Source organism: Leclercia sp. UBA5958 (assembly GCF_002430365.1).
Classification (GTDB): Bacteria; Pseudomonadota; Gammaproteobacteria; order Enterobacterales; family Enterobacteriaceae; genus Enterobacter; species Enterobacter pneumoniae.
The window spans coordinates 1-115,343 of sequence record NZ_DJCE01000006.1 but is presented as its reverse complement, the minus strand read 5'-3'; the positions used below and the strand labels follow the sequence as shown (position 1 = coordinate 115,343).

Genomic DNA, 115,343 nt, shown 5'->3' with positions numbered 1-115,343 from the left:
CGCCGCCGTCACCTACACCCTGCTGACCCTGCTCTATACGGTTGTTAACATCCCGTACTGCGCGCTGGGCGGGGTGATCACCAACGACCCGACGCAGCGTATCTCCCTGCAATCCTGGCGTTTCGTGCTGGCGACGGCGGGCGGCATGCTCTCCACGGTACTGATGATGCCGCTGGTGAACCTGATTGGCGGCGACGATAAAGCGTTCGGCTTCCAGGGCGGGATCGCCGTGCTGTCGGTGGTGGCCTTCCTGATGCTGGCGTTCTGTTTCTTTACCACCAAAGAGCGCATTCAGGTGCCGCCGAGCACCACCTCCATGCGCGAAGATCTGCGTGACATCTGGCAAAACGACCAGTGGCGCGTCGTAGGTGTGCTCACCATCCTCAACATTCTTGCCGTCTGCGTGCGCGGCGGCGCGATGATGTACTACTGCACCTGGATTATGGGGTCGCCGGAGGTGTTCGTCGCCTTCCTCACCACCTACTGCGTCGGCAACCTGATTGGCTCCGCGCTGGCGAAACCGCTCACTGACTGGAAATGCAAAGTCAGTATCTTCTGGTGGACCAACGCCGCACTGGCAGTGGTGAGCGTGGCGATGTTCTTCGTGCCGATGCAGGCCACCGTCCTGATGTTCGCTTTTATCTTCGTCATTGGTGTGCTGCACCAGCTGGTAACGCCAATCCAGTGGGTGATGATGTCCGATACCGTCGACTACGGCGAATGGACTAACGGCAAACGCCTGACCGGCATCAGCTTTGCGGGCACGCTGTTCGTACTGAAACTGGGCCTGGCGCTGGGCGGGGCACTCATCGGCTGGATGCTGGCAGGCGGCGGTTACGACGCGGCGGCCAAAACCCAGAATAGCGCGACCATCAGCATCATCATCGGCCTGTTTACCCTGGTGCCGGCGGCCTGCTACGTGCTGAGCGCCATCATCGCCAAACGCTATTACACGCTGAAAACCCCCTTCCTGACCAAAATCATGGGCGAGCTGGCACAAGGCGCGCGCCGCAATCAGCAAGAGTTTGAAACCCTGCCGGTCAGCAAAGAATTACGGAACTAAGAGGACGAGAGTATGAAAATCAGTGACGGAAACTGGCTTATTCAACCGGGTCTGAACGTGACTTATCCGGTTCAGGTGTTTGATGTGGAGCAGCAGGGTAACGACCTGGTGGTCTACGTGGCGCCGCGTGACGTGCGCGAACGCACCTGGCAGCTCGACACATTGATGTTCACGGTTCGTCTATTTGCCCCGCAGGAAGGGATTGTCGGGGTGCGCATCGAGCATTTCCAGGGGGCGCTGGATAACGGCCCGCACTATCCCCTTAACGTTCTCAACGACGTGAAGGTCGAGATTGAAAACAACGCGGCGTTTGCCGAGCTGAAAAGTGGCAGCGTTAGCGTGCGCGTCACCAAAGGCGAGTTCTGGGCGCTGGATTTCCTGCGCAACGGGCAGCGCATTACCGGCAGCCAGCTGAAAAATAACGGCTACGTGCAGGACAGTAACACCGATCACAACTACATGTTCGAGCGTCTGGACCTGGGCGTGGGCGAAACGGTCTACGGCCTGGGCGAGCGCTTCACCGCCCTGGTGCGCAACGGCCAGACGGTGGAAACCTGGAACCGCGACGGCGGTACCAGCACCGAGCAATCGTATAAAAACATTCCGTTTTACCTCACCAACCGCGGCTACGGCGTGCTGGTGAACCATCCGGAAAACGTCTCCTTTGAGATCGGCTCAGAGAAAGTTTCTAAGGTGCAGTTCAGCGTCGAAGGCGAATATCTGGAGTATTTCGTGGTCGACGGCCCGACGCCAAAAGAGGTGCTAAACCGCTACACGCAGTTCACCGGGCGTCCGGCGCTGCCGCCGGCATGGTCGTTCGGCCTGTGGCTGACTACCTCATTCACCACCAACTACGACGAAGCGACGGTAAACAGCTTTATCGACGGCATGGCCGAGCGCGATCTGCCGCTGCATGTTTTCCACTTCGACTGCTTCTGGATGAGAGCCTTCCAGTGGTGCGATTTTGAGTGGGACCCGGTGACCTTCCCCGACCCGGAGGGGATGATCCGCCGCCTGAAGGAGAAAGGGCTGAAGGTCTGCGTCTGGATTAACCCCTATATCGGCCAGAAGTCGCCGGTATTTAAGGAGCTGAAAGAGAAAGGCTATCTGCTGAAACGCCCGGACGGCTCCCTGTGGCAGTGGGACAAATGGCAGCCGGGGCTGGCGATTTACGACTTTACCAACCCGGAAGCCTGCCGGTGGTATGCCGACAAGCTCAAGGGGCTGGTGGATATCGGCGTAGATTGCTTCAAGACAGACTTTGGCGAGCGAATTCCGACGGACGTGCAGTGGTTCGACGGATCCGATCCGCAGAAGATGCACAACCACTACGCCTATATCTACAACGAACTGGTGTGGAACGTACTGAAAGAGACGGTGGGCGAAGAGGAAGCGGTGCTGTTCGCCCGTTCGGCGTCCGTCGGTGCCCAACAGTTTCCGGTGCACTGGGGCGGCGACTGCTATGCCAATTACGAATCCATGGCGGAAAGCCTGCGCGGCGGGTTGTCGATTGGCCTGTCCGGGTTTGGTTTCTGGAGCCACGATATCGGCGGGTTCGAAAACACCGCTCCGGCCCACGTCTATAAACGTTGGTGCGCGTTCGGGCTGTTCTCCAGCCATAGCCGGCTGCACGGCAGCAAATCCTACCGCGTGCCGTGGGCGTACGATGACGAGTCCTGCGACGTGGTGCGCCACTTTACTCAGCTGAAATGCCAGATGATGCCGTACCTGTATCGTCAGGCGGCGCTGGCGCGCGAGTTTGGCACGCCGATGCTGCGCGCGATGATGCTGGAGTTCCCGGACGATCCGGCGTGTGATTATCTTGACCGTCAGTACATGCTGGGGGAGGCTGTGATGGTTGCACCGGTCTTCTCCGAAGCGGGTGACGTACAGTTTTATCTGCCGGAAGGGCGCTGGACGCACCTGTGGCATAACGATGAACTTCAGGGGAGCCGCTGGCATAAGCAGCAGCACGACTTCCAGAGCCTGCCGGTCTATGTGCGCGACAATACCCTGCTGGCGCTGGGCAACAACAACCAGAAGCCGGACTACGCCTGGAACGAGGGGACGGCTTTCCAGCTGTTTAACCTGAGCGATGGCGCAACGGCGGTAAGCGAAGTGCCTGCGGCAGACGGCACTGTCGTATTTACGCTAACGGCGACGCGCAGCGGCGGCACTGTGAGGGTGAAAGGCGAGGGCGATGCCCGCAGCTGGACGCTGTGCCTGCGCAATGTGCAGCAGGTTGGAGGCGTGCAAGGGGCGTCTCATGCGGGGAGCGAGTGGGGCGTGGTGGTGAAGCCGGAGGGGAGTGAGGTGGTGATTCAGCTCTGATGCGGTTTTCCTCCCCTCACCCTAACCCTCTCCCATAGGGAGAGGGGACCGTTATGTGTGGGCTGGGGATTGCCCGCTCTCCCTTTCGTGTAAAGGGGACCGTTATGTGCGGGCTGGGGATTGCCCGCTCTCCCTTCCGTGGCAAGGGGACCGGTAAGTGCGGGCTGGGTTTTACTCCCTCTCCCTTCAGGGAGAGGGCTGGGGTGAGGGTGAAACAGCCGGCGCCGTTGAAACCACGCCACCCGTCATCGTCTGCACCACCTGCTGTTTATCCATATTTATCGCACGCAGCTTGCCGTTCACCGTCGGTTTCAGCGGTGCGTTAGCCTGCACGCTTCCACTGGCGGTGAGCTGTATATTGCCATCGCCGGTCACAGGCAGCGCGGGCCAGCCCCACTGCTGCAGCACGTTTAGCGGCACGCCGCGTCCGTTGAGGCTGACGGTGGTTTGCCGTGACGGCAGCTGTGAAACGGTGCCGGTGGCTTCCAGAATACCGCGCTCGGTAAAGGCGCTCAGCTCGCTAATATTTACCGTCGAGGCGTTGGCATTGAGCGACAGCGACGGGCGACGCACATCCACGCGATTAAAGGTCGCCGCTGCGCCGTTCAGCGTCGCGCTACCGCTCCACACTCCCCATTGACGATCTTTCGCCAGCTGCAGATTCGCGCCATAGCCATCCAGCGCGGTGATCTGCCATGGGAAGGCGGGATCCACATCAATCACCAGGTTACGGCTCAGGCCGAATTTCTTCAGCGTTACGCTATTCAGCCAGGTCGGTAACTCAGCCATCCACTGATTTTTCCAGTTCTGCGGCAGGGTGTACTCCAGCCCGGCGATGGCCACATCGTCCAGCACCAGCGCCTTACCGTTGCGCAACCAGTTACCGGAAGTACGGATCATCCCCCCCTCCCAGCGGGAGGTAAACTGACGCAGCGCCACGCCCTGCGGGGAAAACTCCGCGTTCAGAATCGGGTCAAACAGGTGCAGCGAGCCATAAATAAACTCACTGGCGTTCATCGACAGGCGGCCATCGTCGCTCTGCCAGTCGCCATTGCTTAACGTCAGGTTGCGCAAGCTCAGATCGAGATCGGTCACCGCCCAGTCCGGCCCCTGCAGCCGGGCGTCGGTCACTTCGAGTCGGCCAATTTTAAAAGACGGCAAGGTGGTGATGGGGGTGAAGAAATCGGCTAAGGCTTTATCGCTCTGCAGGCGAATCTCGTTCAGACGCAGGTTATCCACCACCCACCCGCCGTCGGCATTGCGACGAGCGGTGCCCGTGAGCGAGCCGCGCGCCATATCGGCGCCGATGGTGCTTAGCACCACCTCTTTGCCATTCAGCTCGCCCTGAATCAGCACGTTGCTGGTCTCTACGCCGTTCAGGGTCAGCGACCCGGCGCTGATTTGAATCTGCGCTTTTTTGCCCAGCACATTACCTGCCTCGGGCTGCCATGGGTTAACGCCGCCGGTCACCTTCTGCGCGCTCAGATCCCACTCCATATTCGGGCTGTTAAAGGCCATGTTATTCAGCTGCAGGCGATCGGCCTGGAAAGGAAGCGGCGCGGTCTGCGGGGAGAGGTTCAGAGTGCCGTCAGAGAGGGTAATGGTATCCATATGCAGCGGATCGGTCACCTGGCGGCTGCTTAGGCCGATATCCACGGTTTTGGCAACCAGCGTGGCAGGTTTCCCGTCCCGGCCAAAGGTGACATTTTTCAGCAGGATATGCGTCGGGGACGAAAAACGGTGATCCATCAGGTCGAAATTAAGCTCGTAATCGGTATTGACGGTGATCCAGCTACTCACCTGAGCCGCGCCCCAGCGGGTCTGGACCAGAAAATAGAGCGCAATAATCGCAATCAATATGGCGACAAGAATATAGACGAGCAGCTTTCCAATAAATTTCATGGTCTTCCATCCCGCAAAACGCACATAGAGGAGTTATGCAACATTTGGGCGCAATGCTCAAGGCGGGATTGGTAAATCGATGTCACGGCAGCCGGACGCGGCTGCCGTGAAATGGGGATCAGCTCTTCTCTGGCGGGAAGATCAGGTTGAGCACGATAGCGGTGATACCGCCGGCGGCAATGCCGGAAGAGAGCAGGTTTTTCACCCAGTCCGGCGCAAACTGCAGGATCAATGGCTGCTGAGAAACGCCAAGGCCTACGGCCAGAGAGAGTGCAATAATCATGATTGCACGACGGTTCAGCGGCTCACGCGAGACAATGCGCACGCCAGAGGCAGCGATGGTACCAAACATCACCAGCGTCGCGCCGCCCAGTACCGGTTCCGGAATGTGCTGAACAAAGCCGCTCACCGCCGGGAACAGACCCAGCACAATCAGCATCAGCGCCACCACAAAGCCAACGTAACGGCTGGCAACGCCCGTCAGCTGGATCACGCCATTGTTCTGGCCGAAGCAGGAGTTCGGGAAGGTGTTAAAGACCGCAGAAACAAACGAGTTCAGCCCGTTTGCCAGCACGCCGCCTTTCAGGCGTTTCATATACAGCGGGCCAGACACCGGCTGCTCAGAAACATCAGAGGTGGCGGTGATATCACCGATGGTTTCCAGAGAGGTGATCATAAAGACCAGCATCAGCGGCAGCAGCAGACCCCAGTCAATGCCCAGGCCGTAATACAGCGGCGTCGGGACGGTGATCAGTGCACTGTTTGTCGGTGCGGTATTCTCGGGCAGCATGCCCATGGCCCACGCCGCCAGGTAGCCTGCTGCCATCGCGATCACCAGCGAGGCGACGCGCAGGTAAGGGTTACGCTGGCGGTTAAGCAGAATAATGATGGCCAGTACGATACCTGCCAGCAGCAGATTTTTCGGCGCGCCGAAGGTGTGGTCGTTCATCGCTGCATAGCCGCCGCCGATAGACGTCAGTCCTACCTGGATCAGCGACAGGCCGATAATCATCACCACCACGCCGGAGACCAGTGGGGTAATGATGCGGCGCGCCAGATGCAGCACGCGGGAGATAACCATCTCGGTGCAGCTTGCCAGCATCAGGGTGCCAAACAGCGCTGCCATCATGGTCGGCACATCGGCGCCGCCGGTTTTCAGCGCGGTGCCGCCCATAATCAGCGGCGCCACAAAGTTAAAACTGGTGCCCTGGATCGACAGCAGGCCAGAGCCCACCGGACCCCAGGCTTTAATCTGGATAATAGAGGCCACGCCAGAGGCGAACAGCGACATACTGATGATGTGCTGGGTGTCCTGCGCCGGTAAACCGAGCGCCTGGCAGATCAGCAGCGCCGGCGTTATCACCGCAACAAACATCGCCAGCAGATGCTGGCAGGCGGCAAACAGGGTTTGCGCCAGCGGTGGGCGGTCTTCAAGACGGTAAATCAGTTCACTGTTATGCTGCTGCGCAATCGGTTGCGCATCTTGCTGTTCTACGGCGTTAACGGACATCGGCTGCGATCCCAGGAGGAAAAGCGGGCATTCTAGCCGATGGCGCAATAAAAGCAAACGATTGCCAGCGAAATTTACGGATAAAGACCTCCAGTTTGTGCGGCTTTTTCTATATCGGGAGAAAAAAGTTAATTACACTTCCATCGCCGGGGCTCATGAGGAGCGCAAACCGGCCAGGATAACGCCGTGTGTGCATGGAACATACGCATAAAAGGAGCCTTCTATGATTCATCTCGATACGTTGTCGACGCTTGTTGCGGCAACGCTGGTTTTACTGCTCGGACGTAAGCTGGTTCATCGTGTTTCCTTTCTTCGTCGCTATACCATTCCCGAACCCGTCGCCGGCGGCCTGCTGGCAGCGCTGGCGCTGAAACAAAGCATGGGCTGGGAAATCAACTTTGATATGACTCTGAAAGAGCCGCTGATGCTGGCGTTCTTCGCGACGATCGGCCTGAATGCAAATCTGGCCAGCCTGCGCGCCGGTGGCAAAGTGCTGGGGGTGTTCCTGATTGTGGTGGTCGGGCTGCTGGTAATGCAGAACGCCATCGGCATTGGCATGGCCTCTCTGCTGGGGCTGGATCCGCTGATGGGACTGCTCGCGGGCTCAATTACCCTTTCCGGCGGACACGGTACCGGGGCAGCGTGGAGCAAAGTCTTTATTGAGCGCTACGGCTTTCAGAATGCCACCGAAGTGGCGATGGCCTGCGCAACGTTCGGGCTGGTGCTGGGCGGGCTGATCGGCGGCCCGGTGGCGCGCTATCTGGTGAAACGCTCCTCCACGCCAAACGGCAGGCCGGATGATGAAATGGTGCCGTCGGCTTTTGAAAAGCCCGAGGTTGGCCGCGTGATCACGTCGCTGGTACTGATTGAAACCATCGCGCTTATCGCCATCTGTTTGACCGCCGGTAAGCTCATTGCGCAATGGCTGGCGGGCACGGCATTTGAATTACCGACCTTCGTTTGCGTGCTCTTTGTTGGGGTCATCCTCAGCAATGGCCTGTCGCTGATGGGGTTCTATCGTGTGTTTGAACGCGCGGTGTCGGTGCTGGGGAACGTCTGCCTGTCGCTGTTCCTGGCGATGGCGTTAATGAGCCTGAAGCTGTGGGAACTGGCCTCGCTGGCTCTGCCGATGCTGGCGATTCTGGCAGTCCAGACGCTGTTTATGGCCTTTTATGCCATCTTTGTGACCTGGCGATTGATGGGTAAAAACTACGATGCGGCGGTGCTGGCGGCAGGGCATTGCGGGTTTGGTCTGGGGGCCACGCCAACGGCGATTGCCAATATGCAGGCGATAACCGAGCGGTTTGGTCCATCGCATATGGCGTTTCTGGTGGTGCCGATGGTCGGTGCGTTCTTTATTGATATCGTGAACGCGCTGGTCATAAAACTCTATCTGATGCTGCCCATTTTTGGCTAAGCCTCAGGCGTTGGAGTAGCGCTCGGTCTCGGGCATCCAACGATCAATTAACGCTGCCGCTTGTTCAGGGTAGCGTTCGTGAATATGTCGCGCCAGGCGCTGAACTTCGGGGATCATTGCCTGGTCGCGCAGTAAATCGGCCACTTTGAATTCCGCATTCCCGGTCTGGCGCGTGCCCAGCAGTTCGCCAGGCCCGCGGATCTCCAGATCTTTTTGTGCAATCACAAACCCGTCGTTACTATCGCGCAACACCTGCAGGCGCATTTGGGCGGTTTTCGAGAGCGGGGATTTATAAAGTAATACACAATGAGACGCCACCGCGCCACGGCCGACGCGGCCACGCAGCTGGTGGAGTTGCGCAAGGCCCAGACGCTCCGGGTTCTCGATAATCATCAGGCTGGCATTGGGCACGTCTACGCCCACTTCAATGACCGTGGTGGCAATCAGCAAATGCAGCTCGCCCAGTTTAAATGCCTGCATCACCGCCTGTTTATCGGCCGGCTTCATACGGCCATGTACCAGGCCGATATTCAGCTCCGGCAGGGCGAGCTTTAGCTCTTCCCAGGTCGCTTCGGCGGCCTGCGCTTCCAGCAGGTCGGACTCTTCAATCAGGGTGCAGACCCAGTACGCCTGCCGCCCTTCCTGCATGCAGGCGTTGCGCACGCGGTCGATAATCTCGCTGCGGCGCGTATCCGGAATAGCGACCGTGGTCACTGGTGTTCGGCCTGGCGGCAGCTCGTCAATGGTGGAGGTATCCAGATCGGCGTAGGCGGTCATCGCCAGGGTGCGCGGAATGGGGGTCGCGGTCATGATCAGCTGATGCGGATGGAAACCCTGCTGCAGCCCTTTCTCCCACAGCGCCAGTCGCTGATGCACGCCAAAGCGGTGCTGCTCATCAATAATGACCAGCGCCAGGCCATTAAACTGCACCTGTTCCTGGAATATGGCATGGGTTCCGACAATCATCTGCACCTGGCCGCTGGCGATGGCCTCTTGTTGCGCAAGGCGCGCTTTGCCTTTTTGCTTTCCGGCCAGCCAGCCAACTTCGATGCCCAGGGGGGCAAACCAGTTGCGGAAGTTATTGGCATGCTGTTCGGCCAGCAGTTCGGTGGGCGCCATCAGCGCCACCTGTTTTCCGTGCGCAATGGCGCGCAGGGCGGCAAGCGCGGCAACCAGCGTTTTACCGGAGCCCACATCCCCCTGAACCAGACGCATCATCGGTACGTCGAGCCCCATGTCGCGCTCAACTTCAGCCACCACCCGGGCCTGGGCACCGGTGGGTTTGAACGGCAGCGAGGCCAGCAGCTTATCTTTTAAATCATCGCGCGGCGTAAGAGGCAGAGCGTGGAAGCGCTGGGCGCCCGCACGCAGGGCCAGCATACTGAGGTTATGCGCCAGCAATTCTTCAAGGATAAGCCGCCGCTGGGCGGGATGTTGTCCGCTCTCTAAATCGCTAAGCTGCAATGACGGCGGCGGACGGTGCAGGGTGCGCATCGCTTCCGGCAGGCTCATCATCCCTTGCGCCAGCTCCGGCGGCAAAAGCTCGGCGATAGCGCAGGTATCCAGCAACTCCAGCGCCTGGTCGGTGAGTTTACGCAGCGTCGCCTGTTTAACCCCTTCGGTGGTGGGATAAACCGGCGTCAATGTCTCTTGCAACTCAGGCGTACTGAGATCCCCCTGCACACGATACTCCGGGTGGATCATCTCCGCGCCGTATTTGCCGCGTTTGGCTTCGCCATAGGCTAAAACCCGTCGCCCGGTGGCAAGACTGTTTTTCATCGCCGCGCTGAAGTTGAAGAAACGCATCGTAAGAACGCCGGAGCCATCGCTAATCTGGCAGGTCATCATCCGGCGGCCGCCGAAGGTGATATTGCAGTTCAGGACTTCGCCTTCAACCGTGGCGTATATGCCAGGTAACAGGTCGTCGATGCGGTAGAGATGGGTGCGATCTTCGTAACGCAGGGGGAAGTGAAGCAGCAAATCCTGCACGGTATGCAGGCCAATCTTCGCCAGTTTACTGCTTTGCGCCGCACCCACGCCCGTAAGCGTGTTAAGAGGAACGGCGTCGAGCAGGCGGCCTTTCATGATTTATCCCGCGTACTGCATGGTAGCCCACCACCCGGCATCGGCTTCGATCTCGCCCTGCGCGTTGACGTGGGGGTAGGGTAACTTTTTCTGCTTCGCCACACGGGCCAGCACCGGATAACCACCTTCGAACAGCAGACGCTGTTGCTCCTCTTCCGGCAACATGCTGTTGCTACGCTGGTACATACCGGCGTTCTGACGCTGGCGCTGTGCTTCGTAGAGAATCAGAGCGGAGGCCACCGAGACGTTTAACGACTGCACCATGCCGATCATCGGGATGATAATGTCCTGATCCGCCAGATCTAACGCTTCCTGGGTGATCCCGGCCTTTTCCTGGCCCATCAAAATGCAGGTAGGACGGGTGTAGTCGATCTCACGAAAATCGACGGCCTTATCGGAGAGATGGGTCGCCAGCACCTGCATTCCGCGCCCTTTAAGGTGCGAAACGGCTTCGCTGATGGTTTTGTGATTTTTTACCTGCACCCAGCTGTTGCTGCCCGCCGCCGCAGACACCATCGGGCGCATGCGGTGATCCTGCCAGACGGCGTGCACTTCGTGCACACCCACGGCATCGGCGGTACGGACGATAGCAGAGACGTTATGCGGCTTATGTACCTGCTCCATGCACACCGTCAGATCCGGCTGTCGCCTGGCGAGCATCTCACAGATACGCTCGTAACGTTTCGCGTTCATCAGCTTAGTTTCTGTTACGGGTGACTTTGATGACGTCCGGCATCACGCGGATTTTGCGCATAATGTTCGCCAGATGCACACGGTCACGGGCCGTCAGACGAATGAAGGCGCTGTAGACGCGGCCATCTTTCTCTTCCGTGTTCAAACTCTGGATATTGGAGGATGCCGTATTGATGGCAGCCGTCAGGTTCGCCAGTGCCCCCTGGTGGTTGAACATATCGACCTTAATTTCGGTGATAAATTCTTGCTCGGTCTCTTTATCCCACTCAACCGCCATGAACTTCTCAGGCTCTTTCTGGTAGCCGCGGATGTTACGACAGGATTCGTGGTGAATAACCAGGCCTTTACCTGGGCTGACGTGCGCCAGAATCGGGTCGCCAGGGATCGGGCGGCAACATTTGGCGAAGGTGATAAGCACCCCGTCAGCGCCTTTGATGGGCAGATGGGTATGGCCAGACGCGCCAGGCGCTATTGGCGTGGCTTCGCCCTGTTGCAGGTTCTTCGCCACGACCACGCTCATGGCGTTGCCAAGACCGATTTCCGCCAGCAGATCGTCCATCGTGGCGAGCTTCATGCGCTCAAGCTCACGCTGAATGTTCTCTTTCGGAATCTCGTTCAGTTTACGACTGCCGCCCAGCGCATGGTTGAGCAGACGACGCCCCAGGCTGACGGAATCGTCGCGCTTGAGGTTCTTCAGCAGCTGGCGAATTTTGGCGCGGGCTTTAGAGCTGACGACAAAGTTAAGCCACGCCGCATTTGGGCGAGCGCCGGGTGCGGTAATGATTTCCACGGTCTGACCGCTGGTCAGCGGCTGCGACAGCGGATACGGCTGTCTGTCGACGCGGGCACCTACGCAGGCATGACCGATATCGGTGTGCACGGCATAGGCGAAGTCAACCGGCGTGGCGCCGGCAGGCAGTTCGACAATGCGCCCTTCCGGCGTGAAAACGTAAATCTCATCCGGGAAGAGATCGGATTTAACGCTCTCGATAAATTCAAACGAGCTACCGGCGCTTTGTTGCAGCTCCAGCAGGCTTTGCATCCAGCGCTGGGCGCGGATTTGCGCCGTAGTGCTGGTTTCACCGTGCTCTTTATACGCCCAGTGTGCCGCAACCCCCATCTCTGCCATCTGATCCATATCTTCGGTACGGATCTGCACTTCGACCGGCACGCCGTGTGGCCCGATCATCGAGGTGTGCAGAGACTGATAGCCGTTCGCTTTAGGAATGGCGATATAGTCTTTCATGCGCCCCGGACGCGGCTTGTAGAGGCTGTGCATCTGGCCCAACACGCGATAACAGGTGTCGGAATCATGGACGATGACGCGGAAGGCGTAGATATCCATGATCGAGTGAAAACGTTGCTCTTTAAGCACCATTTTGCAGTAGATGGAGTAGAGATGTTTTTCGCGACCGCTGACGCGGCACGGAATACCCGCTTCCTGTAGACGCCCTTCGATTTCAGAGAGGATTTTTTGAATCATCTCTTTACGGTTGCCACGTGCGGCTTTCACCACCTCTTTGATCACGCGGAAGCGGTTCGGGTACAACGCTTCAAAGCCCAGCTCTTCAAGCTCGGTCTTGATGTGATGAATACCTAAACGGTGCGCCAGCGGGCTATAGATTTCGAGGGTTTCACGGGCGATGCGGCGACGTTTATCCGGGCGAAGTGAGCCCAGCGTGCGCATATTGTGGGTACGGTCAGCGAGTTTAATGAGAATGACGCGGATATCCTGCACCATCGCCATTATCATCTTGCGAAAGTTTTCGGCTTGCGCCTCTTTCTTATCCTGGAATTTAAGCTTATCCAGCTTAGAGACCCCTTCCACCAGCTCGGCAACGCTTTTGCCAAACAGCTGTTCCATATCCTGGTAGGTGGCGGGGGTATCTTCGATCACATCATGCAGCAGCGCGGCCATCAGCGTTTCATAGTCGAGTTTCATCTCGGCCAGAATGCAGGCAACCGCCACCGGGTGCGTGATGTAGGGTTCACCGCTTGAACGTGTCTGGCCCTCGTGAGCGTCACGTGCAACGAGATACGCCTGCTGAAGACGCTTAATCTGGTCTTCAGGCAGGTAGGTTTGAATCAGTTGATTCAGGCTTTCAAACAGATACAAGGGCGACCCGCAGGTTTAATTAACGACGACCTTCAGCAATGGCGGTAACGGCCTGCAGTTCTGCGGCTTCCTGCTCTTGCTGCTCCTGGCGCTCACGCACGTCGAGGATCTGGTTGTTGATCAGACCTTCTTCGATTTCGCGAAGTGCAATAACGGTGGTTTTATCGTTTTCTTCCGGTACCAGCGGATCTTTACCGCCAACCTGCATCTGACGAGCGCGACGCGCGGCGACCAGCACCAGGTCAAAACGGTTACCAATTTTCTCTACAGCGTCCTGAACAGTTACGCGTGCCATACTTGAAATGCTCCACAGATGAAGAAATGACTGGGCATGATACTGAATGTAGGTTCAGTCTGCCAACAGTTTGGTGATTAATGCGTCATGTCGCTGCTTCTGGCGGCTCATACGCAGACGTTCGGCGCGAAGAATGGTTTTGAGATCGCTCAGGGCGGCATCAAAGTCATCATTCACAATCAGGTAATCATATTCAGCGTAATGGCTCATTTCCGCAACTGCCTGAGCCATACGTTTGGCGATTACCTCTTCGCTATCCTGACCACGGCCACGCAGGCGGCGATCTAGTTCATCTTTCGACGGCGGTAAAATAAAGATGCTACGCGAATCAGGCATTTTATTGCGGATTTGCTGCGCGCCCTGCCAGTCGATATCCAGAAACACATTTACGCCCGTAGCCAGAACTTGCTCAATGGTCTCGCGGGATGTGCCGTAATAGTTGCCAAAGACCTCGGCGTGTTCAAGAAACGCATCTCTGGCAATCATCGCTCTGAATTCGTCGTGATTAACAAAGAAATAGTGTTCACCGTGCACCTCACCTGGACGCGGCGCTCGCGTGGTATGAGAAACGGACACCTGCGTGTCGTACAACGGTTGGGTTTTTAACAGCGCCTGAATCAGACTGGATTTACCCGCGCCACTAGGGGCAGAAACAATATAAAGCGTGCCTTGAGCCATGAGAGTCTTTTGTATGTGTTAGCGAAGAAAGTCCTACATACGGGCTTATTATACACGTCGCCGCTGCGCGACGTAGCCTTTGTCACATTTTTTCCCTCTCTTGCAGATTTTTGCCTGCTTTTTTCCAGATTTATTGCCCGTTTGCTGCAACAAAAACAATTTCTGGATAACGCCTCGTGGAATTGGCTTTTGCCCATCGCACCCGGGAGTCGGTCTGCGTTATACCCATTCTCATTGCAGGGAGGGGTAACAATGTGGCGATGGGCTGGAGCAGTAATGATGGTATGGAGCGGCTACGGAATGGCGGTTTGCCCTGTCTGGTCGCACGCAAAAGCCGAGCAAGAGATAAACCGGCTTAGCGCGCAGATTGCCCGCTGGGATAAGGCTTACTGGCAGGATGGGGTGAGCAACGTCAACGATGAGGTGTATGACCAGCTGAGCGAGCGGTTAAAACAGTGGCAGCGCTGTTTTGGCGATGAGCACGCGGCACTGATGCTGCCCGCCACGCGGGGCACAACCCGTCATCCTGTTAGCCATACCGGAGTGGAAAAAATCAAAGATAGTGCGGCGCTTCGCGAGTGGATGCGAAATCGTGGCGATCTCTGGGTGCAACCTAAAGTTGATGGGGTGGCGGTCACGCTGGTTTATCGCCAGGGGCGACTGGTGCAGGCGACGAGCCGCGGAGATGGCCTGAAAGGAGAGGACTGGACAACAAAAGTGCAGGCGTTGCCGCGGATACCTGCTCATACGACGGATCTGCTGGCAAACAGCGTCTTGCAGGGAGAGCTCTTTTTACGCCGTGAGGGGCACATTCAGCAGCAAATGGGAGGGATGAACGCGCGGGCCAGGGTTGCCGGGGCAATGATGCGACATGGTGAAAGCGCACTGCTTAACGATATTGATGTTTTTATCTGGGCCTGGCCTGATGGGCCCGCTTCGATGCCGCAGCGGCTGACGGCGCTGACCCAGGCCGGTTTTCTCTGGACCGAAGCATGGACACGAAAAATTACGCGTGCAGAAGAGGCAGAAGCGCTCCGCCAGCAGTGGTATCACTCGCCATTGCCCTTCGTAACGGATGGCATTGTGGTTCGCTCGGGGCGAGAGCCAAAGGGAGAGGAGTGGTTGCCGGGCGAGGGGCGCTGGGTCGTGGCGTGGAAATATGCCCCGGCGGCCCGGGTGACAGAAGTGAAGGCAATTACTTTTACCGTGGGACGCACCGGGCGAATAGCGGTAGTCGCCACGCTGGAGCCCGTACAGCTGGATGACAAGCGTGTCCAGCGGGTTAACCTCGGTTCTGTGGCGCGCTGGCAGAGGCTGGATCTTGCGCCGGGAGATCAGATTCAGGTTAGCCTGGCGGGGCAGGGCATACCGCGCATTGACAGCGTGGTCTGGCGAGGGGCGGATCGCACAAAGCCTGAACCTCCAGCCTCCGGGTATACCCCGCTAACCTGTTTTTATGCCACACCAGCCTGTCGTGAACAGTTTATCGCCCGGCTCGTACGGCTGAGCGCGCCATCGGTTTTAAATATCGAAGGCGTAGGGGAGGCGGGATGGCGTCTGCTTCATCAGATCCACCATTTCGAACATCTGTTTTCGTGGCTGGCATTGAGCAAGGCGCAGTTGCAACAGACGCCGGGGCTATCAGCCCAGCGCGGGCTTCAGCTTTGGCACCGCTTTGATCTGGCGCGCCAGCTGCCTTTTACTCGCTGGCTGGAAGCGCTTGGGGTGCCACTACCGCGCACCGCTTTGAATGCGCTTCGCGACCAGGACTGGTTAACACTTCAGCAACAGGATGAACGCAGCTGGCGGCAGGTTGCCGGGGTGGGACAAGCGAGGGCGCGCAGGCTTATTGAATTTGTTCATCACCCTACGCTAATCGCCCTGACCTCATGGCTGAGGACGCAGGGCGTAAAAGGTTTCCAGGCGGAGGAGATTAGTGGCTGTCGTGACGATAATGGAAAACCGGCAGACCCAGCTTCAGGCGCAACGCCAGCATGCGAGCCGTAAAGCCAAACAACAGGGTTGAGATAATCACCACATCCTGGCTGGAGACGTAATGTTGTAAGGCCACATATAACACGGCAGAGGCGAATGACACGCCGGCGTATAGCTCTTTCTGGAACACCAGCGGGATGCGCTTGCAGAACATATCCCGCAATACGCCGCCAAACACGCCGGTCACGACGGCTGCAATGGTCGCAATGACCGGGCCTTCGCCCATATCCAGGGCGATTTGGGCACCGATAATGGAAAAGACGATCAGGCCCAGGGCGTCCAGCACCAGGAACAGGCGGCGTAAATGCGGCATGACGGGGGCGACAATGGTCGTCAGCACGGCTGCTACGGCGACAATAATCACGTACTCAGGATGCTTTACCCAGCCAAGCGGGTAGTGACCCAGCAGGATATCGCGCACTGAACCGCCGCCAAGCGCCGTCGCTGTGGCAATAATGATCACGCCGAAAGTATCCATCCGTCGGCGGCCTGCGGCCAGCGCACCGGTCATGGCTTCGGCTGTGATACCAATAAGGTAAAGGATATGTAGCAGCATATAACCCCCAGATGTGAGGGCGTCAGGGTAGCGTTTTGTGGGTTAGCTCACGATTTAGATTTTTTTGTGTGAGGCACTTTCCCATACTTTTTCTAATGCGTGGACGGCGATAATGCAGGGGTTGAGTAATTTAAGGGAGAAATTAGGATTAGATATACTCGGGGGAAATGAGTTAATGGCCCCAGACGGGGCCATAGGAGACAACGCGGGTTATTCGATGTTTTGAATCTGCTCGCGCATCTGCTCGATCAACACTTTCAGCTCAATAGCAGAGTTGGTCACTTCAGAGTTAATAGACTTTGAAGCCAGAGTATTCGATTCACGGTTGAACTCCTGCATCATGAAGTCGAGACGACGGCCTACTGCCTCTTTCTTCTTCAGGATGTTATAGGTTTCTTTTACGTGCGCTTCCAGACGGTCCAGCTCTTCAGCAACGTCTACGCGCTGAGCCATCAGCACCAGCTCTTGTTCCAGTCGATTGTTTTCGAGCTGAACTTCGGCCTCTTCCAGTTTGGAAACCAGGCGTTCACGCTGCCATTGCAGGACTTCTGGCATGTGAGTGCGCACTTTCGCCACTTCACCGCTCACCCCTTCCAGACGCTGCTCAATAAGCGCCTTCAGTGCCTGGCCTTCGGTTTCACGTGCGGTGATGAAATCATCCAGGGTGCTGTCGAGCGCGGCGAGGATTTCTGCGGCAATGGCGTCCAGATCCTGTTCCTGAGCCGCCATCACGCCTGGCCAGCGCAGGATATCAACCGGGTTAATTTCCCCTTCGTCACTCTGCATTTTGACCCAGTTCGCGGCATTAACCAGCTGTTTAGCCAGTTTTTCGTTCAGGACCAACTCCCCCTGCGCGCTGGCATCGGGTTCGTAGCGCAGGCTGCACTCGATTTTGCCGCGAGTCAGACGGGAGCGGATACGCTCACGAATCACTGGCTCAAGGCCACGGAACTGCTCCGGCAGACGAAAATAGGTCTCCAGGTAGCGCTGGTTTACCGAGCGCATTTCCCATGTGGCGCTACCCCATGCACCTTTGATTTCACGCCGGGCGTAGGCGGTCATACTGCGGATCATAGTCGTTCCTGTTTTTAAAGGAGAGATGGGGGGATTATAGCTTTCGGGGCCTTCCCAGGATAGGAATAAGCGGCATTAATCCGTATAATGCGCAGCCACATTCGTTTCAAGCCGGAGATTCCATCATGCGTCCAGCAGGTCGTAGCGCCAATCAGGTGCGCCCCGTCACCCTGACCCGTAATTACACAAAACACGCTGAAGGTTCCGTGCTTGTTGAATTTGGTGATACCAAAGTGCTCTGCACCGCCTCGATTGAAGAGGGCGTTCCACGCTTTCTGAAAGGCCAGGGCCAGGGCTGGATCACCGCCGAGTACGGTATGTTGCCGCGTGCCACACATACCCGTAACGCCCGCGAAGCGGCGAAAGGTAAGCAGGGCGGCCGTACTATGGAAATCCAGCGCCTGATCGCGCGTGCGCTGCGCGCAGCTGTTGATTTGAAAGTGCTGGGTGAATTTACCATTACGCTGGACTGCGACGTTATCCAGGCCGATGGCGGTACCCGTACAGCCTCTATTACCGGTGCCTGCGTGGCACTGGCCGATGCCCTGAACAAGCTGGTGGCGGCTGGTAAACTGAAAACCAACCCAATGAAAGGGATGGTGGCTGCGGTTTCCGTCGGGATTGTTAATGGCGAAGCGCTATGCGATCTGGAATATGTAGAAGATTCCGCTGCAGAGACCGACATGAACGTGGTGATGACCGAAGACGGGCGCATTATCGAGGTGCAGGGCACCGCAGAAGGCGAACCCTTCACCCATGAAGAACTTCTTACCTTGCTGGCGTTGGCCCGAGGGGGGATTGAGTCCATCGTAACGACGCAGAAGGCGGCGTTGGAAAACTGATTTTAAGGGCGACGTTGTCGCCCTTTTTTTTGTCTGTAGAAAAGTGAATGAGGAGCGAATCCATGAAAGCATATCAGCGCCAGTTTATTGAATTTGCGCTTAACAAGCAGGTACTGAAGTTTGGCGAGTTTACGTTGAAATCCGGGCGCAAGAGCCCCTATTTCTTCAACGCCGGGCTGTTTAATACCGGGCGCGATCTGGCACTGTTAGGCCGTTTTTATGCCGAAGCGCTGATGGATTCCGGCATTGACTTCGATCTGCTGTTCGGCCCTGCTTACAAAGGCATTCCGATTGCGACCACCACGGCGGTGGCGCTGGCTGAACACCATGAACGCGATGTTCCATACTGCTTCAACCGCAAAGAGGCCAAAACACACGGCGAGGGCGGTAACCTGGTCGGTAGCGAACTTCAGGGACGTGTCATGCTGGTGGATGACGTGATCACGGCGGGAACTGCGATTCGTGAATCGATGGAGATTATCCAGGCAAATAACGCGGAGCTAGCAGGCGTGCTCATTTCGCTGGATCGCCAGGAGCGTGGTCGCGGCGAGATTTCTGCCATTCAGGAAGTGGAGCGTGATTACGGCTGCAAAGTGATCTCTATCGTGACCCTGAAAGATCTGATTAGCTATCTGGAAGAGAAACCGGAAATGGCAGATCACCTGGCGGCGGTGCGTGCGTACAGGGAAGCATACGGCGTGTAATAAATAGCCCGGTGGCGCGATGCTTACCGGGCTTATACTTTTTGCAGAGTGAAACGGATGTTATTGCAATTGCGCGGCGACGAGCGGCCAGCGGGCGTCGAAATCGTCGGTTGGGCGATATTTGAACTCGCTGCGCACGAAACGGGAGAGCATGCCTTCACAGAAAGCCAGCACCTGGCTTGCCAGCAGCGTTTCATCGATGGTGTAACCTTCACCTTCACGCATTCTCTTTTCGCGTAGCACTTGACGCAATTGCGCTTCGATACGCTCAAAAAGCTGGTTAATCCGCCCCTGCAGTCGATCTTGTTCGAACATCAGCGCGTGTCCGGTCAGGATACGGGTTAGCCCGGGGTTACGTTCACCGAATCCCAGAATCAATAGGACAATCAGGCGCAGGCGCGCAGAGGTGTCTTTCTCATCTTTCAGAATCAGGTTGATACGCGTAATCAGACTGTCTTCGATAAACTCGATCAGACTGTCGAACATGCGTGTCTTACTGGGGAAATGACGATACAACGCCGCTTCCGACACGCCGACAGAGGCGGCCAGCTTAGCGGTGGTGATGCGTTGACTGCCGTCGCTGGATTCAAGCATCAGAGCCAGAGATTGAAGTATTTCTTCGCGACGATTCCTTTTCGCAGTTTGTTTTTCTGCCATGTTACAAAATACCCCTGAAAATAAGCACTTGTCAGGCTCGCATCCACACAGCGACCGCAAACTGGCGTTTGCGGTTTGTTATGACATTATGGCGCTGTGAAATACGGAGTGTTCGGGCGTTTATTTGCGCCCGGAATGGCCGAAGCCGCCTTCGCCACGGTCGGTGGCATCAAAGTCTTCCACCAGGTTAAATTCTGCCTGTACTACGGGTACAAACACCATCTGCGCGATACGCTCGCCCGGTTCAATGGTAAAGCTGTCCTGACCACGGTTCCAGACAGAAACCATCAACTGGCCCTGGTAATCGGAGTCAATCAGCCCGACCAGGTTGCCCAGGACGATACCGTGTTTATGGCCAAGGCCAGAACGCGGCAGAATAACCGCTGCCAGAGAAGGATCGGCAATGTGAATTGCCAGGCCAGTCGGTAACAGGGTGGTGGCGCCCGGAGCCAGTTCTACGGCGTTGTCGAGACAGGCACGCAGGTCAAGACCGGCAGAGCCGGAGGTGGCATAGGTTGGCAGCGGAAATTGCTGTCCAACACGCGGGTCCAGAATCTTAACGTCGATTTTTTTCATCATAACGGGTAACGATCTCGTCCAGTAATTGTTGGCCCAGGAGCGCTTTTCGCTCAAGCGGTAAGCGTTTTTCTCCATCCTGCCAGAATAAGTGCAGCGCGTTGCTGTCGCTGTTAAATCCTTGTGTAGCCAGCGATACGTCATTCGCACAAATCAAATCGAGATGTTTGCGGGTACGTTTTTGCCGGGCGTATTCTTCCACATTATTTGTTTCAGCAGCAAATCCAACAACAAAAGGTCGATTGATCTTTAATGCCCCCACATTCGCAACGATATCGGGGTTTTTGACCATTTTTATTGTAATTTCATCGCCTTGCTTTTTGATTTTCTGCTCGGCGATGTCAGCTGCGCGGTAATCCGCGACGGCGGCGCAGCCGATAAAAATATGCTGCTGCTGGACGTCTGACTGAACAGCCGCATCCATCTCCAGCGCGGTGGTCACATCAATACGATGGACCTGCGGCGGCGTGGGTAGTGAGACCGGTCCGCTGACCAGCGTCACTTTTGCCCCGCGCTCTGCAGCGGCGGCGGCGATAGCGAAACCCATCTTACCGGAGCTCTTATTCGTGATGTAACGCACCGGATCCAGGGACTCACGTGTCGGGCCCGCGGTAATCATGATGTTGAGATGTTGCAGATCGTTTACAGGCGAAAAATGGTCAGCGGCAAGATCGACAATCGCAAGCGGGTCGAGCATGCGCCCTGGACCGACATCGCCACAAGCCTGGCTGCCGCTGTCCGGACCCCAGATAAGCAGATCGCGCGACGCAAGCGTCGCAAGGTTATGTTGGGTTGCGGCATTGCGATACATCTGCTGGTTCATGGCCGGCACCACTGCTACGGGGGCCGGTGTAGCCAGGCAAATTGTCGACACAAGGTCGTTAGCCATGCCCGCTGCAACGCGGGCGATTAAATCTGCTGTCGCCGGGGCAAGAATCACGAGGTCTGCCCATTTCCCCAGCTCAATATGGCCCATGGCGGCTTCTGCTGCCGGGTCGAGAAGACTATCGGAAACCGGAAAACCGGAAACGGCCTGTAAGCTCATGGGCGTGATAAAGGCTTTACCGCCTTCGGTGATCGCCACCCGTACTTCTGCTCCGCGCTCGCGCAAACGGCGCACCAGCTCTGGCGCTTTATAGGCAGCAATACCGCCGCTCACGCCAAGAACGATTTTTTTACCGGCCAGGCTCTTCATGATTCTTTCCTGTTGGGTTCACCAGAGAGTGGGGCATTTTATCACAATCCGAAAAGCATCGTGTTGTTGTCCCTTGAATCACTTTGCGAGGCGCTACGCAAGACGGCAAATTTCAGGTCGAGTGCTGTCCGGGCCTGTGGCAGCATGCTTTTGCAATAGTAAGGAGATAAGCATATGGAAATAACCTGCCCGATGCTGCCCCGGGAAAAGCTGCTGAAAGATGGCGTTGCCACCTTAACAGATACCGAGTTACTGGCGCTGTTTTTGCGCACCGGTACGCGCGGCAAAAACGTCTTTACGCTTGCCAGCGAAATGCTCGAACACTTTGGCTCATTGTATAGCTTGCTGTCGGCCGAGCTGGTTGATTTTGAGCGTGTCGAAGGTATCGGCATCGCGAAATACGCGCAGTTAAAAGGAATTGCTGAGCTGGCCCGTCGTTATTACGTGTCACAGATGCACGAGGATGACTCGCTGCTGAGTCCTGACCAGGCCCTCACCTTTTTACAAAGCCAGCTAAGTGAAGAAGAACGTGAGATCTTTATGGTGATCTTTCTGGATAATCAGCATCGAGTCATTCATCATTGCCGTCTGTTTTCAGGAACGCTGAATTCTGTTGAGGTACATCCGCGTGAAATCGTGCGGGAGGCAGTAAAAGTAAATGCAGCCGCCGTGATCCTCGCGCATAATCACCCCTCGGGGCGCGCAGAGCCGAGCAACGCCGACAAAGAAGTGACCCAACGTATCATAAAATGTTGTCAATTCATGGACATTAGAGTCGTTGACCATCTGATCATTGGCCGCGGAGAGTACGTTTCTTTTGCAGAACATGGTTGGATTTAGGCCATTTCACGCGATCCATAGGGATCTTTGTCTGTTCGGGACTTGAGCACACCGCCGAGTCAGCGTATACTACGCCACCTTTGAGAATCTCGGGTTTGGCATTTGGGCCTGGCAATCGAGAGTTCACTTAGAACTGCGATGACCGGGCTGTAAAGCCTGACGAGGCGCCGATACCCCATACGAAGCTCGAGCTAATTTGATTTTTGGAGAATAGACATGTCCCGAGTCTGCCAAGTTACTGGCAAGCGTCCGGTGACCGGTAACAACCGTTCCCACGCACTGAACGCGACTAAACGCCGTTTCCTGCCGAACCTGCACTCTCACCGTTTCTGGGTTGAGAGCGAGAAGCGTTTTGTCACCCTGCGTGTATCTGCTAAAGGTATGCGTGTTATTGATAAGAAAGGCATCGATACAGTTCTGTCCGAACTGCGTGCCCGTGGCGAAAAGTACTAAGTACTTAAAGAGGAAATAAATCATGGCTAAAGGTATTCGCGAGAAAATCAAGCTGGTTTCTTCTGCTGGTACAGGTCACTTCTACACCACCACGAAGAACAAACGTACTAAGCCGGAAAAACTGGAACTGAAAAAATTCGATCCAGTTGTACGCCAGCACGTACTGTACAAAGAAGCTAAAATTAAATAATTTTAGACTCCTTGTAGAAAAACCCCGCTTCGGCGGGGTTTTTTGCATTCTGCGTAGCCCAACGGAGGAAACATGCCTGAATTACCCGAGGTAGAGACCAGCCGCCGCGGTATTGAGCCTCACCTGGTCGGCGAAACTATTCTTCATGCGATTGTGCGCAACGGTCGCCTGCGCTGGCCTGTCTCCGATGAGATTCATGCGTTGAGCGACAAACCCGTGCTCAGTGTGCAACGTCGCGCGAAATATCTGCTTCTGGAGTTGCCTGATGGCTGGATTATTATCCACCTCGGCATGTCCGGGAGCCTACGCATCTTGCCTCATGAGCTGCCACCAGATAAGCATGACCATGTTGATCTGGTCATGAGCAACGGTAAAGTGCTGCGCTATACCGATCCGCGTCGCTTTGGCGCCTGGCTGTGGACGAAAGAGCTGGAAGGGCACAATGTACTGGCTCATCTCGGCCCTGAGCCGCTGAGCGAAGATTTTGATGCGGATTACCTGAAGGCTAAGTGCGAGAAGAAGAAAACCCCTATCAAACCCTGGCTGATGGATAACAAGCTGGTCGTGGGTGTCGGTAACATTTATGCCAGTGAATCGCTGTTTGCTGCCGGGATCCATCCGGATCGCCTGGCCTCGTCACTCTCTGCTGATGAGTGCGCGTTGCTGGTAAAAGTGATTAAAGCCGTTTTACAGCGCTCGATTGAGCAGGGCGGCACAACGTTGAAGGATTTTCTGCAAAGCGACGGTAAGCCAGGCTACTTTGCGCAAGAACTGCAGGTTTATGGCCGCAAAGGGGAGGCTTGTCGGGTATGCGGCTCGCCCATAGTGGCGACAAAACATGCCCAGCGAGCAACATTTTATTGCCGCCAGTGCCAGAAATGACATGGCAAGCCAGGCGTTTATTTCAGCCTGGCTAACAGCGCCTGATGGACATTTTCTGGCAGGAAGTGAGTGACATCCCCGGCATGACGCGCCACTTCTTTCACCAGCGATGAAGAGATAAATGACCACTCTTTTGAGGGCATCAGAAAGACACTTTCCAGCTCGGGCATCAGATGGCGGTTCATATGCGCCAGCTGCATTTCATACTCAAAATCAGCAACGGCACGCAGGCCACGTATCAGGATGTTGGCCTGCTGTGTGCGGGCAAAATTCGCCATTAAATCGCTAAAACCGACCACGTCGACATTGGGCAGGTGAGCCGTAGCGCTTTCCGCAAGGGCGACACGTTCATCCAGGTCGAACAGCGGCTTCTTGCTGGGACTGGCAGCGATGGCCAGGATAACCTGATCAAACATGCTGGCTGCGCGCGTGACAATATCAATGTGACCATTGGTAATGGGATCGAAAGTGCCCGGATAAATCGCCCGTTTAAGCATAACAGCCCTCAATGCGTTTTAGGTGGCAGATACGGTTCCAGTAACTGGAGTAGGCGTTGCAGTGCGCCCTGGTTTTGATACAGCACTTCAACGGCATGGCGACCGTAAAAATTGCGGTAATCGGCATCGGTTAGCAAAGAGGAGACCTCTTTCGCCAGCGTCGCAGCATCGGTCACGGTAATCAGACCGCCTGCACTATCGAGACGGGCACAAATATCTTTAAAATTAAAAGTATGTGGCCCCATCAAGACGGGAATAGCATGCGCTGCCGCTTCCAGGGGGTTATGCCCACCACGTTCAACCAGCGAACCGCCCACAAAAGCGAGATCGGCAATGCCGTAAAGCAGCATCAGCTCGCCCATCGTGTCGCCGACCACAACCTGCGTGCTGGCAGAAGGTACTTCGCCAGATGAACGTGTGATATAGCTTAGACCCGCGCCACGCACAAGGTTAACGGCATCCGGGAATCGCTCGGGATGACGTGGCACCAGAATCAGCAGCAGATTAGGAAACTGTTCTAACAATGCCTGATGGGCTGCGATCACCGCGCTCTCTTCGCCATCGTGCGTGCTGGTAGCAATCCACACTGGACGGTGCGGCGCCCATTGACGACGCAGCGTGACGGCTTTCGCTGCAAGCTGCGGCGTGACGGAAATATCGAACTTAAGGCTGCCGGTGACGGTAACCTGATTGTTCTTTGCACCTAATGTCACAAAGCGTTCACCGTCTTCTTCATTTTGTGCGGCAATCAGGGTAATACGACGTAGCAGTCGGCGTACAAATTTGCCCAGCTTTGCATACCCCGCCGCCGAGCGAGCAGAGAGACGCGCGTTGGCAATCACCAGGGGAATTTTGCGTTTATGCAGGGCCGCAATCAGGTTTGGCCACAGCTCCGTCTCCATGATTAACACCAGCTTCGGGTCAACTTTATTCAGGAAACGGCCAACGGCATCAGGCAGATCGTAAGGCAGGTAAACATGCTGAACATCGCTACCAAAAGCTGACTGCACGCGCTCTGACCCTGTTGGAGTCATGGTGGTTACGGTGATCGGCAGATCGGGGTAACGGTGGCGTAAAGCACGAACGAGTGGGATTGCGGCCAGCGTTTCGCCCACGGAGACCGAATGCAGCATGATGCCGCCTGGCTTGAGTGGACGACGGTAGAACCCGTAGCGTTCCGCCCAACGTTTACGATAAGCCGGTGCTTTACGTCCACGCACCCATAGCCGTATCCAGATCAATGGCTGAATGAGGTATAGAAGGGCGGTGTAAAGCAATTCGAGCATAGTAAATCGCTGGGTTATGGATGTGCTGGGGATTCTATGTATTTAGCTGCGCCTTTGCCATTACTTTTCCTGTTTTTGGTCTATTTAGACGCCTGTACCCCGCCACTTGCGATGCCTATGATTTTTGTATTTTTATGCGATTTGTTGAATTTTACCGCCAGGGGCACCCGGAACCAACGTGAACAAGCCGCTTTTACCGCAAATTATCATGCTTATCATTCTGATTTGACTGCATAAAATGAATGCTCTGATTAAATTTTATTCGTATCGGATTGAAGCGAAAGAAGTGTTACACTAGCGCACAAAAGTGAGTGCGGTATCAGTATTCAGGTAGCTGTTGAGCCTGGGGCGGTAGCGTGCTTTTTTCTGCCTGCCTTTACCGGACAATCACAACAAAAGAGCCGCTTGTGGAAAAGTCATTTCGAAAAATTCTGGTTATAAAGATGCGTTTCCATGGAGATATGTTATTAACAACTCCTGTCATCAGTACGCTAAAACAGAATTATCCTGACGCAAAGATTGATGTGCTTCTTTATCAGGATACGATGCCGATATTGTCTGAGAATCCTGAAATTAACGCGCTGTATGGCATAAAAAATAAGAAGGCCAACGCGGCAGAGAAAATAGCGAATTTCGCAAATTTACTTAAAACCCTCCGCGCTAATCGGTATGACCTGATTGTTAACCTGACAGATCAGTGGATGGTTGCGCTATTAGTCAGGCTTCTCAACGTACCCGTTCGGATTTCACAAGATTACAGCCATCGCCAGTCATCGTTCTGGCGCAATAGCTTTACTCACCTTGCCCCTTTAGTAGGCGAGAATGTGGTTGAAAGTAACCTCTCAGTACTGGCTCCCCTGAACCTGACCTCGTTCGTCAGCCGTACCACGATGAGTTATAACCCGTCATGCTGGGAACGCGTGCGTAGCGAACTGGATAAATCCGGAGTCGGCGAACATTATGTTGTCATCCAACCTACGGCACGTCAGGTATTTAAATGCTGGAACAACGAGAAGTTTTCCGAGGTCATCGATGCCCTGCATGCAGAAGGCTATCAGGTCGTGCTCACCTCCGGGCCTGGTAGTGATGATCTGGCCTGTATAAAGGTGATTGCCGAAGGCTGTAAAACGCCTCCCGTAACGGCGCTTGCCGGTAAAGTGACTTTCCCTGAGTTGGGGGCGCTAATTGATCATGCGGAACTGTTTATTGGCGTGGATTCCGCGCCCGGACATATCGCGGCGGCGGTTAACACACCTTTGGTGTGCTTATTTGGTGCGACAGACCATAATTTCTGGCGCCCCTGGTCCACGAATATGATTCAGTTTTGGGCCGGTGATTACCGACCAATGCCGCCGCGCGAGCAACGCGATCGCAATGAGATGTATCTTTCCGTCATTCCTGCCAGTGATGTTATTGCGGCGGTAAAGAAAATGTTGCCTGTAAGTCATGTGACGACAGTGGAAGGTGACGCACTATGATCGTTGCTTTCTGTTTATATAAATATTTCCCGTTCGGCGGTCTGCAGCGTGATTTTATGCGCATTGCTCAGACTGTTGCGGCTCGTGGGCATCATGTTCGCGTGTACACCCAGTCCTGGGAAGGTGAGTGCCCGGACGTATTTGAGTTGATACGCGTCCCGGTAAAATCCCGCACCAATCATGGACGTAACGCGGAATATCATGCCTGGGTACAGGCACATCTTCGTGACCATCCGGTGGATCGGGTCGTTGGCTTTAATAAGATGCCTGGCCTCGATGTCTATTATGCAGCCGATGTCTGTTACGCCGAGAAAGTGGCGCAGGAGAAGGGATTTTTCTATCGTCTGACTTCGCGCTATCGGCACTATGCGGCCTTTGAACGTGCGACCTTCGAGAACGGCAAGCCAACGCAGTTACTGATGTTGACGGATAAGCAGATCGCTGATTTTCAGAAACATTATCAGACTGAAGCTGAGCGTTTTCACATCCTTCCGCCCGGTATTTACCCCGACCGGAAGTACAGCCAACAGATTCCAAACAGTCGCGAAATCTATCGTCAGAAAAATGGCATTAACGAGCAGCAGCACTTAATACTGCAGGTCGGCTCTGACTTTAGCCGTAAGGGCGTAGACCGTTCTATCGAGGCGCTGGCGTCGCTACCTCAGGCGCAGCGTCAGAATACCCAGCTTTTTGTCGTTGGCCAGGACAAGCCGCGGAAATTCGAGGCGCTGGCGGAAAAACTCGGCGTTCGCAGTAATGTTCATTTCTTCTCCGGACGTAACGATGTTGCAGAGCTGATGGCAGCGGCAGATTTACTGCTGCATCCTGCCTATCAGGAAGCCGCCGGTATCGTATTGCTGGAGGCGATTACCGCAGGCTTGCCCGTACTGACAACGGCAGTTTGCGGCTATGCACACTATATTGAGGATGCTAATTGCGGCGTCGCCATTGCAGAGCCTTTCCGGCAAGAAGCGTTGAATGAAGCGTTACGCAAAGCGCTGACACAACCGTCACTGCGCGCTGCCTGGGCGGAAAATGCGCGCCATTATGCGGATACCCAGGATTTATACAGCCTGCCGGAGAAAGCGGCGGATATCATAACAGGTGGTTTAGATGGTTGAGCTGAAAGAGCCGTTAGCCACATTATGGCGCGGTAAAGATGCTTTCGAAGAGGTCAAAAATCTGCAGGGTGAGGTCTTCCGGGAGCTGGAAACTCGCCGTACCTTGCGCTTCGAGCTGGCTGGTAAAAGTTATTTTCTGAAATGGCACCGCGGGACGTCCCTGAAAGAGATCGTGAAAAATCTGCTCTCGCTGCGTATGCCGGTTTTAGGTGCCGACAGAGAGTGGCACGCCATTCATCGGCTGAGCAAGCTGGGCGTAGATACCATGTATGGTGTCGGCTTTGGTGAGAAAGGCCTCAATCCGCTCACGCGTACGTCCTTCATCATAACGGAAGATTTAACCCCGACGATAAGCCTGGAAGATTACTGTGCGGATTGGGCAACCAATCCTCCGGACGTGCGCGTGAAACGTATGCTTATCGATCGTGTTGCGACCATGGTTCGTAAAATGCACACGGGAGGGATCAATCACCGCGATTGTTATATTTGTCACTTTCTCCTGCATCTGCCGTTCAGTGGCGACGAAGCGGATTTAAAGATCTCAATGATTGACCTCCATCGTGCGCAAATTCGTGAAAAAGTCCCACGCCGCTGGCGCGATAAGGACCTTATTGGGCTCTATTTTTCGTCAATGAATATTGGATTAACGCAGCGGGATATCTGGCGATTTATGAAGATTTATTTTGAGTTGCCATTAAAAAACATTCTTCGCCAGGAGAGCGATCTACTAACGCAGGCAGAAGAAAAAGCCAGTAAAATTCGCGAAAGAACGATTCGCAAGTCGTTGTAACCCGCCCGGGGCTATCCTTTCTCTTTATATTTAGCGGACAAGAATTAACATGTCTCAGTTTAGTGACAAAGATGTCATCCTTTCAGTATTTGATTATGACTGTCGAGAAATTAAATCGAACGATAGCCTTAATATTGCATTCGGCATCGATAAAAACTTCCTCTTTGGCTGTGGTGTTGCGATAGCATCAATATTGCTGAATAATAAATCGCTAAATTTTGAATTCCATGTATTTACCGATTATTTTAGCGACGAAGATAAAGTACGTTTTTCCGAGTTGGCTGCGCAATACCACACTTCTGTTAAAGTCTATCTGATTAATTGCGATAAACTTAAGACGCTTCCGTTTACCAAAAATTGGTCTTATGCAACTTATTTCCGTTTTGTTATAGCGGATTATTTTTATCATAAAATCGATAAGTTATTGTATCTTGATGCAGACATCGCCTGTAAGGGCACTATTCAAGAACTAGCCGAATATACGTTTGCGGAAAATGAAGTTGCAGCGGTGGTAACTGAAAGGGATAGCGAATGGTGGACCAATCGCGCGAATACCCTTACTACCCCAGCCCTGGCTTCAGGGTATTTTAATGCCGGATTTTTGCTGATCAACATTAATGAATGGCAAAAAAATGACATTTCTACCCGAGCGATTGAAATGCTGCGTATACCTGAGTGGGTAGAGAAAATCACGCATTTGGATCAGGACGTACTGAACATTTTACTGGCAGGTAAAGTGAATTTTATCGACGGGAAGTACAACACACGTTTTAGTATCAATTATGAACTGAAAGATGATGTTGTGAATCCTGTGAATGATAAAACAGTATTTATTCACTATGTCGGTCCTACAAAACCCTGGCACGAATGGGCAAATTATCCGGTATCGCAAAGTTTCCTTGATGCTAAGAAGCATTCTCCATGGCAAAACGTTGAGCTTTTAAAACCAGTAAATAGTAATCAGTATAGATATTGTGCCAAGCATAAATTCAGGCAAGGAAAGACCTTGCAGGGTATTTTGAGTTACATTAATTATTATAAAAATAAACTTATTAAGTAATAATAAATACTTACTAAAAATTTAAAAATAACGGTTTCATTATGATTCAAAAAAAGACAATAGATAATTTAGTGGTTTTCGTAAAAGATAACGATCCCTTTTATGAAAAAATTTTGAAAGATTTTCTTCGTTTTAATCTTAAAGTGACAAAAGTATTTCGTTCAATTGAAGATACTAAAGTCATACTGATCGAAACCGAACGCGGGCCGATAGTACTAAAAGTCTTTGCGCCGAAACATAAAAAAGTAGAGCGATTCCTGAAATCGTGCGTAAAGAGAGATTACTACGAAAACTTAATTTATCAGACTAATAGAGTCAGAAACGAGGGTGTATCCTCAATTAATGATTACTATCTATTGGCTGAGAAAAAGACATTGAATTTCTCCCATTACTTTATAATGTTAATTGAATACATTGAAGGTACAGGTTTAGAACAATATGTTGACGTCCCTGAACATATTAAGAAAGAGATTTCAGATTCAATAAAAGAGTTACATGATCATGGTATGGTGTCAGGCGATCCACATAAGGCTAATTTCATTGTGTCGGAGCAGGGATTACGCTTGATAGATCTTTCTGGTAAAAAAACGAGCCCATTATTGAAAGCGAAAGACAGGCTTGATCTTGAGCGTCATTACGGAATCAAAAATACACTGCATGATTCTGGATATAACTCGCTCCTCTTTAAAAAGAAAGTTAAAAACATTATTAGAGAAATAAAGGTTAAGCTGGGTCTGAAGAAACGTTAATTATTTCCGAAGACTTAGTAAGTAACAGTACGTGTAGATAATACGCCTGAAAGGTAAATAACTTGGATTTTAAACAATTAACCCGGTTTAAAGACATAATTGTGCTGGATAAACGCATTGAAAAATGCGAAGACCGCGATACTTTTAATATTTCATGGGGTATCGATAAAAACTATCAGGTCGGTGCAGCAATATCCATCGCATCGATCCTGGAGAATAACAAGCAGCATGACACGCCGTTTACCTTTCATATTATTTCGGATGTCTTAGATCCTGACTTTGTTCATCTGCTTACTGAGCTTGCTGAACAGCACAAAACAGTTATTAAGCTCTATCATATTGATGCAGCACCTTTATCGACACTACCCAAAACGGATATTTGGCCCGTGTCGATTTATTATAGACTGCTCTCGTTCGATTACTTCTCTGAACGACTGGATAAACTGTTGTACCTTGATGCTGACATCACTTGTAAAGGCTCACTAGAAGAGTTGATTGCTCTGGAGTTTAACGATCAGTACGGTGCGGTAGTTGTTGATGTCGATTCTATGCAGAAGAAGAGTGCCGAGCGACTGAAAAATCCAGAGTTCGAAGGTCATTATTTTAACTCTGGTGTGATGTATATTAATCTGAAGCAGTGGTTGAATTCGCATCTGACGGAAAAGTTTTTTGATTTGCTTTCTGATCCTCAAGTGACAGAGAATATAAAGTATCCAGACCAGGATATTTTAAATATTATGTTCCTCCACCATGCTGAGCTTCTTCCGCGGGAATATAATACAATCTATTCTCTTAAATCTGAGTTTGAAGAAAAGAATAAAGAGTATTACCTTTCGTTTATCACAGATAAAACAGTGTTTATACACTATACGGGCGTGACGAAGCCCTGGCATGACTGGGCAAGCTATCCGTCAGCCCGATTTTTCCGTGATGTTTATGCGCTTTCGCCATGGAAAGTAAAGCCCTGGCAGCCAGCCGTAAGAAAGCACGAGTGCCGCGAGAAATACAAACATTTATTATATCAAAATAAGTACTTTGCCGGTTTATACACAGCAATTAAATATAATTTGATGAAGAGCTAAATTAGAATGGTTGATAAAATCATCTTTACGGTTACGCCGATATTCTCTATTCCTCCTCGGGGCGCCGCAGCAGTAGAGACATGGATGTATCAGGTTGCTCAACGAACCACCATTCCTAATCGTATTGTGTGTATTAAAAACGAAGGATATTCTGATTATACGCAGGTGAACGATAACTGCAGTATACATCGCATCGGTTTTAGTCGGGTTTACAAACGCATTTTTCAGAAATGGACGCGTCTCGATCCTTTACCCTATTCGCAACGTATTCTTAACATAGCAAAAGATTTTCCGATTACCGATAAAAGCGTGATTGTCGTACATAACAGTATGAAGCTTTATCGACAGATCAGGGAGCGCGCGCCACAAACTAAAATTGTTTTACACATGCACAACGCGTTGGAAGTCAAAGGCCTTGACGCTGATGTCAAAATGATTGTACCAAGTATCTTCCTTAAAGATTTCTATCAAGCAAAATTGCCACAGGCGAATATAGCAATCGTACCAAACGGGATTGATCTTGAAGCGTATCAGGCAAGTTATGCCGAAAAATCCAAAGTCGATCTGGGTCTTTCTGCAAATGATACGGTCATATTCTATGCAGGGCGTATTGTTCCTGATAAGGGGATTTTGCAATTACTTCAAGCATTCGAGAAAATATCCGAATCTCACGAGAATTTAAAACTCGTCGTGGTTGGCGATCACTTAGAAGTGAGTAAAAGTGATAAAGGTGCATACCAGCGTGAAGTGAGAAATATATCCGAGCGACTAAATGGAAAGTGTTTATTGCTTGGCAGTATGTCTCCCGAGAAAATGAATAATTACTATGCCGTTGGAGATTTGGTTGTAATTCCATCACAAGTACAAGAAGCTTTTTGCATGGTGGCAATAGAAGCTATGGGTGCGGGAAAACCCGTTTTGGTAAGTACGCGTGGAGGTATGACTGAATTTGTGAAACATAAACAGACAGGTTTTCATCTTAGAGAACCGATGACCGTTGATTCTATCGCAGAGGATATCGTTAATATCCTTAAGGATAAGCAATTGACGAATATTGCAATGAATGGAAAAAAATTTGTTTATGAGCACTACAGTTGGTTAGGAGTAACACAAGTTTTTGAAGATGTCATACGCCAATGGTTTGATTAAAGAACACGTTAATAAAAAATAATACCAGTCAGTTAAGCAACTGGCTGGCCCTTTTTTCGGGGCTGTAGTGTATTTCCAGATCTTCTCCCGGGCACCCTCAGAAAAGTTCCTTCTCTTCGTGTCGGTAACCTGACCGGCTGCCACCATGCTTCCTGGTCTTCAGCGTCAGCCTATTCAGCTGTATCGTCTGCTTTATCTACCTGTATCCCAGTTCGATTTCCCAGCTATGGCTGTGCAGGTCTGTCATTTCTGCGGCGGGGTAACGCATCGCATCTGCCATCGACGTCAGCAGGTGGCTGACTTTCCTTTGCGCATCAAAGATAGCAGGCGACGTTTGTACAGGGTGACAGTGCCAGCCTCGGCAAGGCAACGGGTGAAAAGCTTCGGATCCAGATAACTTCAATAAACTAGCTATTTAAGCGATGAGCCGTAACGGGATACCAGATCCAGAGCCTTTTAAATGTGCATAAAAAAACCGGAAACGAGTGAACATTTCCGGATTCTTACACAGCCATAGGATTCATCAACTGATCCTTAACTGATCGATAATACTGCCTTAAGTAGCCTTTATAACATCAAGCTTTTTTCCCTTCATTGCTAACAGAAATCCGACAAAAATCCCCAATAGATCTAACTCGATCTGCTCAACGTTACCGCGAATTATAAAGTATCCAATGAATGATAGTAAAATAATCATATAAGCATTTAGAGGAGAATAATGATCCTCCTTAAAGGCATGTTTTATACACTCTCTTAAAATACCTGCATATAAAAGAATTAGAGAAAGAAGTCCTGCAATGCCCATTCCGAACCACACAAATAAGGCAAGGTTATGAGGGCCAATCGATTTTTTAAACTTCCAGCCAGGATAGTCTACAACTCTGTTATTATAAACATAGTCATAAGCTTTATTTCCGAAACCGTAGCCTACCACAGGGTTTTCTTTAATTAAATCCAGAGCGCTGCCCTGCGTTCCATTTTCATAACGGTATGAACTGTCGGTTTGCTGCAACTTAAAAACTAACCTTGCAGTTATGTCTTTATGTGAAAATATGGCCGTTAATGCGAGCACCGCAATGATTCCGCCCAAAACCAATAACTTCCACTGTTTATACATTAGCGTCCACACAACGCCAACGATAAGCACAGCCAACCACGCGCCTCGCGAGAGCGTACCTAACATTAAGAAAAGATAAATGACACTTAATGCCAAAAATGCAATACGTGCTTTTGTCGTTTTGAATAGCCATAGGTTCAGTAGCGCTGGAAACAAAAATACCATTGAGTCAGAAATCGTACGATGCTTAAATGTCGTAAAAGGCATAATACCTTGCTGGTAATCTTGTAAATATAGAACCAGTTCGGTAAGTGAGCGTAAGCACAATGCGGTTAAAAATGAAAATAATATTATTTTAGATATTATTTCTCTACTTTCATTTTTTAATAAAACCGAAATTGTTATAGAGCTTAATAGAAGGTTTTCAACAACAGAATTATTGATGGCTTTGAAGCTTGCTTTAAGATCTGGTGTGTGAAACAACGAAAAAAACGCCAAAACTGTTAATAATACTACGCTACCAAAAATGAAAGTCTTAAATAACGTTGCATAATGACTGGGTTGTTTGTACAAATAGACTATTGTAGAAATTGTCATCAAAATGACAATAAGATGCTTATAGCGAGTAATACCATCTAAAAAGTAAGTCGCAATGAACAAAAAAACCAATGCTCTGTTCCAGTATTGCTTCCAGTTTTTATTCTCATTATTGAAAAGTAATGCTAAGGCCATTTTTTCTCCGACGTTTGCTCACGAGAGTTAAAATTTAGACGTTAATTGGTCAAACACAATAGAAGCGGGTAAGTTCGCAAGCATTTTATTTGCAGAACGGCACTCCAACTGGTTCATCCCATAACCCCCTATCAACCCAGGATCCGTTGGGCCATATAAAGTGATATTTGGGCGATCCAGCGCCGCGGTAAGATGGCTCAGGCCTGTATCCACCGACACAACAAATTTCGCGCCAGCCAGTACCCTCGCCACCTCTTCAAGACTCATTCGTGGCAACACTTCCACGTAGTCAAACCCTTCAGCCAGCCTTTTAGCCCGCGCCTCTTCATGCGGCGCGCCCCACGGCAGTTTGATTCGAATCCCTGACGATGCCAGTAATCCGATCAACTCTCTCCAGTTTGCTTCCGGCCAGTGCTTATCATCACGGGTCGTGGCGTGTAAAAATACCGCATACTGGCCTGCATCTGCATTAAGATGATTCAAAAAATGCTGCGCTATCGCATAGTCGCCCTGTGATTGTGGTTTGCTGTAGCCCAGACTGAGCGCAAAAAGTTCACGAGTACGTTCCACCGCATGTTGCTGCTTTGGGACAGAGTGACGTTGGTTATAGAAAAGCGAAGCCAGGGGTTCACGGGCGGACTGCCAGTCCATGCCGTGCTTAATACCGCGCGCGAGGCGGGTGACCAGCGCAGCGCTTTTAACCAGACCCTGCGCGTCGATAATCGCATCGTATTTTTCAGCCTGTACAGCCTCACGAAACGCTTTACGTTCTGCTTTTACCGCCGCTGAAAACCATGCTTTACGCCAGCGACGAATGGCTACCGGGATAACGCGATCGACCGCTGCATGCCATGATGGGATTTGAGCGAAACCTTCCTCAACCACCCAGTCGAATCGAATACCCGGTATTGCCTGCTGTGCGTCAGTCAGCGCAGGTAGCGTATGTAATACATCGCCCATTGAGGATGTTTTGACGATCAGAACCCGCATCTGTCAGCTTTCCTCTTGCAGTAACAGGCTGTTGAGTTCTTCAAGCACGCGCTGTGGAGTAATGTCGATGAGGCTTTGATGGTAACCCTCAGCCGTATCGCCTTTACGCACTTTGTGATAGCCCGTAATCAGGCGGATCACGCGAGCCTTATGCGACAACGGTGGCGTAAAGTCCGGGCTGCTGGGACCATAAAGGGCAACCAGCGGGCGGTTAAGTGCGGCAGCGACGTGCATCAGCCCTGAGTCGTTAGTGACTACGGCTTTACAGGCGGCTATCAGAATGACCGCCTGCTCCAGCTGGGTCTCTCCTGCCAGGTTACGGCACCACGCCTGCTGCTCGTTGCTGAGTGTGGCGAGAATTTCATTGCCGGCTTCGTGATCTTTGGCTGAGCCAAACAACACGATTTGGAAGCCTTCATCAATAAGCTGTTTTGCCAGTTCGGCATAGTGGTAGTGTGGCCAGCGCTTCGCCGGGCCAAATTCTGCGCCCGGACAGAAGCCGATCATCGGACGTTCTGAAGAAAGACCAAACGTACTGCAAACCTGGGTCTTTTCGCCGTCATTAACCTGCAGTTGAGGCCAGAGCAGGGGCTGCGGTAAGTCCTTCGCTGTTTGCATCACACCTTTGTCGTAGGCCAGCGCCACATAGCGCTCGACCATGAGTGGCCAGGCTTCTTTATTCAGCACGCGCGCGTCATTGAGCAGGCCGTAGCGCATTTCGCCGCGCCAGCCTGTACGATGAGGAATACTGGCAAAAAAAGGCACCAGAGCAGATTTAAAGGAGTTGGGCAGCACATAGGCGCGGTCATAGCGTCGTTCACGCAGACTGTGGCCGAGCTTACGTCGCTCGCCAATTTCCAGCGCTCCATGGCCGAGCGGCATCGGGATCGCTTCGTTCACTTCTGGCATACGCGATAAGAGCGGACGGCACCACGCAGGTGCCATCACATCAATAATCGCCTGGGGATAACGCGCCTTGAGCGTGCGATAGAGACTTTGCGACATCATCATGTCGCCCACCCATGACGGGCCGATCACCAGTATCCTCATTGCTTGCCTGCCTTACGCGTCGCGGTTCAGCCAGGCCATATATTCCGTTACCCCTTCGGCAACGGTCTTGAACGGCTTGTCGTACCCCGCTTTACGCAGGTTTGTCAGGTCAGCCTGCGTGAACGCCTGGTAGCGGCCTTTCAGTTTGTCCGGGAACGGGATGTATTCAATGCTGCCTTTTTTGTGGTATGCCAGCGTGGCGTCAGCGACCGCCTGGAAGGACTCTGCGCGGCCTGTGCCCAGGTTATAGATACCGGACACGCCGTTTTCCCAGAACCACAGGTTCACCGCTGCCACATCGCCCACGTAGACAAAGTCACGCTTGAAGCCGTCGCTGCCTTCGAACAATTTCGGGCTTTCACCGTTATTCAGCTGAGTGTTCAGGTGGAATGCCACGCTCGCCATGCTGCCTTTGTGCCCTTCACGCGGCCCGTAGACGTTAAAATAACGGAAGCCAACAATCTGGGAATTTGCTTCAGGCAGCACCTGACGCACATATTCGTCAAACAGGAATTTGGAGTAGCCGTAGACGTTCAGCGGCTGCTCGTACTCGCGGGATTCGATAAAGTCAGATGTACGACCGCCGTAGGTGGCTGCAGAAGAGGCATACAGGAACGGGATTTCACGTTCCAGACAGTAGTGCAGGATCTCTTTGGAGTACTGATAGTTATTGTCCATCATGTACTTGCCATCCCACTCGGTGGTAGAGGAGCATGCCCCCTCGTGGAAGATGGCTTCGATCTCGCCGAACTCTTCACCCGCCATAATCTGGATAAGGAAATCTTCTTTATCCATATAGTCAGCAATGTTCAGATCCACCAGGTTAACGAACTTGGTGCCGTCTTTCAGGTTGTCCACCACCAGGATGTCGGTGATGCCTTTGTCATTAAGGGCTTTAACGATGTTACTTCCGATGAAACCTGCGCCGCCGGTAACGATGATCATAACTGTAACCTTTGAAGTGTGGAGCCCGGGGACAATCCCGGATGCTAATGGTTCTATCATATCATTAGTATGGCGACCCTTCAGCCATTCACCGATACACCACAGGGATACACGTGATTTATGCTGCAAAAACGACAACTGATGATGCGTCATCTCGTATCCCCGTATAGCTTTGGGTAATATGTGCCAAAATTTGCCGAGTCTGGAGAATTGCAATGCGTGGGGATTTTTACAAACAGTTAAACAGCGACCTGGAGACCGCACGTGCGGAAGGGTTGTTCAAAGAAGAGCGTATTATTACCTCTGCTCAGCAGGCCGATATCACCGTTGCCGACGGCAGCCATGTGATCAACTTCTGCGCCAACAACTACTTAGGTCTCGCGAATCATCCTGAGCTGATTGCCGCAGCCAAAAATGGCATGGACTCCCACGGTTTCGGTATGGCCTCCGTGCGCTTCATCTGCGGCACGCAGGATAGCCATAAGCAGCTTGAGCAAAAGCTGGCGAACTTCCTCGGGATGGAAGATTCCATTCTGTACTCCTCCTGTTTCGATGCTAACGGCGGTCTCTTTGAGACGTTGCTTGGCGCAGAGGATGCAATCATTTCCGACGCGCTGAACCACGCCTCCATTATTGACGGTGTGCGCCTGTGTAAAGCGAAGCGTTACCGTTACGCCAACAACGACATGGTTGAGCTGGAAGCCCGTCTGAAAGAGGCGCGTGAAGCCGGCGCTCGCCATGTGCTGATTGCCACCGACGGCGTATTCTCTATGGACGGCGTGATCGCCAATCTGAAGGGCGTATGCGACCTGGCGGACAAATACGACGCGCTGGTAATGGTCGATGATTCTCACGCCGTCGGCTTCGTAGGTGAGAATGGCCGTGGCTCGCACGAATACTGTGAGGTGATGGGCCGCGTGGACATCATCACCGGTACGCTGGGCAAAGCGCTCGGCGGCGCGTCCGGCGGCTATACCGCTGCGCGTAAAGAGGTGGTGGAGTGGCTGCGTCAGCGTTCTCGCCCGTATCTGTTCTCCAACTCGCTGGCCCCGGCGATTGTTGCGGCCTCTATCAAAGTGCTGGAGATGGTAGAAGGGGGCAGCGAACTGCGCGACCGTCTGTGGTCCAACGCTCGTCTATTCCGCGAGAAAATGAGTGCGGCAGGTTTTACCCTGGCGGGTGCTGACCACGCGATCATCCCGGTGATGCTGGGCGATGCGGTGGTGGCACAGAACTTTGCTCGCGAGCTGCAAAAAGAAGGAATTTACGTTACCGGGTTCTTCTTCCCGGTGGTGCCAAAAGGTCAGGCGCGCATCCGCACCCAAATGTCTGCGGCGCATTCGCCTGAACAAATTGAACGTGCGGTAGAAGCCTTTACCCGCATCGGTAAACAGCTGGGCGTAATTGCCTGAGGACGTGTAATGAAAGCGTTATCCAAACTGAAAGCGGAAGAAGGGATTTGGATGACCGACGTGCCGGAGCCGGAAGTCGGTCATAACGATCTGCTGATCAAAATTCGTAAAACAGCCATCTGCGGTACAGACGTTCATATCTACAACTGGGACCAGTGGTCACAGAAGACCATCCCGGTGCCGATGGTTGTAGGTCATGAATATGTGGGCGAAGTGGTCGGTATCGGGCAGGAAGTCAAAGGCTTCAAAATTGGCGACCGCGTCTCTGGCGAAGGTCATATTACCTGCGGTCACTGCCGTAACTGCCGCGGTGGACGTACGCACCTGTGTCGTAATACCGTCGGTGTAGGGGTGAACCGTCCGGGTTGTTTCGCAGAATATCTGGTGATCCCGGCGTTCAACGCCTTCAAAATCCCGGACAACATCTCTGACGATCTGGCCTCCATCTTCGACCCGTTCGGTAACGCGGTCCATACCGCCCTCTCTTTCGACCTGGTGGGCGAAGATGTGCTGGTCTCCGGTGCCGGCCCGATTGGGATTATGGCGGCTGCGGTTGCGAAGCACGTGGGTGCGCGTAACGTTGTTATCACCGACGTGAATGAGTATCGCCTGTCGCTGGCACGTAAAATGGGCGTGACCCGCGCGGTAGATGTTTCGAAAGAAAGTCTGAATGACGTCATGGAAGAGCTGGGTATGACCGAAGGTTTTGACGTCGGTCTGGAAATGTCCGGCGCGCCGCCAGCGTTCCGTACCATGCTCGACACCATGAACCACGGCGGTCGTATCGCGATGCTGGGTATTCCGCCGTCGGATATGTCTATCGACTGGAACAAGGTCATCTTTAAAGGGCTGTTCATTAAAGGCATTTATGGCCGTGAGATGTTCGAAACCTGGTACAAGATGGCAGCGCTAATCCAGTCTGGCCTGGATCTGACTCCGATTATCACTCATCACTTCTCTGTCGATGAGTTCCAGAAAGGCTTCGACGCCATGCGTTCCGGTCAATCCGGCAAAGTTATCCTCAGCTGGGACAAATAATAAAAAAGGCCGAGTTATTCGGCCTTTTCTTATAAGGCTTGTCCGAAATGTTGTAAATAAATGTCATTTGTCATAAATATTGCGTAATTGAGTTATTGTCTCGTTGTGCTGCTAATTTTAATTACCTAACCTGAACGTCAATACACTTTACACTTAGACGCCGCATACATTGCCAGCCTTAATACTTTCTTAATATAAGGGCTGTACAATGCCGCGTAACCTCAAGGGTATTTGGTAAGTGATGATGAATAGTTCAATCAGGCTCAGTGTGATTATTCCGTTGTACAATGCGGCAAAGGACTTTAATGCCTGCATGGAATCATTAATCGGGCAAACATGGACTGCTCTGGAAATTATTATTGTCAACGACGGTTCTACAGATAACTCCGTTGAAATTGCACAATATTATGCTGACAACTACCCCCACGTTAAGCTGATTCATCAGAGTAACGCCGGGGCCTCTGTCGCCCGTAACCGCGGGCTTGCAGTCGCTACAGGCGACTATGTCGCCTTTGTCGATGCGGATGACCTGGTCTATCCAAATATGTACGAAACGCTGATGAAGATGGCGCTGGAAGACGATCTTGATGTCGCCCAGTGTAATGCTGACTGGTGCGTGCGAGAAACGGGCAGTACCTGGCAATCCATCCCCACCGATCGTCTGCGTTCTACGGGTGTATTAACCGGCCCGGACTGGTTGCGCATGGCACTGGCATCACGCCGCTGGACGCATGTTGTCTGGATGGGTGTATATCGGCGTGACGTTATTCTCAAAAACAAAATTATGTTTGTTCCGGGTTTACACCATCAGGACATTGTGTGGACCACTGAATTTATGTTTAACGCTGTCCGCGCAAGATATACCGAAGAATCTTTATATAAATATTTTTTACATGACCAGTCGGTAAGTCGCCTTAAAAGACAAGGGGATAAAAACCTTAATTACCAGCGTCATTATATGAAGATCACACGATTACTTGAGAAATTAAATCGTGACTATGCAAATCGCATTACGATTTATCCTGAGTTTCATCAGCAAATTACCTATGAAGCATTGCGCGTGTGCCACTGCGTACGTAAAGAAAAAGATATCTCAACGCGCCAACGTATGATTGCTGAGATTTATGCTTCCGGGATGTTTAAACGTATGGTCATGAACGTGCGCAGCGTGAAACTGGCCTGGCAGGCGATGCTGTGGACATATCGCCTGTGGAAATGGCGCGACAAAACGCTGTCGCCCCACCGTATTACCCGCAAGGTGCTCAATCTACGCTAACGTTTTTACTACCGGGGGATCGCCCCCATCCCTGCCATTGATGCTGGAAATAGCTCACCAGCATGCTGTGAGCGATGCTGTCGCTCATTACGCTAAAGAATCGGTCTGCATATACCGGCTCAGGCGCCCCCTTCGGTTTACAGATATTCACGCCGCGGAACGGATTTCGCGGGGTGTCAGGTGCATTGCCTTTCGGCGGCGTCATATTGGGTGTGGAAGTATCCACCTGCGGCTCGTTTAACAGGCTACTTGGGCGCACCAGCGTAATGTCAGAGGGCAGCGTCGGTAGCATCTGCTGCAATACGCGCACGGTAGAAGGGTGGGGATGCCCAATCGCAATGGCAGAACCATTACGGCGTGCCAGCTGAACGGCACGATTAAACTGCACGCGGATATCCGCCTCGTTTTGCGTATCGTCCAAAAACACTTTGCGCTTAATCACTTTCACGCCTGTACCCTGTGCCGCACGCATCGCCTGGCTGTTGCCAATGGTCATGCTGTCGAGGAAATAGAGGTTATAGCGCTCCAGCGCCTGCATCACCTTCTGCATTCCAAACAGGCTTGAGGTCATGGCGCTGCCCATATGGTTGTTCAGCCCCGCCGCGTACGGTACTTTGCCGTAGGCCTCCCGGATGATCCGTTCAACCTCGTCGCTGCTCATTTCCGGGCGCAGTGTATCTTTTTCTAAGGGCTGTTTGCTTAGCGGTGCCATCGGCAAATGAATCAAGACCTCGTGACCGCTATTGTGCGCTTTGGTGGCCATCTCGCGAGCGTGGGGCGCGTTCGGTAATACTGCTACGGAGATAGCGGGAGGCATCGCCAGCACCTGATTTTCATTGTGCGGACGATAACCGAAGTCATCAATGACGATGGCAAGTTTGCCTGCGTAAACGGGTGCAACCAGCGCCAGTGCGCTGGCGACGGAGAGAACGATACGACGAAATTGAAGCAAAACTTATCTTCCCAACCACGGCTGTGGATTGACCGCCTGACCCTGGCGACGAATTTCGAAATAGAGTGACGGGCGGCCCTGACCGCCACTGCTGCCCACAAGGGCGATGGGTTGGCCGGCGCGCACCTGGGTGCCCACGCTGACCAGAGCGCTCTGGTTATAGCCGTAAAGACTCATATCGCCTTTACCGTGTTCCACTACTACCACCAGCCCGTAACCCTGCAGCCAGTCGGCCAGAATTACGCGGCCATCGGCAATGGCTTTCACTTCGCTACCTTCAGACGCACCGATAACAATCCCTTTCCAACGTAGCTCACCCTGCAGTTGTTCGCCATAGCGATGCAGAATTGTACCGCGTACAGGCCAGTAAGCCTGACCGCGCGGGGAGCCCAGGCCACCGGTACGCGACATCAATGAACGTTCGCTTTCAGTTGGTTTATAGGTGGTGCCTTTACGGGACGCTTCCTGCTGTTTGTTACGTACAGCCTGCGCCTCGCGCGCCTCTTTTTCGGCACGCGCTTTGGCAGCTGCTTCCGCACGGGCAATGCTGTTACGCAATTTAGATTCGTTAGCGCGCATTTCGCTGAGCTGACTCTGACCTGCCTGAATAGAAGACTCCAGCCCGCTCAGCGTTTTTTTACGCTCGTTGCGCGCCTGCTCCAGCTTCGCCTGCTGCGCCTGCTGTTCGTAGAGCAAGGTCTGCTGCTGGCTCTGCTTCTCTTCCAGCTCGGCTTTTTGTGAGGAGACCTCTTCGCGCGTCTGTTTCAACTGCGCAATGGTCTCCTGACGCGCCTGGTTCAGATAGCCAAAATAGGCCTGCAAACGCTGGCCACGCTGACTCTCTTCACCGCTCAAAATCAATTGAATGCCGGTATGTTCGCCCTGACGGAAGGCCGCGTCGAGCTGCGCCGCAAGATTACGCTCCTGGCTAATGCGCTGGCGTTCAAGTTTGGCGATCGACGCGTTCATTTCATCGATTTGCTTGTTGAGCTGAGTGAGGGTGTTTTGAGTTTCGCGCAATTTACGCGTCGCGGCAGAAATCGCCTCTTCCTGCTGCTTAAGTTGCGCAAGCAGTGCGGCGCGCTGCTGCTGTTGCTGGCGTACCGCACGCTCTTTCGCGGCGATATCGGCCTGAATAGATTTAAGCTGATCCCGGTCATCCGCATGGGCGGACGCAGCGCACAGCAATACGCCAGCGCTGAGCGCGCTGGCGTAAAGCAGAGGTCTGACTGATAACCGTATCGGCTTCACGACCCATGTGATTGAAAAAATCGCCTTTCCCCTCATGGGGAAGGATTATTCCACGATGAACAGCGCCTTGCCAGTCATCTCTTTCGGGATTTCCATACCCATCAGCGTCAGCATAGTGGGCGCGATGTCAGAAAGCTTGCCGCCTTCGACCGCTTTCACTGATTTATCACCCACGTAGATCAGCGGAACGGGCAGGTTCGTGTGCGCCGTATGTGCCTGCCCGGTAGACGGATCGCGCATCTGCTCGGCATTGCCGTGGTCGGCGGTGATCAGCAGTTGTCCACCCACCGCTTCCACCGCTTTCGCGACCTGCTCAACGCAGTGATCCAGGGCTTCAACGGCTTTCACCGCGGCTTCCATTACACCGGTATGACCAACCATGTCGCCATTTGGGTAGTTACAGATGATGGTGTCGTATTTCCCGCTCTCGATTGCCGCCACCAGTTTTTCAGTCAATTCTGCAGAGCTCATTTCAGGCTGCAGATCGTAGGTCGCTACTTTCGGGGAGTTAATCAGAATACGATCTTCGCCGCTGAACGGCTCTTCAACGCCGCCATTAAAGAAGAAGGTAACGTGAGCATATTTCTCGGTTTCGGAGATACGTAGCTGGGTTTTGTCATTCTTCGCCATCCACTCACCGAAGGTATTCTCCAGCGAAGCAGGGGGATAGGCGCAAGGGGCATTGATGTCAGCGGCGTATTCGGTCAGCTGGATGTAGTCGAGATTAACCACTTTTTTACGGGCGAAGCCGTCGAAATCGTGATTTACAAACGCACGGGTAATTTCACGGGCACGGTCGGCGCGGAAATTCATGAAGATCAAAGCATCGCCATCGTTCATGGCGGCATCAGGCTGGCCTTCAGCGCGAATGACGGTCGCTTTCACGAATTCGTCGTTTTCATCCCGTGCGTAAGCGGCTTCCAGGCCTTCGACGGCGGTCGCGAACTGGAATTCACCTTTTGCCAGCGTCATCAGGTCATAGGCCTGCTCAACGCGATCCCAGCGATTATCGCGGTCCATGGCGTAGTAACGGCCGATGAGAGAAGCCACGCGCCCTTTACCCAGAACAGCAAACTTCTCTTCAAACAGCTGCAGAGAGTGTTTAGCGCTACGCGGTGGGGTATCGCGACCATCAAGGAAGGCGTGAAGATAGATTTTTTCTGCACCGCGTTCTGCCGCCAGCTCGACCATCGCCAGAATATGATCTTCGTGGCTGTGTACACCGCCTGCAGAGAGCAGACCCATAATGTGTACCGCTTTGCCTGCCGCTACCGCTTTATCTACCGCGCCGCACAGGGTCGGGTTAGCAAAGAAAGTCCGTTCTTTAATTTCAACATCCAGACGGGTGAGATCCTGGTAAACAATGCGCCCTGCGCCCAGGTTTACGTGTCCGACTTCGGAGTTGCCCATCTGGCGATCCGGCAGACCGACTTCCAGACCGGAAGCATCAATCAAGGTATGAGGGCGTTTAGCCCACAGTGCATCCATGACCGGGGTTTTGGCGTTGAGAATGGCGTTATCCTGGCTCTCTTCACGGTAGCCATAGCCATCCAGGATCACCAGTACCATAGGTTTTTTAGAAACCGACATTGCGACAACCTCTGTGCGTAATAGACAAAAAATTTGCGTAATTTTACTACAGCTGAATCGTGCAAATAGCCGCAGAAGATCAAAGAAACCCGCGGGGCAGAGGTTCTTCAGGGCAATTTTGGTCTTTTTTTTCGTGGCAGGCCGCAGAAAATGGATTAGCTTAGTGTCGCTGGCTGTATTTGCTCCAACGCGCAGGTATACTCCTGTCCTGGTTTTTTATTCACTTAGTCGGGAGTCGTTACCCCCCATGCAAGAAATTATGCAATTTGTTAGCCGCCACCCCATACTTTGTATCGCGTGGATTGGTTTACTGGCCGCTGTGCTGTTCACTACTTTCAAAGGCCTCACGTCTAAAGTGAAAGTGATCACTCGTGGCGAAGCAACGCGTCTTATTAATAAAGAAGACGCGGTGGTTGTCGATCTGCGTCAGCGTGACGATTTCCGTAAAGGGCACATTGCAGGCGCTATCAACCTGCTGCCCGCTGAAATCAAAGCAAACAATTTTGGCGAACTGGAAAAGCATAAAGACAAACCGATTATCGTTGTGGACGGTACCGGCATGCAGGCTCAGGAACCCGCCAATATTCTCTATAAGGCAGGCTTTGAAAAAGTGAGCGTCCTGAAAGAGGGTATCTCCGGCTGGAGCGGCGAGAATCTGCCTCTGGTTCGCGGCAAATAAACAGGAGTCAAGTCATGGCCAATATCGAAATCTATACCAAAGCGACCTGCCCGTTCTGCCATCGCGCAAAAGCGCTGCTGGACAGCAAAGGTGTCTCATTCCAGGAGTTGCCGATTGATGGCGACGGCGCGAAGCGTGAAGAGATGATTAAGCGAAGTGGCCGCACGACGGTTCCGCAGATTTTTATCGATGCGCAGCACATTGGCGGCTGTGATGATTTATATGCGCTCGACGCGCGCGGCGGGCTTGATCCTCTGCTGCGCTAAGGCGTTTTAAGACAATAAAAAAAGGGTTTTTTTCATGTCAGAACAAAACAACACCGAAATGACTTTCCAGATCCAGCGCATTTATACCAAGGATGTCTCTTTTGAGGCTCCAAATGCGCCGCATGTTTTCCAGAAAGACTGGCAGCCAGAGGTTAAACTTGATCTTGATACCGCATCCACCCAACTGGCGGATGACGTGTATGAAGTCGTGCTGCGTGTGACCGTAACTGCTTCTCTGGGCGAAGAAACGGCGTTCCTGTGTGAAGTACAGCAGGGTGGTATCTTCTCTATCGGTGGCATTGAAGGCAACCAGATGGCGCATTGCCTGGGTGCATACTGCCCGAACATTCTGTTCCCGTATGCCCGTGAGTGCATTACCAGTCTGGTTTCTCGTGGTACATTCCCGCAACTGAACCTTGCGCCGGTGAACTTCGATGCGCTGTTCATGAACTATCTGCAGCAGCAAGCTGGCGAAGGTACTGAACAACATCAGGATGCCTGATGAGTACTGTTAATGCGTCAATGACTGTGATCGGTGCCGGCTCTTACGGCACCGCTCTTGCCATTACTCTGGCAAGAAATGGCCACCAGGTTGTGCTCTGGGGCCATGACCCAAAACATATCGCAACGTTGCAAGCCGATCGCTGTAACGTGGCGTTCCTCCCTGATGTGCCTTTCCCCGACTCACTGCACCTTGAAAGCGACCTCGCGACGGCGCTGGCGGCCAGCCGTAACATTCTGGTTGTGGTACCCAGCCATGTGTTTGGCCAGGTTCTGCGTCAGATAAAACCGCTGATGCGAGCCGATGCGCGTATCGTCTGGGCGACCAAAGGGCTGGAAGCCGAAACCGGACGTCTGCTGCAGGATGTGGCGCGCGAAGCGCTGGGGGATGAGATACCGCTGGCGGTGATCTCCGGACCGACATTTGCGAAAGAGCTGGCAGCGGGTCTGCCTACGGCCATCTCTCTGGCGTCCACCGATGAGACTTTTGCCGACGATTTGCAGCAGCTTCTGCACTGCGGTAAGAGCTTCCGTGTCTACAGCAACCCCGATTTTATCGGCGTGCAGCTGGGTGGTGCGGTGAAGAACGTGATTGCCATCGGTGCCGGGATGTCCGACGGTATTGGCTTTGGTGCCAATGCGCGAACAGCGCTGATCACCCGCGGCCTGACCGAGATGTCCCGACTGGGCGCTGCGCTGGGTGCCGATCCTACAACCTTTATGGGCATGGCGGGGCTGGGCGACCTGGTGCTTACCTGCACCGACAACCAGTCACGTAACCGCCGCTTCGGCATGATGCTCGGACAGGGCATGGATGTCACGGGCGCGCAGGAGAAGATTGGTCAGGTGGTTGAAGGCTACCGCAATACCAAAGAAGTTCGCGAATTGGCGCACCGTTTTGGTGTCGAAATGCCAATAACCGAGGAAATTTATCAGGTATTGTATTGCGGAAAAAATGCGCGCGAGGCAGCATTGACCTTATTAGGTCGTGCGCGAAAGGACGAGCGCAGCAACGAAGCCTCCCCGAAATAACCGGGGCCGCAGGGTAATAACCAATAACCCTGCAGCCTGATGTCGGTCGGGGATAATCGCAGGGATCCTTTGTCATCCAACGACACGGCCAGCAGAGACTGGCCGGTCGTACCATTACGTCTGGAGTAAGCAATGCCGTGTGAAGAACTGGATATCGTCTGGAACAATATTAAAGCCGAAGCCCGGGCTTTGGCCGACTGTGAGCCTATGCTGGCCAGCTTTTATCACGCGACGCTCCTCAAGCATGAAGATCTTGGCAGTGCCCTGAGTTATATGCTCGCCAATAAGTTGTCTTCCGCCATTATGCCCGCCATTGCCATTCGCGAAGTGGTCGAAGAGGCCTATGCCGCCGACCCGGAAATGATCGCCTCTGCCGCCTGTGATATTCAGGCTGTACGCACGCGTGACCCGGCGGTGGATAAATACTCCACCCCTCTGCTTTACCTGAAAGGGTTTCATGCGCTGCAGGCCTACCGCATCGGCCACTGGCTGTGGAATGAAGGCCGCCGCGCGCTGGCGATTTTTCTGCAAAACCAGGTTTCGGTCACCTTCCAGGTCGATATTCACCCGGCCGCGACGATTGGGCGGGGCATCATGCTCGACCACGCCACCGGTATTGTGGTGGGTGAAACGGCGGTGATCGAAAATGATGTTTCGATCCTGCAGTCGGTGACCCTGGGTGGTACCGGTAAAACCAGCGGCGATCGCCACCCGAAAATTCGTGAAGGGGTGATGATTGGCGCCGGGGCGAAGATTCTGGGGAATATCGAAGTGGGGCGCGGTGCGAAAATTGGTGCCGGCTCAGTGGTATTGCAACCTGTTCCTCCTCATACCACCGCCGCAGGCGTTCCGGCGCGTATTGTCGGCAAGCCCGATAGCGACAAGCCGGCGATGGATATGGATCAGTTCTTCAACGGTATTCACCATACCTTTGAGTATGGTGATGGCATCTAACTTCTGAGGATGGCGCCGGCATAACCTAGCTGGCGCCAGGCTTCATAAACTACCACCGACACCGCATTAGAGAGGTTCATACTGCGGCTGTCTGGCATCATCGGAATACGAATTTTTTGCTCAGCAGGCAGCGCATCCAGAATCGTTGCGGGCAGGCCGCGCGTCTCTGGGCCAAACAGCAGATAATCCCCTTGCTGATAGCTCACGGCACTGTGCGCTGGCGTACCTTTGGTGGTCAGGGCAAACATGCGCTGGGGTTTCTCTGCATCCAGAAAAGCCGCGAGATCCCGATGGCGAACCACGGCGGTAAATTCATGGTAATCCAGCCCCGCGCGACGCAGGCGTTTGTCGTCCCACGTAAAGCCCATTGGCTCAATGATATGCAGGCGAAAACCAGTGTTAACGCACAGGCGGATGATATTGCCGGTATTCGGTGGAATTTCTGGTTCGAAGAGTACGATGTTAAGCATGCTGACTGCCCCCTTATTTGCGGGGGGCAGGATAGCATTTTCACTACGCCGCGTCGCCCTGCGACAAGGGGGCCAGTGCAGCCGGAAGCTTACTCAACTCTTGCACCAGAGAGTCTTTGCTGATCTCACTAATCGACCTTGCGCCGGTTAGCGTCATCGCCACCCTCATCTCTTTCTCGATCAGGTTCAGCAGATTCGCCACGCCCGCCTGGCCGTGCGTTGCCAGGGCATAGAGATAAGCGCGCCCCAGCAGCACGCTGTCTGCGCCCAGCGCAATCATGCGTACCACATCCAGCCCGTTGCGGATGCCACTGTCGGCCAGGATGGCGATATCCCCTTTCACCGCGTCGGCAATGGCAGGTAACGCCCGCGCTGAAGAGAGTACCCCATCCAGCTGGCGGCCACCGTGGTTAGAGACCACAATACCATCGGCACCAAAACGGACCGCATCGCGGGCATCTTCCGGATCGAGGATCCCTTTGATCACCATCGGGCCGTCCCAGAATTCACGGATCCACTCCAGGTCTTTCCAGGAGATCGAGGGATCGAAGTTATTCGCCAGCCAGCCGATGTAATCCTCCAGCCCGGTGGGTTTCCCCAGATAGGTAGAGATATTCCCCAGATCGTGTGGACGGCCGTTAAGCCCCACATCCCATGCCCACTGAGGATGGGTTACAGCCTGCCAGTAGCGACGCATCGCTGCATTGGCGCCGCTCATACCTGAGTGGGCATCACGGTAGCGCGCGCCGGGGGTGGGCATATCCACCGTAAAGACCAGCGTCGAACAGCCGGCCGCTTTAGCGCGCTCCAGCGCGTTGCGCATAAAACCGCGATCGCGCAGGACATACAGCTGGAACCACATGGGGCGCTTAATGGTCGGCGCCACCTCTTCAATGGGGCAGACGGAAACGGTGGAGAGGGTAAACGGAATACCTTTCGCATCGGCCGCCGCCGCGGCCTGCACCTCTCCACGCCGGGCATACATGCCGCACAAACCCACCGGCGCCAGAGCCACCGGCATCGAGAGCGTTTCGTTAAACAGCGTTGTCTCGAGGCTAAGATCGGACATATTCTTCAGCACGCGCTGACGCAGGGCCACTTCCGACAGGTCTTCTACATTACGGCGCAGCGTGTATTCGGCATAAGCACCGCCGTCGATATAGTGAAACAAAAACGGGGGCAGGATGCGCTTCGCTGCGGCGCGGTAGTCACTGGCTGCGGAAATAATCATGCTTTGGTCTCCCTGGTAGTGTCGTTGTCGCCAGGCAGACGGGTAATACGCGCCTGTCGGGCCTGATCTTCATCGAATTGTTTGATGGTGGTGTGGACAAAGCCCAGGTGCGCCATCATCGCCTTGCGCGCCGCTTCGGCATTTCCGTTCAGAATGGCGTTCAGCACCGCCTCGTGCTGCTCAGTGAGGCGGGCAAAGACCGGCGGCACCTGATACATACGCTGGCGGCTCTGCTTCACGGAGGATTGCAATAGGTCGAAAAAACCGCGCATGGTCTGCAGCAGCACCACGTTGTGCGAGGCTTCAGCAATGGCAAGGTGAAAACGGACATCCGCCTGGGAGGCGATATCCGGGTCGGGGCTTTGCGTCGCGTCGAAGCAGGCTTTTAGCTTCTCTTTGTCGGCCTCCGTCGCCCGCATGGCCGCATGCCATGCCGTGCTGGTTTCGATAGCGTGACGCGCTTCCAGGATATCGAAGCTGTAGTCCGGGTCGTTCTCCATCAGCGTTTTTAACGGTTGAACAATGTTTTGTTCCGACCAGTCATCATGCTGCCAGCGTACAAAAGTGCCGCCGCCACGACGGCTCAGCAGCACCCCTTCATTCACCAGCGTCGCCAGGGCTTCACGTAACGAGTTACGCGAAACGCCAAGCTGGGCTGCCAGCTGGCGCTCGGCGGGCAATTTCATGCCCGCCTCCAGCTGTTGTTCTTTAATCAGCGTCTTTACGCGAGAGGCAATCTCGTCGGAAAGACGTCTGGGCATCACTATCATGGAATCATCCAGGTTAAGACGTAGGCCTGTAGCGTGGTGATCACGCCCACCATGCAGGTGAATATCAGGCTGTGTTTGACGGTAAAGCGGAATAGGTCGGACTCCTTGCCCACCAGGCCTACCGCCGCACAGGCGATAGCGATGGACTGCGGCGAGATCATTTTGCCGGTCACCCCGCCGGTCGTGTTAGCCGCGACAAGCAGGACGTCGGAGACGCCAATCTGCTGGGCCGCCGTCGCCTGTAGCGCAGCAAACAGGGCGTTGGACGAGGTATCTGACCCGGTCAGGAACACACCCAGCCAGCCGAGGAACGGCGAGAAGAAGGTAAACGCGTGCCCGGTATGCGCCAGGGCCAGGGCCAGCGTCGACGACAGCCCGGAGTAGTTCGAGATAAACGCGAACGCCAGAACCATCCCGATAGAGTAGATCGGCAGCGCCAGCTCTTTCAGCGTGCTGGCAAACGTCTGCACCGCGGCGGCAGGCTTCATGCGCAGCCACACCACAGAAAGAATAGCGGCAAACAGGATGGCCGTACCGGTGGCGGAGAACCAGTCGAACTTATAGACCGCTGCATAGGGTGACGCCTCGCTAACCACCGGCGGCATACGCGCGACCATCTTGTCGAGGAAGGGTACGGAGATATTAATCACCATGTCATACAGCGCGCCGCCAGGGGCGAACAGGGCTTTAAACGGCGGAATGCTCCAGAGGGTGACGGTTGCCGTCAGGAACAGGAAGGGCGACCAGGCGCGAATGATTTGTCCTGGGGTATAGCCAGTGCGCGCCAGGGTCTGATCGACGTGTGAGGCGCCCATATCGGCAAAACGGAAAATACGCACCGGCTGCCAGCGCTTGAGGAACAGCGTCAGGCATACCAGAGAAACCAGCGACGAGATAATGTCCGGCAACTCCGGGCCGAGGAAGTTGGAGCTGAGGTACTGAGCGATGGCGAAGGAACCGCCTGCGACCATCACCGCAGGCCAGGTCTCTTTCACGCCGCGCCAGCCGTCCATAATCGCCATGATCCAGAACAGCACAATAATGGTCAGGAACGGCAGCTGACGTCCTACCATCTGGCCAATCTCAAAGCTGTCCAGCCCGGTCACCTGTCCGGCCACCAGAATCGGGATCCCCATTGCGCCAAAGGCGACCGGCGCGGTGTTAACGATCAGACAGAGACCGGCGGCATAGAGCGGGTTAAAGCCTAAACCTACCAAAAGGGCTGCGGTGATGGCCACCGGCGCGCCAAAGCCAGCCGCCCCCTCCAGGAATGCCCCAAAAGAGAAGCCGACAATCAGCATTTGCAGGCGCTGGTCCGGGGTGATGGAGAGAATCGACGAACGGATAATGTCGAACTGACCGGTTTTTACCGAGATTTTATAGACAAATACGGCGGCAATAATAATCCAGGCGATGGGCCATAGACCGTAGAAGAAGCCATAGACAACCGAAGCCAGCGCGCGATCGACCGGCATTTTATAAAAGAACAGCGCGACCAGCAGGGCGATGGCGACAGTCCAGGTCGCGGCAAGGTAGCCCTTCAGCTTGAGCTTAATCAGCGCAAAAAAGAAGAACAGAATGGGTAGCGATGCGATCAGGCTCGATAGCCAGATATTGCCGGCCGGATCGTAGTTTTGTTGCCAGAGGCTCATTGCAGGTCTCCTGAGGACCACCCGTCCTGTTCGCGGTGAGTCTGCGCTCATCTCAACGTCACAATACGTGTAAAAGTGGTCCTGCCAATAGGGTGATGTAGGGGTAATGACAATGAATGGTTAACCAGATGTTATGGTTGGGCAACGATTTTGTGATGGGAAATAATGGAAATGTGAACCAGTGGACAGTCAAAGGGGGAATTGGTTGGGCCAATTTTGGGCGGGGTAAGGCCTGATGCCCTCACCCCGGCCCTCTCCCCGGAAGGGGGAGAAAGGCGCAGTTCCCTCGCCTCTTTAGGAAGAGAGGGAGGGGAAATTATCAGAATGGCGTCTTACAAAAGCCGGTCATCTCTTTCAGGCCCATTTCACGGCCAAGTTCGGTCATCGGGTGCACGACGACCAGACCACGAACGCTTTTCTTCAGCTTGCCCATATCAGCCTGCTCTTTTTTGGTGATCGGGCGGCGGTGCGGCATGTCCATCAGCTTCTGCGCTTCTTTACTCAGCTTGTGGTTTTTCACTGCGCGCAGGCGATCAATTTCGGCTTCCAGCGTCGCGGTCTCTTTTTCCAGCTCGGCATACTTCTCGGCGGACTCAACCAGCGAGAGGCCAGCCATCTGGTGGCGGATCAGATCCAGGCGGTCGCTCAGGCGTTTAATTTCGTTCTTTTCGACTTCTTTCATCACAAATAACTCTAAAAACGGGGGAGATTACAGGGAAGGATACACCAATGTGCGCAGGCTTACTTCTGAAACGCTTTTTTTAAGCTGATCCGGGAAATCAGCTCAGTTAAAGAGAGCACCATGGTGGAGCGCACCATCTGCTGATAACGCTGCTTCTGCATGGCGTAAAGCTCAGGATCGCTGGTATCGAACTGCGGCGCCGGGGGAAGGGCCGTGACGCAATGTAGCTCACCCAGCGGCCCGAGGATCTCGTCGTCGGTGAAACCATACTCATTGCCGTCGTGATTTAGCTCTTCCCGCAAGGCCATCAACAGTTCGGCATCTTCGTACTCCGGTCGGCTAATAACGCCCAGACCGTAGATTAACTTCAGGCGGACAGATAAATCGCCCAGCGGTCCGTCGCCGTCCAGTAACGGTTCTACCGCATATTTCACCGCGTAATCGTCTTTGCGAAACACCTGAAGCACCAGGATATTCACCGCCTCGGTGAGTAACTCGACGGCGGAAATCAGGAAACTTCGTACAGTTTTGCCAGCATTCAGACGTTCAAGCACACGATTTTCAAAGGCCTGGGTTTGTTCCATTATTGCCTGCATATCTGACAATCTTTTATCCGGGCGCAGGATGACCTGCGCCAGTTCCTGCATCATTTGGTTGCGTTGTAAACGTTAACCGCCTCCACAACCACTTCGCTATTTGCATCCAGTCCGGATACCTGCGCCAGTGCGGCCTGTGGGCCATTATCGTTAATTAATTGCGCCAGTTCCTGAGCCTGCGGATCCTCTGCGCTACGGTAATGCATGGCGGCGGCAATCCCCGTGACCAGGTTTTTGTTAGGCAGGCCATATTCCAGGGTGCCCAGTACCGGTTTAATCAGACGGTCGCCTGCGCTTAGCTTACGCAGCGGCTGACGGCCCACGCGCTCGACGTCATCTTTCAGATACGGGTTTTCAAAACGACCGAGGATTTTCTGAATGTATGCCGCATGTTTTTCGGCATCAAAACCGTAGCGTTTGATCAGCACCGCGCCGCTCTCTTCCATGGCACCTTTTACCACAGCGCGAATTTTCTCATCGAGAATCGCGTCACGGATGGTCTGATGGCCGGCCAATTTTCCGAGGTAGGCGGTTATAGCATGCCCGGTGTTCAGCGTGAAGAGTTTGCGTTCGACAAAGGCCATCAGGTTGTCGGTCAACTCCATACCCGGAATGGTGGGCAGGGGGCCTTTGAACTGGGTTTTATCGACGATCCACTCGCTGAAGGTCTCAACGGTCACTTCCAGCGGGTCATTGGTCGCGGAGGCAGACGGCGGCACGATACGGTCTACGGCGGAGTCCACGAAACCAACGTGCTCTTCAACCCAGGCTTTATCTTCTTCAGCCACGGCGGCCAGCACATGGCCTTTCAGTTGGGAGGTGCCACGCACCATGTTTTCACAGGCGATAATGTTCAGCGGCGCGTTGTTGCCCTGGGCTTTACGTTTGGCCAGCCCTTTTGCTACGGCGGGGGCGATACGCTCCAGGACGACAGGGCCAACGGCGGTGGTTACCAGGTCGACTTCAGCGATCAGGTCAATGACCTCGTCGCCAATGCTGCTGACCGCGTTAACACCGCTCACGGTATCTACCTGTTCGTTTTCACCCACCACGTGCACCTGATAGCTATGACGGGCATTCAGGGCATCGAGGACTACCTGATTCACATCGGCGAATGTCAGCGTAATGCCCGCGTCTGCCAGCAGTTTGCCGATAAATCCACGACCGATATTACCTGCGCCAAAATGTAATGCTTTCATAGTGTTAACCTTCATTAATGTTTTTACCCGAGAGGGCTGGGGTGAGGAACTTTTCCCCTCACCCTAGCCCTCTCCCCATGGGGGAGAGGGAAGAGAACGAACTTACTTATTCAACAACGCCAGCACTTCTTCAACGCTGGTGGTGTTAGCCAGACGCTCAATGACGGTTTCATCGTCGAGGGCGTTGGTCAGGCTGGTAATCACCTGAATGTGCTCGTTGTTGCGTGCGGCGATACCAATCACCAGACGGGCGATGTCATCTTCTTCTTCACCGAAACGTACGCCCTGCGGATACTGGCAGAACACAACGCCGGTTTTCAGTACGCGGTCTTTCGCCTCAACCGTACCGTGTGGAACCGCAATGGATTCGCCCAGGTAGGTCGGGGTCAGTTTTTCACGTTCCAGCATCGCTTCAACGTACTCTGGCTGAACGTAACCGCCGGCAACCAACTGCTCACCCGCAAAGCGAATGGCTTCTTCTTTCGTAGTAGCAGTACGGCCAAGGAAGATGTTTTCCGCGCCCAGTCGGAACAGATGCGCGTTGCTCTCGTCGAAGCTGTCCTGCAGGCTGGTACGCACTTTCACTTCGTTGCTTTCGTGACGCTGCGCAGCAACCAGACGTTCGGTCAGGCTGGTGTACAGGCCGCTGTCGAGGAAGTTGGTCAGCGAAATGTGCTGCGCCTGCGGCACCTGGCGCATCGCGCGTTCGGTCAGGTCGCGGTGGGTGATGACCAGGTCAACGTCCCCCGGCAGGCTGTTAATAGCACTGTTGGTGACGGAGATGTTGGTCAGGCCCGCGTCCTGCACTTTCTTACGCAGTACGCCTGCACCCATTGCGCTGGAGCCCATACCGGCGTCGCAGGCAACGATGATTTTACGCACGTGGCTCAGGTCGTTAGAGACATCGCCTGCCGCCAGCGGGGTTGCGCCTTTGGATTCCGCCTTCATGTCGTGCATACGACGGGTTGCCGCTTCGATATCGTCTTCTTCCTTCACCTTGCTGGTTTTCAGCAGGATAGCCGAGACCACAAAGGAGACCGCCATGGCCGCACAGATAGCGGCGATGTTAGCGAAGTAAGCGCCTTTCGGGGTCATCGCCAGTACCGCCAGGATAGAACCTGGGGAGGCCGGAGAAACCAGACCACCGCCCAGCACGCTCAGGGTGAACACGCCGGTCATACCGCCAAGGATAACGGCCAGGATCAGACGTGGGTTCATCAGCACGTACGGGAAGTAAATTTCGTGGATACCACCCAGGAAGTGGATGATCGCCGCGCCGCCTGCAGACTGTTTTGCACTGCCGCGACCGAAGAACATATACGCCAGCAGCACGCCCATACCCGGACCCGGGTTGGCTTCAATCAGGAAGAAGATGGACTTGCCGAGGTCATGCGACTGCTGAATACCCAGCGGGGAGAAGATACCGTGGTTAATGGCGTTGTTGAGGAACAGGATTTTCGCCGGTTCAACAAAGATAGACGCCAGCGGCAGCATGTCGTGCGCCACCATGAAGTTAACGCCTGCCGCCAGAATTTTGGACAGAACTTCAACCGCAGGGCCAATGCCGAGGAACGCCAGAATTGCGAGGATCATCCCGATGATGCCCGCAGAGAAGTTGTTCACCAGCATTTCGAAGCCGGACTTGATCTTACCATCCACCCAGACGTCGAATTTCTTAATCGCCCAGCCGCCCAGAGGACCGGCAATCATCGCGCCGAGGAACATTGGCATATCTGCACCGACGATCACGCCCATAGTGGTAATGGCACCCACTACGCCGCCGCGGTCACCGCCCACCAGACGACCACCGGTATAACCGATGAGCAGTGGCAGCAGGTAAGTAATCATTGGGCCAACAAGTTTTGCCAGCGTTTCGTTAGGCAACCACCCTGTCGGAATGAACAATGCAGTGATGATACCCCACGCGATAAACGCGCCGATGTTTGGCATCACCATATTGCTGAGGAAACGACCAAAGCTTTGAACTTTGATCTTGAAATCGGATGACATAAAACACCCCTTCTTTTGTGTACGCAGGCTAGTAGCCCGAGGTTTGTTGTTAATGCGGTGGCAGAGGTAGCCCAGCCCTGTTCGAATGTGTGAAATCTGGCACTGAATCGTTATGGTGTCCAGCGAGCGGAATTTTGTGTGATCTCAATCACGTAAATGTAGGGGGTGCGCAGATTATTGACGTGATCCGTGTCACAAATATGACGTGTAAAAAAAATACAGTGGTCAATAAAGTGGCTGATTCGGCACAAAAATGTGAGGTTTGTCACATAATGCTGGCTCTGGTTTGTTTATGAATTGTGATGAAATTCACAAAATATTTTTATGCAGATTACTCTGGATGTGATCGGGCGCAGAGTCTGTCATGGGAGAACTAAACGGTATGAAAGTGAGCAACATTATCTGTGAGTTGAATGATCTCTGCCTGGCACCCGTAATCTCACCGACGGAGGTGGCCTGCCTTTTTCTCTTTGCCTGAGCCATACTTAACCTTTTGTTGGCATACAGGAGCAGGCAATGAAACTTATCGGCAGTTATACCAGTCCCTTTGTCCGGAAGATCTCCATTCTTTTGCTGGAGAAGGGGATCACCTTCGAGTTCATCAACGAACAGCCCTATAACGCCGACAATGGCGTGGCGCAGTACAACCCGCTGGGCAAAGTACCCGCGCTGGTGACGGATGATGGCGAATACTGGTTTGATTCACCGATCATTGCCGAATACATAGAAAAGCTGGATATCGCCCCGGCGATGGTGCCGCGCGAGCCGAAGGCGGCGCTCTACATCCGCCAGATCGAAGCGCTGGCCGACGGCATTATGGATGCGGCTCTGGCCTCCGTGCGTGAGCAGGCCCGCCCGCCCGCACAGCAATCAGAAGCAGAGTTGCTGCGTCAGCGTGAAAAAATCAGCCGCAGCCTCGACTGGTGCGAAACCCTGATTCGCGAGGGCAAGTTGGCCACCGACAGCGTTAACCTGGCGACCATCGCCATTGCTTGTGCCATTGGTTATCTCAATTTCCGCCGCGTCTCGCCGGGCTGGTGCGTCGAGCGTCCACTGCTGGTCAAACTGGCCGAAACCCTCTTCCAGCGCGAAAGCTTTGCTCGCACTGAACCGCCAAAGGCGTGATGTCACCTATAACACTTCCTGGCGCCAGGCTGTACAATCCCTCTTCATATTGACTCCCTCTCCCGTCGGGAGGGGGGAAGAGACCCAACAGCCAGGCACTTTCATGACTACTCAGCACTCTCTCTACAGCCAGCTACCCGCCACCGATCGTCTGCTTCGCGACCCCAGGCTTCTCCCCGTCGTGGAGAAGTTTGGTCATGTCCGCACGGTCGAAGCGTTGCGCCTGTTACAGGCAGAAGCCCGTGACGCTATTCGTCAACAGCAGGCGCTGCCGCAGTGGGACTGGTTTCTGGAAGTGGAAAAACGGCTGGCGGCGGACACGCCACCAGGGCTACGTCCGGTATTTAACCTGACGGGCACCGTACTGCACACCAATCTGGGACGTGCGCTGCTGGCGGAAGAGGCGGTTGCGGCGGTCACCCAGGCGATGCGCCAGCCGGTGACGCTGGAGTACGACCTGGACGGCGCCGGGCGAGGTCATCGGGATCGCCCGCTGGCAGAACTGTTGTGTCAACTCACCGGCGCGGAAGACGCCTGCATCGTGAATAACAACGCGGCCGCCGTGCTGCTGATGCTGGCGGCGACGGCGGCACAGAAAGAGGTGGTGGTATCGCGCGGTGAGCTGGTTGAAATTGGCGGCGCGTTCCGCATTCCGGACGTCATGCTGCAGGCGGGATGTAGTCTGCGGGAAGTAGGCAGCACCAACCGCACCCACGCCAAAGACTATCGCGCGGCGATCAATGAAAATACCGCGCTGCTCATGAAAGTGCACACCAGCAATTATGCGATTGAAGGCTTTACCCACGCGGTGGATGAAGTCGAACTGGCGCAAATGGGTCGGGAGATGAATGTACCGGTCGTTGCCGATTTAGGCAGCGGCTCGCTGGTGGATCTGAGCCAGTTTGGTCTGCCGAAAGAGCCGATGCCGCAGGAGTTGATTGCCGCGGGGGTAAGCCTGGTGAGCTTCTCCGGCGACAAGCTACTCGGTGGTCCGCAGGCCGGCATTATCGTCGGTAAACGTGAGCTGATTGCCAAATTGCAGCAGCACCCGCTGAAGCGCGCCCTGCGCGCCGACAAAATGACGCTCGCCGCGCTGGAAGCGACGCTGCGGCTCTATTTACACCCAGAGAAGCTGACCGAACGCCTGCCCACCTTGCGTCTGCTAAGCCGTGATGCCGCCTCGCTACATCAGCTGGGCAAGACGCTTCTGGCGCAGGTTGCCCCGCACTATTCGGACTTTGAGGTGCGCGTTGAGCCTTGCCTGTCACAGCCCGGCAGCGGTTCCCTGCCGGTGGAGAGATTGCCTGGCGCAGCGCTGACGTTCACCCCGCGCGAAGGACGCGGCAGCCAGTTAGAGGCACTGGCCTCACGCTGGCGGGCGCTGCCCGTTCCGGTGATTGGCCGTATCAAAAATGGCCGGCTGTGGCTGGATCTACGCTGTCTGGAAGATCAAACCCTGTTTCTGGAGATGTTGCTGAAATGATTATTGCCACTGCGGGTCACGTTGACCATGGCAAAACGACGTTGTTGCAGGCGATTACGGGGATTAACGCCGATCGCCTGCCGGAAGAGAAAAAACGCGGCATGACCATCGACCTCGGGTATGCCTACTGGCCGCAGCCGGATGGCCGCGTGCTGGGGTTTATTGACGTTCCGGGGCATGAAAAATTTCTCTCGAATATGCTGGCGGGGGTGGGGGGTATCGACCATGCGCTTCTGGTGGTGGCCTGCGACGATGGCGTGATGGCGCAAACGCGTGAGCATTTGCACATTCTGCAGCTCACCGGCAGTCCCCAGCTCACCGTGGCGCTGACCAAAGCCGATCGCGTTGACGATGCGCGCGTGGCGGCGGTGCGTGAAGAGGTGCAGGCTACCCTGGCGGAATATGGATTTGGCGATGCGGCGCTGTTTGTCACTGTCGCAACCCAGGGGCAGGGTATTGACGCCCTGCGCGACCATCTGCAACAGCTTCCGGCCCGCGAGCAGGCGGGGCATCAACGTTTTCGTCTGGCCATTGACCGGGCCTTTACCGTGAAGGGGGCGGGGCTGGTGGTCACCGGCACGGCCCTGAGCGGTGATGTGAAGGTGGGTGATAGCCTCTGGCTGACCGGGGTCAATAAAAGCATGCGTGTGCGCGGTCTGCATGCGCAAAATCAGCCCACGGAGCAGGCCCATGCCGGGCAGCGTATTGCCCTGAACATTGCGGGCGATGCTGAGAAAGAAGAGCTTAGCCGGGGCGATTGGCTGCTGTCTGACGCACCGCCGGCGCCGTCGACGCGGGTGATCGTGGCCCTGCAGGGCGAATTGTCCCTGAGTCAGTGGCAGCCTCTGCATATTCACCACGCGGCCAGTCACGTGACCGGCCGCGTGTCGCTGCTGGAAAACGATCTGGCCGAGCTGGTGCTGGATAACCCGTTGTGGCTGGCTGATAACGATCGGCTGGTACTGCGGGACATCTCGGCACGCGTTACGCTGGCGGGGGCGCGCGTCGTTACCCTTCATCCGCCGCGCCGTGGCAAACGTAAACCTGAATATCTGCACTGGCTGGCGCAGCTTGCGAAAGCACCGGACGATCGTGCGGCGCTGCGTCAGCATCTGGAGCGCGGGGCGGTCAATCTGCTGGAGTTCGCCTGGGCGCGCCAGCGCAGTGAGGAAGGGCTACGCGAGCTGACGCGTCATCCCGATTTTATCCAGGCCGGATCCATGCTGCTAAGTACCGAGATTGCCGCCCGCTGGCAGCGTAAAATTCTTGATGTGCTTAGCGCTTACCATCATCAGCACCAGGATGAGCCGGGGCCAGGCCGTGAACGCCTGCGGCGTATGTCACTGCCAACGGAAGATGAAGCCCTGGTCCTGCTGCTGATAGAAAGGATGCGCGAGAATGGGGATCTGCACAGCTATCATGGCTGGCTGCACCTGCCGCATCATAAAGCCGGCTTTACCGATGCGCAGCGCGCCATCTGGCAAAAGGCGGAAGGGCTATTTGGTGATGAGCCCTGGTGGGTGCGCGATCTGGCGCGAGAGACCGCGACCGACGAGCAGGAGATGCGCCAGATACTAAGGCTGGCCGCGCAGCAGGGGCTCATTACGGCGATCGTCAAAGATCGTTACTACCGCAATGATCGCATTGTGGCGTTCGCCAGTTTGATCCGTGAGCTGGATCAGGAGCGAGGGTCAACCTGCGCCGCCGACTTCCGTGACCGGCTGAACGTGGGGCGCAAGCTGGCGATCCAGATTCTGGAGTACTTCAACCGCATCGGCTTTACCCGCCGTCGTGGGAACGACCACCTGCTGCGCGATGCGCTGCTTTTTGCTGCGGACAGGCCGCAACCTTAAGCCTCGCGTCGGGAAAGTGCCTGTTTTGCCAGCCAGACGGCGCCCAGCCGGCCCGCCTGGTTACCCAGTTCACAGGGCAAAATAGGCACCTGCAGCGCCTCCCACTCGTCAAAGGATTGCAGCTTACGGTCGAGCAGCTGATAAATTTTCTCCTGCTCGCTGATGCCGCCGCCGATTAATACCACTTGCGGATCAAACATCGAGATTACGCTGTAAATGCCACGCGCGAGGAAGCGCGCCCACTCTTCCACCGCTTCCCGCAGATGCAGATCGTTTTCCATCTGTTTGAAGAGCGCTTCGCCTTTTGGCATCTCCTCTTCAGAGACCGCCAGCGCCCGGCGACAGACCTCCATCAATCCTCTGGCAGAGGCGACTTCGTGCATCCCTTCGCCATTATTGCCGACCGGAATCACTCCAAACTCACCGGCGCGGTAGTGCGAACCACGCCAGAGATCGCCCTCCACCACGATGCCACCTCCTATGCCGGTGCCAAGCGTAATGCAGACAAAGTGCTGATAATCGCGCCCTGCACCCCGCCACAGTTCGCCCAGCGCCGCGCAGTTCGCGTCGTTTTCGGCGGTAACGGGGAGATCGGTAAGCTCTGCAAACAGGTCGTAGAGGTTCACATCGTCAAGGAAATCCAGCGCCCCGGCCTTAGCCGCTTTGCCGGTATGCGTATTGATATGGCCCGGGAAACTCACGCCAATGGCCGCAATCTCATGATCTTTCTGGTAAGCCTGCACCACCTCGCGCCACTTTTGCCTGAAGGTCTCTTCATCTTCTGGCGTATCAAATTGATCTTCCGCCAGTTCATTACCATCTTCATCGATCACGCCATGTTTTATGTGCGTTCCACCGACATCAAAACCGATAAATAGCCGCATTTATGCTTCCTTTATGAGCCTGTGCACCTTAATTATGGCTCAGACCAAAAAACGGAACGTAAAGTAAGGTAATGCGTGAAGGGGCTCGCAAAGCAGACGCAGGCTGGCGCTGTTTTCACCGCCGCGGTCTACCTTTGAAGGACACTTCACGCAAGGAGATGGCCATGACCAACAATCCTCCCTCATCACGCATTCTGCCCGGCGAGTATGGTTTTCCTCTTAAGCTAAAAGCCCGTTATGACAACTTTATTGGCGGCGACTGGGTTGCTCCGGCCGACGGCGATTACTATCAAAATGTCACCCCGGTCACCGGACAGCCGCTGTGCGAAATCGCCAGCTCCGGCAAGCGGGATATCGACCTGGCGCTGGATGCCGCCCACAAAGCGAAAGATCGGTGGGGGCAAACCTCGGTGCAGGACAGGGCTGCCATCCTGTTTAAAATTGCTGACCGCATGGAGCAAAACCTTGAGCTGTTAGCCACGGCAGAGACCTGGGATAACGGAAAACCCATCCGTGAAACCATGGCTGCTGACGTGCCGCTGGCTATCGATCATTTCCGTTATTTTGCCTCCTGTATTCGCGCCCAGGAGGGGGGTATCAGCGAGGTAGATAAAGATACCGTGGCCTATCACTTCCATGAGCCGCTGGGGGTGGTGGGGCAGATCATTCCGTGGAACTTCCCGCTGCTGATGGCGAGCTGGAAGATGGCGCCAGCGCTGGCAGCCGGTAACTGCGTGGTGCTGAAACCGGCGCGTCTCACGCCGCTATCGGTATTGCTGTTGATGGAGGTGATTGGCGATCTGTTGCCGCCGGGCGTTGTGAACGTGGTGAACGGTGCAGGGGGCGAGATTGGCGAATATCTGGCGACCTCGAAACGCATCGCTAAAGTGGCCTTTACTGGCTCCACGGAAGTGGGACAACAGATTATGCAGTACGCGACCCAGAACATCATTCCGGTGACCCTGGAGCTGGGCGGCAAATCCCCTAACATCTTCTTTGCCGACGTGATGGATGAAGAGGATGCCTTTTTCGATAAGGCGCTGGAAGGCTTTGCCTTATTTGCCTTCAACCAGGGGGAAGTCTGTACCTGCCCGAGTCGTGCCCTGGTGCAGGAGTCTATCTATGAACGCTTTATGGAGCGCGCAATTCGCCGCGTAGAGTCTATCCGCAGCGGCAACCCGCTGGACAGCGTCACCCAGATGGGGGCGCAGGTTTCTCACGGGCAGATGGAAACCATCCTTAACTATATTGATATCGGTAAAAAAGAGGGGGCGGATGTCTTAACCGGCGGGCGCCGCAAACAGCTTGGCGGCGATTTAAACGAAGGTTACTACCTCGAGCCGACGATCCTGTTTGGTAAAAACGATATGCGTGTCTTCCAGGAGGAGATCTTCGGCCCGGTGCTGGCAGTGACCACCTTCAAAACCATGGACGAGGCGCTGGAGCTGGCGAACGATACCCAGTATGGCCTGGGGGCAGGCGTCTGGAGCCGTAACGGTAACCTGGCTTATAAAATGGGTCGCGGCATACAGGCAGGGCGCGTATGGACCAACTGCTACCATGCTTACCCGGCACACGCCGCCTTCGGCGGTTATAAGCAGTCAGGCATCGGACGTGAAACTCACAAGATGATGCTGGAACATTACCAGCAGACGAAGTGCCTGTTGGTAAGCTATTCCGATAAGCCCCTGGGGCTGTTTTAACTTCCCTGAGCAGGCTGCCCCACGGCGGCCTGCTCAATCTGCTTACGCAGCGTATTCATTACGCCATCCAGCACATACTGCACGCGGAGTGGCTGGTATTCGCGTTTACGGAAGATGGTCACCAGATCCAGCCACCACTCCTCCTGATGGGTAAAGCAGGGCACCATCAAACCCTGCTCTATCTCTTTTTGCAGGCTCTCTTTTGGCGCGAAGACGATCCCCAGATGATTACGCGCCAGTTCGAGCGCCGCATGGGTGTTGTCACAAATATAGTTACCAGTGACTTTGTAATCGCGTATCTGGTCGCTCTGATGTGCGCGGAATCGCCAGATGTTGGCGTCATCGACGATCATAGAATCGATAAGAATACAGGAGTGGTTAATGAGATCGTCCGGGCTGTTAATCGGATGATTTTTTATATATTGCGGAGTAGCAAACGCAGTAATGGAATATTGGGTGAGGGTGCTGGCGACCAGGTTTTCATCTTTCGGTTGCGCATAGGTAATTAAAATATCGCAGTCATCAGGGAAGGTGACGCCTTCGTAGAATTCGTTGGTGCTGAGATTATAGGTCTTCAGGCTAATATGAATGTCTTCGAGATTTTTAATTTCATGGAGCACGTAGCGAGCCAGATAGGTAATAATTCCTGTTGGCGCATATATTGTCACTTTTCCGCGCTTTTCGTGCTTGTAATCACCAATGAAATTGATCAGTCGCTCGTTTTGTTTGAGTGAACGGTTAATGTAAGGCAACAGTGATTCGCCAAACTGAGTCAATGCCAGATGGCGGGTGGTACGCTCAAATACCTTAAGCCCGACCCGTGCCTCAAAATCAGAGAGATATTTGCTGACATTGGCCTGCGCCATGCCTAACAGAGCGGCAGCATCGCCGATACTGCGGGTCGCAGCGATGACCGAGACGATCTTTAATTCACGCGGTTTGATCTGCAGTTTGCGCATGGGTAACGCCCATCTATATGATTTCATATATAATATTATATAAACAACTTAATTGCACCGCGAATTTTGTAACCATTACTATGCGCCGGGTCGTAATATTATTAATGGACGCATGGAATGGCTTTTAAAAATAAATTTACCCTCGCCGCGCTTTTATTTTCCCCGTTTACCGTCATGGCGGCAGAATTTTCCCTGGGCATGGGGGCTGCATATAACGAATCGCCTTACAAAGGGTATAACGATACGCTCTCTGCCGTGCCGCTGGTCAGCTATGAAGATCATCATTTTTATGTGCGCCAGGCTTCTTTGGGCTGGATTATCTGGAAAGATGAGAAAAACGAACTGAGTTTGACCGCTTCCTGGATGCCGCTGCACTTTGACCCTGACGATAATGACGACGCTCACATGCGCCAGCTGGATAAACGCCGGGCCTCTGCCATGCTGGGGGGCGCATTTTATCGCCACGAGCGCTGGGGTAGCCTTAAATTGACTCTTGCGGCAGATGCCGGGGACGAAAGCGGTGGTGTGATGGGGGAACTGGCTTATTTCAAGCCTGTTCGTATGGCGCGTTTTACCCTGACGCCCTCCGCGGGCGTTTATTATTACAATGAGAACCTTAACGATAATTACTATGGCGTTTCCGCCTCTGAATCACGCCGCAGCGGCCTGCAGCAGTATGCCGCAGGCGACAGCTGGATGCCTTACGTCGGGCTTTCGGCCCAATATGCGCTTACGTCGCAACTCCTGCTGAACGCCAGCGCCCGCTACGCCGCATTGCCTGATGCGGTGAGAAAGAGCCCGATGATCGATCGTGACGATAGCGTTACGCTGATAATCGGGCTCGCCTGGCGCTTCTGATGATGCGAATCTGCCGCCAGGAAAAAGGGCATCCTTCATTCGCCGGGCGGTGCTACCCCTGCCTGGCGGTTCGCCCGGCGGGGTTGATGTCGCGTCGCACGGGGCGGGTTTATGCCTCGTCTACCCAGATCCGCATTTCCCCTTCGCCGCGATTAGCCCAGCTAAACCACGGAATAAACGTCAGCGTCTGTGCCTGCGGTGGGCAGGGGGCGCGATCGTACTGCCAGAGCGGCGCGTTTGTGCCGTCTTCGCTGTTTCGGCAGTATCCTTCTGCTTGTATTAGCATTTTATGGGCGAAAATCCCCTTTCCTTCAAAGACACGGAATGTACTGTCGGCGGGCAGGGTTAAGTTATGCAGCCCCTCGCCGTTATCGGCCTGCTCCAGGCAGTAAACCAGCGGACCGCGCTGGATGGCCACCTTGCCCGCCTGCTGACGCACCTGCCCGTTGCCATACACCCGGCGAACCGGCATCGGTAGGGTGAGCACCAGCGCATCTCCCTCCTGCCAGCGGCGATTGAGGTACAGATACCCCTGGCGCACCTCACCTTGCAGCGTCTCACCGTTCAGCGTTAATTGCGGAGCATCGCACCAGTCCGGCAGGCGCAGCGCCAGGGTATGTTCCACCGGTACCGGAGAGGTAATGGTGATAGTGACCTGATCCTGCCACGGATAGTTACCGCTGATGCGCAACTGCAACTCCTGGTCTCCTACCGGGAACGCCATACTGTTGCCCACATATAAATTGATGAACAACGCATCGTCACGGACTGTATAAATGTAATGACCAATGGAGGTCAGCACGCGGGCGATGTTCGGCGGACAGCAGGCGCAGCCAAACCAGCGTTGGCGAACAGGCTTCACGTGGTCGTAAATATGGTTAAAAGCCAGCGATTTAGGATGCACCTCTAGCGGGTTAACATAGAAGAAGTGCTTGCCATCGAGCGCCATGCCGCCCAGCACAGTATTGTAAAGCGCGCGCTCCATCACGTCGGCGTACTGGCTATTGGCTTCCATCTCCAGCATGCGTCGGGCAAACATCATCAGCCCAATGGAGGCGCAGCTTTCGGCGTAGACGGTGTCGTTAGGCAGATCATAATCGCTACTGAACGCTTCGCCGCTGCTTTGTGAACCAATACCGCCGGTGATGTATAGCTGGCGTTGCGCCATATTGTTCCACAGGCGCAGACAGTCCTGACGCTTGCCTTCGTCCTGGCTTAGGCGTGCCAGATGTGCCACGCCGGTCATCAGATAGACAAAACGCACCGCGTGGCCGATGGCCGTCTGCTGTTCGGCAATAGGCTGATGCGCCTGGCTATAGGCTTTATCTTTCACCATCCACGCCGGGCCGTAGGTATTCCAGTACGACGTTTTTCCGCGCTTCTCATACTCGATGTCGTAAAAGTGCGGCTGCGCGCCGCGCTCCTCGACGAAATATTTTACCAGCGCAAGGTAGCGAGGCTCCTGAGTGACATCGTACAGGCGCATCAGCGCCAGCTCGATTTCAGGGTGGCCGGGATAACCGTGGAGCTGCGTATCATGCGGGCCAAAGACGCTGTCGATATGGTCTGCCAGTTTGCACACCACCTCCAGCAGGTTACGTTTACCGGTGCCCTGGTACCAGGCCACGCCCGCTTCGATCATATGCCCTGCACAGTAAAGTTCATGACATTCAGCCAGGTTGGTCCAGCGCTCGTCCGGTGCTTTGACTGTAAAGTACGTATTGAGGTAACCATCGTCACACTGCGCCGCAGCGACCAGAGCAATCACCTCATCGGCCGTTTTCTCCAGCTCGGGGTCAGGTTTCTGGCACAGAGACCATGCGACGGCTTCCAGCCATTTCGCCACGTCGCTATCCTGGAAAACCATGCCGTAAAAGTCACCGTGCTCCAGCCCCGCTGCGATACGAAAGTTTGTGATGGCGTGACTCGGTTCCGCCTCGGCAATCCGGTCGTTCAGGGCATCCCACTGATAGGGGATCACCACATCGCGAACAAGCCGCTGATACTGACCCAGGAAAGGGTCACTGATTTTTAATTTATGCAGGTCGGGTTCCATTATGGACATCTTCTACTCCTCAGGACTGAACATGGCGCTGACGCAGGTCGGTCGCTATGCGCGCCATCATGGGGTTACTGAGTCTGCACCAGCGAACCGCGATCGCCAGTAGCAGGTGGAACAGGGCCGGCAGCAGGGTCTCCATCATGGTGATCCCCTGCAATGACGTAGCGGTCTGGTTGCCTGTGCCCGGCTGATAAGCGACAAATATAAATACCAGACTGATGATCCCGGCGCTGGAGGCCCAGGCCAGTTTGATAAAGAACAGGTTAAAGGCGAAGTTCATCCCGGAGGAGCGCACGCCGGTTTTCCACTCGCCGTAGTCGTCGGCAAACGCCATTAGCGAGAAGTGCAGCGGCAGGGTAAAACCAAGGATCACGCCGTTGCCGAGAATCACCGCCAGCCACAGGGTTTGATGTTCCGGCCCGCCGGGCAGGAACCACATCCCTACCGCCAGCCCAGCCAGCACCAGGTTGGTGTAGTAATAGAGTTTGACCGTATCGCTACGTCGGGAGAGATAGTTAACGATCACCGCGCCCAAGATCGCCGCGAAGGTGACCATGGTGAAGAAGAGCGAGGTATAAGCTGTGCTGCCCTTCAGCACATAGGTGATGAAATACATGTAGCCGCCGCCGCGGATATTAAAAACATTGATGAGCAAGAACGACATCACCAGCATCAGCAGCAGCTGATCGTTTTTACGCAGCCCGGAGAGGTGCTCGCGCAGGGTAAATTTGCCCATCAGCGCCAGGGGTACGCGCTCCCGCACCCAGAAGAAGCAGCAGAGGAACATGACTACCGCCACGGCGCAGAGCACCCCTACGCCAAGCTGATAACCCTGGGCCGCATCACCTTTACCGAGCACCGCCACCAGCCATGGCAGTCCCACGGAGACTAAAAAGCCCGCCACCCCGCACAGCACAAAGCGCCACGCCTGGCAGGAGATCACTTCACTGTGGCGCGTGGTCATGGTGTTGATGAGTGCGCAGTAGGGGACGTTAATGGCGGTATAGCCCACCGATAACAGCAGGTATGTGCCAAACGCCCACATGATTTTGACGCCCATGCCGGCATCCGGCACGGTGAAGGTGAGCACCCCGATAATCCCAATCGGCAGGGCAATCCACAGTTGCCACGGACGAAAACGTCCCCAGCGGCTTTGGGTGCGGTCAGCAATAACGCCCATGATGGGATCGGAAATAGCGTCGAATACGCGTAAGGCAATAAACAGCGTGCCTACCAGCGCGGGGGTTAAGCCAAAGATATCGGTATAGAAAAAGGTCAAAAAATTCATGATCAGGCAGGTGATGACGGTGCCACCGGCATCACCCAGGCCGTAGCCTATTTTTTCGCGGACAGAGAGGCGATCGTCAGCGGCCTGCCCGGCGATATCTCTCTGCGTAATCGAAGTAGAAGTCATGAGGTAACTCCTCGGTAATAGAATTTTTATAGGTGTTACTGTGGGGTACCTCATTCATTCTGCACTGAAAGTCTGGGGCGACAAGGGAAGGGAAAAGTATAAAAAGGTGAGGATTCCGACTTCGTCGTCAAAGTGTGATTTCGATCGGGAAGAAAACGGAATAACTGTTAATAATCAATGGAAAAGGCGTATTTAAAAGCCATTTTCAGCGAGATAGTGAATATCCATGCTTGAATTATCCATAACACTTCCGATTAGCGTTCAGAATGGCGGGTACTTTATCTCCCGGGGTATTGGCCGGCACCCGGCGCGTAAACTCACCTCGTGGGAGATTATCTTTGTCGAAAAAGGGAAATTAACGATTCAGGAGGAGAATAGGGTTTTCGAGGTGCAGGCGGGAGAAAGCTTTTTGCTCTGGCCCCAGCGTCGCCATCAGGGCATTGAGGATTTCCCCCCCGATTTACGCTTTTACTGGCTGCATTTTGACGTGAATGAGCAAGCGTTGCGATCGCCACTGGGGACGCAGTTGGCAGTGCATCAACACGGCAAAAGCGGTGATCCTTCGTCGGTGATTTCGCTATTCAGACAGTTTCTTACCGAGCAGGAGAAGTTACAGCGCAGTCCGGCGCTGGAGTACCTTTTACTGCTGATTCTACAACAAATCTCTCTTACGGCCGGCCCCCAACAGCCGCCCGATGAGGCGGGTGTGAGCCTAGCCTGGAAGGCCCGCCAGATTATTAGCACCCGCTTCCATTTACCCCTGAGCACCTCCCAGCTGGCAAAAGAGCTTCACTGTAATGCCGATTATCTGGGGCGGGTCTTTCGCCGGGTGTTCCATCTCACGCTAACGGAGGCCATTCATCGTCAGCGGGTGAGGGCGGCGGAAAAATTGCTGCTTAACGGTGCGGTTTCGCTTAAAGAGGTGGCAACCCGCTGTGGTTTTAATGAGGTGGGCTATTTCCGACAGATTTTTCGCAAACATACAGGCTTAACGCCCGCCGTCTGGAAGCGGCGTTACTGCAAAGAACACATTAATTCGGCCTGACCTTAGGGCAATTTCCCAGTTTTGCTGGCAAGAACCCTAAATCCGCCGTTTACCGTAGTGGGATCAAGGCGGCTTCCCCGTTCACTCTGGCAACCTGACTTTTTTCCAACGTGGATGGAGCAGGAGATGAACCCGTATATTGTCGCGGACCCGGCAAAGTGCATCGGTTGCCGCACCTGTGAAGTGGCCTGCGTGGTCGCGCATCAGGAAGATCAATCATGCACGACGGTCAGCCCAGCGACCTTTGCTTCGCGCATTCGGGTGATGAAGGGGGCGACGTTCACCACGGCGGTGACCTGCCATCAATGTGAAGAGGCCCCCTGCGCCAGCGTCTGCCCCGTGCAGGCCATTCAGCGCGAGGCGGGGATCTGGCGGGTAGAGCAGCAGCGCTGCATCGGCTGTAAAAGCTGTGTGATCGCCTGCCCCTTTGGGGCAATGCAGGTGATACGGGTTGATGAGCGGGCGCAGGCGTTGAAGTGCGATCGCTGCGCCCATCGCGAGAGCGGGCCTGCCTGCGTGGCGGCCTGCCCGACTCATGCGTTACGCTGTCTTGACCCGGTGACACTCCGCGCAGCGCGGCTGCGAGGACGAGCTTAGGCCTCGTCGCGCCAGGCGCGATCGATCTCTTCGGCCAGAATTTTTACCCCGGCTTCGATTTTCTCCGGGTCTGGCACGTAGTTCATACGCATACACTGATGCGTGTGCGGCCAGGGTTTATCCAGCCCCGGGAAGAAGTAATCGCCCGGCACCATCAGCACGCCGCGTTTTTTCAGGCGCTGATAAAGCAGTTCTGTGGTGATAGGCAGATCTTTAAACCATAGCCAGAGAAAAATCGCCCCTTCCGGTTTGTGGATCAGGCAGCGCTCTTCCGGCAGGTAACGACGAATCATGGCGATCGTCTCCTGCACGCGCTGATAGTAGAACGGCTTAATTACCTCGTTCGACAGGCGCAGCAGGTCGTTGCGCTTAATCATCTCGCACATCATTGCCGGGCCAATGCCGCCAGGCGAGAGGCTAATAATGCCGTTCATGTTGGTGATGGCAGTGATGATTTTTTCATTGGCAATGATAATCCCGCAGCGGCTCCCAGGCAGACCGAGCTTGGAGAGGCTCATGCACAGCACAATGTTCGGGTTCCACAGCGGGCGCGCTTCGCTAAAGATGATACCGGGGAACGGTACGCCGTACGCGTTATCAATGACCAGCGGAATACCGTGCTGATTGGCCAGCACGTCGAGTTTCATTAACTCTTCGTCGGTAATCACGTTGCCGGTGGGGTTGGTGGGGCGAGAGACGCAGATCATGCCGGTCTCTTCGCCAATGTGCAGGTGTTCAAAATCCACGTGATATTTGAACTGGCCTTCCGGCAGCAGCTCGATATTTGGACGCGCGGAGACGAACAGATCCTCTTCCAGGCCGGAATCGGCATAGCCGATATACTCCGGCGTCAGCGGGAAAAGCACCTTTTTGGTGCTGCCGTCGGCACGACGTCCGGCGAAAAGGTTAAACAAGTAGAAAAACGCGCTCTGGCTGCCGTTTGTCAGTGCAATATTCTGTGGCCCGATCTCCCAGCCCAGTTCGTTGCGCAGCATATCCGCCAGTGCGGTGAGCAGCTCGGTTTTGCCTTGCGGCCCATCGTAATTACAGAGCGCGTCCGTGGCTTTGCCGTTTTCGAGCATATCGGCCAGCAGGGTGCTGAAGTAGCTGTTCATGGCCGGGATTTGCGCCGGGTTTCCGCCGCCCAGCATGATGGCCCCTGGTGTGCGCAGGCCGTCGTTGAGATCCTCCATCAGGCGCGTAATGCCTGAATGGCGGGTGAATTTGTCGCCAAAAAGTGAAAAGGTCATAGCAGGTGGTCTATCGGGCTTGTAGTAAATTTGGCTCACCTTAACGCTACAACTGCGCAGGTGCAAATCGAAGCCGCGGGGCTTGTTTGCGTCTATATAGGGCAAAAAACCCTTAGGGAAGTGAATTATGCTGTTTTAGCGCGCCTCGCCGGGGCGGCGAAGCGCGCATTTGGATTTAGTGTTGCCCAGCCCACACCACCATCACTTTGTCGTCATGATGCTGGCGCACAAAACCGTACCCCTGGCTCAGCGTCAGGGTGGTTTGCTTACCTTCACCTATTGCCGGATGGCGAGCGCGGAACTGCCCAAGCAACTGCCAGTGCGCCACGGACTGCGCCTGTTTGCCGGTCACCTCCTGCCAGTTCATCTCCGAGCGGGTGCCTTGCAAAGGGTCCGAGCCGGTTGGGCCAAACGGGCGGGCAGACTCATCGCCATAGAAGATTTGCACCGTGCCGGGCGCCAGCAACAGCAGCTCCGCCGCCCGCGAACCGCCTTCGCGGAACAGGCGTGTATCATGTGACGAGAGGTAGCTCAGCACATTGAAGTCCTGTAATTTCTCTGCCATTTGCTGCCAGGTGAGATCCATGTCGGACAGGCAGTCCACCGCTTTGGCCGCTTGCTCCTGATAATCGAAATTGATCATCGCATCAAAACCGTGCTGGTAGTAATCGCTGCGCATCACTCCATGGCCCCAGGCTTCACCGGTCATCCAGAAGGGGGCGTCATCCAGCTTTTTATCGGGATTCGCCTGCTTCCATGCGACCAGCGCCTCGCTCGATCGCGCTTTTAACTGCTGCCAGGCCGCAAGCTCCACGTGTTTGGCAGTATCGACCCGGAAGCCGTCGATACCGTAATCCCGCACCCACTGACTGAGCCAGGTGACGAGGTAATCACGTGGGGTGGCATCGGGAAGCGGTTTCGCATGGGTATCGGGTTTGTGCTGATAAAAGTTTGGTAAACCCGATGGGGTGGTGGATTCGGTTTTCAGATCCGGTAAGAAGGCGAGCGACATGGTCTGGTCATCAAAGCCGGGGTTGTCGTAATCGCCAATGTCGGTTCGGATCCATTGCTTGCCCCACCATTTATCCCAGGCGGCTTTGTCGCTGAAATTGATGTAATCATTAAAGCTATGCCAGCTCTGTCCGGCGGCAGGTTTCCAGTCGGTCCAGCGTTCACCCAGAATCTTTTTTTGCTCATCGCCCTTAAGGTAAAGGGCGCCAAACTGAAACGCCTGCATATCCGCAAGGGTGGCATAGCCCGTGTGGTTCATCACCACGTCAAACAGGATACGGATGCCGCGGCGATGCGCTTCGTCGACCAGTTGTTGCAGGTCTGCCTCATTGCCCATATTGGCATCAAGCCGGGTCCAGTCCTGCGTGTAGTAACCATGGTAGGCGTAGTGGGGGAAGTCGCCTTTGGTGCCGCCGCCTACCCAGCCGTGGATCTGTTCCAGAGGGGAGCTGATCCATAAAGCATTCACACCGAGCTGCTGCAGGTAATCCAGCTTGCTGGTGAGCCCTTTTAAATCGCCGCCGTGGAAAGTACCGATCTCCTGCATACCGTCTTTGTGCCGACCGTAGCTGTTGTCGTTGCTGGGGTCGCCATTCACATAGCGATCGGTTAAGACAAAATAGACGGTGGCGTTTTGCCAGCTAAAGGGGGCCGCTTTATCGGTTTCGGCGCGCTCGAGCAGCAACAGGCCATTACTATTGGCCGCAGGTCGCAGAGTAATTTTGCCCTGTTGAACGGTGGCAGTCTGCTTGCTGTAGAAATCCCGTACGACGCTGCCCTCCGGAAATGTGCTGCTGACATCCAGGGTCACCGGCGCGCCGTCCCATTTCGGACATTGACGGGTGACGCTGGCAACAGTCTGCGCGTTGGCGGTTTTGACACTCAGCATCAGTGTCGGCGTGCCAGAGCGGGTATCGATCTGCATTTGATACTCACCGTCGCGAAACAGGCGCCACTGTGGCTTATCACCTTCACAGGGTTTGAGCGACAGCATCTCATTGAGTTTGACGGGGCCGGCCGGCTGCCAGCACGTCTGGTCAAAAATGAGGCTTAAAGGGCGTGTACCCTTCGCAAGCTTTGCATGGGCGGTGTACAGACCTGTGCCTTCTGCCTGAAAGGCAGGAAAACCGTCGGCCGACCAGTCGGCGCAGGCCATGGCAGGCAACAACACAAGCGCTAAAGCTGAGTGTTTCATTTTACATTCCTGTCGCAGCGTTTTGCCTATTTTGCCAGCAGGCTGGCAGCGCAAACTCCTCCCTGGACGAAAGGCTGAGGGAGGAGACGAAAGGGTGAGTGATCTCGCGCTAATTTAGCCACTTATCTGCGATATCGCGCACAATTTGCAGAAAATGATGCTTAACTGAGCAGCGTCCTGATGACATGGTTTCGGATTTAGACTATTTCTAAGGGTGCTCTGGAAGGGTATTTTTGTTATGATTTGAGATTCACCTCTCAATTTTGTGAAAAAAATAAGGTGTTGGAATGTTCAAATCCGACCAGGAGACCTAATGATATCGATTCCCATACGACGATATGGGGCCGCGATACTCATGTTACTCACCATGACATTTTCAGGTGGGGTGCTTGCGAAGACGCACACGGATACAACGAGTCACAAAGCCCATATTAGTAAGAAAGTAAGCAGTAAGACGGTAAGTAATAAGGTTAGCAGTAAACAAGAGTATTCTCGCAATAGTGTAAAGAGCAGTTCACTTCCTGATTTGCGAAAATACCCTTCCGGGACACCAAGGAAAAAAGCGTTTCTCCGGACGGTAATGCCTTATATCACAAGCCAAAACGCTGCGATTACCGCCGATCGTAACTGGTTAATATCTAAACAGTACGCGAGCCGCTGGTCTCCAGCTGAGCGCTCACGTCTGAAAGACATCACCAAACGTTACAAGATCAGCTGGTCTGGCAATACCCGTCGTGTTCCGTGGAACACCTTGCTTGAGCGCGTGGATATTATTCCAGGCAGCATGGTGGCAACCATGGCCGCAGCAGAAAGCGGTTGGGGTACCTCTAAGCTGGCCCGTAGCAACAACAACCTGTTCGGCATGAAGTGCGGAAAAGGCAGCTGTAATGCACCGGGCAAAGTTCGTGGCTACTCGCACTTTGATTCCGTCAAAGATTCGGTCAATGCCTACGTGGTGAACCTGAATACGCACCCGGCGTACAACTCATTCCGTAAGTCCCGCGCTCAGTTGCGTAAAGCGGACCAGGAAGTGACGGCGAGCACCATGATTCACAAGTTGAAAGGGTACTCGACGCAGGGGCAGCGCTATAACAATTACCTGTTCTCAATGTATCAGGATAATCAGCGCTTAATTGCCGCCCATATGTAATCTGTTATCTTATAAAAACGCCTTCCATCCGGAAGGCGTTTTTCTTTGCTCATTCAGCGTTAAATTAATACTTCGCTATGACGATCGCGATAATCCTTCGGCGTGGTGTCGTACTCTTTTTTAAATACCGAATAGAAATACTGCAGCGACGGATAACCACACATTTGCGAAATTTCGTTGATAGAGAGTGAGGTCGAAATTAACAGACTGCGCGCTTTCTCCAGTTTCTCGGCGTGGATCACCGCGTGGATAGTCTCCCCCACCTCCTCTTTAAAACGCTTCTCCAGATTTGAGCGGGAAATCCCCACCGCATCCAGGACTTGATCCACCTTTATGCCTTTGCAGGCATGGTTGCGGATGTAGTGCATGGCCTGAATAACCGCCGGATCGTTAAGCGAACGGTAATCGGTAGAGCGACGTTCCACCACGCGTACCGGCGGCACCAGCAGGCGTTGCAAAGGGAGATGTTCATTATCCAGCAGGCGGTGCAGCAGCTTGGCGGCCTGATACCCCATCTGGCGAGTTCCCTGCGCCACTGACGATAACGCCACCCGTGACAGATAGCGGGTCAGCTCTTCGTTATCGATGCCAATCACGCACAGTTTTTCTGGTACAGGGATGTGCAGATGCTCGCAAACCTGCAGCACATGGCGTGCGCGGGCATCCGTCACGGCGATGATGCCGGTTTGTGGCGGCAAGGTTTGCAGCCAGTCGGCCAGGCGGTTCTGCGCGTGCTGCCAGTTTTCCGGCGCAGTTTCCAGCCCCTGATAGACCACCCCGCGATACTTCTCTTTCGCCACCAGCTGACAGAACGCATACTCCCGCTCGGCAGCCCAGCGTTTGCCGCTGGAGGCGGGCAGGCCATAGAAGGCGAAGCGATGTACCCCTTTTTCTTTCAAATGCAGAAACGCGCTCTCAACGAGCGCGTGGTTGTCGGTCGCGATGTAGTGCACGCCGGGATAATTTTCCGGCGCGTGATAGGACCCGCCGACGCCCACGATGGGTAGGTCGACATCTTTCAGCAGTTGTTGGATGACGTCATCGTCGTAGTCGGCGATCACACCGTCACCCAACCAGTCTTTAATGTTTTCGATGCGGGTGCGGAAATCCTCTTCGATAAAGATGTCCCACTCCGATTGCGACGCCTGCAAATATTCACCAACGCCCTCTACCACCTGGCGGTCGTAGGCTTTATTGGCATTGAACAACAACGTAATGCGGTGGCGCTTCTCAAACATGGCACGCTTTTCCCAGTGTCATTGACAGGTGACCGATTTATCTTCAGGCACGTCGCTTGGTGGCGGAATCCATCCATACCGCCAGCAGCAAAATGGCGCCCTTAACGATATATTGCCAGAATGTCGGCACGTCCATCATACTCATTCCGTTATCCAGAGACGCCATAATAAATGCCCCCATCACCGCACCCGCCACGCTGCCAATCCCCCCGGCGAGACTGGTTCCACCAATCACACAGGCGGCAATCGCATCCAGCTCGGCGATATTGCCCGCAGAGGGTGAACCGGCTCCCAGACGTGAGCTTAAAATCAGCCCGGCAATCGCCACCATCAGGCCGTTGATAGCAAAGACGGCGAGCTTAGTGCGCTCAACGTTAATGCCGGAAAGGCGAGCGGCTTCAATGTTGCCGCCGATGGCATAAATTCGGCGACCAAATGCGGTGCGCGTCGCCATGAACATTCCCGCCAGCAGCAGTAAAACCAGCAACAGCACCGGCGTCGGTACGCCGCGATAGTCGTTAAGCAACCAGATAGCACCCAGCACGATCACCGCCGTCAGCGCCTGACGCCCCACGAATGGTGCCGCGGTGGGGGCGGCGAGCCCCAGCGCCTGGCGACGCATTCTGCCACGCCACTGCCAGGCGACAAACGCCATCAGGCCAATGGCGCCCAGGGTAAAGCCGATACTATCGGAGAGGTAACTTTGACCAATCTGCGACATAGAGGCGCTGGTGGGCGACACGGTGGTGCCGTTGGTAATACCAATCAGAATGCCGCGGAAGGCCAGCATCCCGGCGAGGGTCACAATGAATGAGGGTACTTTACGGTAGGCCACCCACCAGCCGTTCCAGGTTCCGAGCAGCAAGCCGAGCAGCAGGGTAACAACCACGGTCAGCGGCAGCGGCCAGCCCAGCCAGACATCAAAAATCGCCGCCACGCCGCCCAGCAGCCCCATCATCGACCCGACCGAAAGGTCGATCTCCGCAGAGATAATCACAAACACCATGCCCACCGCCAGGATGCCAGTTATGGCGGTCTGACGCAGCAGGTTAGAGATATTACGCGCGCTGAGATAAGAGCCGTCCGTCATCCAGGTGAAGAACAGCATGATCGCCACAATCGCGGCGATCATCACAAAGACCTGCAAATTCAGCGCTTTTAGACCCGAAAAGGCCCCTGGCGTTGGCACGGCGACTTTCACTTCAGACGGGTTGCTTTTCGACATGACGTTCGCTCCTTAATGCGGCTTCCATTACCTGCTCCTGCGTCAGGTTCTGGTTTTTCAGGTTGGCTTTGAGTTTCCCTTCGTGCATAACCAGCACCCGATCGCTCAGCCCCAGCACTTCAGGCAGTTCTGAGGAGATCACAATGACGGCAATGCCCTGCTGCACTAACTGGTTAATCAATTTGTAGATTTCATATTTCGCGCCAATGTCGATGCCGCGCGTGGGCTCATCGAGAATTAAAATGCGTGGATTGAGCAGCAGGCAGCGGGCCAGAATCGCCTTCTGCTGGTTACCGCCGCTCAGGCGACCAATCGCCAGATCGGGCGATGAGGTTTTGACCTTCAGACGTTGCAGGGAGTGTAAAATACAGTGCTGCTCGGCAGCGTCATCCAGGCTGCTCAGGGTTCCGGAGAACTGATCCAGAGCCGCGAGGGTGATATTTTTCCCCACCGCCATGACCGGCACGATGCCATCTTTCTTGCGATCTTCCGGCACCATGGCGATACCCAGGGTGATGGCCTGCTGACAGTTGTTGATGGTGACCGGTTGCCCGTCGATAAAGAGGGCCCCTTCGCGCCGGCCGGGCCAGACGCCAAACAGGCACTGCATCGCTTCGGTACGCCCGGCGCCCACCAGGCCGGCGATACCGAGGATCTCACCCCGATGCAAAGAGAAGGAGATATCGTTCACGCGCTTAATGTGGCGGTTCACCGGGTGCCACGCGGTGAGGTGCTCCACGCGCAGCACCTCTTCTCCAATGGTGTGGGGTGCGTTGGGGTAGAGCGCCGTCAGCTCACGTCCCACCATCATGGTAATGATGTCATCTTCACTCATCCCCTCTGCGGCACGGGTGCCAATATGCTGCCCATCGCGAATCACGCAGATGGTGTCAGAGATGGCTTTCACTTCGTTCAGCTTGTGAGAAATATAGATGCAGGCAATCCCGTGGTTTTGCAGGTCACGAATGATGTCCAGCAATACCGCGGTCTCCTGTTCGGTGAGGGACGCCGTAGGTTCGTCGAGGATCAACAAGCGCACCTGTTTATTGAGCGCTTTGGCAATTTCCACCAGCTGCTGTTGCCCCAGCCCTAAGTCGCCGACCCGGGTATCGGGCGAGATCGCCAGGCTCACCTGCGCCAGCAGTTTCTCGCAGCGCAAAGTCATGGTGTCGTAATCCAGTACGCCGTGGCGGCTTAGCTCGGCACCGAGAAAGATGTTTTCCAGCACCGTGAGGTGTTTCACCAGCGCCAGCTCCTGATGAATGATGGCGATGCCTTTGCGCTCCGTATCGCGAATGTGGCTGGCCTGTAATGTCTCGCCCGCGAAGACGATTTCGCCGTCATAGCTGCCGTGGGGATAAATGCCGCACAGCACCTTCATGAGCGTGGACTTGCCGGAGCCATTTTCACCGCATAACGAGACAATTTCCCCGGCATTTAAGCGCAGACTAACGTTATCGACCGCTTTCACGGCGCCAAACGCTTTGGTGATACTTTTCATTTCCAGTAGATAAGACATAACTGCCCCGCATGCCCTGAGGAGAGATCAGGCCCCCGGAGGTGGGGGCCATACTGGATTAGAGTTCGCTCTTTTTATGGAAGCCGTCTTTGATGACCGTGGCGTCAATGTTCTCTTTATTGACTTCGATAGGGGTCAGCAGGCGGGCAGGGACATCTTTCAGGCCATTATTCAACGACGCATCCGCTTTAGGCTGCTGACCGTTGCCCAGCTCAACGGCAATTTCTGCTGCGGTGGTTGCCAGCTCGGTGATGGGTTTATAGACCGTCATGGTCTGCGTGCCGGCAACAATGCGTTTAACCCCAGCGAGGTCGGCATCCTGGCCGGAGATGGCGACTTTACCTGCCAGCCCCTGGGCGCTTAATGCCTGGATGGCACCGCCGGCGGTGGCATCGTTGGAGGCGACAACGGCATCAATATGGTTGTTATTTGCCGTTAACGCGTTTTCCATAATTTTCAGTGCGTTTTCGGGTAACCAGCCATCGGCCCACTGATCGCCAACCACTTTAATCTTGCCGCCGTCGATATAAGGTTTCAGCACTTTCATCTGTCCCTGGCGGAACAGTTTGGCGTTGTTATCTACCGGCGAGCCGCCCATCAGGAAGTAATTGCCCTCAGGCACCTTGGCCACCAGGCTTTGCGCCTGCAGTTCACCTACTTTCTCATTATCAAAAGAAATATAATAATCGATATCGGCGTTATTAATCATCCGGTCATAAGCCAGGACTTTAATACCTTCTTGTTTTGCTTCTTTGATGACGTTACTTAATACCTGACCGTTGTAAGGAATAATGACTAATACGTCGACGCCGCGGTTAATCATATTTTCAATTTGCGACATCTGGGTCTCTTCATTACCATTGGCAGATTGAACAAACACTTTGGCGCCTAATTCTTCTGCTTTATTCACAAAAATGTCGCGATCTTTTTGCCAGCGCTCCAGACGGAGATCGTCAATCGCCATTCCGATTTTGACTTCTTTCGCATGACCCGCCGCGCTCGCCAAAACGAGAGAAGCGCAGAGGGTGAGGCATAGATTCTTTATCTTCATAATTTTATAGCCTTTTTGTAGGGTGGTGATGCTGAGATAAAAGAAACCTTCACTGCAGGAGACGCAACAAATTCTTAACGGGGAAAGGCAGGCTGGCAATTACAGATTTTTATCTTCTCGTTATGATATTTGGTTTATTTTCGAATTTATGACCGCGATCGGATTTTAAAAAACGTAAGCCATTAATTACACATCGATCTGGAATTAATGCCGAAAAATTAGCTTGTCTGCAGATTAATTTTGCGAGCCAGCGCACGTTTGCGCATTCTCTCAATAGCAGTGTGAAATAACGTAATTGAGCAAGCGGGAATGTCTATTCACTATTACTCCAGAATCACTTTTTCGCCGTATCCCTGATTATGGAGCTCAATATGCAAGCTTATTTCGACCAACTCGAACGCGTTCGTTACGAAGGGCCAAAATCCGCTAATCCATTAGCGTTTCGTCACTACAATCCGGATGAGCTGGTGCTGGGTAAGCGCATGGAAGACCACCTGCGTTTCGCCGCCTGTTACTGGCACACGTTCTGCTGGAATGGCGCCGATATGTTTGGTGTAGGCGCGTTTGACCGCCCGTGGCAGCAGCCTGGTGAGGCGCTGGAGCTGGCAAAACGTAAAGCTGACGTCGCATTTGAATTCTTCCATAAACTGAACGTGCCTTATTACTGTTTTCACGATGTGGATGTCTCGCCTGAAGGCGCGTCGCTGAAAGAGTACCTGAATAACTTCGCCAAGATGGTTGATGTGCTGGCTGAGAAACAGCAACAAAGCGGCGTCAAACTGCTGTGGGGTACCGCTAACTGCTTCACGCATCCGCGTTACGGTGCGGGTGCGGCCACCAACCCGGATCCGGAAGTGTTCAGCTGGGCCGCGACTCAGGTGGTGACGGCCATGAATGCCACGCATCAACTGGGTGGCGAAAACTACGTTCTGTGGGGCGGCCGCGAAGGCTATGAAACGCTGCTGAACACCGATCTGCGCCAGGAGCGCGAACAGATTGGGCGCTTTATGCAGATGGTGGTCGACCATAAACATAAAATTGGTTTCCGCGGCACGCTGTTGATTGAACCGAAACCGCAGGAGCCGACCAAGCATCAGTATGACTACGATGTGGCGACCGTATATGGCTTCCTGAAGCAGTTCGGCCTGGAAAAAGAGATTAAAGTGAATATCGAGGCTAACCATGCCACCCTGGCAGGGCACTCGTTCCACCACGAAATCGCCTCTGCTATCGCGCTGGGTATCTTCGGCTCTGTCGATGCCAACCGTGGCGATCCGCAGCTGGGCTGGGATACCGACCAGTTCCCGGTGAGCGTGGAAGAGAACGCGCTGGTGATGTACGAGATTATCAAAGCGGGTGGCTTCACCACCGGTGGCCTGAACTTTGACGCCAAAGTGCGCCGTCAAAGCACCGATAAGTATGATCTGTTCTATGGTCATATTGGGGCGATGGATACCATGGCGCTTTCCCTGAAAGTGGCGGCGCGCATGATTGAGGACGGCGAGCTGGATAAGCGCGTGGCAAAACGTTACGGCGGCTGGAACAGTGAGCTGGGCCAGCAAATTTTGAAAGGTCAGTTATCACTGACGGAGGTGGCGAAGTACGCTGAACAGCATAACCTGGCTCCGCAGCACCAGAGTGGCCATCAGGAGTTGCTGGAAAACCTGGTCAATCATTATATGTTTGATAAGTAATCGCCCAACCCGTATGCCCGGCCGCACTATGCTGCCGGGTCATTTGTTAAGGAGCTACCACTATGTATATCGGGATCGATCTTGGCACATCGGGTGTGAAAGCTATCCTGCTTAGCGCCCAGGGAGAGGTGCTGGCTGCGCATACCGAAAAACTGGATGTCTCGCGCCCGCATCCGTTGTGGTCTGAGCAGGATCCTGAACAGTGGTGGCTGGCGACAGACCGCGCCATGAAGGCGCTGGGCGCGCAACATAGCCTGCATGAAGTTAAGGCGCTGGGCATTGCCGGACAGATGCACGGTGCCACGCTGCTGGACAAAAACCAGCAGGTACTACGCCCGGCGATTCTCTGGAACGATGGTCGCTGCGGTGAAGAGTGCGCGATGCTAGAAGCGCGGGTACCTGATTCGCGTGACATCACGGGCAATCTGATGATGCCGGGCTTCACCGCGCCAAAGTTATTGTGGGTGCAGCGCCATGAGCCAGAGATTTTCTCCCGGGTCGCAAAAGTGCTCTTGCCAAAAGATTATCTGCGTCTGCGGATGACCGGCGATTTTGCCAGTGATATGTCGGATGCCGCGGGCACCCTGTGGCTCGATGTGGCGAAGCGCGACTGGAGCGACACCATGCTGGATGCCTGTCAGCTTTCCCGTGAGCAGATGCCCAAACTCTATGAAGGCAGCGAAATCACCGGTGCGCTCACCCCCTCTGTCGCGCAGGACTGGAATATGCCTGCCGTTCCGGTGGTGGCGGGCGGTGGCGATAATGCCGCAGGTGCGGTTGGTGTCGGCATGGCCGATGCCGGGCAAGCGATGCTGTCACTGGGGACCTCCGGGGTCTATTTTGCCGTTAGTGACGGCTATCGCAGCAATCCGCAGAGCGCTGTGCACAGTTTTTGTCATGCGCTGCCAGGGAAATGGCACCTGATGTCGGTCATGTTAAGCGCAGCCTCATGCCTGGACTGGGCGGCGAAGCTGACCGGGCTGGGCACGGTGCCAGCGCTCATTGACGCGGCGCAGCAAGCAAATGAAGAGGCGGACGCCGTCTGGTTCCTGCCCTATCTTTCGGGTGAGCGTACGCCGCATAACAACCCCAACGCTAAGGGCGTCTTTTTCGGTTTAACGCATCAACATGGCCCTGCCGAGCTGGCGCGTGCGGTGCTGGAGGGGGTGGGGTATGCGCTGGCTGATGGCATGGATGTGGTACATGAATGTGGACTGCGCCCCACCAGTATTACGCTTATCGGCGGCGGGGCACGGAGTGCGTACTGGCGACAGATGCTGGCAGATATCAGCGGGCATCAGCTCGATTATCGTACCGGCGGTGACGTCGGCCCGGCACTGGGGGCGGCGCGGCTGGCGCAAATCGCAGTGAACCCGAACACGCCTTTAGCCAGTTTGCTGCCACAGCTGGCGCTGGAGCAGCAGCACCCGCCTGAGGCCGCGCGTCACGCACGCTATGCCGAGCGACGCGAGGTGTTCCGCAAGATCTACCAGCAGCTGCAGCCGCTCATGTCCTGAAAATAGAGCCGGGCGTCACGCCCGGCCTTGATTAACTGACAAAACGGCGCGTATCAATACGCTGCAACAGCATCGATAGCAGCAGACTCACCGCCACCGTGACGGTAAAAATCCAGACGATATCCAGCAATGGCCAGCTCTTCAGCTCTATGCCGCGCGTACGCAGGGCGTGGATCACCAGCGCATGGAAACCATAAATCGCCAGCGAGTGGCGGGAGATCAGCCCCAGTATCGGCAAGGGCCGGCTGTTCATGGTGTTTTTGGCAATGATCAGAAGCGACATCGCACAGATAAAGACCGCAGGGCCACAGTAGAGATACCAGGTGTCCGCAAAGGCTCCGCGCCATTGCAGTTCGTGCATTGTACCCCGCGAGATAACCAGCACCGCCGTCAGGAACAGGGCGGTAGATAAGCCGGTCAGCCAGGGTTTACGTGTATCCATCATGCCCAGCGCGCGGCCGAGCATACCGTACAGCACGTAGTAAAAAGTATCGCCATTGATATAGAGATTAATGGGCAGCCATTCAAAACCGCCGATCTTTTGCGATACCGTATTCGGGTTCGCCACCACGCCGACTACCACCATCAGCGCCAGTAGCATCCTCCCGCTGACGTTCTTGACCTGGATGAGCGGTGACATCAGGTAGATAACGATAATCGCGAAGAAGAACCACAAGTGATAGAAAACCGGCTTCTGCAGCAGGTTTGTCAGCGAAAGTTCGCTGTTAATTGAAGTGAACAGTGTGATGTAGAGGAAAGCCACCAGGCTATAAAACAGCAGGCAGAGCCCGATGCGTAAAAAGTGTCTTGGGCGGGCACTACGCTCACCAAAAAAGAGAAAACCGGAAATCATAAAAAAAAGCGGCACGCTGACGCGCGACGCAGAGTTCAAAATATTGGCAATATCCCAGTTAACCAGGCTGACACTGTGGGCGTTGGTAATATACCAGGTGGTAGTATGGATCATCACTACCATTAAACAGGCGATCCCTCGCAGATTATCAATCCAGCTAATTTTTTCCTGCATCCTTCCCTCGGTTTCCTCATTAAAAAGGGTATGACTCTTGATTATCACCAGCCGCTCACTGGATAAATCTGAGTTTAGGCCGGTCCGTCTTGCCCAGGCGTGGCCTGATTCGCAGAATAGGTCACCTTATTCTATAAAGCGTAGAGTGTAAAAATAACCGCCACCGCTAAGGGCGATAATAAATATGATGATGCGAGCAATGTTACTGCTGTTACCTGCGCTGTTGGCGGGGTGTAGCTCGTCAGATGCGCCACCGCCGCAAACCGCGCAGAACCTCAAGGTAAGCCCAACGCGGTCGCTGGATATGGAGGCGTTATGCCGTGGCGAAGCAGCTCACCGTTACAATACCGGTACGCAGACTATCGACGTGACTGGGTTTGAACAGTTCCAGGGCAGTTATGAGATGCGCGGCCTGACATCCCGCAATGAGAACTTTGTCTGTTCTTTTGATGCAGAAGGGCAGTTTTTACATCTTTCTATGCGTTAATCCCGCTGCAAACAGCCTGCCAGGCCGCTTTCTGCCGCGGGCTAGCCCGCTTATTTCCCAATTTTCCTTAAACACCCCCGTTTCGTACTGTATATCTTCCAGCCGACGGGTATACTGATCCCTTCCATTTAAAACCACACGTATCCAGCACGAAATACTATGCAAAAGTTTGATACCAAGACCTTCCAGGGCCTGATCCTGACGTTACAGGATTACTGGGCTCGCCAGGGCTGCACCATTGTTCAACCTTTGGACATGGAAGTTGGCGCCGGCACCTCACACCCAATGACCAGCCTGCGCGCACTGGGGCCAGAGCCAATGGCCACCGCCTATGTGCAGCCATCCCGTCGTCCGACCGATGGTCGTTACGGTGAAAACCCGAACCGCTTACAGCACTACTATCAGTTCCAGGTCGTCATCAAACCTTCTCCGGACAACATCCAGGAGCTGTACCTCGGGTCGCTGAAAGAGCTGGGTATGGATCCAACCATTCACGATATTCGTTTCGTGGAAGATAACTGGGAAAACCCAACGCTGGGTGCCTGGGGTCTGGGCTGGGAAGTGTGGCTGAACGGCATGGAAGTGACGCAGTTCACTTACTTCCAGCAGGTGGGTGGTCTGGAATGTAAACCGATCACCGGTGAGATCACCTACGGTCTGGAACGTCTGGCGATGTATATTCAGGGCGTAGATAGCGTTTACGACCTGGTCTGGAGCGACGGCCCGCTGGGTAAAACCACCTACGGCGACGTGTTCCATCAGAACGAAGTGGAACAATCCACTTATAACTTCGAATATGCGGACGTGGACTTCCTGTTCACCTGCTTTGAGCAGTACGAGAAAGAAGCGCAGCAACTGCTGGCGCTGGAGACTCCGCTGCCGCTGCCAGCCTACGAGCGTATTCTGAAGGCCGCCCACAGCTTCAACCTGCTGGACGCCCGCAAAGCTATCTCCGTGACTGAACGTCAGCGTTATATTCTGCGTATTCGCACCCTGACCAAAGCCGTTGCAGAAGCTTACTATGCGTCCCGTGAAGCCCTTGGCTTCCCGATGTGCAACCGAAACAAATAAGAGGCGGCCATGTCTGAGAAAACTTTCCTGGTGGAAATCGGCACCGAAGAGCTGCCACCAAAAGCCCTGCGCAGCCTGGCTGAATCTTTTGCTGCGAACGTGACTGCCGAGCTGGATAACGCCGGCCTGGCGCACGGTAAAATTGAGTGGTTTGCTGCACCGCGTCGTCTGGCGCTGAAAGTGGCCAGCCTGGCGGCGTCACAGCCGGATCGTGAAGTGGAAAAACGTGGCCCGGCCATTGCACAGGCATTCGATGCTGAAGGCAAGCCGAGCAAAGCGGCTGAAGGCTGGGCGCGCGGCTGCGGGATCACCGTGGACCAGGCTGAGCGTCTGACCACTGACAAAGGCGAGTGGCTGCTCTATCGCGCTCATGTGAAAGGCGAAAGCGCAGAAGCGCTGCTGCCAAACATGATTGCAACCTCGCTGGCTAAGCTGCCGATTCCAAAACTGATGCGCTGGGGCGCGTCCGACGTGCACTTCGTGCGTCCGGTTCATACCGTGACCCTGTTGCTCGGCGATACCGTCATCCCTGCGACCATTCTGGGCGTGGCGTCCGATCGCGTGATCCGCGGCCACCGCTTTATGGGCGAGCCGGAATTCACCATCGATAACGCAGACCAGTATCCACAGATCCTGCTGGAGCGCGGTAAGGTCATTGCCGACTACGAACAGCGTAAAGCTAAAATCAAAGCGGACGCCGAAGAAGCGGCACGCCAGATTGGCGGAAACGCTGACCTGAGCGACAGCCTGCTGGAAGAGGTGACCTCTCTGGTGGAATGGCCGGTTGTGCTGACCGCGAAGTTCGAAGAGAAATTCCTGGCCGTTCCGGCAGAAGCGCTGGTTCACACCATGAAGGGTGACCAGAAGTACTTCCCGGTTTACGCCAACGACGGCAAACTGCTGCCGAACTTTATCTTTGTGGCGAACATCGAATCCAAAGATCCGATCCAGATTATCTCCGGTAACGAGAAGGTCGTGCGCCCACGTCTGGCGGATGCCGAGTTCTTCTTTAATAGTGACCGTAAAAAACGTCTGGAAGATCACTTGCCGCGCCTGCAAACCGTGCTGTTCCAGCAACAGCTGGGTACGCTGCGCGACAAGACCGACCGCATTGCGGAGCTCTCCGGCTGGATCGCCCGTGAAATCGGTGCGGACGTCAACCACGCCACCCGTGCGGGCCTGCTGTCCAAGTGCGACCTGATGACCAACATGGTCTTCGAATTCACCGACACCCAGGGCGTGATGGGCATGCACTATGCGCGCCATGATGGTGAAGCAGAAGATGTGGCCGTGGCCCTGAACGAGCAGTATCAGCCGCGCTTTGCGGGTGACGATCTGCCGTCTAACCCGGTAGCCTGTGCCGTGGCGATCGCCGATAAGATGGACACCCTGGCGGGTATCTTCGGTATCGGTCAGCATCCTAAAGGCGACAAAGACCCGTTTGCGCTGCGTCGTGCCGCGCTCGGCGTGCTGCGTATCATCGTTGAGAAGAACCTCAACCTGGATCTGCAGACTCTGACAGAAGAAGCGGTGCGCCTGTACGGTGACAAGCTGACCAACGCGAAAGTCGTGGATGATGTTATCGACTTTATGCTCGGCCGTTTCCGTGCCTGGTATCAGGATGAAGGCTATACCGTTGACACCATTCAGGCGGTGCTGGCCCGTCGTCCGACCCGTCCGGCCGATTTCGATGCGCGTATGAAGGCGGTTTCCCACTTCCGTACCCTGGACGCCGCGGCCTCGCTGGCAGCAGCGAACAAGCGTGTTTCCAACATTCTGGCGAAGTCTACCGATAAGCTTAACGAACGCGTAAACGCTGCGACCCTGAAAGAGCCGGAAGAGATCGCTCTGGCGATGCAGGTTGTGGTGCTGCGAGACAAACTGGAACCGGTCTTCGCTGAAGGTCGTTACCAGGAAGCGCTGGTGGAGCTGGCAGAGCTGCGTGACGTTATCGATGCCTTCTTTGAGAAAGTGATGGTAAACGTAGAAGATAACGATCTGCGTATTAACCGCCTCTCTATGCTGGAAAAACTGCGCGAATTGTTCCTGCGCGTAGCGGATATTTCGCTCCTGCAGCAGTAATATGGATGTGATAAAAAAACCCGCCTGTTGGCGGGTTTTTTTATCGCTACAGGGTGGTGAAAAAATAACCTTGCCCCCGGCGGCGCACACGCGTTATCCTGACACCCGTTAAATTTCCCTCAGGAGCGCTCCCCCAAAATGAACAACCACGCCTAATGAACCTCGATCCTTGCCGCACGCGACCGCGTCAGCAGGGGATAACCGATTTCATTCAGGAGTGCTTATGGCTCATTTTGCGCAATCCCCCTCTTTTATATTGCATCAGGTCACCTGTCAGTTTCCCACAGGCGAAACGCTTTTCGGTCCGCTTACGCTGTCACTGGATAACGCCCTCTGCGCGCTGGTTGGCCGTAACGGCAGCGGCAAAACGCGTCTGCTTCGTCTGCTGGCCGGGCTCGAAAAACCGACCAGTGGTCATCTGGAACGATCGGGCAGCTGCCTGTATGTGGCACAGCAGCAAGACATTTCTCCAACCACCACGCTGGCCGGGCTACTGGGTTATGAGGCTATTTTTGCCGCCCGTAAACGGATCGACAGGGGAGATTATCAGCCCGAGGATCTGGAGCTGCTCGACGGGTGCTGGGATCTCCACGAGCGCCTGACTGAGGCGTTTATCGAGGCCCGCCTTCCTGCCTTTGACCCCGATCGCTATGCTGCAGAGTTAAGCGGCGGCGAACGTGTGCGCGCGCTATTGTGCGGGGCGTTTACCGCTAATGCTGACTACTTACTGCTGGACGAACCCACCAATCACCTCGATCAGCAAGGTCGGGCATGGTTTTATGCGGCGCTGGCCCAAAGAAAAGGTCGTGCGCTGGTGGCGACCCACGATCGTGAACTGTTGTCACAGGTGCCCCGTATTCTGGAGTTGGGCCCAGCGGGCCTGCGGAGTTACGGCGGGAACTATGCCGATTATCAACGCCAGCGTAATGCCGAACAGCAAGCTGCCCGCTCGGCGCTGGAGCATGCGGCGACGGAGCGCAAACGCGAGCGCGCGCGAATGCAGAAAGAGCATGACGACAGTCTGCGTCGATCGGCGAAAACCCTGGGTACGGTCGATAATCTCAATATTGCCTCCTTTGAACGCGTCAAATACAAAGCGGCGGCGAAGGAGCGGCCCGGTTCGTGGCGCAGGCAACATAATGAGCAAAATATCACCCTGAATACCGCCGTCAGCGAGGCGCGCAAGCGGGTTGAGGAGGATAGTCCGGTGATGTTTACCCTGCCCGGCAGCCAGATTGCGCAGGGAAAACAGGTCGTGGTTCTGGAAGAGCTTGTCCTGCCTTATCTCGCCTTGCCGCCGCTCAACTGGCGTCTGGAGGGGCCAATGCGCGTGGCGATACGCGGGCCAAACGGCTGTGGGAAATCGACCCTGCTGAAAGTGATTCTCGGGGAGTGTCCGCCAGTATCGGGTACATGCCGTGTATCGGTCAAAACGGCTTACCTTGATCAAAACCTTTCCCGGCTGGATTTGTCGCAATCGGTCATGACCCATCTCAATTTACACAATACGCCGCTGGAAGAGGGGGTGCTACGAAGTCGGCTGGCGCAACTGCAGCTGGGAGCAGAGAGCGTCACGCTGCCGTTGGCTGAACTGAGCGGCGGTGAGCGGTTAAAAGCGGCGCTGGCCTGTGTGCTGTGGCGAGAGGAGACGGCCCAACTGCTGCTACTGGATGAACCGACCAACCATCTCGATCTGGCATCCGTACAGGCAATTGAAGCGGCGCTGACCGATTTTCCGGGGGCGGTGATAGTGGTTTCGCATGATAACGCGTTTCTGGAGAACCTGGCGTTGACCCATGAACTGCTGTGGCGCGAGGAGGGGTGGTATGGTCGTGCGCGCTAAGATCACAAACCCCCGCTTATGCGGGGGTTAAACTCATTTACTTCACTGTCTGCTTGCTGAGGGCAGGGCTTGCCTGAATCAGGCTCATTAGCTTCAGCTCGCTTGGGGTGGGTTTTTCTCTTTTCGACTCCCACTCCTGCACCATAGCCACGCTAACACCCATTGCTCTGGCGAAATCATCTAACTTGAGGCCTGTTCCTTTACGTAAACGCTCGAATTCAGTAAAGGGATTAGACTTCTGCGTCAGGGTAACCGTCTGCGGTACATCCTTAAAAACAATTTGTTCAAGACTGCTCAGCAACTCAAACGTCGGATCTTTTAATTCCATTGAGAACTCCTCTTAAATCGCACAACGGGATCAAGAACATCAAAGAGCAAATTAAGAATAGTCGGTAAAACAGACAACAGATCGTCACGTGCGTGATTAATTGCAGGCCATACGTTTGGTTTGGATGATCCAGAGATAGATTTGCATGCTAATGATCTGATTTTTCGATAGTCGGTTTGACAATGTCGAATTTTGTAAATCGTAAGAATTTTATTCGCACAAGCCGTTTTATATGAAAAGAGTATCTTGCCGGCTTCAGCTGGACTATTCTTGGGGGCGTCGGGCACGCGTGTGCTGGTGTGCGTTTTTTGGGTGAAAGGAGTATTAAAAATGGCGACAGGAAAGTCCTGCTCTCGCTGGTTTGCGCCGATTGCGGCGTTACTGATTGTAGTTGGCCTGAGTGGGTGTTTCGATAAAGAAGGCGATCAGCGTAAAGCGTTTATCGATTTTCTGCAAAATACCGTGATGCGCAGTGGTGAGCGTCTGCCTACGCTGACTGCGGATCAGAAAAAACAGTTTGGTCCTTTCGTCTCCGATTACGCCATTCTGTATGCTTATTCACAGCAGGTTAATCAGGCGATGGATTCCGGCTTGCGTCCAGTGGTCGACAGCGTAAACGCCATACGTGCGCCGCAGGATTATATGACCCAGCGCGAACCGCTAAGCCAGTCAAATGGTGCGCTTGGGGTACTGAGCCAGCAGCTGCAAAATGCCAAAATGCAGGCCGATAGCGCCCATTCAGCCCTGAAGCAGGCCGACGATTTAAAACCGGTGTTCGACAAGGCCTTTGCGAAAGTGGTGACCGAACCTGCCCAGGCTATGCAGCCCCTCATTCCGGCTGCGCAGATCTTTACTCAGCAGCTGGTGCAGGTGGGTGACTTTATTACCCAGCAGGGCACGCAGGTGAGCTTCGTCTCGGGCGGTATTCAGTTCCCGACCTCCCAGCAGGCCAGTCAGTACAATACCTTGATCGGACCGCTGGCGTCTCAGCACCAGGCATTTAGCCAGGCGTGGAGTTCGGCAGTTGCAGCCACCGAATAAAATAAAAAAAACCCCGCCAGAAGCGGGGTTTTTTGTCGGTAGCTAAAATAAAGCTTGTCATTCATCTACCACATCGGTATAACTATCCCCGTCGGTTTGTTACACAGACCTAAAGCAGTTTAGTTAAGCAGTCCAGATGAGTTATCCATAGATACCCTTCGTAGTGACCCTTCCTTCATCGCTTAAAAATCTGTAACGCAACCATCGCGCCGGAAGGCACAACAAATTTTTAATAAGGTAATTTCTATGTCTGGTAAAATGACTGGTCTGGTAAAATGGTTCAACGCTGATAAAGGTTTCGGCTTCATCACTCCTGACGATGGCTCTAAAGACGTGTTCGTACACTTCTCTGCTATCCAGAACGATGGCTACAAATCTCTGGACGAAGGTCAGAAAGTGTCCTTCACCATCGAAAGCGGCGCTAAAGGCCCAGCAGCTGGTAACGTTGTAAGCCTGTAAGCTTCAACTCAGCAGCACATGAATTCAAAAACCCGCCTTCTGGCGGGTTTTTTCGTTTCTAGCCTTTTATCTGCGGGTTCACGCAGTTTTTCTCGACCTTACCCTCAAGGGCATTGATAAGGTTATCCACCGCCGTCGCCGCCATGTTGTAGCGAGTTTCGTGCGTGGCAGAACCAATATGCGGCAGCGCAACTACATTCGGAAGTTGGAGCAGCGGTGAATCAACGGGCAGCGGCTCCTGCTCAAACACATCCAGACCTGCGGCGTGGATCTCCCCGTTTTGCAGCGCTTCAATCAACGCTTTTTCATCCACGACCGGACCGCGACCCGCATTGATAAAGATAGCCGACGGCTTCATCTTCGCGAACGCGTCCTTACCTATCAGATGATAGGTCTCATCCGTCAGCGGCAGGATCAGACAGACGTAATCGGCTTCCTGAAGAAGGGTATCCAGCTCGCAGTAGCGTGCATTGAAACGCTCTTCAGCCTCGCTGTGGTGGCGCCGGGCGTTATAAAGAATCGGCATGTTAAAGCCGAAGTGCGCGCGCTGCGCCAGCGCCAGGCCAATACGACCCATGCCAACAATACCCAATGTCTTGCCGTGAACGTCCACGCCAAACCAGTCTGGTCCGATGCTTTTGGTCCATTCACCCGCTTTAACCCGTTCAGCCACCTCCACCACGCGGCGAGCGCTGCTCAGTACCAACGCCATCAGCGTGTCGGCCACGGTTTCGGTCAGAGCATAAGGGGTGTGCATCAGAAAGACATGGCGTGCATTCAGGGCATCCACGTCGAAGTTGTCATAGCCAACGGAGATGGTTGAGGTGGCACGCAGCGCCGGCATTTTTTCCAGCAACGCAGCATCTACTTTTTCGCTTGAACCCAGCAGACCGACGGCACGGCTAAAGGCATCGGCGTGCTGCGCCACGGTATCCGGGCTGAGGTCTTTTACCTGGGTCACGGTGAAGTGTGATTCAAGGCGTTTTTGCAGATCTTCAGGCAGTGCTTTGTACAAAATGACGGACGGCTTCATGCTAATCTCCGTTGATGTTAAGGGTTCAGGCGTGGCGTGCGCCGGCAGGTAACTGCTGATTATTAGCAGGCTTAACAATCAGAGTAAGCCACACCGACACGAAAAGTGCCACCCCCATAAATATGTACGAGGCGGATGGACTGCCGGTGGCGCCGTTGAGGTAGCCCACAAACCAGGAGCCGAAGAACGAGCCCAGCGCGCCCATACTGTTGATTAGGGCCATTGCGCCGCCTGCCACATTACGCGGCAGCATTTCCGGGATGATGGCAAAGAACGGGCCGTAAGGGGCATACATTGCCGCACCGGCGATCACCAACAGGGTATAAGAGGCCCAGAAGTGGTTGGCACCTACCGCCCAGGAGCCGATAAAGGCACAGGCAGCAATCAGCAACAGCGGCCAGACGAAGAGTTTACGGTTCTGCAGTTTGTCCGATGCCCAGGAGGCGATGATCATCGCAATGGTGGCGGCCAGGTAAGGAACAGAAGAGAGCCAGCCCACTTCGACCATGCCGAGGTTTTCACCGCCGCTACGAATAATCGATGGCAGCCACAGCACAAAGCCATACACCCCGATGCTCCAGGCGAAGTACTGCATGCAGAGCAGGATAACGTTGCGTGAGCGGAAAGCTTCGCCGTAGTTTCGCACCGCTTTCAGCCCCTGCTGCTCTTTATCCAGCTGTGCCTGTAGAGCCGATTTTTCATCTTCAGAGAGCCAGTTCACCTGAGAGGGTTTGTCTTTTACCAGCACCCACCAGCAGAAGGCCCAAATCACCGCCGGGATCCCCTCAATGATAAACATTTCGCGCCAGCCGAAAGACTGAATGAGATAGCCTGAGACCACCGACATCCACAGTACCGTTACCGGGTTACCGAGGATCAGGAAGGTATTGGCCCGTGACCGCTCGGATTTTGTAAACCAGTTGCTGATGTAGATAAGCATCGCGGGCATGACCGCCGCTTCCACCACGCCGAGGATAAAGCGAATCGCCGCCAGCGCCGGTATATTGTTAACGACCCCGGTAAGGGAGGCACAACCGCCCCACAAAATCAGGCAGATGAAAATCAGTTTGCGCACGCTGCGACGTTCCGCATAGATGGCGCCCGGGATCTGGAAGAAGAAGTAGCCCAGGAAGAACAGGGCGCCCAGCAGGGAAGAGATGCCTTTAGTGATCCCCAAATCTTCGGTGATCCCCGCGGCTGATGCGAAACTGAAGTTCGCGCGGTCAAGATACGCCAGGCTGTACGTGATAAACACGATCGGCATGATGTACCACCAGCGTTTTACTGCATTCGTCGAGCTGTTCATAGGCTTGCCTCTGTGGTTGAGGTATTGACCGCCGTTGTCTGTAGGGTACACGGTGGTTCTGTGATGTTGCGGGGGTTATTCCCCCAGTTGGCTACGCGTGGGTAATCCTTCGCTGTCGCCCTGCACCTGGATCGCCAGCGATCCGATTTTGTTACCGCGTGAGATAGCCTGTTGCAGCGTTTTGCCTTCCAGCAGGGCGCTAATCACCCCCACGGCAAAACCATCGCCTGCGCCAACCGTATCAACGACGTTGTCCACTTTTACCGCGGCCACGGCACCTTTCTCGCCGCTGCTGGTTTTAAACCAGGCGCCATCGGCACCGGTTTTCAGGACCACCGCCTTCACGCCTCTATCAAGGTAGAAATCTGCAATCCCTTCCGGCGTGCGTTGCCCGGTAAGGATGATGCCCTCGTTCAGGCCGGGTAAGACCCAGTCAGCCTGGAAGGCCAACTGGTTAAGTTTTTCAACCATCTCCGCTTCGCTTTTCCACAGCACCGGCCGCAAATTGGGATCGAAAGAGAGGGTTTTGCCTGCGGCTTTCATTGCGCCTGCAGCGTGATCGAGCAGGGCCCATGAGCTCGCCGACAACGCCGCAGCCACGCCGCTCAGGTGCAGATGTCGCGCGGTGGTAAAATAGGCCGGATTAAAATCCTCCACCGACAGATGGCTGGCGGCAGAACCTTTGCGGAAATACTCCACGATGGGATCGGTTCCATCCTCGACCTTAGATTTCAGCTGGAAGCCGGTTGCGAAGCGGCCATCCAGGGAGACGCCCGAGGTCTCTATCCCCTCTTTTTTCAGGGCGTTAAGGATGAAATGACCGAAGCTGTCGTCGCCCACGCGGCTGACCCAGCCCACTTTCAGACCCAGGCGTGCCAGCCCGGTGGCGACATTAAGTTCGGCGCCAGCTACACGTTTAAAGAAATGTTCAACCTGGCTTAGCTCGCCAGGCTCGCTGGCCACAAACATGGCCATGGCTTCGCCAATGGTGATGACATCCAGTGCTTGCGGCATGGCTTAGACCTCGCGCAGTAAATTAACGTAGTGACGGGTGACGGCCGTCAGATCCGGGCCTTCAAGCGGGAACTCGATCCCGCGAGGCGCATCGGCAGGCAGCTGATCCAGCAGCGCCAGCCAGCGGCAGTTTTCTGCTGCCGGGGGGACGGCACGGAAGTGATGTTGATGCGGCTCCGCCGCTTTCACGTGAATATAGCTCACCGCAGGCGCCAGGTGCTGCGCGGCCTCTTCCGGTGAATCACCTACCCACAGCCAGTTGCCCATATCGAACGTCAGGCTCACCGGAAGCGCCTGCACCCGGCAGGCGGCTTTAAAGCGCTGCATAGGGGCGAGCTGACCGAAATCGGTCTGGTCGTTCTCGACCACCAGCGTCATGCCGCTCTCCTGCAGTAGCGGGCGCAGCGCTTCAAGCTGGTTTTTATCGCGAAAATGACCCAAAGAGACCTTCAGCCAGAGGGCATTGAGCGTACTGGCTTCGGCAAGGTAGCGCGGCAGCGCTGGGTTCAGTTCGCCTTCGGCGGTGAACAGGGAATCGGGAGCGGAGTAGCAGGCTAGCAGGCCCAGCAGCTCAATGGAGCGCGCCAGGGTAGGCAGCGCATTCAGTTCAGCGTCGTTGAACAGTTCGCGGCGGATCTCCACGCCGTCTGCGCCCGCTTTAGCAATGACAGGCAGTATGGCGCGCTGGCCCCCTGCTTCACGTATCCGGTCGGCGCCATAGGCGGCGGTGACGACAATAATTTTTCTGCCCACTGGCTGACTCCATCGCGTTATCGATACTATTACGCTAGATGGAACCGGTTCCAAAGAAAAGATCAGTATGTTGAATTTATGATCGTCATCACGAAGGGAGGTTAACGGGCGGTAGAGCCGCGAACAATCAGCTCGCCGGAGAAGTGCTGCTCGCGTACGGTATCACTGGCCCCTTCAATGCGGCGCACAACCTGTTCCACCGCGGCATAGCCAATCTGCCAGGTGGGCTGTTTAAGGGTGGTGATCCCCACGCCTGCCAGTTCTGCCCACTCCAGCTCATCAAAGCCCAGTAAGCCGATGTCGCTGCCCCAGTGCAGCCCAACACGGCGCAGAGAACGAGCCACCTGCAGGGTGAGGGCACCGTTAGCGGAGATCACCGCCTTGCGCATACCGCGATGGCGTGAGTGGAATTGACGCAGGGCGATGTCCATCTGGTCCCCTTCATGCAGGGGAATTTCCGCGTTTTCAGCAATGACGCCAGGATAGCGGGCCAGGGTAGCGCGGAAGGCCGCCAGGCGTTCGCGGCGAGTATTGACCATACCCAGCGGCTCGCTGAGGAATAGGATCGCTTCAAAGCCCTGTTCGATAAGATGTTCTGTCGCCGTCGTGGCGGCCTGCGTATTGTCCAGACCCACGACGTCGCAGGCAAATTCGGGAATTTTACGGTCGATAAGCACCATCGGCAGCGCTGACTGTTGCAGGCGGTTTAGCCCCTCTTCGCGCATGCCCACCGCGTTGACCACAATGCCTTCAACCTGATAACTGCGCAGCAGATCGAGATAGTGCAGCTCCTGGTCGAGTTCATTATTAGTGTTACAGACCAGCGGGGTGAACCCCTTTTCCCGACAGGCGGCTTCGATACCGCTCAGAACATTGACGGAGTAGGGGTTGGTGATATCGGCGATAATCAGGCCAATGAGCCGCGTACGGCCATGCTTCAGGCCACGGGCCATCAGGCTTGGACGATAGTTAAGATCGGCGATCGCCTGTTCAATACGGGCCAGCAGCGCGTCGGAAAGCAGATGCTTTTCACCGTTGAGGTAACGGGAAATACTGGTTTTACCGGTTTTGGCGGCTTTCGCCACGTCGCTGATAGTGGCCCGTGTTGATTTGCTCATCGCTGATTCCCTTGCCTGAAGTGAGAACACCTTAGCGCGAAAATCAACGATGGCAAGCCCTTACTGGATTGGGCTCAGGGTAATTTCTACGCGGCGGTTCTGCGCTTTGCCTTCCGCCGTGCTGTTACTGGCGATCGGATTTGCCGGGCCCATACCGTTGGTACGGATACGGTTCGCGGCGACGCCCTGGGTGATCAGCGCGCTGGCCACGGAATCCGCACGCTGCTGAGAGAGACGCATGTTCAGATCCTGGCTGCCGGTGCTGTCGGTGTAGCCAAGCACGTTAACCGCCGTTTTGCTGTACTCTTTCAGCACCATCGCCACGCCGGTCAGGGTGTTCGCGCCAGCCGGTTTCAGCGTTGCACTGCTGCTATCGAAGGTCACGTTGTTTGGCATGTTCAGAATGATGTTATCGCCGCTGCGCGTCACGCTAACGCCTGTACCCTGCATTTTGTCGCGCAGTTTTGCTTCCTGCACGTCCATGTAATAACCGACGCCGCCGCCCAGCGCGGCACCGGCTGCTGCGCCAATTAACGCCCCTTTGCCGCGATCTTTCTTAGAGGAGGAGAGGGCGCCAACGCCCGCGCCTACCAGGGAACCGAGCCCGGCACCGATGCCGGATTTACCGGCTTCACGTTCGCCGGTGTAAGGGTTTGTGGTGCAGCCTGAAACAGCCAGTGCGCCGCTGACCAGCGCGGCAATCATGAGTACGCGTTTTTTCATCTTATTTCCTTAATCCTTTTTATTCTTTGCCACGACGAGCGTGGCGGTTGATTATGACGCGCAGATATGTAGAAAATTCCAGGGATAACTCTGAATTATGTTTCTAATCATAAACAGCCTCGAAGAAGGCGATGAAAACCTGCAACAGGCAACCCGGGAGCGCACGCTTTGACCACTTCAATTAAAACCATTCTGACCGCGGCCCACTGGGGGCCGATGCTGGTAGAGACCGATGGCGACACAGTGTTGTCATCCCGCGGGGCACTGCCCACCCCTTACCCGAACTCGTTGCAGACGGTGGTGCGCGATCAGGTGCACAGTAAGACCCGCGTGCGCTGGCCGATGGTGCGAAAAGGTTTTCTCGCTTCGCCGGATAATCCGCAGGGGGTACGCGGGGAAGATGAATTTGTCCGTGTCAGCTGGGACGATGCCCTTGCATTGATTGATTCGCAGCATAAACGTATCCGCAACAGCTATGGCCCGTCCTCTATCTTTGCCGGATCGTACGGCTGGCGATCTAACGGCGTGTTACACAAGGCGGCGACGCTACTGCAGCGCTATATGAGCCTCGCTGGCGGCTATACCGGCCATCTTGGAGATTACTCCACCGGTGCCGCGCAGGCGATCATGCCGTATGTCGTAGGGGGAAATGAGGTTTATCAGCAGCAGACCAGCTGGCCGCTGGTGCTGGAACATACCGACGTGGTGGTGCTCTGGAGCGCCAACCCACTCAATACCCTGAAAATTGCCTGGAACGCCAGCGACGAGCAGGGTATCCCTTACTTCGATGCACTGCGTAAGAGCGGTAAGCGCATCATCTGTATCGATCCTATGCGCTCTGAAACTGCCGATTTCTTCGGCGAGGCGGCAGAGTGGATCGCCCCGCATATGGGCACCGACGTGGCGATGATGCTGGGCATTGCGCATACCCTGGTTGAAAACAACTGGCACGACACGGCGTTTCTTGCCCGCTGCACCAGCGGTTATGACCAATTCGCCGATTACCTGACGGGGAAAACGGATGGCATCGCGAAAACGGCCGAGTGGGCGGCGGCGATTTGCGGCGTAAATGCTGACAAAATTCGTGAACTGGCAGAACTCTTCCATAACAACCGCACCATGTTGATGGCGGGCTGGGGGATGCAGCGCCAGCAGTTTGGCGAGCAGAAGCACTGGATGCTGGTCACTCTGGCGGCCATGATCGGCCAGATTGGTGCGCCGGGCGGTGGTTTTGGTCTCTCTTATCACTTCGCTAATGGCGGTAATCCAACGCGTCGTGCGGCGGTACTGGCCTCGATGCAGGGCAGCGTACAGGGTGGCACCGATGCCGTAGAAAAAATCCCGGTAGCGCGCATCGTCGAGGCGCTGGAAAATCCGGGCGGTTTCTACCAGCACAACGGTATGGACCGGCACTTCCCGGATATCCGCTTCGTCTGGTGGGCGGGCGGCGCCAACTTTACGCACCATCAGGACACTAACCGATTAATCCGTGCCTGGCAGAAGCCGGAGCTGGTGGTCATTTCCGAGTGCTTCTGGACGGCAGCGGCCCGACATGCAGATATCGTTCTGCCGGCCACCACCTCGTTTGAACGCAACGACATGACCATGACCGGCGACTACAGTAATCAACATATGGTGCCCATGAAGCGCGTGGTGCCGCCGCGCGATGAGGCGCGTGATGATCTGGAGGTCTTTGCTGAGCTGAGCGAACGGTGGGAAGCGGGTGGACGTGCGCGATTTACCGAAGACAAAACCGACCTGGAGTGGCTGGAGAGCTTCTATCAAATCGCCACGCAGCGCGGTGCCTCACAGGGGGTGACCTTGCCGCCCTTTGCCGAGTTCTGGGAGGCGAATGCGATCGTCGAAATGCCCGAAAATGCGCAAAATGCGCAGTTTGTACGTTTCGCCGACTTCCGTCGCGATCCTAAGGCGCATCCGTTAAAAACCGAAAGCGGCAAGATTGTGATCCACTCAGCACGTATCGCCAGTTTTGGTTACGCCGATTGTCCGCCGCATCCGATGTGGCTGGAGCCGGACGAGTGGCATGGCAACGCCGAGCCGCAACAACTGCAGATACTCTCTGCTCATCCAGCGCATCGCCTGCATAGCCAGCTGAACTACTCTTCACTGCGCGAACAGTATGCGGTTGCCGGGCGCGAGCCGGTCACGCTGCACCCCATCGACGCTCACGCGCGCGGCATTGCCGATGGTGACGTGGTACGTGTCTGGAACCAGCGTGGGCAGGTACTGGCGGGGGCGGTCGTGAGCGAGGGTATCAAGCCCGGCGTGATCTGTATTCACCAGGGGGCATGGCCTGATCTGGAACGTAGCGCAGGGGGGATCTGTAAAAACGGTGCGGTTAACGTTCTGACGAAAGATCTCCCCAGCTCAAAGCTAGGGAATGGTTGCGCGGGGAATACGGCGCTGGCCTGGCTGGAGAAATATCAAGGGCCGGAGCTACCGCTTACGGCGTTTGATCCGCCTGCCAGCTCATAATCCACGTCGGGTGCTGGGTGTCTTCCTGCCAGGCGCTATCCATAATGCGAAAGCCCTGAGCATGGTAGAAATTCACCGCCCGGGTGTTTTTCTGATACACCTCCAGGCTCAGGGCCGGGTAGCGCTGTTTAACATGGTTGATCAGCGCCTTCCCGATGCCTTTACCCGCGTATGACGGCGCGACAAATAGCGCGCCGATATACTGAACATGCAGGACGCTGATAAATCCGCACACCTCATCTGCCTCGTCCCAGACCCAGGTCTCTGCCGATGGCAGATAAACATCCCGGACGATCGCTTCGCTCTCTTGCCAGTAGCTGGCCTCAATAAACGGATGGGCGAGGGTCGTGCTTTCCAGCCATAAGCGCAGCAAGGGAGAGGTGTCATCACTCAGCCATGCGCGGATCATGCTGGCCTCCGGAATAACAAAAACAGCTCGTCACGTGGTCATTCACCATCCCGCTGGCCTGCATAAAGGCATAACAGATGGTGGTGCCGACAAATTTAAACCCGCGCTTTTTCAGCGCTTTCGATAAGGCGTCTGAGGTTGGCGTCGAGGCGGGGACCTCTGCCAGGGTCATGGCCTGGGTCAGTTGCGGCTGATGGCCGACAAACGACCAGATAAAATCTGAAAATGCTTCGCCATTTGCCTCCATTGCCAGCAGCGCGCGTGCGTTACCGATAATGGCCTGAATCTTACCGCGATGGCGAATAATCCCCGCGTCCTGCACCAGCCGCTCAACGTCTTCTTCCGTCATCTCCGCCACCTTTTCCGGATCGAAATGGTGGAAGGCCTGGCGGTAATTCTCGCGTTTTTTCAATACGGTAATCCAGGAAAGACCGGCCTGCTGGCCCTCAAGGCAGATCATTTCAAAAAGATAGCGGCGGTCGGTTTCTGGTACGCCCCACTCTTTATCGTGATAGGCGATATAGAGCGGGTCTTCGCTTACCCAGCCACAACGTTGCATAGTCCATCTCCCTCATAGTGATTGAATCCACGAAAATTTCCATCGGCCCGGCTTGACGTGGTAGTTAAAAAGACAATAGTTAATACAGGGTTTAATGCGTTCTACGCCATGCCTGAAAACCCGCTTACCCATCTATTAACAATGACAAATGTCGCCGAATTCGGCTCTCTTCTGGAGTCGCTTTGATGATGATAAAAAAAATCAGTGGCCGCCATGCCGCGACAGGCGTGGTGAGTTTGTTAGTCTGTCTGCTTTCAGGTAACACAGCATTTGCCTGGCAACAGGAATATATCGTTTCAGATAACGTAAATAATACTACTGAGCGCTACACATGGGATGACGATCACCAACCGCGTTATGAAGATATCCTCGCGGAGCGGATCCGCTCATCGCAAAATGCCCCGGCCGTGTCGGTCAATTTGGCCGACGCCTCTTCAGCGATGCCGGGAAGTACGATGAGCGTGGGGGTCAATATTCCTGTAGCACGCCGCATCACTACCGGGCCGATTGTCTCCTGGCGCTATGATGGCTCACCCTCCACCATGTATAACGAGTTTGGGGACAGCGTCAGCACGTCATCCCTGACCGATCCCCTCTGGCATGCCAGCGTCAGCACCCTGGGCTGGCGTGTAGACTCCCATCTGGGCGGCCTGCGGCCATGGGCGCAAATCAGTTATAACCAGCAGTTTGGCGATAACCAGTGGAAGAGCCAGGCGGGGTTCAGTAAAACCGCTGCATCGCAGCAGCCAGACAGCTGGATGGACGTCACCGTGGGGGCCGATATTCCGCTTTATCCCCATATGGCGGCCTACGCTTCGCTCTCTCAGTCTGAGAGCATGGTCTTAGGCGAGGATTACCTCTATACGCTGGGTGTTAGCGCTAAGTTTTAAAGTTGTTGTTTTTTTGTGCGTAAAATTCGTAAAAAGTGTACGGATGGCAGGCCTTGTAGCGATAGTAGGTACTAACGCAATTGGGCAGAGTCGTATCGTCCAGGCCATTCATTCCCCATTTACGGCATTTCATTCCGTCTCCCCTGCATTTCATGCCGTTTTCCCCCTATGGATGCAGGGTTTTGCGTATCGTTGTCAGCAGTGAATTTCCCCTTTTCCCTGCAGGACAACTGCCATGAATACATCAACCTCTAACCGCACTCGCTGGCTTACCCTTTTCGGTACTATCGTGACCCAGTTTGCGCTGGGATCGGTTTATACCTGGAGCCTGTTTAACAGCGCGCTGTCCGAGAAACTGGATGCGCCTGTCAGTCAGGTTGCTTTCTCGTTTGGCTTACTGAGCCTGGGCCTGGCGCTCTCCTCCTCCGTGGCCGGTAAATTACAAGAGCGTTTTGGCGTGAAGCGCGTGACCATGGCCTCCGGGATTATGCTGGGTGTCGGCTTCTTCCTGACGGCACATTCCAACAGCCTGCTGATGTTGTGGCTCAGCGCCGGGGTGCTGGTCGGGTTAGCGGACGGGGCGGGTTACCTGCTGACTCTGTCGAACTGTGTGAAATGGTTCCCCGAGCGTAAAGGGCTTATCTCTGCCTTTTCGATCGGCTCGTATGGTTTGGGCAGCCTCGGGTTTAAATTTATCGATTCCCAACTGCTGGCTTCAGTCGGCCTCGAAAAGACCTTTATGATCTGGGGCGCCATCGTGCTGGTGATGATTGTCTTCGGCGCGACGTTAATGAAAGACGCACCGCAGCAAACGGTGAAGTCGGTGAATGGGGTGGTTGAGAACGACTTCACCCTGGCGCAGTCCATGCGTAAACCGCAGTACTGGATGCTGGCGGTGATGTTCCTGACTGCCTGCATGAGCGGCCTGTATGTCATCGGCGTGGCGAAAGATATCGCCCAGGGAATGGTGAAGCTGGATGTGGCCACTGCGGCGAATGCGGTGACGGTGATCTCTATCGCCAACCTCTCGGGTCGCCTGGTGCTGGGGATCCTCTCTGACAAAATCGCCCGTATCCGTGTTATCACGCTCGGACAGGTCGTCTCTCTGGTGGGGATGGCAGCGCTGCTCTTCGCGCCGCTGAATGAAATCACCTTCTTTGCGGCCATTGCCTGTGTTGCCTTTAACTTCGGTGGCACCATCACGGTCTTCCCGTCGCTGGTCAGTGAGTTCTTCGGCCTGAACAACCTGGCGAAAAACTACGGTGTGATTTACCTGGGCTTCGGGATTGGTAGCATCTGCGGTTCGTTGATTGCATCGCTGTTCGGCGGCTTCTATGTCACCTTCTGCGTTATCTTCGCTCTGCTGATCCTCTCACTGGCGCTCTCCACCACCATTCGTCAGCCGCAGCGTGAAGTTTACTCCGAAGCGCATGCCTGAATAATCCCCCTAAAGGCCGGAGCCTCCGGCCTTTGCTTCCCCGCCTTACTACAGAAACGGGTCAGATGAATGTCATCGGACTTGTTTTTTTGTAAATATCTGCAGCGATCACACTCTATGCTGCCACTTTTTCGTCTCCCTGTGGTCTACTCTACCGCGCTTGAGATGGTTTCCCTTAAAAACATCGTCAACGAAGACTCCGCCTGTGCACTGTTAATCTGTAAGTGAAGCAGCAATATTTTTCTTTTTTCCAGGTCATTTTAATGAAATATATCAAAGCGATGACGCAACAAAAGCTGAGCTTTTTGCTGGCGTTGTACATCGGTCTGTTTATGAATGGCGCCGTATTTTTCCGTCGGTTTGATGGCTATGCGCAAAACTTTACCGCCTTGAAAGGAGTTGCTGCGGTTGTTGAGTTGGCTGCTACGGTACTCGTCACCTTCTTCTTATTACGCTTGCTTTCGCTGTTTGGGCGACGGGTATGGCGGGTACTGGCCACGCTGGTGGTGTTGTGCTCGGCAGGTGCCAGTTACTACATGACGTTTATGAACGTGGTGATCGGCTACGGGATTATCGCGTCGGTGATGACCACCGATATTGACCTCTCTAAAGAGGTGGTTGGCTGGCACTTTATCCTCTGGCTGGTCTGCGTCAGCGTGTTGCCGCTGCTCTTTATCTGGAGTAACCGCTGCCGTTATACCTTGCTCCGTCAGCTGCGTACGCCAGGTCAACGTATCAGAAGTGTTGCGCTGGTGGTGATTGCCGGTTTGATGGTCTGGGGCCCGATTCGCTTACTGGACATTCAGCAGAAACACGTTGAGCGTACGACCGGTGTCGATATGCCGAGCTACGGCGGCGTGGTGGCGAACTCCTATCTGCCATCAAACTGGATCTCGGCGCTGGGGTTATATGCCTGGGCGCAGGTGGATGAGTCTTCCGATAATAAATCGCTGATGAACCCGGCGAAGAAATTTAGCTATCAGGCGCCAGCGGATATTGATGACACCTACGTGGTGTTTATCATCGGTGAGACGACCCGCTGGGATCATATGGGAATGCTGGGCTATGAGCGTGACACTACGCCGAAACTGGCCCAGGAGAAAAACCTCGTTGCCTTCCGCGGTTACTCGTGTGATACGGCCACTAAGCTCTCTTTGCGCTGCATGTTTGTGCGTGAAGGCGGGGCGGATGATAACCCGCAGCGTACGCTGAAAGAGCAAAACGTCTTTGCGGTACTGAGTCAGTTGGGCTTCAGTTCCGACCTGTACGCCATGCAGAGTGAGATGTGGTTCTACAGCAACACCATGGCCGATAACATTGCTTACCGCGAGCAGATTGGCGCTGAGCCACGTAACCGTGGCAAACATGTGGATGACATGCTGTTGGTCGATGAGATGCAGCGCTCTTTACAGGGCAACCCGGACGGCAAACATCTTATTATCCTGCACACCAAAGGATCGCACTTTAACTATACCCAGCGTTATCCGCGCAGTTTTGCCAAATGGACGCCGGAGTGTATTGGGGTTGATAAAGGGTGTACTAAAGAAGAGATGATTAACTCTTACGATAACTCGGTCACCTATGTGGATCACTTTATCGATAGCGTGATCGATCAGCTGCGTGATAAGAAAGCGATTGTCTTCTACGCCGCCGACCACGGGGAGTCGATCAACGAGAAGGAACATCTGCACGGTACGCCACGTAAGATGGCTCCGCCGGAGCAGTTCCGCGTGCCGATGATGGTATGGATGTCTGATAAATATCTGGAAAACCCGGATAAAGCGAAGATGTTTGCCCATCTGAAACAGCAGGCGGATATGAAAGTGCCGCACCGCCATGTTGAGCTGTACGACACGATCCTTGGCTGCCTGGGCTATACCTCGAAAGACGGTGGTATCAACGAAAATAACAACTGGTGTCATGTCCCGGATACCGGCGTAAAAGCGGTTCAGTAAAGGGTTGGCGAGCGACTCGCCACCTTAAAGGCTTTTTTATTGTAAGGGATTGACGGAGCCGTACCTCAGCAGTAAGATGCGGCCCGCATTCGGTGATTGGCGCAGCCTGGTAGCGCACTTCGTTCGGGACGAAGGGGTCGGAGGTTCGAATCCTCTATCACCGACCAAATTCAAAAGCCTGCTCACTGAGCAGGCTTTTTTGCACCTGAGGCTTGCGAGGATGAGAACCTCCGGGGGGCAGAGGTTCGACTCGAGCGAAGCGAGAGAACGTTGCGTCAGCAACGGCCCGAAGGGCGAGCCACGGAGTGGCGAGTCATCCTCTATCACCGACCAAATTCAAAAGCCTGCTCACTGAGCAGGCTTTTTTGCACCTGAGGCTTGCGAGGATGAGAACCTCCGGGGGCAGAGGTTCGACTCGAGCGAAGCGAGAGAACGTTGCGTCAGCAACGGCCCGAAGGGCGAGCCACGGAGTGGCGAGTCATCCTCTGGCACCGACCAAATTCAAAAGCCTGCTCACTGAGCAGGCTTTTTTGCTTCTGGCGCCTACAGTTAGTTACGACAACAAACTAAAATGCTTGTTACCTTCCATTAACCCTGCCTGTTAACGTTTTTGTGACATATTCCATTGTATTTTTTTATACATAGATAGATCTTTTTTCGCGTTGCTTATGGATAACCTCAGCATTTTCCGCTGTGCGTTTTAACGTTCGCGGAATTTAGTGCTCAGATATTCACCATACTGTAAGAAAATTTAACCCGTCTGAATAAATGTTAATCACTGGTCACAGCAGAATAAGAAGTGAGTTGTGCTGCATCATGGCGGGTAGCATAAATTTCCCTGCTGAAAATAGTGCCTCTGGGTTTTTTTAATCTTTGTTTGCTGATTCTCACACTTAGCGTAAATCCCCGTCACCTGTATTGACGTTTTCACATTCTGTTGACAGATTGTAGGGCACGAGGGGCATTTCAGGGAGAATCTGCGCTGCAACTCAGTTGCTCTTCTGAAAGGAATCTCCATCCCTTATAACGCCTTCGGGCATCACCGACCGGACCGGGTAAAAAATAAATTAAAGGTCAGGCGGCGTAACACAACAAAAAACATCACATTGGAGCAGAATAATAATGAGTATTTCCTTGAAGAAGTCAGGGATGCTGAAGCTTGGTCTGAGCCTGGTGGCAATGACCGTCGCGGCTAGCGTGCAGGCAAAAACCCTGGTCTACTGTTCTGAAGGCTCGCCGGAAGGCTTTAACCCACAGCTGTTTACCTCTGGTACCACGTACGACGCTAGCTCCGTACCTATCTATAACCGTCTGGTTGAATTCAAAACCGGTACCACGGAAGTGATTCCGGGTCTGGCAGAGAAGTGGGAAGTCAGCGAAGACGGCAAAACCTATACCTTCCACCTGCGTCAGGGTGTGAAGTGGCAGGACAGCAAAGAATTCAAACCAACGCGCGACTTTAATGCCGACGACGTTGTGTTCTCCTTTGATCGTCAAAAAAATGCCCAGAATCCGTACCATAAAGTTTCTGGCGGCAGCTATGAATACTTCGAAGGGATGGGCCTGCCAGACCTGATTAGCGAAGTGAAGAAAGTGGACGATAAAACCGTTCAGTTCGTCCTGACGCGTCCAGAAGCGCCATTCCTGGCTGACCTGGCCATGGACTTCGCCTCTATCCTGTCTAAAGAGTATGCCGACAACATGCTGAAAGCCGGCACGCCGGAGAAAGTCGACCTGAACCCGGTCGGTACCGGTCCGTTCCAGCTCCTGCAATACCAGAAAGACTCCCGCATTCTGTACAAAGCCTTTGAAGGCTACTGGGGCACCAAGCCGCAGATCGACCGTCTGGTCTTCTCCATCACGCCTGACGCCTCCGTACGTTATGCGAAACTGCAGAAAAACGAGTGCCAGGTCATGCCGTATCCAAACCCGGCTGATATCGCACGTATGAAGCAGGACAAAAACATCAACCTGCTGGAGCAGGCGGGCCTGAACGTGGGTTACCTCTCCTTCAACACCGAGAAGAAACCGTTTGATGACGTGAAAGTGCGTCAGGCGCTGACTTACGCGGTGAACAAAGAAGCGATCATCAAAGCGGTTTACCAGGGCGCTGGCGTTGCTGCCAAAAACCTGATCCCGCCGACCATGTGGGGCTATAACGACGACGTTAAAGACTACAACTACGATCCTGAGAAAGCGAAAGCCCTGCTAAAAGAAGCGGGTCAGGATAAAGGCTTTACCGTTGAGCTGTGGGCGATGCCGGTACAGCGTCCGTACAACCCGAACGCTCGCCGTATGGCCGAGATGATTCAGGCTGACTGGGCGAAGATTGGCGTTCAGGCCAAGATCGTGACCTATGAGTGGGGCGAATACCTGAAACGTGCTAAAGCGGGCGAACACCAGGCCGTGATGATGGGCTGGACGGGCGACAACGGGGATCCGGACAACTTCTTCGCGACCCTGTTCAGCTGCGCAGCGGCGAAAGATGGCTCCAACTACTCTCGCTGGTGCTACAAGCCGTTTGAAGACCTGATTCAGCCGGCGCGTGCTGCAGAAGATCATAACAAACGTATTGAGCTGTACAAACAAGCTCAGGTGGTAATGCACGACCAGGCGCCTGCCCTGATCATCGCGCACTCCACCGTGTACGAACCAGTGCGTAAAGAAGTGAAAGGCTACGTGGTTGATCCACTGGGCAAACACCACTTCGAAAACGTCTCTGTTGAATAATAAGTAGGGTGTTCTCCCTCTCCTTTTGGGAGAGGGCAGGGGTGAGGGGTGTGCATGCATCCCCTCACCCTTAACCTCTCCAAAGGGAGAGGGAATTTACATTTGTGAGCAATACAGACCACATCCCCTGGTTGTGCGTCATTATAGAGAATCCGGGTTATGTTGCAGTTCATCCTCCGACGTCTGGGGCTAGTTATCCCCACGTTTATCGGTATCACCCTTCTCACCTTTGCCTTTGTCCATATGATCCCCGGTGACCCGGTAATGATTATGGCGGGCGAGCGTGGCATTTCTCCTGAACGTCATGCGCAGCTGCTGGCCGAACTGGGCCTGGATAAACCGCTGTGGCAGCAATATCTCCACTATATCTGGGGCGTGCTGCATGGTGATTTAGGCATCTCGCTGAAAAGCCGTCTCCCGGTGTGGGACGAGTTCGTGCCGCGCTTTAAAGCGACGCTGGAACTCGGCGTCTGCGCCATGATTTTCGCGACCGCAGTAGGCATCCCTGTTGGCGTGCTGGCTGCCGTTAAGCGCGGTTCAATCTTCGATCACACCGCGGTTGGCCTGGCGCTGACCGGCTACTCCATGCCTATCTTCTGGTGGGGCATGATGCTGATTATGCTGGTATCGGTGCAATGGAACCTGACGCCGGTATCCGGGCGAGTTAGCGATATGGTGTTCCTTGATGACACCAACCCTCTCACCGGATTCATGCTGATTGATACGGCAATCTGGGGGGAAGAGGGCAACTTTATTGATGCGGTAGCGCACATGATTCTGCCTGCGATGGTGCTGGGCACCATTCCCCTGGCCGTTATCGTGCGTATGACCCGTTCTTCAATGCTAGAGGTGCTGGGTGAGGATTACATCCGTACCGCGCGCGCCAAAGGTCTGACCCGCATGCGCGTTATCATCGTGCACGCACTGCGTAACGCCATGCTGCCGGTGGTAACCGTTATCGGTCTGCAGGTGGGAACGCTGCTGGCGGGGGCGATTTTGACCGAAACCATCTTCTCCTGGCCGGGCCTGGGACGCTGGCTGATCGACGCGCTGCAACGCCGCGATTATCCAGTGGTGCAGGGCGGCGTACTACTGGTGGCGACGATGATTATCCTCGTCAACCTGCTGGTCGATCTGCTTTACGGCGTGGTGAACCCGCGTATTCGGCATAAGAAGTAAGGGGCCATCATGTCACAAGTTACTGAAAATAAAGTGGTCGCAGCACCGGTTCCCATGACGCCGCTGCAGGAGTTCTGGCACTACTTCAAACGCAACAAAGGGGCGGTGGTAGGGCTGGTGTATGTCACCGTTATGATCCTGATTGCGGTCTTTGCGAACGTACTCGCGCCTTATAACCCGGCGGATCAGTTCCGTGATTCGCTACTGGCACCACCGGTATGGCAGGAGGGGGGAACCTTTGCCCATCTGTTAGGTACCGATGATGTGGGCCGTGATGTCCTGTCGCGCCTGATGTACGGCGCACGTCTGTCGCTGCTGGTGGGCTGTCTGGTGGTGGTGCTGTCGCTGGTTATGGGCGTGGTACTCGGCCTGGTGGCTGGATACTTCGGCGGTATCGTTGATAACATCATTATGCGTATCGTCGATATTATGCTGGCGCTGCCAAGTCTGCTGCTGGCGCTGGTATTGGTGGCCATCTTCGGCCCGTCGATCGGCAACGCCGCGCTGGCGCTAACCTTTGTGGCACTGCCTCACTATGTACGTCTCACGCGTGCGGCTGTGCTGGTAGAAGTGAACCGCGATTACGTCACCGCTTCCCGCGTAGCGGGTGCCGGTGCGATGCGTCAGATGTTCGTTAATATCTTCCCGAACTGCCTTGCGCCGTTGATTGTTCAGGCGTCGCTTGGTTTCTCTAACGCCATTCTCGATATGGCCGCTCTTGGCTTCCTTGGCATGGGTGCGCAACCGCCAACACCGGAGTGGGGCACCATGCTCTCCGATGTGTTGCAGTTCGCGCAAAGCGCCTGGTGGGTCGTCACCTTCCCGGGTCTGGCGATTCTGCTCACGGTGCTGGCATTTAACCTGATGGGTGATGGTCTGCGTGATGCACTTGATCCCAAACTGAAGCAGTAAGAGGCACGAGATGGCGTTATTAAATGTAAATGAATTATCGGTGCACTTCGGCGACGAAGGCACACCGTTTCGCGCCGTGGACCGCATCAGCTATAGCGTAAATCAGGGCGAAGTGGTCGGTATCGTAGGGGAATCGGGCTCCGGTAAGTCAGTAAGTTCACTGGCGATTATGGGGCTGATTGACTATCCCGGCCGCGTCATGGCTGAAAACCTGGAGTTTAACGGTCAGGATCTGAAGCGTATCTCCGAAAAACAGCGCCGCCAGCTGGTGGGCGCTGAAGTGGCGATGATCTTCCAGGATCCGATGACCAGCCTGAACCCGTGTTACACCGTTGGTTTCCAGATTATGGAAGCCATCAAGGTGCACCAGGGCGGGAATAAGAAAACCCGTCGCCAGCGCGCGATCGACCTGCTTAACCAGGTAGGTATACCGGATCCGGCATCGCGACTGGATGTTTACCCGCATCAGCTGTCCGGCGGGATGAGCCAGCGTGTGATGATTGCCATGGCGATCGCCTGTCGGCCTAAGCTATTAATTGCGGATGAGCCGACGACCGCGCTGGATGTCACCATTCAGGCGCAAATCATCGAGCTGCTGCTGGATTTACAGCAGAAAGAGAACATGGCGCTGGTGCTGATTACGCACGACCTGGCGCTGGTGGCCGAAGCGGCGCACAAAATCATCGTAATGTATGCAGGCCAGGTGGTAGAGACCGGAAGTTCGCATGACATCTTCCGCGCGCCGCGTCACCCGTACACTCAGGCTCTGCTGCGTGCTCTGCCGGAATTTGCGCAGGATAAAGCGCGCCTGGCCTCGCTGCCGGGCGTGGTACCGGGTAAATATGACCGTCCGCAGGGCTGTCTGCTCAACCCGCGCTGTCCGTATGCAACGGATAAGTGTCGCGTCGATGAACCCGCGCTGAACCTGCTGGCTGACGGTCGTCAGTCCAAATGCCACTACCCACTCGATGATGCCGGGAGGCCAACACTATGAGTACGCAACAGGCCGCCACGCAACAACCGCTGTTGCAGGCCATCGATCTAAAAAAACATTACCCGGTGAAGAAGGGACTGTTTGCTCCCGAGCGCCTGGTGAAAGCCCTGGACGGCGTGTCGTTCAACCTCGAGCGCGGCAAAACGCTGGCGGTAGTGGGTGAATCTGGTTGTGGAAAATCTACACTGGGTCGTCTGCTGACAATGATCGAAACACCAACCGGCGGCGAACTGTACTATCAGGGCCAGGATCTGCTTAAGCACGATCCGCAGGCGCAGAAGCTGCGTCGCCAGAAAATCCAGATTGTGTTCCAGAACCCCTACGGTTCCCTGAACCCGCGTAAAAAAGTGGGACAGATTCTGGAAGAGCCGCTGCTGATTAACGCTTCACTGAGTAAAGAGCAGCGCCGGGAAAAAGCGCTGGCGATGATGGCGAAAGTGGGCCTGAAAACCGAGCATTATGATCGCTACCCGCATATGTTCTCTGGCGGCCAGCGTCAGCGTATCGCCATTGCCCGCGGTCTGATGCTTGACCCGGACGTGGTGATTGCCGATGAACCGGTTTCCGCGCTCGACGTTTCTGTGCGCGCTCAGGTGTTAAACCTGATGATGGATCTGCAGCAGGAACTGGGGCTCTCTTATGTGTTCATTTCGCACGACCTCTCCGTGGTGGAGCATATTGCTGACGAAGTGATGGTGATGTATCTGGGGCGCTGCGTAGAGAAGGGGAGCAAAGACCAGATCTTTAACAATCCGCGTCACCCTTATACTCAGGCGCTGCTGTCAGCAACACCTCGCCTTAATCCGGACGATCGTCGCGAGCGTATCAAGCTGACCGGCGAGCTGCCGAGCCCGCTGAATCCACCGCCGGGCTGTGCGTTCAACGCCCGCTGTCGTCGTCGCTTCGGACCCTGCACGCAGTTGCAGCCGCAGTTGAAGGACTATGATGGACAGCTGGTAGCCTGCTTCGCAGTCGATCAGGATGAAAACGGCGAGAAACCGCAGCCATAAGCGAAAAACAAAAAACCGGCGATCATCGCCGGTTTTTTTGTGCCTGTCAGGCTGCTATTTGCGCAGGCGAACCTGGTCCACCGCATGATTTTCACTTTTGGTGAGGATCAGGCTGGCGCGTTCGCGGGTAGGGAGGATGTTCTCTTTCAGGTTAACGTAGTTAATCTCGTTCCACAGGGCGGTCGCCACGTTCACCGCTTCTTCTTCAGAAAGCTGGGCATAGTTGTGGAAGTAAGAGTCCGGATCGGTGAACGCCCCTTCACGGAACTTCAGGAAGCGATTGATATACCAGCTTTGCAGTAAATCTTCCGGGGCATCGACATAAATCGAGAAATCAACGAAATCAGACACGAAGACGTGATGCGGATCGTGCGGATAATCCATACCGCTCTGCAAGACGTTTAGCCCTTCCAGAATCAGAATGTCCGGCTGAACGACCGTTTTGTCACCATCCGGGATGCGATCATAAATGAGATGCGAATAGACCGGGGCGGTGACGTTTGGCACGCCGGACTTGAGATCCGAGACAAATTTCACCAGACGGTGCATATCATAGGAGAGCGGGAAGCCTTTTTTCTTCATCAGACCGCGCTCTTTTAATACCTCGTTCGGGTGGAGAAAACCGTCGGTGGTGATCAATTCTACGCTGCGGTGTTCTGGCCAGCGGCTCAGCAGGGCTTGTAACACGCGAGCCGTGGTACTTTTGCCCACCGCCACGCTGCCGGCGATGCTGATGATATAAGGAATACGTTGACCGTTGGTGCCAAGGAACTGCTCCAGTACGGCCTGTCGGCGCAAATTGGAGCTGATATAGAAGTTAAGCAAGCGCGACAGAGGTAAGTAAATCTCGGCCACTTCTTCCAGAGAGAGATCTTCGTTTATCCCCTTTAACCGCGCTATCTCCCCCTCGGTTAAGGTCATAGGGACGGAGTCGCGCAAAGCAGCCCACTGGCTGCGATTAAACTGGAGATAGGGCGTCATTAGCGTTTGCTCTTTTTTGCTCATAAGCATGCTTCTGTGAGCCTGTGATAGCGCTTCACGTAGTAGTTAATTTTGGACAATGGGCAGGAGGTTAACACCAGATGGGAGGAATAATAAGAAAAAATATAGGCGAGACATGCGTTACGCGGGGAGCATCACGGTAAGAAAAAAACGCTATGGAGCGGATATTTCTGCTGAATAATTGACCCGATATGGATGAAATTGCAGCGTTCACCGCATTCTTCGCGCAAAATGTGAGCGAAAGAATGTTTTAAGTGATTTTTTAGTTGCATGACTGCGCAGGTCTCCCTAAAATGCGCGCTACTTGATGCCGACTTAGCTCAGTAGGTAGAGCAACTGACTTGTAATCAGTAGGTCACCAGTTCGATTCCGGTAGTCGGCACCATCAAGTCCGGTGGGGTTCCCGAGCGGCCAAAGGGAGCAGACTGTAAATCTGCCGTCACAGACTTCGAAGGTTCGAATCCTTCCCCCACCACCACTTTCTGGCAGCGTTAACGCCGCCGGAGCTGGTTTAAAAAATAAATCAGCTCGAATAGAAAAAGAGAGAAATCTCTTTTTTTGTTACAGAAAGAACTGGGTAGCCGAGTTTCAGGATGCGGGCATCGTATAATGGCTATTACCTCAGCCTTCCAAGCTGATGATGCGGGTTCGATTCCCGCTGCCCGCTCCAATACGTGCTGATATGGCTCAGTTGGTAGAGCGCACCCTTGGTAAGGGTGAGGTCCCCAGTTCGACTCTGGGTATCAGCACCACTTCACTTCTCCCTCCCGTTTCTCTCTGTTTCAATATCAATGTATTCAACAGTTCAGGCATTTCGCCTGGTTGATGTGGTGATATCACCGATTTATCCGTGTCTTAGAGGGACAATCGATGTCTAAAGAAAAGTTTGAACGTACAAAACCGCACGTTAACGTCGGTACTATCGGCCACGTTGACCATGGTAAAACAACGCTGACCGCTGCAATCACTACCGTACTGGCTAAAACCTACGGCGGTGCTGCTCGCGCATTCGATCAGATCGATAACGCGCCAGAAGAAAAAGCGCGTGGT

General features: G+C 54.5%; 102 protein-coding genes, 5 tRNA genes, 2 other RNA genes and 1 pseudogene (1 of these 110 running past the window's edge). 59 read left to right on the top strand and 51 right to left on the bottom strand.

Features of this window, described 5'->3' with window-relative positions; translation table 11 throughout:
- Positions 1-1,063, top strand: partial view of a glycoside-pentoside-hexuronide family transporter gene (locus B2Q93_RS08855; RefSeq protein WP_046886314.1) — the 3' portion only. Its footprint begins 329 nt before the window's first position; only the last 1,063 of its 1,392 coding nucleotides appear in the window; its start codon lies beyond the left edge, outside the window; the stop codon is at positions 1,061-1,063.
- 12 nt (positions 1,064-1,075) lie between these two features.
- Positions 1,076-3,394 carry an alpha-xylosidase gene (gene yicI / locus B2Q93_RS08850; RefSeq protein WP_286932584.1) on the top strand — a complete coding sequence of 773 codons (2,319 nt, stop codon included), beginning with the start codon at positions 1,076-1,078 and terminating at the stop codon, positions 3,392-3,394.
- A gap of 186 nt (positions 3,395-3,580) precedes the next feature.
- On the opposite strand, the gene B2Q93_RS08845 is transcribed toward yicI, so the two are convergent.
- Both B2Q93_RS08845 and B2Q93_RS08840 read right to left on the bottom strand, forming a co-directional pair.
- The gene (locus tag B2Q93_RS08845; protein ID WP_286932583.1) at positions 3,581-5,296 is read right to left on the bottom strand and encodes an AsmA family protein; all 1,716 of its coding nucleotides are present in this window, start codon (positions 5,294-5,296) and stop codon (positions 3,581-3,583) included.
- A gap of 118 nt (positions 5,297-5,414) precedes the next feature.
- Entirely contained in the window at positions 5,415-6,806 is a 1,392-nt protein-coding gene (locus B2Q93_RS08840; protein WP_040077815.1) for a nucleobase:cation symporter-2 family protein, read from the bottom strand.
- Between the two features lie 223 nt (positions 6,807-7,029).
- On the opposite strand from B2Q93_RS08840, the gene gltS reads away from it, so the two are divergent.
- Complete coding sequence (gene gltS, locus B2Q93_RS08835; protein WP_286932582.1) at positions 7,030-8,223, top strand: sodium/glutamate symporter; 1,194 nt, start codon at positions 7,030-7,032, stop codon at positions 8,221-8,223.
- A 3-nt stretch (positions 8,224-8,226) separates the two neighbouring features.
- On the opposite strand, the gene recG is transcribed toward gltS, so the two are convergent.
- From recG to gmk, 5 genes are read right to left on the bottom strand one after another with little or no spacing between them, the layout of a single operon-like run.
- The gene (gene recG, locus B2Q93_RS08830) at positions 8,227-10,308 is read right to left on the bottom strand and encodes an ATP-dependent DNA helicase RecG (protein WP_263616511.1); all 2,082 of its coding nucleotides are present in this window, start codon (positions 10,306-10,308) and stop codon (positions 8,227-8,229) included.
- Between the two features lie 3 nt (positions 10,309-10,311).
- The gene (gene trmH / locus B2Q93_RS08825) at positions 10,312-11,001 is read right to left on the bottom strand and encodes a tRNA (guanosine(18)-2'-O)-methyltransferase TrmH (protein WP_286932580.1); all 690 of its coding nucleotides are present in this window, start codon (positions 10,999-11,001) and stop codon (positions 10,312-10,314) included.
- A 4-nt stretch (positions 11,002-11,005) separates the two neighbouring features.
- Complete coding sequence (gene spoT, locus B2Q93_RS08820) at positions 11,006-13,117, bottom strand: bifunctional GTP diphosphokinase/guanosine-3',5'-bis pyrophosphate 3'-pyrophosphohydrolase (RefSeq protein ID WP_040077821.1); 2,112 nt, start codon at positions 13,115-13,117, stop codon at positions 11,006-11,008.
- A gap of 19 nt (positions 13,118-13,136) precedes the next feature.
- The gene (gene rpoZ, locus B2Q93_RS08815; RefSeq protein ID WP_000135058.1) at positions 13,137-13,412 is read right to left on the bottom strand and encodes a DNA-directed RNA polymerase subunit omega; all 276 of its coding nucleotides are present in this window, start codon (positions 13,410-13,412) and stop codon (positions 13,137-13,139) included.
- A 54-nt stretch (positions 13,413-13,466) separates the two neighbouring features.
- Positions 13,467-14,090: a guanylate kinase gene (gene gmk, locus B2Q93_RS08810; RefSeq protein WP_040077822.1), complete on the bottom strand. Its 624-nt coding sequence runs from the start codon at positions 14,088-14,090 to the stop codon at positions 13,467-13,469.
- Between the two features lie 252 nt (positions 14,091-14,342).
- Between gmk and ligB the strand changes: the two genes are divergently transcribed.
- Complete coding sequence (ligB, locus tag B2Q93_RS08805; protein ID WP_286932573.1) at positions 14,343-16,097, top strand: NAD-dependent DNA ligase LigB; 1,755 nt, start codon at positions 14,343-14,345, stop codon at positions 16,095-16,097.
- Here ligB and B2Q93_RS08800 read toward each other — a convergent pair.
- Complete coding sequence (locus B2Q93_RS08800) at positions 16,024-16,641, bottom strand: trimeric intracellular cation channel family protein (protein WP_040077823.1); 618 nt, start codon at positions 16,639-16,641, stop codon at positions 16,024-16,026. The two genes, ligB and B2Q93_RS08800, sit on opposite strands and share 74 nt — an antisense overlap.
- Before the next feature lie 210 nt (positions 16,642-16,851).
- Positions 16,852-17,715 (bottom strand): YicC/YloC family endoribonuclease, encoded by an 864-nt coding sequence (locus tag B2Q93_RS08795; RefSeq protein ID WP_040077824.1) that lies wholly within the window; start codon positions 17,713-17,715, stop codon positions 16,852-16,854.
- Between the two features lie 125 nt (positions 17,716-17,840).
- Here B2Q93_RS08795 and rph point away from each other — a divergent pair, with 125 nt between their 5' ends.
- On the top strand, positions 17,841-18,557 hold the full coding sequence (gene rph, locus B2Q93_RS08790) for a ribonuclease PH (protein WP_040077825.1): 717 nt from the start codon (positions 17,841-17,843) through the stop codon (positions 18,555-18,557).
- A gap of 62 nt (positions 18,558-18,619) precedes the next feature.
- Positions 18,620-19,261 (top strand): orotate phosphoribosyltransferase, encoded by a 642-nt coding sequence (gene pyrE, locus B2Q93_RS08785; protein ID WP_040077826.1) that lies wholly within the window; start codon positions 18,620-18,622, stop codon positions 19,259-19,261.
- Between the two features lie 60 nt (positions 19,262-19,321).
- Here pyrE and slmA read toward each other — a convergent pair whose 3' ends face one another.
- From slmA to coaBC, 3 genes are all read right to left on the bottom strand, one after another.
- The gene (gene slmA, locus B2Q93_RS08780) at positions 19,322-19,918 is read right to left on the bottom strand and encodes a nucleoid occlusion factor SlmA (protein WP_040077827.1); all 597 of its coding nucleotides are present in this window, start codon (positions 19,916-19,918) and stop codon (positions 19,322-19,324) included.
- Between the two features lie 120 nt (positions 19,919-20,038).
- Positions 20,039-20,497, bottom strand: a complete 459-nt coding sequence (gene dut / locus B2Q93_RS08775; RefSeq protein ID WP_040077828.1) for a dUTP diphosphatase — start codon at positions 20,495-20,497, stop codon at positions 20,039-20,041.
- Complete coding sequence (coaBC, locus tag B2Q93_RS08770; protein ID WP_046886309.1) at positions 20,475-21,689, bottom strand: bifunctional phosphopantothenoylcysteine decarboxylase/phosphopantothenate--cysteine ligase CoaBC; 1,215 nt, start codon at positions 21,687-21,689, stop codon at positions 20,475-20,477. The genes dut and coaBC overlap by 23 nt, the downstream gene beginning before the upstream one ends.
- Before the next feature lie 174 nt (positions 21,690-21,863).
- Here coaBC and radC point away from each other — a divergent pair, with 174 nt between their 5' ends.
- The 4 genes from radC (at position 21,864) to mutM (ending at position 24,054) form a co-directional block, all read left to right on the top strand.
- Positions 21,864-22,529 carry a RadC family protein gene (gene radC / locus B2Q93_RS08765; RefSeq protein WP_046886308.1) on the top strand — a complete coding sequence of 222 codons (666 nt, stop codon included), beginning with the start codon at positions 21,864-21,866 and terminating at the stop codon, positions 22,527-22,529.
- A gap of 216 nt (positions 22,530-22,745) precedes the next feature.
- A complete protein-coding gene (rpmB, locus tag B2Q93_RS08760) occupies positions 22,746-22,982 on the top strand; it encodes a 50S ribosomal protein L28 (RefSeq protein WP_002436699.1) in 237 nt (78 codons plus the stop codon).
- A 22-nt stretch (positions 22,983-23,004) separates the two neighbouring features.
- Positions 23,005-23,172 carry a 50S ribosomal protein L33 gene (gene rpmG / locus B2Q93_RS08755; RefSeq protein WP_003024094.1) on the top strand — a complete coding sequence of 56 codons (168 nt, stop codon included), beginning with the start codon at positions 23,005-23,007 and terminating at the stop codon, positions 23,170-23,172.
- Positions 23,173-23,244: 72 nt separating this feature from the next.
- Positions 23,245-24,054, top strand: coding sequence for a bifunctional DNA-formamidopyrimidine glycosylase/DNA-(apurinic or apyrimidinic site) lyase (mutM, locus tag B2Q93_RS08750; protein WP_040077832.1), 810 nt, complete (start codon positions 23,245-23,247; stop codon positions 24,052-24,054).
- Between the two features lie 17 nt (positions 24,055-24,071).
- Here mutM and coaD read toward each other — a convergent pair whose 3' ends face one another.
- On the bottom strand, positions 24,072-24,551 hold the full coding sequence (coaD, locus tag B2Q93_RS08745) for a pantetheine-phosphate adenylyltransferase (RefSeq protein ID WP_040077833.1): 480 nt from the start codon (positions 24,549-24,551) through the stop codon (positions 24,072-24,074).
- An 8-nt stretch (positions 24,552-24,559) separates the two neighbouring features.
- A complete protein-coding gene (gene waaA / locus B2Q93_RS08740; protein ID WP_040077834.1) occupies positions 24,560-25,837 on the bottom strand; it encodes a lipid IV(A) 3-deoxy-D-manno-octulosonic acid transferase in 1,278 nt (425 codons plus the stop codon).
- Between the two features lie 36 nt (positions 25,838-25,873).
- Between waaA and B2Q93_RS08735 the strand changes: the two genes are divergently transcribed.
- The 8 genes from B2Q93_RS08735 to B2Q93_RS08700 all read left to right on the top strand — a co-directional run bounded on the left by B2Q93_RS08735 (position 25,874) and on the right by B2Q93_RS08700 (position 33,266).
- Positions 25,874-26,074 carry a hypothetical protein gene (locus B2Q93_RS08735; RefSeq protein WP_286932567.1) on the top strand — a complete coding sequence of 67 codons (201 nt, stop codon included), beginning with the start codon at positions 25,874-25,876 and terminating at the stop codon, positions 26,072-26,074.
- Between the two features lie 170 nt (positions 26,075-26,244).
- Positions 26,245-27,315 (top strand): lipopolysaccharide core heptosyltransferase RfaQ, encoded by a 1,071-nt coding sequence (gene rfaQ / locus B2Q93_RS08730; RefSeq protein ID WP_286932565.1) that lies wholly within the window; start codon positions 26,245-26,247, stop codon positions 27,313-27,315.
- Positions 27,312-28,436 carry a glycosyltransferase family 4 protein gene (locus tag B2Q93_RS08725; protein ID WP_040077837.1) on the top strand — a complete coding sequence of 375 codons (1,125 nt, stop codon included), beginning with the start codon at positions 27,312-27,314 and terminating at the stop codon, positions 28,434-28,436. The genes rfaQ and B2Q93_RS08725 overlap by 4 nt, the downstream gene beginning before the upstream one ends.
- Positions 28,429-29,226: a lipopolysaccharide core heptose(I) kinase RfaP gene (gene rfaP, locus B2Q93_RS08720; protein ID WP_286932563.1), complete on the top strand. Its 798-nt coding sequence runs from the start codon at positions 28,429-28,431 to the stop codon at positions 29,224-29,226. The genes B2Q93_RS08725 and rfaP overlap by 8 nt, the downstream gene beginning before the upstream one ends.
- A gap of 49 nt (positions 29,227-29,275) precedes the next feature.
- Positions 29,276-30,286, top strand: a complete 1,011-nt coding sequence (gene waaO, locus B2Q93_RS08715) for a lipopolysaccharide 3-alpha-galactosyltransferase (protein ID WP_286932561.1) — start codon at positions 29,276-29,278, stop codon at positions 30,284-30,286.
- Between the two features lie 41 nt (positions 30,287-30,327).
- On the top strand, positions 30,328-31,035 hold the full coding sequence (rfaY, locus tag B2Q93_RS08710; protein ID WP_207292733.1) for a lipopolysaccharide core heptose(II) kinase RfaY: 708 nt from the start codon (positions 30,328-30,330) through the stop codon (positions 31,033-31,035).
- Between the two features lie 62 nt (positions 31,036-31,097).
- Complete coding sequence (locus B2Q93_RS08705) at positions 31,098-32,117, top strand: glycosyltransferase family 8 protein (RefSeq protein ID WP_286932559.1); 1,020 nt, start codon at positions 31,098-31,100, stop codon at positions 32,115-32,117.
- A gap of 6 nt (positions 32,118-32,123) precedes the next feature.
- The gene (locus B2Q93_RS08700) at positions 32,124-33,266 is read left to right on the top strand and encodes a lipopolysaccharide N-acetylglucosaminyltransferase (RefSeq protein ID WP_286932557.1); all 1,143 of its coding nucleotides are present in this window, start codon (positions 32,124-32,126) and stop codon (positions 33,264-33,266) included.
- Positions 33,267-33,465: 199 nt separating this feature from the next.
- On the opposite strand, the pseudogene B2Q93_RS08695 reads toward B2Q93_RS08700, so the two are convergent.
- The 5 genes and pseudogenes from B2Q93_RS08695 to rfaD form a co-directional block, all read right to left on the bottom strand.
- Positions 33,466-33,596, bottom strand: a pseudogene (locus B2Q93_RS08695) (IS4 family transposase); the annotation flags it as partial.
- A 226-nt stretch (positions 33,597-33,822) separates the two neighbouring features.
- A complete protein-coding gene (gene rfaL / locus B2Q93_RS08690) occupies positions 33,823-35,055 on the bottom strand; it encodes an O-antigen ligase RfaL (protein ID WP_286772313.1) in 1,233 nt (410 codons plus the stop codon).
- Between the two features lie 27 nt (positions 35,056-35,082).
- Positions 35,083-36,045, bottom strand: a complete 963-nt coding sequence (rfaC, locus tag B2Q93_RS08685) for a lipopolysaccharide heptosyltransferase RfaC (protein WP_286932555.1) — start codon at positions 36,043-36,045, stop codon at positions 35,083-35,085.
- Positions 36,046-36,048: 3 nt separating this feature from the next.
- Positions 36,049-37,095 (bottom strand): ADP-heptose--LPS heptosyltransferase RfaF, encoded by a 1,047-nt coding sequence (rfaF, locus tag B2Q93_RS08680; RefSeq protein WP_286932553.1) that lies wholly within the window; start codon positions 37,093-37,095, stop codon positions 36,049-36,051.
- Between the two features lie 12 nt (positions 37,096-37,107).
- Positions 37,108-38,040 (bottom strand): ADP-glyceromanno-heptose 6-epimerase, encoded by a 933-nt coding sequence (gene rfaD / locus B2Q93_RS08675; protein ID WP_046886296.1) that lies wholly within the window; start codon positions 38,038-38,040, stop codon positions 37,108-37,110.
- 215 nt (positions 38,041-38,255) lie between these two features.
- On the opposite strand from rfaD, the gene kbl reads away from it, so the two are divergent.
- The 3 genes from kbl (at position 38,256) to B2Q93_RS08660 (ending at position 41,766) form a co-directional block, all read left to right on the top strand.
- Positions 38,256-39,452: a glycine C-acetyltransferase gene (kbl, locus tag B2Q93_RS08670; RefSeq protein ID WP_286932551.1), complete on the top strand. Its 1,197-nt coding sequence runs from the start codon at positions 38,256-38,258 to the stop codon at positions 39,450-39,452.
- Between the two features lie 9 nt (positions 39,453-39,461).
- A complete protein-coding gene (gene tdh / locus B2Q93_RS08665; RefSeq protein WP_040077852.1) occupies positions 39,462-40,490 on the top strand; it encodes an L-threonine 3-dehydrogenase in 1,029 nt (342 codons plus the stop codon).
- Between the two features lie 241 nt (positions 40,491-40,731).
- Entirely contained in the window at positions 40,732-41,766 is a 1,035-nt protein-coding gene (locus B2Q93_RS08660; RefSeq protein ID WP_286932664.1) for a glycosyltransferase, read from the top strand.
- On the opposite strand, the gene B2Q93_RS08655 is transcribed toward B2Q93_RS08660, so the two are convergent.
- From B2Q93_RS08655 to gpmM, 3 genes are read right to left on the bottom strand one after another with little or no spacing between them, the layout of a single operon-like run.
- Positions 41,753-42,718, bottom strand: coding sequence for a divergent polysaccharide deacetylase family protein (locus B2Q93_RS08655; RefSeq protein ID WP_286932549.1), 966 nt, complete (start codon positions 42,716-42,718; stop codon positions 41,753-41,755). The two genes, B2Q93_RS08660 and B2Q93_RS08655, sit on opposite strands and share 14 nt — an antisense overlap.
- Positions 42,719-42,721: 3 nt before the next feature.
- The gene (gene envC, locus B2Q93_RS08650; protein ID WP_242637326.1) at positions 42,722-43,981 is read right to left on the bottom strand and encodes a murein hydrolase activator EnvC; all 1,260 of its coding nucleotides are present in this window, start codon (positions 43,979-43,981) and stop codon (positions 42,722-42,724) included.
- A 33-nt stretch (positions 43,982-44,014) separates the two neighbouring features.
- Positions 44,015-45,559, bottom strand: coding sequence for a 2,3-bisphosphoglycerate-independent phosphoglycerate mutase (gene gpmM / locus B2Q93_RS08645; RefSeq protein WP_286932547.1), 1,545 nt, complete (start codon positions 45,557-45,559; stop codon positions 44,015-44,017).
- A gap of 247 nt (positions 45,560-45,806) precedes the next feature.
- Here gpmM and B2Q93_RS08640 point away from each other — a divergent pair, with 247 nt between their 5' ends.
- The 5 genes from B2Q93_RS08640 (at position 45,807) to cysE (ending at position 48,991) form a co-directional block, all read left to right on the top strand.
- Entirely contained in the window at positions 45,807-46,238 is a 432-nt protein-coding gene (locus B2Q93_RS08640) for a rhodanese-like domain-containing protein (RefSeq protein ID WP_207292744.1), read from the top strand.
- 14 nt (positions 46,239-46,252) lie between these two features.
- Positions 46,253-46,504: a glutaredoxin 3 gene (grxC, locus tag B2Q93_RS08635; RefSeq protein ID WP_040077862.1), complete on the top strand. Its 252-nt coding sequence runs from the start codon at positions 46,253-46,255 to the stop codon at positions 46,502-46,504.
- A 34-nt stretch (positions 46,505-46,538) separates the two neighbouring features.
- Positions 46,539-47,006, top strand: coding sequence for a protein-export chaperone SecB (gene secB / locus B2Q93_RS08630; protein WP_014168079.1), 468 nt, complete (start codon positions 46,539-46,541; stop codon positions 47,004-47,006).
- Positions 47,006-48,037, top strand: a complete 1,032-nt coding sequence (gpsA, locus tag B2Q93_RS08625) for an NAD(P)H-dependent glycerol-3-phosphate dehydrogenase (protein ID WP_046886289.1) — start codon at positions 47,006-47,008, stop codon at positions 48,035-48,037. The genes secB and gpsA overlap by 1 nt, the downstream gene beginning before the upstream one ends.
- A 132-nt stretch (positions 48,038-48,169) precedes the next feature.
- Positions 48,170-48,991, top strand: a complete 822-nt coding sequence (gene cysE / locus B2Q93_RS08620; protein ID WP_286932546.1) for a serine O-acetyltransferase — start codon at positions 48,170-48,172, stop codon at positions 48,989-48,991.
- On the opposite strand, the gene trmL is transcribed toward cysE, so the two are convergent.
- From trmL to B2Q93_RS08580, 8 genes are all read right to left on the bottom strand, one after another.
- The gene (trmL, locus tag B2Q93_RS08615; RefSeq protein ID WP_286932544.1) at positions 48,988-49,461 is read right to left on the bottom strand and encodes a tRNA (uridine(34)/cytosine(34)/5-carboxymethylaminomethyluridine(34)-2'-O)-methyltransferase TrmL; all 474 of its coding nucleotides are present in this window, start codon (positions 49,459-49,461) and stop codon (positions 48,988-48,990) included. The genes cysE and trmL overlap by 4 nt on opposite strands.
- 43 nt (positions 49,462-49,504) lie before the next feature.
- Positions 49,505-50,692, bottom strand: a complete 1,188-nt coding sequence (gene lldD / locus B2Q93_RS08610; protein ID WP_040077866.1) for an FMN-dependent L-lactate dehydrogenase LldD — start codon at positions 50,690-50,692, stop codon at positions 49,505-49,507.
- On the bottom strand, positions 50,689-51,462 hold the full coding sequence (gene lldR / locus B2Q93_RS08605) for a transcriptional regulator LldR (protein WP_286932542.1): 774 nt from the start codon (positions 51,460-51,462) through the stop codon (positions 50,689-50,691). Before lldR ends, lldD begins: the two co-directional genes overlap by 4 nt.
- Positions 51,459-53,114, bottom strand: a complete 1,656-nt coding sequence (gene lldP, locus B2Q93_RS08600) for an L-lactate permease (protein WP_046886288.1) — start codon at positions 53,112-53,114, stop codon at positions 51,459-51,461. Before lldP ends, lldR begins: the two co-directional genes overlap by 4 nt.
- A 319-nt stretch (positions 53,115-53,433) precedes the next feature.
- Positions 53,434-53,796, bottom strand: a complete 363-nt coding sequence (locus tag B2Q93_RS08595; RefSeq protein ID WP_040077869.1) for a YibL family ribosome-associated protein — start codon at positions 53,794-53,796, stop codon at positions 53,434-53,436.
- A 59-nt stretch (positions 53,797-53,855) separates the two neighbouring features.
- On the bottom strand, positions 53,856-54,446 hold the full coding sequence (mtlR, locus tag B2Q93_RS08590) for a mannitol operon repressor MtlR (RefSeq protein ID WP_040077870.1): 591 nt from the start codon (positions 54,444-54,446) through the stop codon (positions 53,856-53,858).
- Positions 54,443-55,606 (bottom strand): mannitol-1-phosphate 5-dehydrogenase, encoded by a 1,164-nt coding sequence (mtlD, locus tag B2Q93_RS08585; RefSeq protein WP_286932539.1) that lies wholly within the window; start codon positions 55,604-55,606, stop codon positions 54,443-54,445. The genes mtlR and mtlD overlap by 4 nt, the downstream gene beginning before the upstream one ends.
- Before the next feature lie 87 nt (positions 55,607-55,693).
- The gene (locus B2Q93_RS08580) at positions 55,694-57,601 is read right to left on the bottom strand and encodes a PTS mannitol transporter subunit IICBA (RefSeq protein WP_040077872.1); all 1,908 of its coding nucleotides are present in this window, start codon (positions 57,599-57,601) and stop codon (positions 55,694-55,696) included.
- Positions 57,602-58,117: 516 nt separating this feature from the next.
- Between B2Q93_RS08580 and B2Q93_RS08575 the strand changes: the two genes are divergently transcribed.
- The 3 genes from B2Q93_RS08575 (at position 58,118) to selB (ending at position 62,062) form a co-directional block, all read left to right on the top strand.
- Complete coding sequence (locus tag B2Q93_RS08575) at positions 58,118-58,726, top strand: glutathione S-transferase (protein WP_040077873.1); 609 nt, start codon at positions 58,118-58,120, stop codon at positions 58,724-58,726.
- A gap of 103 nt (positions 58,727-58,829) precedes the next feature.
- Positions 58,830-60,209: an L-seryl-tRNA(Sec) selenium transferase gene (gene selA / locus B2Q93_RS08570; protein ID WP_286932537.1), complete on the top strand. Its 1,380-nt coding sequence runs from the start codon at positions 58,830-58,832 to the stop codon at positions 60,207-60,209.
- Positions 60,206-62,062 (top strand): selenocysteine-specific translation elongation factor, encoded by a 1,857-nt coding sequence (gene selB, locus B2Q93_RS08565; RefSeq protein ID WP_286932536.1) that lies wholly within the window; start codon positions 60,206-60,208, stop codon positions 62,060-62,062. Before selA ends, selB begins: the two co-directional genes overlap by 4 nt.
- Here the strand turns inward: selB and B2Q93_RS08560 are convergent.
- Positions 62,059-62,946, bottom strand: a complete 888-nt coding sequence (locus tag B2Q93_RS08560) for an ROK family protein (RefSeq protein WP_286932534.1) — start codon at positions 62,944-62,946, stop codon at positions 62,059-62,061. The genes selB and B2Q93_RS08560 overlap by 4 nt on opposite strands.
- Positions 62,947-63,110: 164 nt before the next feature.
- On the opposite strand from B2Q93_RS08560, the gene aldB reads away from it, so the two are divergent.
- On the top strand, positions 63,111-64,649 hold the full coding sequence (gene aldB / locus B2Q93_RS08555; protein WP_286932533.1) for an aldehyde dehydrogenase AldB: 1,539 nt from the start codon (positions 63,111-63,113) through the stop codon (positions 64,647-64,649).
- Here the strand turns inward: aldB and B2Q93_RS08550 are convergent.
- Entirely contained in the window at positions 64,646-65,608 is a 963-nt protein-coding gene (locus B2Q93_RS08550) for a LysR family transcriptional regulator (protein WP_286932531.1), read from the bottom strand. The genes aldB and B2Q93_RS08550 overlap by 4 nt on opposite strands.
- Positions 65,609-65,725: 117 nt before the next feature.
- Between B2Q93_RS08550 and B2Q93_RS08545 the strand changes: the two genes are divergently transcribed.
- Positions 65,726-66,466: a MipA/OmpV family protein gene (locus tag B2Q93_RS08545; RefSeq protein ID WP_286932529.1), complete on the top strand. Its 741-nt coding sequence runs from the start codon at positions 65,726-65,728 to the stop codon at positions 66,464-66,466.
- Positions 66,467-66,575: 109 nt separating this feature from the next.
- On the opposite strand, the gene B2Q93_RS08540 is transcribed toward B2Q93_RS08545, so the two are convergent.
- Both B2Q93_RS08540 and B2Q93_RS08535 read right to left on the bottom strand, forming a co-directional pair.
- A complete protein-coding gene (locus B2Q93_RS08540) occupies positions 66,576-68,531 on the bottom strand; it encodes a glycoside hydrolase family 127 protein (protein WP_286807855.1) in 1,956 nt (651 codons plus the stop codon).
- 10 nt (positions 68,532-68,541) lie between these two features.
- Positions 68,542-69,942, bottom strand: coding sequence for an MFS transporter (locus tag B2Q93_RS08535; RefSeq protein ID WP_286932527.1), 1,401 nt, complete (start codon positions 69,940-69,942; stop codon positions 68,542-68,544).
- 226 nt (positions 69,943-70,168) lie between these two features.
- Here B2Q93_RS08535 and B2Q93_RS08530 point away from each other — a divergent pair, with 226 nt between their 5' ends.
- Positions 70,169-70,987 carry an AraC family transcriptional regulator gene (locus tag B2Q93_RS08530; RefSeq protein ID WP_286932525.1) on the top strand — a complete coding sequence of 273 codons (819 nt, stop codon included), beginning with the start codon at positions 70,169-70,171 and terminating at the stop codon, positions 70,985-70,987.
- A gap of 126 nt (positions 70,988-71,113) precedes the next feature.
- A complete protein-coding gene (locus B2Q93_RS08525; protein WP_286932523.1) occupies positions 71,114-71,584 on the top strand; it encodes a 4Fe-4S binding protein in 471 nt (156 codons plus the stop codon).
- Here B2Q93_RS08525 and avtA read toward each other — a convergent pair.
- Both avtA and B2Q93_RS08515 read right to left on the bottom strand, forming a co-directional pair.
- Positions 71,581-72,834, bottom strand: a complete 1,254-nt coding sequence (avtA, locus tag B2Q93_RS08520) for a valine--pyruvate transaminase (protein WP_207292755.1) — start codon at positions 72,832-72,834, stop codon at positions 71,581-71,583. The genes B2Q93_RS08525 and avtA overlap by 4 nt on opposite strands.
- A gap of 175 nt (positions 72,835-73,009) precedes the next feature.
- Positions 73,010-75,040 (bottom strand): alpha-amylase, encoded by a 2,031-nt coding sequence (locus B2Q93_RS08515; protein ID WP_286932522.1) that lies wholly within the window; start codon positions 75,038-75,040, stop codon positions 73,010-73,012.
- 313 nt (positions 75,041-75,353) lie between these two features.
- Between B2Q93_RS08515 and B2Q93_RS08510 the strand changes: the two genes are divergently transcribed.
- Positions 75,354-76,190 (top strand): protein bax, encoded by an 837-nt coding sequence (locus B2Q93_RS08510; RefSeq protein ID WP_046886273.1) that lies wholly within the window; start codon positions 75,354-75,356, stop codon positions 76,188-76,190.
- Between the two features lie 59 nt (positions 76,191-76,249).
- On the opposite strand, the gene xylR is transcribed toward B2Q93_RS08510, so the two are convergent.
- The 4 genes from xylR to xylF are packed head-to-tail and all read right to left on the bottom strand — an operon-like array spanning position 76,250 to position 81,223.
- Entirely contained in the window at positions 76,250-77,428 is a 1,179-nt protein-coding gene (gene xylR / locus B2Q93_RS08505; protein WP_040077890.1) for a D-xylose utilization transcriptional activator XylR, read from the bottom strand.
- A 43-nt stretch (positions 77,429-77,471) separates the two neighbouring features.
- Positions 77,472-78,653, bottom strand: coding sequence for a xylose ABC transporter permease XylH (gene xylH / locus B2Q93_RS08500; RefSeq protein ID WP_286932520.1), 1,182 nt, complete (start codon positions 78,651-78,653; stop codon positions 77,472-77,474).
- Complete coding sequence (locus B2Q93_RS08495) at positions 78,631-80,172, bottom strand: xylose ABC transporter ATP-binding protein (RefSeq protein WP_286932518.1); 1,542 nt, start codon at positions 80,170-80,172, stop codon at positions 78,631-78,633. The genes xylH and B2Q93_RS08495 overlap by 23 nt, the downstream gene beginning before the upstream one ends.
- Positions 80,173-80,230: 58 nt before the next feature.
- A complete protein-coding gene (gene xylF / locus B2Q93_RS08490) occupies positions 80,231-81,223 on the bottom strand; it encodes a D-xylose ABC transporter substrate-binding protein (RefSeq protein ID WP_286932517.1) in 993 nt (330 codons plus the stop codon).
- Between the two features lie 371 nt (positions 81,224-81,594).
- On the opposite strand from xylF, the gene xylA reads away from it, so the two are divergent.
- Positions 81,595-82,917, top strand: a complete 1,323-nt coding sequence (gene xylA, locus B2Q93_RS08485; protein WP_286932516.1) for a xylose isomerase — start codon at positions 81,595-81,597, stop codon at positions 82,915-82,917.
- 62 nt (positions 82,918-82,979) lie between these two features.
- Positions 82,980-84,434: a xylulokinase gene (gene xylB / locus B2Q93_RS08480; RefSeq protein ID WP_233803631.1), complete on the top strand. Its 1,455-nt coding sequence runs from the start codon at positions 82,980-82,982 to the stop codon at positions 84,432-84,434.
- A gap of 31 nt (positions 84,435-84,465) precedes the next feature.
- On the opposite strand, the gene B2Q93_RS08475 is transcribed toward xylB, so the two are convergent.
- Complete coding sequence (locus tag B2Q93_RS08475) at positions 84,466-85,461, bottom strand: acyltransferase (protein ID WP_233803629.1); 996 nt, start codon at positions 85,459-85,461, stop codon at positions 84,466-84,468.
- Positions 85,462-85,651: 190 nt separating this feature from the next.
- Here B2Q93_RS08475 and B2Q93_RS08470 point away from each other — a divergent pair, with 190 nt between their 5' ends.
- The 4 genes from B2Q93_RS08470 (at position 85,652) to B2Q93_RS08455 (ending at position 90,944) form a co-directional block, all read left to right on the top strand.
- The gene (locus B2Q93_RS08470; RefSeq protein ID WP_411815390.1) at positions 85,652-85,948 is read left to right on the top strand and encodes a YsaB family lipoprotein; all 297 of its coding nucleotides are present in this window, start codon (positions 85,652-85,654) and stop codon (positions 85,946-85,948) included.
- Between the two features lie 159 nt (positions 85,949-86,107).
- Complete coding sequence (gene glyQ, locus B2Q93_RS08465) at positions 86,108-87,019, top strand: glycine--tRNA ligase subunit alpha (RefSeq protein ID WP_003860141.1); 912 nt, start codon at positions 86,108-86,110, stop codon at positions 87,017-87,019.
- Between the two features lie 9 nt (positions 87,020-87,028).
- A complete protein-coding gene (gene glyS / locus B2Q93_RS08460) occupies positions 87,029-89,101 on the top strand; it encodes a glycine--tRNA ligase subunit beta (protein WP_207292763.1) in 2,073 nt (690 codons plus the stop codon).
- Positions 89,102-89,324: 223 nt separating this feature from the next.
- A complete protein-coding gene (locus B2Q93_RS08455) occupies positions 89,325-90,944 on the top strand; it encodes an ABC-F family ATP-binding cassette domain-containing protein (RefSeq protein WP_286932513.1) in 1,620 nt (539 codons plus the stop codon).
- A 37-nt stretch (positions 90,945-90,981) separates the two neighbouring features.
- Here the strand turns inward: B2Q93_RS08455 and B2Q93_RS08450 are convergent, their stop codons facing one another.
- Entirely contained in the window at positions 90,982-91,272 is a 291-nt protein-coding gene (locus B2Q93_RS08450; RefSeq protein ID WP_046886264.1) for an HTH-type transcriptional regulator, read from the bottom strand.
- A 330-nt stretch (positions 91,273-91,602) separates the two neighbouring features.
- On the opposite strand from B2Q93_RS08450, the gene B2Q93_RS08445 reads away from it, so the two are divergent.
- The gene (locus tag B2Q93_RS08445; protein ID WP_040077902.1) at positions 91,603-92,313 is read left to right on the top strand and encodes a DUF3053 domain-containing protein; all 711 of its coding nucleotides are present in this window, start codon (positions 91,603-91,605) and stop codon (positions 92,311-92,313) included.
- A 246-nt stretch (positions 92,314-92,559) separates the two neighbouring features.
- Entirely contained in the window at positions 92,560-92,772 is a 213-nt protein-coding gene (gene cspE / locus B2Q93_RS08440; protein ID WP_032615822.1) for a transcription antiterminator/RNA stability regulator CspE, read from the top strand.
- Between the two features lie 58 nt (positions 92,773-92,830).
- Here cspE and ghrB read toward each other — a convergent pair whose 3' ends face one another.
- The 6 genes from ghrB to B2Q93_RS08410 all read right to left on the bottom strand — a co-directional run bounded on the left by ghrB (position 92,831) and on the right by B2Q93_RS08410 (position 98,719).
- Positions 92,831-93,805, bottom strand: coding sequence for a glyoxylate/hydroxypyruvate reductase GhrB (ghrB, locus tag B2Q93_RS08435; RefSeq protein ID WP_040077903.1), 975 nt, complete (start codon positions 93,803-93,805; stop codon positions 92,831-92,833).
- 25 nt (positions 93,806-93,830) lie between these two features.
- Positions 93,831-95,111 carry an MFS transporter gene (locus B2Q93_RS08430; RefSeq protein WP_040077904.1) on the bottom strand — a complete coding sequence of 427 codons (1,281 nt, stop codon included), beginning with the start codon at positions 95,109-95,111 and terminating at the stop codon, positions 93,831-93,833.
- Positions 95,112-95,186: 75 nt separating this feature from the next.
- Entirely contained in the window at positions 95,187-96,125 is a 939-nt protein-coding gene (locus B2Q93_RS08425) for a sugar kinase (RefSeq protein ID WP_286932511.1), read from the bottom strand.
- A 3-nt stretch (positions 96,126-96,128) separates the two neighbouring features.
- Positions 96,129-96,878, bottom strand: a complete 750-nt coding sequence (locus B2Q93_RS08420) for a sugar phosphate isomerase/epimerase family protein (RefSeq protein ID WP_286772269.1) — start codon at positions 96,876-96,878, stop codon at positions 96,129-96,131.
- A 101-nt stretch (positions 96,879-96,979) separates the two neighbouring features.
- Entirely contained in the window at positions 96,980-97,996 is a 1,017-nt protein-coding gene (locus tag B2Q93_RS08415; RefSeq protein ID WP_040077907.1) for a LacI family DNA-binding transcriptional regulator, read from the bottom strand.
- Positions 97,997-98,056: 60 nt separating this feature from the next.
- Positions 98,057-98,719 (bottom strand): OmpA family lipoprotein, encoded by a 663-nt coding sequence (locus tag B2Q93_RS08410; RefSeq protein WP_040077908.1) that lies wholly within the window; start codon positions 98,717-98,719, stop codon positions 98,057-98,059.
- A gap of 168 nt (positions 98,720-98,887) precedes the next feature.
- Between B2Q93_RS08410 and B2Q93_RS08405 the strand changes: the two genes are divergently transcribed.
- Positions 98,888-101,215 (top strand): molybdopterin guanine dinucleotide-containing S/N-oxide reductase, encoded by a 2,328-nt coding sequence (locus tag B2Q93_RS08405; protein WP_286932509.1) that lies wholly within the window; start codon positions 98,888-98,890, stop codon positions 101,213-101,215.
- On the opposite strand, the gene B2Q93_RS08400 is transcribed toward B2Q93_RS08405, so the two are convergent.
- Positions 101,184-101,624, bottom strand: a complete 441-nt coding sequence (locus B2Q93_RS08400) for an N-acetyltransferase (protein ID WP_286932507.1) — start codon at positions 101,622-101,624, stop codon at positions 101,184-101,186. The two genes, B2Q93_RS08405 and B2Q93_RS08400, sit on opposite strands and share 32 nt — an antisense overlap.
- A complete protein-coding gene (gene tag / locus B2Q93_RS08395) occupies positions 101,602-102,183 on the bottom strand; it encodes a DNA-3-methyladenine glycosylase I (RefSeq protein ID WP_286932506.1) in 582 nt (193 codons plus the stop codon). Before tag ends, B2Q93_RS08400 begins: the two co-directional genes overlap by 23 nt.
- 185 nt (positions 102,184-102,368) lie before the next feature.
- Between tag and B2Q93_RS08390 the strand changes: the two genes are divergently transcribed.
- From B2Q93_RS08390 to dppF, 11 genes are all read left to right on the top strand, one after another.
- On the top strand, positions 102,369-103,073 hold the full coding sequence (locus B2Q93_RS08390) for an autotransporter domain-containing protein (protein ID WP_046886260.1): 705 nt from the start codon (positions 102,369-102,371) through the stop codon (positions 103,071-103,073).
- A gap of 235 nt (positions 103,074-103,308) precedes the next feature.
- Positions 103,309-104,511 carry an L-lactate MFS transporter gene (locus B2Q93_RS08385; protein ID WP_040077914.1) on the top strand — a complete coding sequence of 401 codons (1,203 nt, stop codon included), beginning with the start codon at positions 103,309-103,311 and terminating at the stop codon, positions 104,509-104,511.
- Between the two features lie 263 nt (positions 104,512-104,774).
- Positions 104,775-106,466: a kdo(2)-lipid A phosphoethanolamine 7''-transferase gene (gene eptB / locus B2Q93_RS08380; protein WP_040077915.1), complete on the top strand. Its 1,692-nt coding sequence runs from the start codon at positions 104,775-104,777 to the stop codon at positions 106,464-106,466.
- A 90-nt stretch (positions 106,467-106,556) separates the two neighbouring features.
- Positions 106,557-106,633 (top strand) — tRNA-Pro (locus B2Q93_RS08375).
- 31 nt (positions 106,634-106,664) lie between these two features.
- A non-coding RNA gene (locus B2Q93_RS08370) (RtT sRNA) lies at positions 106,665-106,799 on the top strand.
- A gap of 31 nt (positions 106,800-106,830) precedes the next feature.
- A non-coding RNA gene (locus B2Q93_RS08365) (RtT sRNA) lies at positions 106,831-106,964 on the top strand.
- A 624-nt stretch (positions 106,965-107,588) separates the two neighbouring features.
- Complete coding sequence (gene dppA / locus B2Q93_RS08360; protein WP_207292773.1) at positions 107,589-109,196, top strand: dipeptide ABC transporter periplasmic-binding protein DppA; 1,608 nt, start codon at positions 107,589-107,591, stop codon at positions 109,194-109,196.
- 159 nt (positions 109,197-109,355) lie between these two features.
- Positions 109,356-110,375 carry a dipeptide ABC transporter permease DppB gene (dppB, locus tag B2Q93_RS08355; RefSeq protein ID WP_040077917.1) on the top strand — a complete coding sequence of 340 codons (1,020 nt, stop codon included), beginning with the start codon at positions 109,356-109,358 and terminating at the stop codon, positions 110,373-110,375.
- Between the two features lie 9 nt (positions 110,376-110,384).
- Complete coding sequence (gene dppC / locus B2Q93_RS08350; RefSeq protein WP_046886256.1) at positions 110,385-111,287, top strand: dipeptide ABC transporter permease DppC; 903 nt, start codon at positions 110,385-110,387, stop codon at positions 111,285-111,287.
- A 10-nt stretch (positions 111,288-111,297) separates the two neighbouring features.
- Positions 111,298-112,281 (top strand): dipeptide ABC transporter ATP-binding protein, encoded by a 984-nt coding sequence (gene dppD / locus B2Q93_RS08345; RefSeq protein WP_040077920.1) that lies wholly within the window; start codon positions 111,298-111,300, stop codon positions 112,279-112,281.
- Positions 112,278-113,291: a dipeptide ABC transporter ATP-binding subunit DppF gene (gene dppF, locus B2Q93_RS08340; RefSeq protein ID WP_046886255.1), complete on the top strand. Its 1,014-nt coding sequence runs from the start codon at positions 112,278-112,280 to the stop codon at positions 113,289-113,291. Before dppD ends, dppF begins: the two co-directional genes overlap by 4 nt.
- 54 nt (positions 113,292-113,345) lie before the next feature.
- Here the strand turns inward: dppF and coaA are convergent, their stop codons facing one another.
- Complete coding sequence (coaA, locus tag B2Q93_RS08335) at positions 113,346-114,296, bottom strand: type I pantothenate kinase (RefSeq protein WP_040077924.1); 951 nt, start codon at positions 114,294-114,296, stop codon at positions 113,346-113,348.
- Between the two features lie 306 nt (positions 114,297-114,602).
- Here coaA and B2Q93_RS08330 point away from each other — a divergent pair.
- The 5 genes from B2Q93_RS08330 to B2Q93_RS08310 all read left to right on the top strand — a co-directional run.
- Positions 114,603-114,678: transfer RNA gene (locus tag B2Q93_RS08330), tRNA-Thr, on the top strand.
- 8 nt (positions 114,679-114,686) lie between these two features.
- A tRNA-Tyr gene (locus B2Q93_RS08325) sits at positions 114,687-114,771 on the top strand.
- A gap of 117 nt (positions 114,772-114,888) precedes the next feature.
- A tRNA-Gly gene (locus B2Q93_RS08320) sits at positions 114,889-114,963 on the top strand.
- A 6-nt stretch (positions 114,964-114,969) separates the two neighbouring features.
- A tRNA-Thr gene (locus tag B2Q93_RS08315) sits at positions 114,970-115,045 on the top strand.
- Positions 115,046-115,163: 118 nt separating this feature from the next.
- Positions 115,164-115,343 (top strand): GTP-binding protein (locus tag B2Q93_RS08310; protein WP_023994387.1); only part of this gene is annotated, 180 nt, incomplete at its 3' end.

Excerpts from the sequence above, each read along its gene's own strand:
- yicI (WP_286932584.1), top strand. The coding sequence starts at position 1,076 with ATGAAAATCAGTGACGGAAACTGGCTTATTCAACCGGGTCTGAACGTG.
- B2Q93_RS08845 (WP_286932583.1), bottom strand. The coding sequence starts at position 5,296 with ATGAAATTTATTGGAAAGCTGCTCGTCTATATTCTTGTCGCCATATTG.
- B2Q93_RS08840 (WP_040077815.1), bottom strand. The coding sequence starts at position 6,806 with ATGTCCGTTAACGCCGTAGAACAGCAAGATGCGCAACCGATTGCGCAG.
- gltS (WP_286932582.1), top strand. The coding sequence starts at position 7,030 with ATGATTCATCTCGATACGTTGTCGACGCTTGTTGCGGCAACGCTGGTT.
- recG (WP_263616511.1), bottom strand. The coding sequence starts at position 10,308 with ATGAAAGGCCGCCTGCTCGACGCCGTTCCTCTTAACACGCTTACGGGC.
- trmH (WP_286932580.1), bottom strand. The coding sequence starts at position 11,001 with ATGAACGCGAAACGTTACGAGCGTATCTGTGAGATGCTCGCCAGGCGA.
- rpoZ (WP_000135058.1), bottom strand. The coding sequence starts at position 13,412 with ATGGCACGCGTAACTGTTCAGGACGCTGTAGAGAAAATTGGTAACCGT.
- gmk (WP_040077822.1), bottom strand. The coding sequence starts at position 14,090 with ATGGCTCAAGGCACGCTTTATATTGTTTCTGCCCCTAGTGGCGCGGGT.
- ligB (WP_286932573.1), top strand. The coding sequence starts at position 14,343 with ATGTGGCGATGGGCTGGAGCAGTAATGATGGTATGGAGCGGCTACGGA.
- B2Q93_RS08800 (WP_040077823.1), bottom strand. The coding sequence starts at position 16,641 with ATGCTGCTACATATCCTTTACCTTATTGGTATCACAGCCGAAGCCATG.
- B2Q93_RS08795 (WP_040077824.1), bottom strand. The coding sequence starts at position 17,715 with ATGATCCGCAGTATGACCGCCTACGCCCGGCGTGAAATCAAAGGTGCA.
- rph (WP_040077825.1), top strand. The coding sequence starts at position 17,841 with ATGCGTCCAGCAGGTCGTAGCGCCAATCAGGTGCGCCCCGTCACCCTG.
- pyrE (WP_040077826.1), top strand. The coding sequence starts at position 18,620 with ATGAAAGCATATCAGCGCCAGTTTATTGAATTTGCGCTTAACAAGCAG.
- slmA (WP_040077827.1), bottom strand. The coding sequence starts at position 19,918 with ATGGCAGAAAAACAAACTGCGAAAAGGAATCGTCGCGAAGAAATACTT.
- dut (WP_040077828.1), bottom strand. The coding sequence starts at position 20,497 with ATGATGAAAAAAATCGACGTTAAGATTCTGGACCCGCGTGTTGGACAG.
- coaBC (WP_046886309.1), bottom strand. The coding sequence starts at position 21,689 with ATGAAGAGCCTGGCCGGTAAAAAAATCGTTCTTGGCGTGAGCGGCGGT.
- radC (WP_046886308.1), top strand. The coding sequence starts at position 21,864 with ATGGAAATAACCTGCCCGATGCTGCCCCGGGAAAAGCTGCTGAAAGAT.
- rpmB (WP_002436699.1), top strand. The coding sequence starts at position 22,746 with ATGTCCCGAGTCTGCCAAGTTACTGGCAAGCGTCCGGTGACCGGTAAC.
- rpmG (WP_003024094.1), top strand. The coding sequence starts at position 23,005 with ATGGCTAAAGGTATTCGCGAGAAAATCAAGCTGGTTTCTTCTGCTGGT.
- mutM (WP_040077832.1), top strand. The coding sequence starts at position 23,245 with ATGCCTGAATTACCCGAGGTAGAGACCAGCCGCCGCGGTATTGAGCCT.
- coaD (WP_040077833.1), bottom strand. The coding sequence starts at position 24,551 with ATGCTTAAACGGGCGATTTATCCGGGCACTTTCGATCCCATTACCAAT.
- waaA (WP_040077834.1), bottom strand. The coding sequence starts at position 25,837 with ATGCTCGAATTGCTTTACACCGCCCTTCTATACCTCATTCAGCCATTG.
- B2Q93_RS08735 (WP_286932567.1), top strand. The coding sequence starts at position 25,874 with ATGTATTTAGCTGCGCCTTTGCCATTACTTTTCCTGTTTTTGGTCTAT.
- B2Q93_RS08725 (WP_040077837.1), top strand. The coding sequence starts at position 27,312 with ATGATCGTTGCTTTCTGTTTATATAAATATTTCCCGTTCGGCGGTCTG.
- rfaP (WP_286932563.1), top strand. The coding sequence starts at position 28,429 with ATGGTTGAGCTGAAAGAGCCGTTAGCCACATTATGGCGCGGTAAAGAT.
- waaO (WP_286932561.1), top strand. The coding sequence starts at position 29,276 with ATGTCTCAGTTTAGTGACAAAGATGTCATCCTTTCAGTATTTGATTAT.
- rfaY (WP_207292733.1), top strand. The coding sequence starts at position 30,328 with ATGATTCAAAAAAAGACAATAGATAATTTAGTGGTTTTCGTAAAAGAT.
- B2Q93_RS08700 (WP_286932557.1), top strand. The coding sequence starts at position 32,124 with ATGGTTGATAAAATCATCTTTACGGTTACGCCGATATTCTCTATTCCT.
- rfaL (WP_286772313.1), bottom strand. The coding sequence starts at position 35,055 with ATGGCCTTAGCATTACTTTTCAATAATGAGAATAAAAACTGGAAGCAA.
- rfaC (WP_286932555.1), bottom strand. The coding sequence starts at position 36,045 with ATGCGGGTTCTGATCGTCAAAACATCCTCAATGGGCGATGTATTACAT.
- rfaF (WP_286932553.1), bottom strand. The coding sequence starts at position 37,095 with ATGAGGATACTGGTGATCGGCCCGTCATGGGTGGGCGACATGATGATG.
- rfaD (WP_046886296.1), bottom strand. The coding sequence starts at position 38,040 with ATGATCATCGTTACCGGCGGCGCAGGTTTCATCGGAAGTAACATCGTT.
- kbl (WP_286932551.1), top strand. The coding sequence starts at position 38,256 with ATGCGTGGGGATTTTTACAAACAGTTAAACAGCGACCTGGAGACCGCA.
- tdh (WP_040077852.1), top strand. The coding sequence starts at position 39,462 with ATGAAAGCGTTATCCAAACTGAAAGCGGAAGAAGGGATTTGGATGACC.
- B2Q93_RS08660 (WP_286932664.1), top strand. The coding sequence starts at position 40,732 with ATGATGAATAGTTCAATCAGGCTCAGTGTGATTATTCCGTTGTACAAT.
- gpmM (WP_286932547.1), bottom strand. The coding sequence starts at position 45,559 with ATGTCGGTTTCTAAAAAACCTATGGTACTGGTGATCCTGGATGGCTAT.
- B2Q93_RS08640 (WP_207292744.1), top strand. The coding sequence starts at position 45,807 with ATGCAAGAAATTATGCAATTTGTTAGCCGCCACCCCATACTTTGTATC.
- grxC (WP_040077862.1), top strand. The coding sequence starts at position 46,253 with ATGGCCAATATCGAAATCTATACCAAAGCGACCTGCCCGTTCTGCCAT.
- secB (WP_014168079.1), top strand. The coding sequence starts at position 46,539 with ATGTCAGAACAAAACAACACCGAAATGACTTTCCAGATCCAGCGCATT.
- gpsA (WP_046886289.1), top strand. The coding sequence starts at position 47,006 with ATGAGTACTGTTAATGCGTCAATGACTGTGATCGGTGCCGGCTCTTAC.
- cysE (WP_286932546.1), top strand. The coding sequence starts at position 48,170 with ATGCCGTGTGAAGAACTGGATATCGTCTGGAACAATATTAAAGCCGAA.
- trmL (WP_286932544.1), bottom strand. The coding sequence starts at position 49,461 with ATGCTTAACATCGTACTCTTCGAACCAGAAATTCCACCGAATACCGGC.
- lldD (WP_040077866.1), bottom strand. The coding sequence starts at position 50,692 with ATGATTATTTCCGCAGCCAGTGACTACCGCGCCGCAGCGAAGCGCATC.
- lldR (WP_286932542.1), bottom strand. The coding sequence starts at position 51,462 with ATGATAGTGATGCCCAGACGTCTTTCCGACGAGATTGCCTCTCGCGTA.
- lldP (WP_046886288.1), bottom strand. The coding sequence starts at position 53,114 with ATGAGCCTCTGGCAACAAAACTACGATCCGGCCGGCAATATCTGGCTA.
- B2Q93_RS08595 (WP_040077869.1), bottom strand. The coding sequence starts at position 53,796 with ATGAAAGAAGTCGAAAAGAACGAAATTAAACGCCTGAGCGACCGCCTG.
- mtlR (WP_040077870.1), bottom strand. The coding sequence starts at position 54,446 with ATGATGCAGGAACTGGCGCAGGTCATCCTGCGCCCGGATAAAAGATTG.
- mtlD (WP_286932539.1), bottom strand. The coding sequence starts at position 55,606 with ATGAAGGTTAACACTATGAAAGCATTACATTTTGGCGCAGGTAATATC.
- B2Q93_RS08580 (WP_040077872.1), bottom strand. The coding sequence starts at position 57,601 with ATGTCATCCGATTTCAAGATCAAAGTTCAAAGCTTTGGTCGTTTCCTC.
- B2Q93_RS08575 (WP_040077873.1), top strand. The coding sequence starts at position 58,118 with ATGAAACTTATCGGCAGTTATACCAGTCCCTTTGTCCGGAAGATCTCC.
- selA (WP_286932537.1), top strand. The coding sequence starts at position 58,830 with ATGACTACTCAGCACTCTCTCTACAGCCAGCTACCCGCCACCGATCGT.
- selB (WP_286932536.1), top strand. The coding sequence starts at position 60,206 with ATGATTATTGCCACTGCGGGTCACGTTGACCATGGCAAAACGACGTTG.
- B2Q93_RS08560 (WP_286932534.1), bottom strand. The coding sequence starts at position 62,946 with ATGCGGCTATTTATCGGTTTTGATGTCGGTGGAACGCACATAAAACAT.
- aldB (WP_286932533.1), top strand. The coding sequence starts at position 63,111 with ATGACCAACAATCCTCCCTCATCACGCATTCTGCCCGGCGAGTATGGT.
- B2Q93_RS08550 (WP_286932531.1), bottom strand. The coding sequence starts at position 65,608 with ATGCGCAAACTGCAGATCAAACCGCGTGAATTAAAGATCGTCTCGGTC.
- B2Q93_RS08545 (WP_286932529.1), top strand. The coding sequence starts at position 65,726 with ATGGCTTTTAAAAATAAATTTACCCTCGCCGCGCTTTTATTTTCCCCG.
- B2Q93_RS08540 (WP_286807855.1), bottom strand. The coding sequence starts at position 68,531 with ATGTCCATAATGGAACCCGACCTGCATAAATTAAAAATCAGTGACCCT.
- B2Q93_RS08535 (WP_286932527.1), bottom strand. The coding sequence starts at position 69,942 with ATGACTTCTACTTCGATTACGCAGAGAGATATCGCCGGGCAGGCCGCT.
- B2Q93_RS08530 (WP_286932525.1), top strand. The coding sequence starts at position 70,169 with ATGCTTGAATTATCCATAACACTTCCGATTAGCGTTCAGAATGGCGGG.
- B2Q93_RS08525 (WP_286932523.1), top strand. The coding sequence starts at position 71,114 with ATGAACCCGTATATTGTCGCGGACCCGGCAAAGTGCATCGGTTGCCGC.
- avtA (WP_207292755.1), bottom strand. The coding sequence starts at position 72,834 with ATGACCTTTTCACTTTTTGGCGACAAATTCACCCGCCATTCAGGCATT.
- B2Q93_RS08515 (WP_286932522.1), bottom strand. The coding sequence starts at position 75,040 with ATGAAACACTCAGCTTTAGCGCTTGTGTTGTTGCCTGCCATGGCCTGC.
- B2Q93_RS08510 (WP_046886273.1), top strand. The coding sequence starts at position 75,354 with ATGATATCGATTCCCATACGACGATATGGGGCCGCGATACTCATGTTA.
- xylR (WP_040077890.1), bottom strand. The coding sequence starts at position 77,428 with ATGTTTGAGAAGCGCCACCGCATTACGTTGTTGTTCAATGCCAATAAA.
- xylH (WP_286932520.1), bottom strand. The coding sequence starts at position 78,653 with ATGTCGAAAAGCAACCCGTCTGAAGTGAAAGTCGCCGTGCCAACGCCA.
- B2Q93_RS08495 (WP_286932518.1), bottom strand. The coding sequence starts at position 80,172 with ATGTCTTATCTACTGGAAATGAAAAGTATCACCAAAGCGTTTGGCGCC.
- xylF (WP_286932517.1), bottom strand. The coding sequence starts at position 81,223 with ATGAAGATAAAGAATCTATGCCTCACCCTCTGCGCTTCTCTCGTTTTG.
- xylA (WP_286932516.1), top strand. The coding sequence starts at position 81,595 with ATGCAAGCTTATTTCGACCAACTCGAACGCGTTCGTTACGAAGGGCCA.
- xylB (WP_233803631.1), top strand. The coding sequence starts at position 82,980 with ATGTATATCGGGATCGATCTTGGCACATCGGGTGTGAAAGCTATCCTG.
- B2Q93_RS08475 (WP_233803629.1), bottom strand. The coding sequence starts at position 85,461 with ATGCAGGAAAAAATTAGCTGGATTGATAATCTGCGAGGGATCGCCTGT.
- B2Q93_RS08470 (WP_411815390.1), top strand. The coding sequence starts at position 85,652 with ATGCGAGCAATGTTACTGCTGTTACCTGCGCTGTTGGCGGGGTGTAGC.
- glyQ (WP_003860141.1), top strand. The coding sequence starts at position 86,108 with ATGCAAAAGTTTGATACCAAGACCTTCCAGGGCCTGATCCTGACGTTA.
- glyS (WP_207292763.1), top strand. The coding sequence starts at position 87,029 with ATGTCTGAGAAAACTTTCCTGGTGGAAATCGGCACCGAAGAGCTGCCA.
- B2Q93_RS08455 (WP_286932513.1), top strand. The coding sequence starts at position 89,325 with ATGGCTCATTTTGCGCAATCCCCCTCTTTTATATTGCATCAGGTCACC.
- B2Q93_RS08450 (WP_046886264.1), bottom strand. The coding sequence starts at position 91,272 with ATGGAATTAAAAGATCCGACGTTTGAGTTGCTGAGCAGTCTTGAACAA.
- B2Q93_RS08445 (WP_040077902.1), top strand. The coding sequence starts at position 91,603 with ATGGCGACAGGAAAGTCCTGCTCTCGCTGGTTTGCGCCGATTGCGGCG.
- cspE (WP_032615822.1), top strand. The coding sequence starts at position 92,560 with ATGTCTGGTAAAATGACTGGTCTGGTAAAATGGTTCAACGCTGATAAA.
- ghrB (WP_040077903.1), bottom strand. The coding sequence starts at position 93,805 with ATGAAGCCGTCCGTCATTTTGTACAAAGCACTGCCTGAAGATCTGCAA.
- B2Q93_RS08430 (WP_040077904.1), bottom strand. The coding sequence starts at position 95,111 with ATGAACAGCTCGACGAATGCAGTAAAACGCTGGTGGTACATCATGCCG.
- B2Q93_RS08425 (WP_286932511.1), bottom strand. The coding sequence starts at position 96,125 with ATGCCGCAAGCACTGGATGTCATCACCATTGGCGAAGCCATGGCCATG.
- B2Q93_RS08415 (WP_040077907.1), bottom strand. The coding sequence starts at position 97,996 with ATGAGCAAATCAACACGGGCCACTATCAGCGACGTGGCGAAAGCCGCC.
- B2Q93_RS08410 (WP_040077908.1), bottom strand. The coding sequence starts at position 98,719 with ATGAAAAAACGCGTACTCATGATTGCCGCGCTGGTCAGCGGCGCACTG.
- B2Q93_RS08400 (WP_286932507.1), bottom strand. The coding sequence starts at position 101,624 with ATGATCCGCGCATGGCTGAGTGATGACACCTCTCCCTTGCTGCGCTTA.
- tag (WP_286932506.1), bottom strand. The coding sequence starts at position 102,183 with ATGCAACGTTGTGGCTGGGTAAGCGAAGACCCGCTCTATATCGCCTAT.
- B2Q93_RS08390 (WP_046886260.1), top strand. The coding sequence starts at position 102,369 with ATGATGATAAAAAAAATCAGTGGCCGCCATGCCGCGACAGGCGTGGTG.
- B2Q93_RS08385 (WP_040077914.1), top strand. The coding sequence starts at position 103,309 with ATGAATACATCAACCTCTAACCGCACTCGCTGGCTTACCCTTTTCGGT.
- eptB (WP_040077915.1), top strand. The coding sequence starts at position 104,775 with ATGAAATATATCAAAGCGATGACGCAACAAAAGCTGAGCTTTTTGCTG.
- dppA (WP_207292773.1), top strand. The coding sequence starts at position 107,589 with ATGAGTATTTCCTTGAAGAAGTCAGGGATGCTGAAGCTTGGTCTGAGC.
- dppB (WP_040077917.1), top strand. The coding sequence starts at position 109,356 with ATGTTGCAGTTCATCCTCCGACGTCTGGGGCTAGTTATCCCCACGTTT.
- dppC (WP_046886256.1), top strand. The coding sequence starts at position 110,385 with ATGTCACAAGTTACTGAAAATAAAGTGGTCGCAGCACCGGTTCCCATG.
- dppD (WP_040077920.1), top strand. The coding sequence starts at position 111,298 with ATGGCGTTATTAAATGTAAATGAATTATCGGTGCACTTCGGCGACGAA.
- dppF (WP_046886255.1), top strand. The coding sequence starts at position 112,278 with ATGAGTACGCAACAGGCCGCCACGCAACAACCGCTGTTGCAGGCCATC.
- coaA (WP_040077924.1), bottom strand. The coding sequence starts at position 114,296 with ATGAGCAAAAAAGAGCAAACGCTAATGACGCCCTATCTCCAGTTTAAT.